Source organism: uncultured Xanthomarina sp. (assembly GCF_963971605.1).
Taxonomy (GTDB): domain Bacteria; phylum Bacteroidota; class Bacteroidia; order Flavobacteriales; family Flavobacteriaceae; genus Xanthomarina; species Xanthomarina gelatinilytica.
In genome coordinates this window covers 1-89,800 of the sequence record NZ_CAXATZ010000009.1, presented here as the reverse complement: position 1 = coordinate 89,800, position 89,800 = coordinate 1, and the positions used below count along the sequence as shown (strand labels likewise).

72 protein-coding genes, 1 tRNA gene and 1 pseudogene are annotated in these 89,800 nt (G+C 34.9%); 38 read left to right on the top strand and 36 right to left on the bottom strand.

Annotated elements, in window-relative coordinates:
* Positions 1 to 161: 161 nt before the first annotated feature.
* From AACY93_RS05620 to AACY93_RS05585, 8 genes are all read right to left on the bottom strand, one after another.
* The gene (locus AACY93_RS05620; RefSeq protein WP_339611397.1) at positions 162 to 881 is read right to left on the bottom strand and encodes a hypothetical protein; all 720 of its coding nucleotides are present in this window, start codon (positions 879 to 881) and stop codon (positions 162 to 164) included.
* A gap of 3 nt (positions 882 to 884) precedes the next feature.
* The gene (locus AACY93_RS05615) at positions 885 to 1,388 is read right to left on the bottom strand and encodes a hypothetical protein (protein WP_339611395.1); all 504 of its coding nucleotides are present in this window, start codon (positions 1,386 to 1,388) and stop codon (positions 885 to 887) included.
* Positions 1,389 to 1,481: 93 nt separating this feature from the next.
* Positions 1,482 to 3,020: a YifB family Mg chelatase-like AAA ATPase gene (locus AACY93_RS05610; RefSeq protein ID WP_286853622.1), complete on the bottom strand. Its 1,539-nt coding sequence runs from the start codon at positions 3,018 to 3,020 to the stop codon at positions 1,482 to 1,484.
* Between the two features lie 39 nt (positions 3,021 to 3,059).
* The gene (locus AACY93_RS05605; protein ID WP_286853621.1) at positions 3,060 to 4,019 is read right to left on the bottom strand and encodes an alpha/beta fold hydrolase; all 960 of its coding nucleotides are present in this window, start codon (positions 4,017 to 4,019) and stop codon (positions 3,060 to 3,062) included.
* Between the two features lie 3 nt (positions 4,020 to 4,022).
* Positions 4,023 to 5,687 carry an adenine deaminase gene (gene ade, locus AACY93_RS05600; protein WP_007646606.1) on the bottom strand — a complete coding sequence of 555 codons (1,665 nt, stop codon included), beginning with the start codon at positions 5,685 to 5,687 and terminating at the stop codon, positions 4,023 to 4,025.
* 128 nt (positions 5,688 to 5,815) lie between these two features.
* Positions 5,816 to 7,810 carry a thioredoxin family protein gene (locus tag AACY93_RS05595; RefSeq protein WP_155949848.1) on the bottom strand — a complete coding sequence of 665 codons (1,995 nt, stop codon included), beginning with the start codon at positions 7,808 to 7,810 and terminating at the stop codon, positions 5,816 to 5,818.
* A complete protein-coding gene (gene tilS, locus AACY93_RS05590) occupies positions 7,800 to 9,122 on the bottom strand; it encodes a tRNA lysidine(34) synthetase TilS (protein WP_286853619.1) in 1,323 nt (440 codons plus the stop codon). The genes AACY93_RS05595 and tilS overlap by 11 nt, the downstream gene beginning before the upstream one ends.
* Positions 9,123 to 9,207: 85 nt before the next feature.
* Positions 9,208 to 10,521 carry an anthranilate synthase component I family protein gene (locus AACY93_RS05585; RefSeq protein WP_286853617.1) on the bottom strand — a complete coding sequence of 438 codons (1,314 nt, stop codon included), beginning with the start codon at positions 10,519 to 10,521 and terminating at the stop codon, positions 9,208 to 9,210.
* Between the two features lie 307 nt (positions 10,522 to 10,828).
* Between AACY93_RS05585 and AACY93_RS05580 the strand changes: the two genes are divergently transcribed.
* On the top strand, positions 10,829 to 12,190 hold the full coding sequence (locus AACY93_RS05580; RefSeq protein ID WP_286853616.1) for a DEAD/DEAH box helicase: 1,362 nt from the start codon (positions 10,829 to 10,831) through the stop codon (positions 12,188 to 12,190).
* A 107-nt stretch (positions 12,191 to 12,297) separates the two neighbouring features.
* Here the strand turns inward: AACY93_RS05580 and AACY93_RS05575 are convergent, their stop codons facing one another.
* From AACY93_RS05575 to AACY93_RS05565, 3 genes are all read right to left on the bottom strand, one after another.
* The gene (locus tag AACY93_RS05575; protein WP_286853615.1) at positions 12,298 to 13,185 is read right to left on the bottom strand and encodes an arsenite methyltransferase; all 888 of its coding nucleotides are present in this window, start codon (positions 13,183 to 13,185) and stop codon (positions 12,298 to 12,300) included.
* A 368-nt stretch (positions 13,186 to 13,553) separates the two neighbouring features.
* Complete coding sequence (locus AACY93_RS05570; RefSeq protein ID WP_286853614.1) at positions 13,554 to 14,807, bottom strand: alpha/beta hydrolase-fold protein; 1,254 nt, start codon at positions 14,805 to 14,807, stop codon at positions 13,554 to 13,556.
* Complete coding sequence (locus tag AACY93_RS05565; RefSeq protein ID WP_286853613.1) at positions 14,797 to 15,213, bottom strand: MotA/TolQ/ExbB proton channel family protein; 417 nt, start codon at positions 15,211 to 15,213, stop codon at positions 14,797 to 14,799. The genes AACY93_RS05570 and AACY93_RS05565 overlap by 11 nt, the downstream gene beginning before the upstream one ends.
* Positions 15,214 to 15,441: 228 nt before the next feature.
* Between AACY93_RS05565 and AACY93_RS05560 the strand changes: the two genes are divergently transcribed.
* A complete protein-coding gene (locus tag AACY93_RS05560) occupies positions 15,442 to 16,455 on the top strand; it encodes a histidine kinase (protein ID WP_286853611.1) in 1,014 nt (337 codons plus the stop codon).
* On the top strand, positions 16,456 to 17,172 hold the full coding sequence (locus tag AACY93_RS05555; RefSeq protein ID WP_286853610.1) for a LytTR family DNA-binding domain-containing protein: 717 nt from the start codon (positions 16,456 to 16,458) through the stop codon (positions 17,170 to 17,172).
* Between the two features lie 5 nt (positions 17,173 to 17,177).
* Here the strand turns inward: AACY93_RS05555 and AACY93_RS05550 are convergent, their stop codons facing one another.
* From AACY93_RS05550 to AACY93_RS05525, 6 genes are all read right to left on the bottom strand, one after another.
* Entirely contained in the window at positions 17,178 to 19,022 is a 1,845-nt protein-coding gene (locus AACY93_RS05550) for a PLP-dependent transferase (RefSeq protein WP_286853609.1), read from the bottom strand.
* A 240-nt stretch (positions 19,023 to 19,262) separates the two neighbouring features.
* On the bottom strand, positions 19,263 to 19,448 hold the full coding sequence (locus AACY93_RS05545) for a hypothetical protein (protein WP_286853608.1): 186 nt from the start codon (positions 19,446 to 19,448) through the stop codon (positions 19,263 to 19,265).
* Between the two features lie 567 nt (positions 19,449 to 20,015).
* The gene (locus AACY93_RS05540) at positions 20,016 to 20,414 is read right to left on the bottom strand and encodes a hypothetical protein (RefSeq protein WP_286853607.1); all 399 of its coding nucleotides are present in this window, start codon (positions 20,412 to 20,414) and stop codon (positions 20,016 to 20,018) included.
* Between the two features lie 465 nt (positions 20,415 to 20,879).
* A complete protein-coding gene (lpdA, locus tag AACY93_RS05535) occupies positions 20,880 to 22,280 on the bottom strand; it encodes a dihydrolipoyl dehydrogenase (RefSeq protein ID WP_286853606.1) in 1,401 nt (466 codons plus the stop codon).
* A gap of 300 nt (positions 22,281 to 22,580) precedes the next feature.
* Positions 22,581 to 23,351 (bottom strand): helix-turn-helix transcriptional regulator, encoded by a 771-nt coding sequence (locus tag AACY93_RS05530; protein ID WP_286853605.1) that lies wholly within the window; start codon positions 23,349 to 23,351, stop codon positions 22,581 to 22,583.
* 47 nt (positions 23,352 to 23,398) lie between these two features.
* Positions 23,399 to 23,857: an Lrp/AsnC family transcriptional regulator gene (locus AACY93_RS05525; protein ID WP_286853604.1), complete on the bottom strand. Its 459-nt coding sequence runs from the start codon at positions 23,855 to 23,857 to the stop codon at positions 23,399 to 23,401.
* A gap of 166 nt (positions 23,858 to 24,023) precedes the next feature.
* On the opposite strand from AACY93_RS05525, the gene AACY93_RS05520 reads away from it, so the two are divergent.
* Positions 24,024 to 25,223, top strand: coding sequence for an aminotransferase class I/II-fold pyridoxal phosphate-dependent enzyme (locus AACY93_RS05520; RefSeq protein WP_286853603.1), 1,200 nt, complete (start codon positions 24,024 to 24,026; stop codon positions 25,221 to 25,223).
* A gap of 20 nt (positions 25,224 to 25,243) precedes the next feature.
* On the opposite strand, the gene AACY93_RS05515 is transcribed toward AACY93_RS05520, so the two are convergent.
* Complete coding sequence (locus tag AACY93_RS05515; protein ID WP_286853602.1) at positions 25,244 to 26,017, bottom strand: hypothetical protein; 774 nt, start codon at positions 26,015 to 26,017, stop codon at positions 25,244 to 25,246.
* 395 nt (positions 26,018 to 26,412) lie between these two features.
* Here AACY93_RS05515 and AACY93_RS05510 point away from each other — a divergent pair, with 395 nt between their 5' ends.
* The 4 genes from AACY93_RS05510 to AACY93_RS05495 all read left to right on the top strand — a co-directional run bounded on the left by AACY93_RS05510 (position 26,413) and on the right by AACY93_RS05495 (position 29,317).
* Positions 26,413 to 27,882, top strand: a complete 1,470-nt coding sequence (locus AACY93_RS05510; protein WP_287006040.1) for a Na+/H+ antiporter NhaC family protein — start codon at positions 26,413 to 26,415, stop codon at positions 27,880 to 27,882.
* 141 nt (positions 27,883 to 28,023) lie between these two features.
* Positions 28,024 to 28,662: a peroxiredoxin gene (locus AACY93_RS05505; protein ID WP_007646646.1), complete on the top strand. Its 639-nt coding sequence runs from the start codon at positions 28,024 to 28,026 to the stop codon at positions 28,660 to 28,662.
* 83 nt (positions 28,663 to 28,745) lie between these two features.
* Positions 28,746 to 29,054 carry a thioredoxin family protein gene (locus AACY93_RS05500; protein WP_007646647.1) on the top strand — a complete coding sequence of 103 codons (309 nt, stop codon included), beginning with the start codon at positions 28,746 to 28,748 and terminating at the stop codon, positions 29,052 to 29,054.
* Between the two features lie 5 nt (positions 29,055 to 29,059).
* On the top strand, positions 29,060 to 29,317 hold the full coding sequence (locus AACY93_RS05495) for a hypothetical protein (protein ID WP_007646649.1): 258 nt from the start codon (positions 29,060 to 29,062) through the stop codon (positions 29,315 to 29,317).
* Positions 29,318 to 29,392: 75 nt separating this feature from the next.
* Here the strand turns inward: AACY93_RS05495 and AACY93_RS05490 are convergent, their stop codons facing one another.
* Positions 29,393 to 29,647, bottom strand: coding sequence for a hypothetical protein (locus AACY93_RS05490; protein WP_287006042.1), 255 nt, complete (start codon positions 29,645 to 29,647; stop codon positions 29,393 to 29,395).
* 242 nt (positions 29,648 to 29,889) lie between these two features.
* Between AACY93_RS05490 and tpx the strand changes: the two genes are divergently transcribed.
* The 6 genes from tpx to ribB all read left to right on the top strand — a co-directional run bounded on the left by tpx (position 29,890) and on the right by ribB (position 36,973).
* Positions 29,890 to 30,396: a thiol peroxidase gene (gene tpx / locus AACY93_RS05485; protein ID WP_287006043.1), complete on the top strand. Its 507-nt coding sequence runs from the start codon at positions 29,890 to 29,892 to the stop codon at positions 30,394 to 30,396.
* Positions 30,389 to 30,757: a diacylglycerol kinase family protein gene (locus AACY93_RS05480; protein ID WP_287006044.1), complete on the top strand. Its 369-nt coding sequence runs from the start codon at positions 30,389 to 30,391 to the stop codon at positions 30,755 to 30,757. The genes tpx and AACY93_RS05480 overlap by 8 nt, the downstream gene beginning before the upstream one ends.
* Before the next feature lie 108 nt (positions 30,758 to 30,865).
* A complete protein-coding gene (locus tag AACY93_RS05475; RefSeq protein WP_339611381.1) occupies positions 30,866 to 33,238 on the top strand; it encodes a DNA translocase FtsK in 2,373 nt (790 codons plus the stop codon).
* A 24-nt stretch (positions 33,239 to 33,262) separates the two neighbouring features.
* On the top strand, positions 33,263 to 33,901 hold the full coding sequence (locus AACY93_RS05470; protein ID WP_287006046.1) for an outer membrane lipoprotein carrier protein LolA: 639 nt from the start codon (positions 33,263 to 33,265) through the stop codon (positions 33,899 to 33,901).
* Positions 33,902 to 33,908: 7 nt separating this feature from the next.
* Positions 33,909 to 35,780: an LptF/LptG family permease gene (locus AACY93_RS05465; protein WP_339611378.1), complete on the top strand. Its 1,872-nt coding sequence runs from the start codon at positions 33,909 to 33,911 to the stop codon at positions 35,778 to 35,780.
* Positions 35,781 to 35,815: 35 nt separating this feature from the next.
* Complete coding sequence (ribB, locus tag AACY93_RS05460; protein ID WP_287006047.1) at positions 35,816 to 36,973, top strand: 3,4-dihydroxy-2-butanone-4-phosphate synthase; 1,158 nt, start codon at positions 35,816 to 35,818, stop codon at positions 36,971 to 36,973.
* Here the strand turns inward: ribB and AACY93_RS05455 are convergent.
* The 14 genes from AACY93_RS05455 to AACY93_RS05390 form a co-directional block, all read right to left on the bottom strand.
* Positions 36,970 to 39,156: a tail fiber domain-containing protein gene (locus AACY93_RS05455; RefSeq protein WP_287006049.1), complete on the bottom strand. Its 2,187-nt coding sequence runs from the start codon at positions 39,154 to 39,156 to the stop codon at positions 36,970 to 36,972. The two genes, ribB and AACY93_RS05455, sit on opposite strands and share 4 nt — an antisense overlap.
* 221 nt (positions 39,157 to 39,377) lie before the next feature.
* Complete coding sequence (locus AACY93_RS05450; RefSeq protein WP_286853589.1) at positions 39,378 to 40,205, bottom strand: T9SS type A sorting domain-containing protein; 828 nt, start codon at positions 40,203 to 40,205, stop codon at positions 39,378 to 39,380.
* A gap of 30 nt (positions 40,206 to 40,235) precedes the next feature.
* Entirely contained in the window at positions 40,236 to 41,210 is a 975-nt protein-coding gene (locus tag AACY93_RS05445) for a hemagglutinin protein (protein WP_287006051.1), read from the bottom strand.
* A gap of 1 nt (position 41,211) precedes the next feature.
* Complete coding sequence (locus AACY93_RS05440) at positions 41,212 to 42,633, bottom strand: tail fiber domain-containing protein (protein WP_287006053.1); 1,422 nt, start codon at positions 42,631 to 42,633, stop codon at positions 41,212 to 41,214.
* Between the two features lie 217 nt (positions 42,634 to 42,850).
* Entirely contained in the window at positions 42,851 to 43,453 is a 603-nt protein-coding gene (locus tag AACY93_RS05435; RefSeq protein WP_007646669.1) for a hypothetical protein, read from the bottom strand.
* A 68-nt stretch (positions 43,454 to 43,521) separates the two neighbouring features.
* Positions 43,522 to 44,304, bottom strand: coding sequence for a hypothetical protein (locus AACY93_RS05430; RefSeq protein ID WP_287006055.1), 783 nt, complete (start codon positions 44,302 to 44,304; stop codon positions 43,522 to 43,524).
* A gap of 24 nt (positions 44,305 to 44,328) precedes the next feature.
* Entirely contained in the window at positions 44,329 to 45,150 is an 822-nt protein-coding gene (locus AACY93_RS05425) for a DUF4412 domain-containing protein (RefSeq protein WP_287006057.1), read from the bottom strand.
* Between the two features lie 102 nt (positions 45,151 to 45,252).
* Positions 45,253 to 45,393 carry a hypothetical protein gene (locus tag AACY93_RS05420; protein ID WP_007646672.1) on the bottom strand — a complete coding sequence of 47 codons (141 nt, stop codon included), beginning with the start codon at positions 45,391 to 45,393 and terminating at the stop codon, positions 45,253 to 45,255.
* 237 nt (positions 45,394 to 45,630) lie between these two features.
* Positions 45,631 to 46,599 carry a hypothetical protein gene (locus AACY93_RS05415; protein WP_007646673.1) on the bottom strand — a complete coding sequence of 323 codons (969 nt, stop codon included), beginning with the start codon at positions 46,597 to 46,599 and terminating at the stop codon, positions 45,631 to 45,633.
* Between the two features lie 48 nt (positions 46,600 to 46,647).
* Positions 46,648 to 49,392 carry a tail fiber domain-containing protein gene (locus AACY93_RS05410; RefSeq protein WP_287006058.1) on the bottom strand — a complete coding sequence of 915 codons (2,745 nt, stop codon included), beginning with the start codon at positions 49,390 to 49,392 and terminating at the stop codon, positions 46,648 to 46,650.
* 134 nt (positions 49,393 to 49,526) lie between these two features.
* Positions 49,527 to 49,667, bottom strand: coding sequence for a hypothetical protein (locus AACY93_RS05405; RefSeq protein ID WP_286853583.1), 141 nt, complete (start codon positions 49,665 to 49,667; stop codon positions 49,527 to 49,529).
* A 109-nt stretch (positions 49,668 to 49,776) separates the two neighbouring features.
* Entirely contained in the window at positions 49,777 to 53,649 is a 3,873-nt protein-coding gene (locus tag AACY93_RS05400; RefSeq protein WP_286853582.1) for a hybrid sensor histidine kinase/response regulator transcription factor, read from the bottom strand.
* A 50-nt stretch (positions 53,650 to 53,699) separates the two neighbouring features.
* Positions 53,700 to 54,893 (bottom strand): DegT/DnrJ/EryC1/StrS family aminotransferase, encoded by a 1,194-nt coding sequence (locus tag AACY93_RS05395; RefSeq protein WP_286853581.1) that lies wholly within the window; start codon positions 54,891 to 54,893, stop codon positions 53,700 to 53,702.
* A gap of 76 nt (positions 54,894 to 54,969) precedes the next feature.
* The gene (locus AACY93_RS05390) at positions 54,970 to 55,599 is read right to left on the bottom strand and encodes an NAD(P)H-dependent oxidoreductase (RefSeq protein ID WP_040491135.1); all 630 of its coding nucleotides are present in this window, start codon (positions 55,597 to 55,599) and stop codon (positions 54,970 to 54,972) included.
* A 182-nt stretch (positions 55,600 to 55,781) separates the two neighbouring features.
* Between AACY93_RS05390 and AACY93_RS05385 the strand changes: the two genes are divergently transcribed.
* The 22 genes and pseudogenes from AACY93_RS05385 to AACY93_RS05280 all read left to right on the top strand — a co-directional run bounded on the left by AACY93_RS05385 (position 55,782) and on the right by AACY93_RS05280 (position 81,649).
* Positions 55,782 to 55,866: transfer RNA gene (locus AACY93_RS05385), tRNA-Ser, on the top strand.
* Between the two features lie 464 nt (positions 55,867 to 56,330).
* Positions 56,331 to 56,537, top strand: a pseudogene (locus AACY93_RS05380) (type I restriction-modification system subunit M N-terminal domain-containing protein); the annotation flags it as partial.
* An 84-nt stretch (positions 56,538 to 56,621) separates the two neighbouring features.
* Positions 56,622 to 56,861: a helix-turn-helix transcriptional regulator gene (locus AACY93_RS05375; protein WP_102996206.1), complete on the top strand. Its 240-nt coding sequence runs from the start codon at positions 56,622 to 56,624 to the stop codon at positions 56,859 to 56,861.
* Positions 56,833 to 57,150, top strand: coding sequence for a HipA N-terminal domain-containing protein (locus AACY93_RS05370; protein WP_286853580.1), 318 nt, complete (start codon positions 56,833 to 56,835; stop codon positions 57,148 to 57,150). The genes AACY93_RS05375 and AACY93_RS05370 overlap by 29 nt, the downstream gene beginning before the upstream one ends.
* Positions 57,147 to 58,103: a HipA domain-containing protein gene (locus tag AACY93_RS05365; protein ID WP_286853579.1), complete on the top strand. Its 957-nt coding sequence runs from the start codon at positions 57,147 to 57,149 to the stop codon at positions 58,101 to 58,103. The genes AACY93_RS05370 and AACY93_RS05365 overlap by 4 nt, the downstream gene beginning before the upstream one ends.
* Positions 58,104 to 58,124: 21 nt before the next feature.
* Entirely contained in the window at positions 58,125 to 58,517 is a 393-nt protein-coding gene (locus AACY93_RS05360) for a hypothetical protein (protein WP_286853578.1), read from the top strand.
* A 134-nt stretch (positions 58,518 to 58,651) separates the two neighbouring features.
* Entirely contained in the window at positions 58,652 to 58,828 is a 177-nt protein-coding gene (locus AACY93_RS05355; RefSeq protein WP_286853577.1) for a helix-turn-helix transcriptional regulator, read from the top strand.
* A gap of 5 nt (positions 58,829 to 58,833) precedes the next feature.
* A complete protein-coding gene (locus tag AACY93_RS05350; protein ID WP_286853576.1) occupies positions 58,834 to 59,439 on the top strand; it encodes a BrxA family protein in 606 nt (201 codons plus the stop codon).
* A complete protein-coding gene (locus AACY93_RS05345) occupies positions 59,432 to 60,016 on the top strand; it encodes a DUF1788 domain-containing protein (RefSeq protein ID WP_286853575.1) in 585 nt (194 codons plus the stop codon). The genes AACY93_RS05350 and AACY93_RS05345 overlap by 8 nt, the downstream gene beginning before the upstream one ends.
* A complete protein-coding gene (brxC, locus tag AACY93_RS05340) occupies positions 60,013 to 63,486 on the top strand; it encodes a BREX system P-loop protein BrxC (protein WP_286853574.1) in 3,474 nt (1,157 codons plus the stop codon). The genes AACY93_RS05345 and brxC overlap by 4 nt, the downstream gene beginning before the upstream one ends.
* A gap of 10 nt (positions 63,487 to 63,496) precedes the next feature.
* A complete protein-coding gene (locus tag AACY93_RS05335; protein WP_286853573.1) occupies positions 63,497 to 65,110 on the top strand; it encodes an RNA-binding domain-containing protein in 1,614 nt (537 codons plus the stop codon).
* A 197-nt stretch (positions 65,111 to 65,307) separates the two neighbouring features.
* Positions 65,308 to 65,667: a four helix bundle protein gene (locus AACY93_RS05330; RefSeq protein WP_286853572.1), complete on the top strand. Its 360-nt coding sequence runs from the start codon at positions 65,308 to 65,310 to the stop codon at positions 65,665 to 65,667.
* Between the two features lie 52 nt (positions 65,668 to 65,719).
* Complete coding sequence (pglX, locus tag AACY93_RS05325; RefSeq protein ID WP_286853571.1) at positions 65,720 to 69,166, top strand: BREX-1 system adenine-specific DNA-methyltransferase PglX; 3,447 nt, start codon at positions 65,720 to 65,722, stop codon at positions 69,164 to 69,166.
* Positions 69,167 to 69,184: 18 nt separating this feature from the next.
* On the top strand, positions 69,185 to 70,048 hold the full coding sequence (locus AACY93_RS05320; RefSeq protein ID WP_286853570.1) for a hypothetical protein: 864 nt from the start codon (positions 69,185 to 69,187) through the stop codon (positions 70,046 to 70,048).
* 11 nt (positions 70,049 to 70,059) lie between these two features.
* On the top strand, positions 70,060 to 70,674 hold the full coding sequence (locus AACY93_RS05315; protein WP_286853569.1) for an alpha-ketoglutarate-dependent dioxygenase AlkB: 615 nt from the start codon (positions 70,060 to 70,062) through the stop codon (positions 70,672 to 70,674).
* Positions 70,674 to 71,690 carry a DUF1848 domain-containing protein gene (locus tag AACY93_RS05310; RefSeq protein WP_286853567.1) on the top strand — a complete coding sequence of 339 codons (1,017 nt, stop codon included), beginning with the start codon at positions 70,674 to 70,676 and terminating at the stop codon, positions 71,688 to 71,690. The genes AACY93_RS05315 and AACY93_RS05310 overlap by 1 nt, the downstream gene beginning before the upstream one ends.
* Before the next feature lie 21 nt (positions 71,691 to 71,711).
* Positions 71,712 to 72,743 carry a 3'-5' exonuclease gene (locus AACY93_RS05305; protein WP_286853566.1) on the top strand — a complete coding sequence of 344 codons (1,032 nt, stop codon included), beginning with the start codon at positions 71,712 to 71,714 and terminating at the stop codon, positions 72,741 to 72,743.
* A gap of 10 nt (positions 72,744 to 72,753) precedes the next feature.
* Positions 72,754 to 74,379, top strand: coding sequence for a Rho termination factor N-terminal domain-containing protein (locus AACY93_RS05300; RefSeq protein WP_286853565.1), 1,626 nt, complete (start codon positions 72,754 to 72,756; stop codon positions 74,377 to 74,379).
* A gap of 1 nt (position 74,380) precedes the next feature.
* Positions 74,381 to 75,823 carry a hypothetical protein gene (locus AACY93_RS05295; RefSeq protein WP_286853564.1) on the top strand — a complete coding sequence of 481 codons (1,443 nt, stop codon included), beginning with the start codon at positions 74,381 to 74,383 and terminating at the stop codon, positions 75,821 to 75,823.
* Between the two features lie 4 nt (positions 75,824 to 75,827).
* Complete coding sequence (pglZ, locus tag AACY93_RS05290; protein ID WP_286853563.1) at positions 75,828 to 78,323, top strand: BREX-1 system phosphatase PglZ type A; 2,496 nt, start codon at positions 75,828 to 75,830, stop codon at positions 78,321 to 78,323.
* Between the two features lie 37 nt (positions 78,324 to 78,360).
* Complete coding sequence (gene brxL / locus AACY93_RS05285) at positions 78,361 to 80,370, top strand: BREX system Lon protease-like protein BrxL (RefSeq protein ID WP_286853562.1); 2,010 nt, start codon at positions 78,361 to 78,363, stop codon at positions 80,368 to 80,370.
* Between the two features lie 592 nt (positions 80,371 to 80,962).
* Positions 80,963 to 81,649: a hypothetical protein gene (locus tag AACY93_RS05280; RefSeq protein ID WP_286853561.1), complete on the top strand. Its 687-nt coding sequence runs from the start codon at positions 80,963 to 80,965 to the stop codon at positions 81,647 to 81,649.
* Positions 81,650 to 82,097: 448 nt separating this feature from the next.
* Here AACY93_RS05280 and AACY93_RS05275 read toward each other — a convergent pair whose 3' ends face one another.
* Positions 82,098 to 82,847 (bottom strand): hypothetical protein, encoded by a 750-nt coding sequence (locus AACY93_RS05275; protein WP_286853560.1) that lies wholly within the window; start codon positions 82,845 to 82,847, stop codon positions 82,098 to 82,100.
* A 209-nt stretch (positions 82,848 to 83,056) separates the two neighbouring features.
* On the opposite strand from AACY93_RS05275, the gene AACY93_RS05270 reads away from it, so the two are divergent.
* On the top strand, positions 83,057 to 83,245 hold the full coding sequence (locus AACY93_RS05270) for a hypothetical protein (protein WP_286853559.1): 189 nt from the start codon (positions 83,057 to 83,059) through the stop codon (positions 83,243 to 83,245).
* Between the two features lie 335 nt (positions 83,246 to 83,580).
* Positions 83,581 to 84,450, top strand: a complete 870-nt coding sequence (locus AACY93_RS05265) for a transporter (protein ID WP_286853558.1) — start codon at positions 83,581 to 83,583, stop codon at positions 84,448 to 84,450.
* A 33-nt stretch (positions 84,451 to 84,483) separates the two neighbouring features.
* Here AACY93_RS05265 and AACY93_RS05260 read toward each other — a convergent pair whose 3' ends face one another.
* Positions 84,484 to 85,455: a type IX secretion system membrane protein PorP/SprF gene (locus AACY93_RS05260; protein ID WP_007646680.1), complete on the bottom strand. Its 972-nt coding sequence runs from the start codon at positions 85,453 to 85,455 to the stop codon at positions 84,484 to 84,486.
* Positions 85,456 to 85,488: 33 nt separating this feature from the next.
* Positions 85,489 to 89,800, bottom strand: a 4,312-nt coding sequence (locus AACY93_RS05255) for a T9SS type B sorting domain-containing protein (RefSeq protein WP_339611354.1), incomplete at its 5' end; no start/stop codon positions are given.

Sequence of the window (89,800 nt, the reverse complement as noted above, 5' to 3'; positions counted from 1 at the left end):
CAACACCTGTTGGCACCATAAACATGGTGGTGTAACCTACTTCTGCTTCTGTAGGGTAAGCACCTAAATAGACACGAACACCATCCATGGTGTAACCCAACTCCTTAAATTCGTTTTCGGCATATTTTAAATATTCGCACATGTTTTTTTATAGAATATAATTAGATTTCTTGTTCTGGATCACACCAAATTAAGGCTAAAGAAAATGTTAGATACATAAATAAGTTTGAAAATAAATATACATTACTTCTTAAATTTAAATATCCTATATCATAAGCAGAAAAATATACTTCATAAAATAAAAGTGAAGTTATTATCAACCACCACAGAAACATAGCAATACTTACAATAGAATTTAAAGATTTATAAAACACCAATATCTTATCACTGTTTAGAATTTCAATAAAATATAAGGAAATACAATTTAAAATCACTAATGCACCAAAAATATTGACGAATTTTAATTGTGAATTAAAAAATGAATCTAAATTTTGACTAATATAAGTAGTAGAACTTAACAAAAAAATGAAACAAACATACTTTACAATTTTTTTAAAATTACTATTCAATAAAATTTTATAATAATAATATGACATAAATAAAACACCACCTAAATTCCAGAAGGTAGTAATCCACCAATAATTTCTACTAAAGCTAGTTTCCTTTAAGTAATCTCTTAGACCATGAAGTTGTTGATATTCTATAACATAAGTTGGATAGCTACCTATAAAGTCTACAAAAGCAACATAAATCAAATAGTATATAAATATTTTGCTGTTATAATTCTTATATTTTTTATAAAATATAATCCCTATAACAGCACATACAATTAAAATTAAATCATTTAATTGTGAAGTATATTTATATAGAAAGTCTGACATGAATTATTGTGGATAATTAGCTGGTGGTGGCATTCCTGGACCTCCTCCATTTAAACCTCCTCCAGGAATATCTCCTCCTCCAGGTGGCAACATATTGAATAAGCTACTATTTCCTTGAGAGATGTTTTCAACACCTGTTGGCACCATAAACATGGTGGTGTAACCTACTTCTGCTTCTGTAGGATAGGCTCCCAAGTACACACGTACACCATCCATGGTGTAACCCAACTCCTTAGATTCGTTTTCGGCATATTTTAAATAATTTTTCATGTCTTCCAAAGACCACCAAGCCGAACGGTTGTCTGGACGTTTCACTATGGAATCGCTAATCAATGCGTGTCTGCTGTTAAACGCTTGGTCCAGGGTCTTTGCCTCTTCTGGTGTAATTAATCCTTTGGGTGCCACAATGCCTACTTCGGTATTGTCATCGCCACACATGGGACAAAAAAAGTAGGTAGCCAAAGCACCTATAATGATCCCTAATACTAATAAACTAAAATTTTTCATAATGAGTAAGATTGGTTAATAGAATCTAAATGTATTAAAAAGATTGAAAATTCCTTCAATTTATGGTTTTAAAATAAAACTGTCCCCTCATTTTTAACCCAGCCAACCTTCCCGATCCAAGCTTCTGTATTGGATGGCCTCGCTAATATGTGAACCCAAAATGTGGTCGCTTCCTTCTAAATCGGCAATGGTCCTGGAAACTTTTAAAATTCTGTCATAAGCTCTAGCCGAAAGGTTCAATCGTTCCATGGCTGTTTTCAACAACTGCATGGAAGCATCGTCCAGCGTACAATGTTTTCTAATTTGCTTCGTGTTCATTTGTGCATTGTAATGTACAGTTGTAGAGTTTTCAAAGCGTTTGGTTTGTAACTCCCTTGCTGCTGTTACACGCTTTCTAATCTCTATGGAAGATTCGCCTTTTCTGGTATCGGACAGTTTTTCAAAAGGCACAGGAGTGACTTCTATATGAATGTCTATCCTATCCAATAAAGGACCAGAAATCTTACTTAAATAACGTTGCATTTCGGCTGGAGAGGAAGTTACTGGTGCATCTGGATCGTTGAAATAACCACTGGGACTTGGGTTCATGCTGGCAACCAGCATAAAAGACGATGGATAGGTTACCGTGAATTTTGCCCTTGAAATGGTTACTTCCCTGTCTTCCAACGGCTGACGCATCACTTCCAGAACTTCGCGCTTAAATTCTGGCAATTCGTCCAAAAACAACACGCCATTATGTGACAAGGATATTTCACCAGGTTGTGGATAGCTACCTCCTCCAACTAAAGCAACATTTGATATGGTATGATGCGGACTTCTAAACGGTCTTTGTGCCATGAGTCCTGTATGCTCCTTAACACGACCAACAACCGAATGTATTTTGGTGGTTTCCAAGGCTTCTTCCAAGGTCATTGGTGGTAAAATACTTGGCAAACGTTTGGCTAGCATGGTTTTTCCTGCTCCTGGAGGTCCAATTAAAATAATGTTATGTCCTCCAGCTGCAGCAATTTCCATACAGCGTTTTATGGATTCCTGCCCTTTAACATCAGAAAAATCGAACTCTGGAAAGTTTAGGCTTTTATTGAATTCTTCTTCTACATTTATGATGGTTTGCTCCAAAGGCTCGCCCTTATCAAAATAATTGATAACCTGCTCAATGGTTTCAACACCATACACGTTCAATCCAGAAACTATGGCAGCTTCCTTGGCATTTTGTTTTGGCAATATAAAGCCTTTAAAACCCTCTTCTTTGGCTTTAATGGCAATAGGCAAAGCGCCTTTAATAGGTTGTAAGGAACCATCCAGGGACAATTCGCCCATAATAAGAAAATCTTCTAAATCTTCAGCTTGTATTTGATTGGTAGCAGCAAGAATGCCTATGGCCAAGGTTAAATCGTAGGCACTTCCCTCCTTTCTTAAATCGGCTGGAGACATGTTAATAATGATTTTTTTTACAGGAATTTTAAAGCCATTGTTTTGCAAGGCAGCAGCTATTCGGTAGTTGCTTTCCTTGATGGCATTATCTGGCAAACCAACCAGATGGTAACCTACACCTGTGTCCACATTTACTTCAACGGTAATGGTAGTAGCCTCTACCCCAAAAACAGCAGATCCAAAGACTTTTTTAAGCATAATCGATTGGTTTGCTTAAATGTAAGAAAAAATACTAAATTATAATTCCTTAATAAACTCCAAAGCCCGTTTTTCGTTGTAATAAAAGCCTCCTTTTTGAAAAAAACCTACGTGACCTCCATGTTTAGGCATTTCCAAATACAAATTTGAATTGTTTTTGGCTTCTTTTACTGGATAACATTCTGAAGATAAAAACGAATCGTTTAGCGCATTGATAAGCAAGGTTGGAATGCCAATGTTTGGAAGGAATTGCAAACTGGAACTTTGTTTATAATAGTCCTGGGCATCTAAAAATCCGTGAGCCTTGGACGTGTAAAGATTATCAAAATCATATAAGGTTTTAATGGAAGTAACATCTGCTACTTTAAGTTTGTCAGCATGTTTTTTGGATTTTAGCAGCAATTTGGTTTTTAAGTTGTACTTAAATTTATCATGAAATGCTTTGTTTTTAAAGGTATGCAATTCGTTGGCCGAGCCTGCTAAAAAACAAGGTACCGAAACAGCTATTCCAGCTTTTATTTGTACTGGTATGTTTGTGGTTTCCCCTAAATATTTTAGCGTTACATTGCCTCCCAAACTAAAGCCTTTGATAAAGATTTCAGAATACTGTGTTGTATCTAAAATATGCTGAATCACTTGTCTTAAATCTTCTGTTTCGCCTGAATGATAGGAACGAAAAAACTCATTGTCCTCACCACTGCAACCACGAAAATTAACCGAAACTGCATCGATATGATTCTGATTAAATAGCTTGGCAGTTCCTGTGATGTAATGCCTTTGGGCATTCCCTTCCAAGCCATGAAGAATAATGATGAGCCTTTCCGTTTTTTCTTCTGAATAACTCCAATCCAAATCCAAAAAATCGCCATCAGACAAGGTAATGCGTTCTCTTTTTTGAATCAGACCGTTTACATTTCTAATTAAACCGGAATAAACCGTAGCAACAAATCCGTTTCTGAAAAAATAAGGCGCTTTGTAGGTTGATTCTATTATAGGCATTTTCTAAACTTCAATGTTAGTAAACTGAAACGTATTCCCATCAAATAACCCTTTATCGCTTAATTTTAAGGATGGAATCACCAATAAAGCCATAAAACTCAAAGTCATATATGGTGCATGTAGTGTGCTTCCCAGTTGTTTTGCCATTTTATCAAGTTCAGCATATTGTTTTCCAATTGTTTTTGCATCCTGATCGCTCATAATGCCTGCAACTGGCAATGCCACCACTTTTTCTGCCTTATCGGCAGACAGGTTTTCTGAATCTGAAACTGCACAAATACCTCCTTTGGTTTCAATAAGTAAATTGACTGCTTTACATATAGCTTCATCACTAACTCCTACTGCAATTATGTTGTGAGAGTCGTGTCCAACAGAAGAAGCAATCGCGCCTTTCTTTAACCCAAAATTCTTTATAAAAGCAATGGCTGGTTTCTGATTTTGATATCTATTGACAACGGTCATTTTTAAAATGTCCTTTTCAACATTTGAAACTAGATTCCCGTCTTGCAACAGACTTTCTACAATAATCTCGTTTGTTACCAATTGTCCTTCCAAAGCTTCGATAACACGAATTTTCGCTTGCCCTGAGCGTAGTCGAAGGGTTGCTGATGATTCATACCTAAAGTCGGAAACGTCTTTTTTGTCTGTTTGGAAGTTGTTTAGAATTTCAAAAGGAACAGAATCTATTTTCGAAATATCTTCATCGAAAACCAATTCCCCATTGATGTAGGTTTGAAGTGTTTTAAAGTCTTTCAAATCTTCTACCACAATACAATCGGCAAAATCTCCAACATTTAATAAGCCAACATCTAAATTGTAATGTTTCACAGGATTAACACAGGCAACCTGTAACACCTTAAAAACATCCATGCCTTTAGCAACAGCTCTTGCACATAGATTGTTAATATGATGCAATAACAAATCATCTGGATGCTTGTCGTCGCTACAAAACATCATGTTTTCATAATGTTCTGGCAGCAAATCGATAAGTGCTTCAAAATTTTTGGCAGCTGAACCTTCACGAATCAGGACTTTCATGCCTTTTTGAAGTTTTTCTAAACCTTCTTCAAAAGTAAAACACTCATGATCTGTACTAATTCCTGCTTGAATGTATTTGGTTAGGTCGTCGCCTCGTAATCCTGGAGCATGTCCATCAATAGGTTTGTTGTAGTGTTTTGCCCAGGCTATTTTTTTAAGGACTTCATCATCTTTAAATAAAACGCCAGGATAATTCATCATTTCTGCCAAATATTTAATGTCTGGATTAGCCATTAAGGTTTTAATGCCTTCGGAATCTATGACTGCTCCTGCAGATTCAAAAGAAGTTGCAGGCACGCAGGAAGGTGCTCCAAAATTAAATTTAAAAGGAGTTTCTTTTCCATTGTTAATCATAAACTCCACGCCTTCAACACCAAGCACATTGGCAATTTCGTGAGGATCGGAAACCGTTGCTATGGTTCCATGTTTTACTGCAATCCTGGCAAATTCACTGGGAACCAACATGGAACTTTCAATATGGATGTGTGCATCTACAAATCCTGGAAGGATGTAATGGTTCACATTGTGTTGTTTTTCTTCAACACTAAAAATCTTCCCATCTTTAATGGTAATTTCACCTTTAAAAACACGTTGGTTTGGTATGTCGACAATATTTCCTTTTAATATCATAAAATAAAATTAATCATTTTTGAATTGAAAATGCTTCACTTTTACATTGAGTTGAGCAGACTGGTTCAGCAAGACATTATTAATAAAAAAGCGAGAACCAGTCTCGCTTTTCAATTTTGTTATTGAATTTATTCCTTAAAATTTTCAATCCCTTTTTTCAGCCATTCGTAATATTCTTTAGGATCTGGTGTATAACCAACTGTTGGGCTAATATCTTCACCATCCAAATTTTGAATAACATATAAGGGTTGTGCATTGGTATTGTATCTGGTTTGCTGGAACTCCAACCATTTATGTCCGTAGGTCCTTACTTTGTTTCCGGTAAGTTCAGATTCAAACTGTTCGGCTTCAGGAAGTTTGGTCCTGTCGTCCACATATAGTGAAATAAGCACGACCTCGTTATCCAACAAGGCATAAATTTCATCTTCCACCCAAACCTGTTCTTCCATTTTACGACAGTTCACGCAGGTTAATCCTGTAAAATCCAGCATCACTGGCTTATTGACTTTTTTTGCATAAGCCATCCCTTTATCGTAATCATGAAAAGCTATTAGATCATTTGGTCCAAAATGAGCATCTTTAGGTAATTCTTTAGCAACAAATTCGCCTGAGGCAGAGACCTGTTTTTTCATATAACCCACTCCATATGGCGATTCGCTATTGGTACTCATTGGTGGTGGAAAACCGCTAATCAATTTTAATGGTGCTCCCCAAAGTCCTGGAACCATGTAAACAGTAAAAGAAAGTGCCAAGATGGCCATACTTAATCTGCCAACCGAAATATGCTCTAAAGGCGAATCGTGAGGCAATTTGATTTTACCCAACAAATACAACCCTAAAGTTCCAAATATGGCAATCCAGATGGCTAAAAAGACCTCTCTTTCCAAGAAGTGCCATTCTAAAACCAAATCAATCATTGATAAGAATTTAAAAGCAAACGCCAATTCCAAGAATCCTAGAACCACTTTAACGGTATTCAACCAACCACCCGATTTTGGCAAGGAGTTAAGCCAACTAGGGAAAAAGGCAAACAACCCGAAAGGTAAGGCAATGGCCGACGAAAAGCCCAACATACTCACAATTGGAGCAATACCTCCTTTTGTGGCAGCATCCAATAATGCCGTTCCTGCAATAGGGAACGTACAAGAAAAAGATACAACTGCCAATGCCAATGCCATAAAGAATATACCAACAATGCCTCCTCTATTGGCTCCACTATCCACTTTATTGACCCAAGAATTTGGCAACATAATTTCAAAAGCACCTAAAAATGAAAATGCAAAGACCATTAAAGCAATAAACATAATGGCATTAAAAGTAACTCCAGTTGAGAACTCGTACATGGCATTGCTACCAAAAATGGCTGAAATGGCTGTTCCTAAAAGGGTGTAAATAACTATAATGAAAAACCCATACAACAAGGCATTTTTAATTCCAGATGCCCTGGTTTTGCTTTGTTTTGTGAAGAAACTCACAGTCATAGGGATCATTGGGAACACACAAGGAGTTAACAAAACCAAAAAACCTAAAAAGAACGCTGTAAAGAATATGGTTAATAAACCTTTGTTTTCTTTCTCTGCTGCAAGTGGTTTGTTATCTTTTTTTACAACTGTTTTAGTTTCGTCCTCAATAAAATTTGATGGATCTTCGGTTGCTGAAGTGGCAGTGGTCAAATCGAATGTCACCATCTTGCTTTGATAAATACAACGTTCGTCATCGCAGGCTTGAAAGGAAGCTTCAACTTCTATGATTTTTAGATTTGGATTTAACACTTCAATTTTTTGCGTAAAAGTTGCCTTTTCGTCAAAATAGTTCAAATCCATTTCAAACACCTTGTCGTAAGCAGTTATATAAGGGCTTTCAAGCGTTTTTCCTATTAAGTTATAATTATTGACCCGACTTAAGGAATCATAGATGAACTCGGTTGGCAAAGCGCCTCCCTCTGGCATATCCTGAGAATATAAATGCCAATGCTCTTCTATCTCTGCATTAAAAATTAGGTTGTATTCGGTATCTGATAATTTTTCAACGTCGCCTGTCCAAGTTACAGGGTTCAATACCTGCGCTTGGACCATACATACAGTAAAAAATAGGCTGATAAAAAGGGCTAGTTTATGTATCATTATCTAAGGTAATTTTTAATATGTTGTGTGTTTTGTCAGTTATTTTAAATCGGTTGTCTGCCCTGTAATTCAAGATCCAAACAATGTCTTGATTAGAACATAACAGCCAAACCTTTTCTTTTTCCAGGATGGAAAGTTTCTCATCTTTAAAAAACTTGCTCAGTTTCTTTTTGCTTTCCATTCCAAAAGGGTAAAAATAGTCTCCTTTTTCCCATTTCCTTACGGTTAAGGGATATTTTAACAAATCTTTATCAACATAAATTGTGGATGGGTTACCCGTTTCCAAACTATCTGTCAATTCAAATCTTAAAGTTCCCAAAAGTGTCTTTACACGTTTATTTTCTTCTGAAATGACAATAACTTTTTCAGGTGTATCATTGATGGTACGAAACAAAATCAGTTCATCCCTATTTTTTAGTAAACAATGTGATTTTGAACACACTTGTTTACCAGATTGCGCATCCAACAAATCCGTTACATCTTGCCATTCTGTAAATTGATAATCTTTCAACATATGGTATAAGTAAGCTTTGGGATGAGACAAGCCTTTAATTTTCTGGATGTTGAAGTGAATTTCATGTTCAGACATCTTGGTTACGGTTTTTTTTAAAACCTCTTCTATGCTATCGTCTATAATGGTTTTTGAGTCCTGTAGATGTGCTTGGGTAAGTTGAAAATTTTGAAGTAGCTGTGGATTGATATCCTTTAAAACAGGTATCACCTCGTGACGTAATTTGTTTCTCAAATATTTATTGGATGCATTGCTGCTGTCTTCACGCCAAGTTATTCTGTTTTTTAAGGCATATTGTTCCAATTGCTTCCTAGTAAAACGTAATAAAGGTCTTATAATTTTTCCATGAACCTCTGGAATTCCCGTGAAACCATCTAGTCCTGAGCCTCTTGTGAGATTGATTAAAAAGGTTTCCAAATTATCATCTGCATGATGTGCTGTTAAAATATAATCAAAATGAAGCTGTTCTGCCAACTCAGAAAACCAATGATACCTTAATGTTCTGGCTGCCATTTGCGTGGATAGTTTATGATCTTTAGCAAAGGTTTCAGTATCAAAATTTTCTATAAACACTTCAAGTTCCAAGTCTTCGGACAATTGCAATACAAATTCTTCATCTCCATCACTTTCCTCTCCTCTTAAATTGAAATTACAATGTGCCAATCCTATGTGCAATCCCAATTGATGACACAAATGGGTTAAGACAACGCTATCCAATCCTCCAGATATTGCTATAAGCAACTTGGTTTTCTTTAAGAAATTTAGGTTGTTGTTGATATGTTGCTGGAATATCTCAAGCATTTTGACATGAATTCATATTTGGTTTTTAATAGTTATCAAATATAACACCTTGAAACTTTTAACTTTTAACTTTTTACCGAAAACTTTAATCCTCAAGAACCTCACGCATAGCTTTAGCCTTAATCAAGCATTCTTCATATTCTTTTAAGGGGTTGCTTTTTGCAGTAATGGCACTTCCTACAGAAAATGACACATATTGTTGGCTGTGATTGTATAAGATACTTCTAATAACCACGTTGAAATCGAAATTGCTGTCTGGAGTAAAATAACCCACTGCTCCAGAATACACACCACGTTTGGTTTCTTCCAAGGTCTCTATAATTTTCATGGCCGAAATTTTAGGTGCTCCTGTCATGCTTCCCATAGGAAATGTAGACTCCAAAACATGGACTGGATGCTCTGTTTCCTCTATTTCAGAAGATATTGTTGAAATCATTTGATGCACTTGTGGAAAGGTATAAACCTGACATAACTCTACCACTTTAACTGTTCCTTTTTTTGCTGTTTTGGATAGATCGTTGCGAACCAAATCCACAATCATGATGTTTTCGCTGCGTTCTTTTTCGTCTATGGCCAATTGTTCTTTAAGGTGTTTGTCTTCCACACTATCTTTGGAACGTTTGGCAGTTCCTTTTATGGGTTGCGAAATGATCTTAGTTCCGGTTTTTTTTAAATAACGTTCTGGTGAAGCCGATAACAAATACTTGTCGTTAAGTTTTATAAAAGTGGCAAAAGGAGGTTTGGAAATGCTATTGAGTTTCCGATAGGTTTCCAAAGGGTTTATCTGAGTGTTTTCTATGTAAAACTCCTGACAAAAATTGGCTTCGTAAATATCACCATGATAGATGTGTTCCAACATGGTGTTCACTTTTGACAGATAATCGGTTTTTGAGATTCTGGGTTTTATTACTATTTCATTCAAAAAATTGCTACGTTCTTCGTCACTCTCTGCCGACAAGACAGGCTCGCAATGACAGATGTTATTCAAATCATCATCCATTTCATCTGCAACCACATTTAAGTAGTGCATTTCAACCGTATCTCCTTTAAATAAAAAAAGTTTTTTAGGTTGGAAAAAATAGAGTTCCGGAAAATGCAAGCCATCAAAATTTTCGGATTTCAAATCTTCTATGGCATTTTTCAAATCGTAGGATAAATAGCCAAAAATCCAATCTTTTGTATGGGTTTGGTACTCCTTTAACTTCAAAAAAGCCTCCTGGAAATCTGTTTGAATACAGGTCATGGCGTCTACAGCCAACACTGCATCAAAGCTTGAATAGGCTTCATGATATTCGTTGGAATCCATCCAAACGGCTTCATGATAAGGCTGACTCCAAGTCAATAACTGACTTTTAAAAGTATCTATGCATTTTGGTTTATGTAAGTATGTTGTTCTCAATATTACAAATTACCGAAAATTAAAATAGATATGGAAGTTGAAGCCCTTTTAGTTTATGAAAAAAATTAGCTACGATTTCACAAATGTTTTCTTGATTTATTCCACAGTAATGTGTCGCTTACTAACAACAACGTCCAAACGTCTTTTCGCACCCGAGTGAGGCAAACCATATTTGTGTATTTCCAGAAAATTCGGGACAAGCTGTGGCAAAACAGTTAGCATAATTCTTCAAATAACTAATTATAAGATTCTTGCTTTCGCAGGAATGTAGAATCCTTTTAAAAAATCTATCTTTGCAGCAGATAAAATGAACATGAGTACATTTCAAGATTTAAATTTAAACACACCTTTATACAACGCCTTAGACGATTTAGGCTTTACACAACCAACTCCAATCCAGGAACAAGCCTTTAATGTGGTGGCTTCTGGAAAAGACGTGGTGGGAATAGCGCAAACAGGAACAGGTAAAACCTTTGCGTATATGCTACCTATTCTTAAAAACCTAAAATTTTCCAAACAGGACAACCCAAGGATTTTAGTTTTGGTGCCTACACGTGAATTGGTTGTGCAAGTGGTTGAAGAAATTGAAAAACTGGCCAAATACATCAATGTTCGTGTGCTGGGAGTTTATGGTGGCGTAAACATCAACACCCAAAAAATGGCTGTGGCTCAGGGTTTGGATATTATAGTGGCTACTCCTGGACGTTTGTACGATCTGGCAGTGAGCCGAGTGCTTCAGCTTAAGTCCATACAAAAAGTAGTTATTGACGAAGTGGATGTGATGTTGGATCTGGGGTTTAGACATCAGTTGATGAATATTTTTGATATCCTGCCTGAACGAAGACAAAACATCATGTTTTCTGCCACGATGACTCAAGATGTCGATGAGCTGATAACCGATTTTTTTATTGCTCCAGAACGTGTGTCCATTGCGGTTTCCGGAACACCATTGGAAAATATTTCGCAATGCAAATACAGGGTTCCTAACTTTTATACCAAGTTGAACCTACTCAAGCATTTGTTAAACGATACCGAAACCTTTAATAAGGTTTTGATTTTTGTTGCAAATAAAAAAATGGCAGACAGACTGTTTGAAGCCCTAGACGAAACATTTCATGACGAATTATGCGTTATCCATTCCAACAAAACACAAAATTACAGATTGCGAAGCATTGAGCAATTTAGGGAAGGTTTTAACAGGATTTTAGTGGCTACAGATGTTATGGCTCGTGGTTTGGATATTGATAATGTATCACATGTGATTAATTTTGACACTCCCGATTTTCCTGAAAATTACATGCACAGAATTGGTAGAACCGGTCGTGCTGAACGCGAAGGTCAGGCTCTTATTTTTTCCACTGAAAAAGAACAGGAAGCTCTATCAAACATTGAAACCTTGATGCAAATGGAGATTCCCTTAAAGGAAATTCCAGAAACAGTAAGCATCTCTACCGAACTTATTGAGGAAGAACGCGAGGTTATAAAAGAGCGTAACAACCCCTTAAGACGTAAAAAAGACGAAGAGGTTGGACCTGCCTTTCATGAGAAAAAGGACAAAAACAAAAAGGAAAACCTTGGTGGTTCCTATAAGTTCAAGATTGCCAAAAAGTATAAAAAGCCTAAAACCCGTGGAGATAAGAACTATAATAAACGTAATAAGAAAAAGTAAGTTTAATTACCATTATAACCAAAAATCCCTTTTCATATCTGATAAGGGATTTTTATGATATAGAGTCCTAACTTTTTTCCTGCAAACAAGCTGTAACAGCCAGTTAATTAACAGCAGCCACTTGTTGGTTCGCAACAATCTGAAGCTTGAATTTCAGAAAGTTTCAGTTTTGGCTTCTCTTGCCTTACTCCTTCTTTTTCAGCATATACAGTTATACTATAAATGCCTGTGGCACCTTTATTGAAAGACTGTATTTCATCTTGTGACAGATATTTACTCAAAATATCGTCTGGAATACTAATGGTTTTTTCTTTTTGGATATTGATATTTTGAAAACCTCGATCTTCAATCAACTTTAAATAGTCCCCTTTTTGAATGGCTCCTGCCACACAGCCAGCATACATTTCGGCATCCTGTTTTAAGGCTTCTGGCAAGTCTCCTACCAAAACAATATCTGAGATACTGAAATGACCTCCAGGTTTTAAAACCCGATGGATTTCTGAAATAACCTTTTCTTTATTTGGAACCAGGTTCAACACGCAATTGCTCACTATCACATCAGCAACAGCGTCGTTTACTGGCATGGCATCAATATCACCTTCCCGAAACTCAACATTGTTAAACCCTAGTTTCTCGGCATTGCTTCGTGCTTTTTGAATCATGATGGGTGTAAAATCTATTCCAATAACCTTTCCTTCGCTTCCTGTTTCATGTCTGGCAACAAAACAGTCGTTTCCTGCTCCAGAGCCTAAGTCAATGACTGAGTCTCCTTTTTGTATGTGTGCAAACTTTGTTGGTAAGCCACAACCTAAGCCTAAATCGGCATCTTCAATATATCCTGAAGTTTCCGAATAATCGTCCATCATGATATTATAGACTTTGTTTGATGGTGTTGTGGCACCACAACAAGACGAAGCATTTTCTACCTTACCTTGTTCTGCTATGGTTGTGTAACGTTGTTTTACAATATCCTTTAGTTCTTGTTCTTTTTTCATTTGTGTGGTTTTATGGTGAAAAAAATCTTTATTAATTACTTTATTGCAATATTACGATTAAACATGGAATTTGAAAAATATATTGATAAAAAAATCCCTCTTCATTGCTGAAAAGGGATTGGAATAACCTTGTTATATCAAAACCTTCCTAACAATAACTTATACCATACATAAGTTTAGTCTTGATTGTCACGCAATTATTCAGTATTATTTATAAGCTAATCAATAAATAATAACTAATATCTTTAATTTTTATTACTTGACCAAAGAATAAAGTTATTCTCTTATAAACAAATGTTCTGACAGAATACAAAAAACGAGCCAAAAATAACCCGTTTACGATATCTCAAGCATGTATGTCTATATTTTTAATTTATTTTTAACTTTTGCATGCGCTCTTTATAATAGGTGTTCCCACTTAATTGATACGCTAAAGCTAGCATTTGCAATGCTTTTTTTTTATTGTTTGTGGCAAGATAATAATCTGCCATGGAATCATAGGCATTGGCGCTTTTAGGATAATATTTAATGGCTAGCTCAAAATACAATTTAGATTTATCTAATTGATGCATATCTATATTCATATAACCTAAACCATTCAATAAGTCTTCTGGAAAAGGTGGAACTGAATATCCGAAGTGGTTTTCAAGTTTATTGGCACGAAATTCAATCATGTTTTTTAATTCGTCCTTTGGGGTATCAGGAGCATTAAATTTATCTGTGTTTTCCATCTGAAACCATGTAAAGAGAGATATCATTCCATCTTTTATGGATGGTTGTGGAATGGTTCCATGCAAATCGTTTGGATAAAACTGCCATTTAAAAGACAGATTGTTTTCAGGGCTTTCTTCTATAATTCTTGAAAGCATGATATTGGAACGCGCAAATAAGGTATAATCGCTGGTATCTTCCATGACATTATCAATAGTAACTTCTTGATTTTGCATGTGCAATTGGCCACTTAAAGATACATACAAAGCTTTTCCTTTAAAACTTTTTTCCTTAAAAACCTTTTCGGCTTGTTTTAAAACCATTTGGTCATCCCAATCCATACTTGGATCGATACTCACATAGTTTGCAAACAATTCCGGTTTGTTGATTAAAGTAAAAATTGTAAATAAGCCTCCATAGGAATGCCCTATCAAGGTTCTGTAATTGGTAACAGGATAGGTTCGCTCTACGTACGGAATTAGTTCTGTTTCAATAAATTTTAAAAAATTTTCGGCTTCACCATTTTCTTCATTATAAGGCATACCTCGTCTTGATGTGATTTTTGAAGTGGTTAAATCTCTAGTTCTGTTTTTAGCATTCGAAATTCCAATTAATACCATTTCTGGCATAAAGCCTCCACTATAAAAATTGTGAACATTACTTAATGTTGGCAAAAAAACGTCGCCATCCAAAATATAAGCAACAGGATAGGTCCTGTTTGGGTTTGACTGATAACTTTCTGGGATTTGAATATAGATCTCTCTAGATTCTTGTAGCACATTGGAAAATATACTATCCTTTTCACCTACTTGATACAAATAGGCTGTTTGTGCTCTGGATTGTTGAAAAACCAAACTTATCACAACCAACATTAGCTTACCAATATTCAAGCTGTTTGGTTTAGTTTTCATGAGATTGAGTTTTTTGCATGCTTCTTAAAATAACAATGCCAAGTCTTGCTACAAGAAAAGTAAACAAGCCAAAGGTAGCTGTTAATAAAGATACTTTCAGGCCTCCAGCAAAAATTGAAGGATCGGCATTTCCCATGGCTTCAATTGAATCGAAGGCTGTTATCAACCCCAATACAGAAGCAAAGAAACCTAAAACCAAACCCAAGAGACTGGTATCTACAGCCAGTTGCAGCATTTTTTTGGAGGTTATTGGGTCTTTCAGCTTTAAAAACCCTTTCACAATAAAAAATATGGCCAAAAGCAAACAAATTAAAATAAGGAACATGAAAAAGCCTCCTTCATTAAACCTATCTGTTAAGGGATTTGCTGCAATAACTACTTGTGGAACTAATACATAAAGTTTCATAATAAATGTTTATAGATTAACATACAGCAAACTTAAAGGGCTTCTTCAAGATATAAATTAAAATGCGACGAACTACCATATTAGTTAAGGAAATGACATTTGGTTGAAAGCCTTGTTAATTCCGTTATTCGTCTACAAAATATAAAAAGGCTGAAAAAATATGGTATTATTGTAAGATATTTTGAGATGATGTTCTGTAAAAAAATCCTTTTAAAAATATTGTTTCGGATGATATTGCATCTGTTTTTTTGGTGTGCAGTGCTGCTATTTTTTACTTATTTTTTTGGAGCTGGAAGTAAAGATTTTCATGATACCTTTTTGTTTTCACTGTTTATAATGCCCATTACCATGGCTACCACTTATGTATCCATTTACAAGTTAATTCCTGACTATTTGGTCACGAAACGCTATGGTCTTTTTATTTTATATAGTATATATACCTTAATTGTTTCGGGGTATTTGATCATGGTTTCCATATTTTTTAGTTTGATTTACCTGGCCAATTTTGAATATACCCAAATGAATCCCATTACCAGAAACATCTTATTGGTGACTTCTGGAGTGTATTTGATAGTGGTAGTAGTGAGTGCTTTTAAACTGTTGAAGTTGAACTTAATCCAAGCCGAAAACACTAAAAAACTGGAGACCAAAATACTGGAAACCCAATTAAAACTAAAGGAACAGGAGCTGAACTATCTTAAAATGCAGATTCACCCACATTTCCTGTTTAACACCTTGAATACCATGTATGGCTTTGCTCTAAAAAAAGCCGATGAAACACCAGAAATGATCCTGAAACTTTCCAATCTCTTGGATTATCTATTATATCAAGTGGATAAACCTTTAGTCTTGCTAATAGATGAGATCAATCATATCAAAGATTATATTGAGTTGGAAAAGTTGCGTTTTAACAAGCGATTGGATGTAAGCTTTAACACCTATAACATTCCAGAAAACATTAGCATTGCACCTATGCTCCTTCTGCCGTTTATAGAAAACAGCTTTAAGCATGGACACTTAAACAATGGCGTTTTAACTATTAAAATTGTATTATCTTGTACCAAGGAACAAGTGTTTTTTTCCATAGAAAACAGTCATTCCAACAACAACCAAAGCAGAAAAGGCATTGGATTGGAAAACATACAAAAACGACTGGATTTACTATATAAAGGCAAATACGATTTGCAAATAGAAAACTCCAACAATCTATTTAAAGTGCTATTAAAATTAAATCCCAATTAATTGAGTGAGCCAAAACACATATCCTGTTTGATAGTGGATGATGAAGCCATGGCTAGGGACATTATTGCCACTCATCTCTCCAAAATAAGCAATATAAAGGTGGTAGCGAGTTGCAGTCACGCCATGGAAGCCTTTCAAGTAATTAGCAGCAACACTATCGATTTGGTATTTTTGGACATCAACATGCCGGAAATTTCTGGAATCTCTTTTGCAAAATCCATCAATAAAGACATAAAAATAATCTTTACCACAGCCTATCGTGATTATGCTGTGGAAGGCTTTGAACTACAAGCTGTAGATTATTTATTAAAACCCATTTCGTTTGAACGTTTACTAAAAGCCATAAACACCTATTTTGAAGTATATAGCAACCTTAAAAATCAAGACCATTTAGAATCGGAAAGCAATCCCTTTATGTTTGTACGTGCAGACAGACGCATGATTAAAGTGGACTTTGATACCATTATTTACATAGAAAGTTATAGTGATTATATTAAAATACACTTGGCTAACCAAACCATTGTTACCAGGGAAACCATAAGTGCCATTGAAGCCAAATTACCTAGTAAACAATTTATTAGAATCCACAGATCGTTTATTATAGCCTTGGCACACATTTCTTCCTTTACCAACGAACATGTCGTTATAAAAGGGCAAGCCTTAACCATTAGCCGAAGCTATAAAAAGGAGGTTTTGGAAAAGTTGTCCAACTTTTAATGAACTTACATGCTTTCAACAAATTCCATAAAAACCTTTTTATGAAGCTCCAAATCCAAATTTGGGGAAAGCGATGCACGAACTATATAATCTTTATCACCTTCTTTGGTGGTTCCTTGAGTAGATGTAGCTGGAACGGTCCAATAACAGCCTTTTAACTGTCCATAACTCACACAAAACTTGCTTTCGTCAGGTATTTTGGTTATCATTAAGTTGATTAATTTTAAATTCAAGGCTCTTTTATAAGCTTCTTTTTCTTCAGCCGTTTCGCCTTTGGTAGGCAAGTCCAAAGAAAAAACAGAAGGTGTAAACCCTTGCTCTGCCAAGGCTTCTGAAACAAAATTTATTTTTGCTTCTGGTAAGACTTCTTGAATGAAGTTTACAAACTCCCTTGTGTTTGTATAAGCATCGGCTATACGTTGTGTCATGGTAGGCAGCTGTTTGGCCAGAATCTGGTATTGAAGAGCTGTAGCTTCGTTGTCGCAAAGCAACAAATGCGTTTCTATTTTATCCATCAATCTTTTGGTTGGCTTGTTTCCTACACAGTAACCTGCTGTACAAAGTCCGCCACTAGGGAATTTGGAACCACTGGCAAAGGATATGGTTTTAACCTGAGAGAGCATGCCATCTTCAGCTAAAAATGGCACATTAGGACAAAAGGTTTGATCTAAAATAAAAACAGGAGCCATTGCAGTTGTACCTGTTGCTGTTTGTCGCTCTTTACTTAAAACATCTCTTAACTTGTTAAGGTCTGGAACTTCAACTCGTGGGTTGGTAGGGATTTCGGCAATAATATAAGGGATGGCATCTTCTTTGGCAATGCTAGCCAAAACAGTGTCTATACTATCTACCATATTGTTATCTCCATCCACCAACAAGTCTACAATGTCTACATTATTAAGACAGGCTGCCACGCGTCTGGCTTGGTCGTTTGTGCCACCATAACAGTTGGGAGGCACTATTATCTTAATGGCTTTTCCCTGATGATTCTCAATGGCATCGTGAATGAGTCCCATGAGGATGGCATATTGAATAGACAAGCCACTGGAAGCCACAAGCGCTTTTGTGGTTGTTTCAGTAATTTTATTAATAGAATTTAAGACGCTTGTTTTGTTTGCTTCCACAAGCTTGTTGTCACTCTCCACAGGTTTATGGTGTATCAATGCTTTTAAAGCAACCAGACAATCTGCAGGTGTCATGGCAATGGTTTCTCTTCGTCTTACATGCTGAATTTCTGAGACATAATTTTCGTTTTGCTTGCCATTTACTATTAGAATACTTCCTAAGTTTTTATGCAGACTGATATAAAAATCTATATTCTCAAAAAGCTGCATGGTTTCTAGGTTGGCTTCTTGCGATATATAAATAGTGCTTCCTTGAAACGCTGGAATGTTATCTATATGTTCCACTTTAATTAATTCAAAGGAGTAACCATAGATGTTTTTGATGATTTCAGCATCAAAACCTTGAGGTAAATGTCCTGTGTAAGCAATTTGGGTGTTTTTATTTTCGAAAAGATTTTTTCTTAGAACAGCCAATACAGGAATGGTCTGTGACGAAAAACTAATGACATGACTTGGTTTTATTTGATGCAAGTTGGCAATAGTCCATTCCAAAACACTGGATAATGGATGACCCAAGCGAATATAATCGTAAGCTGTAGGTAATGTTTCTAGTGCAGATGTGTCTGCATTGTTTTGTTGATACAAGGTTTCAAAAGCGTCCAAGAATTGGGTTTTTGCCAAGGATTCGTTGTAAATATCCAAACGATGGGTTGTTAAACGCAACCAATCGGTTGGCATGTTATGTATGACTTTTTTAAGGTATTCCAGCATGTTATTCACTTCCATTATGTGTGTTTTTAGAAAAGCTGCAAGTTACATTTTTTAGAATTTCTTTAAAGTTAAACCAGAGGTTTTTTAGATAGGATTTAACATTTGGATATAGAAGTCTGCCTGGCTGAGAAAACCATTTTGGGTTGATTTGAATATAATCTGCTCAAAGCATGAAATAATGCCACAAAGCGTGATTAAAATATCATTTATTAAAAATACTGTTGATTTTAGATACCATATAACAGTATTCTAATCTTAGGTTTGTTCTTCGTTGTTTAAGTGTCTTATACTTAAAATCATGGCTATAATTAGTAGAACATTTGAAAGTATCCCAGCTAAAGGCCCTTTTTCCAAATGGTTAAAGTCCAACTCAAGAAAATTCATGATTAAGAGTAAGATTCCAGCTATTAAAACACCAATAGCTCCTGTTTTTCTGCTCATAGTAGCTTGTTTTTGTTTTATTTTTTTTAAACGTAATAAAATTAAAAATTATATTCTAAAAACGTCATTGCAATTCATTAATTTAATAACATAAATTATCGAATAGACTTTAAGCCCTTTGTTTAGAGTCTTGCTAAACCCTTTTAAACATTTTTTGCACTTTTTTACTTATGTTTTACAAAGTTTAGCTCCTGACAGTCCTACATTCGAGGAAACATTACACCTATTATTATGAAATATTTAAAACTTATTGTCATGCTAATTTCCAGTTTGGTTATTGTATATATGCTTAGTGCTTATACCAATAACAACATTACAAACAAACCGTACGCCATTCATAATTAGACGTTTGTATTCTTACACTATTCAGTAAACCCAACTAAAATAAACAAAAAAACCTCATGGTTTAAATGAGGTTTCCTAAAATTGTATAACGACTCTTGTAAAAAAAATGTCTCACTAACGGTTTTTTTTTATTTAAATTAAGGATATTGAACTTTTTAGTTTTTCATGATCCATTTCTGTCTGCCAACTTTTTTATTTGCTTATGTTATATGTCACATATCCTCATTCATTCCACTGTATTAAAATCCGTTTCAGGTTCTCTGCTTTAATCAAGTAAAACATGGTCCAAAGCAACACCCAAACCATAAATGCCAAAAATAAAAAAACCATATTCAGTCCACTGTATTTTAAATTGAGGAACATAAAAAGGAATGTTATGATTATGGCTCCAATAAAGTTGTAAAGAATTGCTTTTTTAATGCTCATTTCAATCAGTCCAGTTAAAAAATTCCAACCAACAAGTTTATCTTTTATGACTATTTTATCAGGTTCGGAAAATTCAACGATCACTCTTTGAGCAAAGGCCATTTTAATTATCAGTTCGTTATTTTTCCTTTGAAATTGGTAACCAAACTTTTTTAACAACGCTTCTGTTTTGTCTATTTCCATAATTACTGACATGTTTTAAATCGTGTTTTAAACACCTAATTTAGGAAATAAAAAATAGAAATTAAAAAATGTTTTATGGAATGACATTGTGTAAAATCATTCACAAATAGAGTGGTTTTTTAGCCGTGTTTTTGTTTTCGTTTTTCTTTTAAACTGAAGACTGTTTTGAACTTTGTTTCTTTATGAATATGACAATATTAAATTTTATACGAGTTAATCGTTAAGTCGGATTCAAGATTTGGTCAAAGTATTTAATAATTTTAAGCGCTTCAAAATTGTAGTGGTTGTTTTCTACTTATGTAAAAGGGTCAGCAATCAAATTTAAAAATTTTTATAAATATAACTAAGAGTTTCCATAATGCTAAACGCCTTGTTAAACACAAAAAAAAAGCAACCTTCTCAGGTTGCTTTTTTCGATATATGTTTTTGGCAGTCAATAAAAAGCTTTCAAAAAAGCTTTGAGACACCTAATGGGTATTATATATGCAATGCCCTATCCTCTGTTGCTGCCAAGGCAGCTTCTTTAGTGGCTTCGGCAAAGGTAGGATGTGCATGAGACATTCTGGAAATATCTTCGGCAGAGGCTCTGTATTCCATAGCTACCACAGCTTCGGCAATCATGTCGGCTGCTCTTGCGCCAATCATGTGAACGCCTAAAATTTCGTCTGTGTTTTTATCAGCAAGTATTTTTACAAACCCGTCTAAATCCATACTGGCCCTACTTCTACCCAAAGCACGCATTGGGAATTGTCCTGCTTTATATTCTACTCCTGCTTCTTTAAGTTGCTCTTCGGTTTTACCAACAGATGCCACTTCTGGCCAGGTGTAAACCACACCAGGAATTAAATTGTAATCTATATGTGGTTTCTGTCCTGCAATAACTTCGGCTACCAAGGTTCCTTCTTCGGAGGCTTTATGTGCCAACATAGCACCTTTTACCACATCGCCAATGGCATAAATGTTTGATACGTTGGTTTGTAAATGTTCGTTGACCTCTACCTGACCTCTGTCGTTTAACTTCACGCCAGCTGCTTCGGCATTCAAGCCATCGGTATAGGGACGACGACCAACAGATACCAAACAGTAATCGCCTTTAAACGTTACTTCTTCACCTTTTTTGTTATCGGCTTTGACAATCACTTCCTTGCCTTTTCTTTCAACCGATTTTACTTTGTGGGACGTATTTATTGAGAACTTTTGCTTTTTAAGCACTTTATTCAACTCTTTGGACAAACCTGCATCCATGGTTGGAATTATTCTGTCCATATATTCTATAACAGACACTTCAGCTCCCAAACGTTTGTAAACCTGTCCAAGTTCCAGACCAATAACCCCTCCTCCTATCACGATTAAGTGCTTAGGGATTTCGGTGAGTTTTAAAGCTTCTGTGGAGGTAATAATACGTTCTTTGTCAATGTTTATAAACGGTAAACTTGAAGGCTTGGAACCTGTGGCAATAATGATGTTCTTGGCTTCAATTTCTGTTTCTTTTTCACCTTTAATCACAACATGGGTCGCGTCCTTAAAGCTTCCTACGCCTTGATAGACTTCAATGTTGTTTTTCTTCATTAGGTAATCGATACCACCAGTGGTTTGATCCACAACCGATTGTTTCCTGTCAATCATTTGTTTTAAATTCACCTTAATGTCACCTGGAATTTCAATACCATGCTCTTCAAAATGTTTTACAGCATCTTCGTAGTGATGGGACGAATCTAAAAGGGCTTTACTAGGGATACAACCTACGTTAAGACAGGTGCCTCCTAGTACAGGATATTTTTCTATAATAGCAGTTTTCATTCCCAGTTGTGCGCAACGTATGGCTGCTACATAACCTCCAGGACCAGAACCAATAATGGCTACATCGTATGAATTCATAAGGTAAATAATTTATTTATAATAATGCCTCACTTCAACTGCGCTCTTTGCAGTCTCGTTCAGCACGTCAAGGTTTGTTATAATTGAATACAAAAGTACAAATGTTTTGTGGGACGACCATAAAAAAAGCATCTCCATATTTAGGATTTTATTTGAGACGTAAAATCAACAAAGGCAACACCAATAAAATATTGGGTTGCCCTGTTTATCCTTAATTCTCCCTATGAACTAATTAATAGCATTACAAAGTTGGGATTCTTTTGAAAGTCTTGCAATACTCAAATTGAGTAAATATCAAACTTACATCATACTTTTGTTCATTTTAAGCATGCCAATGAGTTCTCCGGTTGAAGAAATATTTAGTTTTTTTAGAATGTTACGTCTGTGGGTGTCTACTGTATTAGGACTAATATTTAGGCCTTGGGCAATTTCTTTACTGGATTTATTTAAAGTTAATAATCTGATGACATCACGTTCGCGATTACTTAATCCATTGGTTAATAGTTTTTGCGAGAAGTTATTGAAATACTTGGTTTCGTATTCGTTATTTTCATTTAAAAGTTTGGCAGTGGCTGTAATAGACATTTTAATTTTAGGGTCTAAAACGGTATAATGTGCTAAACCTATAATGGGTTTCATGTCTGAATCGAATTCCAAGGGTGTGGTGTTTTGAATGATGTTCACATAGCTACCTGCTTCGTTCAATAATCGGTAATTCCAAGTATAGCTCATGCGTTGTCTATCTTCAATAGAAATTTCTTCTAAAGTGAAGACCATTAAATCGTTTAAAGCCTTTAGCCACAATTCCACATCCTCTGGATGAATCCGGTTCCAGAAATTACGCATGCCTTCTTTTAATAAAATACCTTTTTCCAGTCCTATACATGAAGTCATGTTTTTACTGATAAACTCAAAGGTTAGATTTTGGGTGTTTGTAATACAGAAAAATGTTGAGCTATATGGTAAATAAGTATCTAGCTCTATTATCTTTTTAATATGGTGAGTCAAGCTAGGATGATCGTAGGACTTAAATATGTCGTGATAAATAGTTTTTATTTGCTTAAGGAGCATAATTTATGTTTATGGTATTTAATTGCAAGATATAAATTTGAATCTAATTAGATGTTAATAGCTGTGGTGTGTTTCACTTCGTTGATAACAAACATGCTGTGCGTGCTTCCAATATGATGGATGGACGTTAATTTATTGACCATAAATTCCCGAAAGGCTTCCATGTCTTCCACAATTACTTTTAACAGATAATCGTAGTCGCCACTAATATGGTAACATTCCATAACTTCCTGCAAATTGGCCACTTCTTTTTCAAACTTTACCACATAATCCTGCGTGTGTTGAATGAGTTTGATATGGCAGAAAGCCACAAAGCTTTTATCTACTTTTTCCTTTTTAACCAAGGCCACATATTTTGAAATAACGCCTTGCTGTTCCAGCTTTTTGATACGCTCATAAACTGCTGTAACAGATAGGTTTAATTTGTTGGATAGCTCTTTGTTGGTTTGTTTGCTATCTGCTTGTAAAAACGATATCAGTTTTTTATCGATAGCATCAAAAGTCATAATTGAAAAATTTTCAGTTTCAAAGTTAGAAATCCTAAGAAACCTTGTTTATATTCTACAAATATACAATTTGATAGTTTTATAATCTAAAGATGCAATATCTAGTTGATAATTTGTCTAAAATACTTGATATTTACATCAATAATCACTTAAAACAAATAGCATTATGGCATTTAAACCAGCAAACAACATACAAGACTTACAATATTTTGGGGAATTTGGAGGTGTAAACCCTTCCATTTCAGATTCATCAACCTACACTTTTTTATCGGCAAAAACCATGTTCGATACCTTTGAAGGCAATGCAGATGGTTGTTATTTATACTCCAGGCACTCCTCGCCTTCCAACCTGTATTTAGGGGAAGCTTTGGCTGCCATGGAAGGAACAGAAACAGCCAATGTCACTGCTTCTGGTATGGGAGCCATAACGCCTGTTATCATGCAACTTTGTGGTGCAGGAGACCATGTAGTGTCCAGTAGGACCATTTATGGTGGTACTTATGCCTTTTTAAAGAACTTTGCACCAAGATTCAACATCAACACCACTTTTGTGGATATCACCAAATTGGATGTGGTTGAAGCTGCCATTACACCAAATACCAAAGTACTTTATTGCGAATCTGTAAGCAACCCCTTGTTGGAAGTGGCAGATATTGCTGGCTTGGCTAAACTAGCCAAAAAACATAATTTAAAATTGATAGTGGACAACACTTTTTCGCCTTTATCCATTTCACCAGTTCAATTAGGTGCAGATATTGTAATCCACAGTTTAACAAAATTCATCAATGGATCCAGCGATACCGTTGGTGGTGTGGTTTGTGGAACTCAGGAGTTTATAAACGATTTACGCAACGTAAACGATGGTGCCTGTATGTTATTAGGTGCCACCATGGACAGTTTAAGGGCTGCATCTGTATTAAAAAACCTTAGAACCTTGCACATTAGAATGCAACAACACAGCCTAAATGCAACATACCTAGCTGAAAAATTTGAAGCCTTGGGTTTAAAAACAGTATATCCAGGCTTAGCTTCGCATCCTTCTCATGATTTGTTTAAAAGCATGATGAATGAAAAGTATGGTTTTGGTGGTATGCTTACCATAGATGTTGGCTCATTGGATAAAGCCAATGCCTTAATGGAATTGATGCAAGAAAAAAACTTGGGATACTTGGCTGTAAGTTTAGGGTTTTACAAAACTTTATTCTCTGCTCCTGGCAGCTCCACTTCTTCCGAAATTCCTGAAGACGAACAAAAAGAAATGGGTTTAAGCGATGGCTTGATACGTTTCTCCATTGGTTTGGATGCAGATATAGAACGCACCTTCAACATCATGCATGCCTGCATGAAAGAATTGAATATTTTATAAGCAATTAGTTTCCTCGTATTTTAATCGGGCTTAATGAGCTCTAGGTTCATTAAGGCTGTATGAGGTAAAATCCTTACAATACTAAAACTGCTATCTGAAAAAAGATACACCCTTTGATTGGCCTGCAAATGCACCAACTTGGTCATGCTACAGGAACTATTCCCTAAAGGAGTGACTCGCGTATGGCAATAAGATCCTGGGATCCTATCTGTTATTGCGGGACCTGAAGGAGGATTGGGAGGATTTAGAGGTGGTGCCAATCCTGTGGACAAAAAGAACCCCAAGGTCACAGGCGAATTATTGGCTCCTCTCATAACTATGGAAATCGCATAAGAAACCCTGTAAATACCCGAAACCGGAACCAGAAAACTATTGGAATCGGCTGAAATGTTTTGATGAACCCCAAGGGTTCCAAACTCAATGGGCAAGTAATTGTAAAATCGTTCTTCAGGACTGGTTCTGTAAATTTCCCCAAATATCAATTGGGAACTTTCGTTGGCTTGATCATTGATTCGGCTCCAGCGACTCCCGTTCCAAAAATAAAAACCTGGATATACATCCGCCATACTTTGATGGTTGTAAACCAGTAAACTGGTTTCTGGATTTAAAATGGTACTTGTGTCCCATGTGGATTGCAAGGCAACCCTAGGCACCAATACACCAGAATTGGAACTGCTGATATCTAAAACCGATGAGTCATGAGGTGTGGTTGTCCCTATTCCAACTTGTGCAAAGAGTTTTATGGAAACAAAGAAAAAAAGACAAAAAAACAGGACATTTTTTTGAAGACCCATTGCTAAAAATATTGTCTCACAAAGATAATCCACAGACAAATATAAAAAGGCTCATTTCGATAAAAGAAGTCTTTAATCTGATATGGTGTAAAAGAGGATTCTTTGCGTAATATTTTTCATATTAAAAATCAATTCTATCCACACGCTTGTTCCAAATTTCCATAAAAAATCAGCTAAACAAAATGGATGATAAAAACAAAGCTGAAAAAACAGGTTGTCCAGCCTTGTTTGACCAAGTTCCTTACAAAAAAACCTCCCATAAACAGACTCCAATACCAATTTGTTAAACAAATCCGTATATGCTTTGAGTAAAAACAATGATGTGCAAGGTAATGGATTTGCATACTTAAGGTGAAAATCGTAACATTACAATCCTAAATTAACTAACTGAAACAATGCAAGACGATAAAAACCTTTCTGAAATTGAAATTGAGGATCAAACCATAATTGAAAACAAGGAACTTAGCATCTGGGAAGCTTTAATTCCAGTGGTTCTATTAATGATGATGTTGGCTTACAACATATTTTATGCAGATGGGGAATCCATGGGAGAATATTCCAATCAATTTATATTATTAATTGGTGGTGGCATAGCTGCTCTGGTTGGGTTTTTTAATAAAGTCCGCTTTGGTTTAATGCTTAAAGAAGTTTGGGAAAACCTAAAAAGTGTTTTTGTGCCCATCATGATTTTGTTTTTGGTTGGTGCTTTGGCTGGAACCTGGTTGGTAAGTGGAGTAATACCTGCAATGGTTTATTATGGTTTACAAGTATTAAGTCCTGCCATTTTTTTACCTGCCTCAATAATTATTTGTGCAGTTATATCCATTGCCACTGGTAGTTCCTGGACCACTTCAGCAACTGTTGGTATTGCACTGGTTGGCATTGGGTCTGCTTTGGGCATTTCTACAGGGATGATAGCTGGAGCTGTAATTTCTGGAGCGTATTTTGGAGATAAAATGTCTCCCTTAAGCGACACCACCAATTTGGCTCCTGCCATGGCCGGAACAGATTTGTTTACCCATATTCGCTATATGACCTTTACCACTGTACCTACCCTAATAGTGACCCTAATTGCTTTTAGTATCATGAGCATGACGATTGAAACCACTGGAAATGCCGATTTAAGCAGCTTACTGGGCAGTATTGACAAAACATTCAACATCACTCCCATGTTATTTATGGTGCCTTTGGCTGTAATTGTTCTCATATTATTAAAAACAAAACCTCTAATTGCGCTTGGGATTGGTGTATTATTGGCTGCCTTGTTTGCATTTATTTATCAACCAAATATTTTGGATCAATTAACATCTTCTAAATTTGGCTCCATTATCAATGCCATCTTTACAGATACACAAATCACAACCGATAATGAAAAATTAAACGATTTATTTTCTGCTGGTGGCATGAAAGGCATGCTTTGGACCATCTTTTTAATTTGTTGTGCCATGGTTTTTGGTGGCATTATGGATGCCATTGGTTCACTTTCTAGAATCACCAAAGCGTTACTTTCTGTAGCCACAACGGTTTTTGGGCTTTTTGCCAGTACGGTTATCAGTTGTTTGGGTTTAAATGCCATTGCTTCCGATCAATACTTGGCGATAGTGATTCCTGGTAAAATGTTTAAAAAAGCTTATCATGATAAAGGATTGGCTCCAGAAAACCTAAGTAGAACCCTTGAAGATTCAGGAACGGTCACCTCTGTTTTGATACCTTGGAACACCTGTGGAGCCTACCAATCAGGAGTATTGGGTGTAGGTGTTGGAGAATACTTCATGTATGCCATTTTTAACTGGCTGAGTCCATTCACTACCTTACTTTTTGCTGCTTTTCAAATTAAAATCAGACAACTTTCAACTGACAAATAGTAATTTCCTATTAATTTGCAAGTTCATAATAGACAATACCTATGCTTCGATAAGAAAATAAGATTTTATTCAGCTTAAAAAACGCCTTGGTGTCTTATATTTGCAATAGAGAAATTTATTAACAATTAAAATATAAAACATATGGCATTTGTAGGAAAAAAATTCCCAAATTTGAATGTAGACGCAATGAACGACATGGGTGACACCTTTAAAGTAAACGTTCTTGAAGAAGCAGTAAACAACAAGAAAAAAGTAGTTTTATTTTGGTATCCAAAAGACTTCACATTTGTATGTCCAACCGAGTTACATGCATTCCAAGAAGCTATGGAAGAATTCAAAAAACGTAACACCATAGTTATTGGCGCATCTTGTGATACTCCAGAAGTACATTTTGCTTGGCTGAACACCCCTAAGGACAATGGAGGTATTGAAGGCGTTACCTATCCAATATTGGCAGACTCTAACCGCAACTTATCTTCCATCTTAGGTATCTTAGACATCACCAATGAAAAATACGATGAAGAAACTGGCATTGTAACCGTAGAAGGTGACAACGTAACTTACAGAGCTACTTATTTAATAGATGAAGAAGGAACAGTGTTCCACGAAGGCATCAATCACATGCCTTTAGGAAGAAACGTTAAAGAATATTTACGTTTAATTGATGCCTATACGCACGTACAGGAAAAAGGCGAAGTATGTCCAGCAAACTGGGAAGAAGGCAAAGATGCCATGCAGCCAAACGCTAAAGGGACTGCTGCTTACTTAGCAACTCACTAAAAAAACTCCAAAATCCAAATTCCAAAACAGGATTTATTGGGTTTTGGAATTTGGATTTTGAATTTTTGAAAATTACAAAAGATATGGTACAAGAATTAGATCAAGACAATTTACAGGACATCATTAACAATAACGATACGGTTGTGGTACAGTATTCGGCAACTTGGTGTGGTAATTGTAGAATCATGAAGCCTAAATTCAAAAAATTGGCTTCAGAAAACGATGGTAAAGTATTTGTAATTGCAGATGCTGAAAAATTTCCGGAATCCAGAAAACTGGCAAAAGTTGATAACTTACCAACTTTTGCAACGTTTAAGAAAGGGGATTTTATCAATCAGGTGCAAACAAACAAGTTTGAGGTATTAAAAGAATTGGTTGATAACGTAAATTAAACATTATGAAATTACCAATTATCAAGCATCTCACTCAGTTCATTGAAGAAAACGATGAAGATTTTGTTATAGAAACCATTGAAACCCTAGAAGCCCTTACAGAAGTTCCTTCGCTTAAAGACGAAGAGCTTGATGTGATTGGGGAATTGATTTCCAATATGTATGGCGCTTTGGAGGTTCAAAAAATGGTGAAAGATGGTACCCCAAAAAAAGAAGCCCTGAACAGCTTTATGAAACGGGTTCTTGGTTCCATTGATTCTTAGAACATCATTAGCATACATACAAAAAGCCTCTACATTTTAAAATGTAGAGGCTTTTTTATGGAAATATATAAACTCTTATTTATTATCGTCATCTATTTCCTCTTCTTTGACAGCCTTGGATTCAACGGCTTGCTCTTCCCTAGCTTTTAATTCGGTTTTTTCTTTTTTTACCTCAGAGTCTGTCTTAAGTTGCGCCTGTTCCTGTACTTGGGTTGTTTCTTCGGTTTTGGTTTCAGTGTTATTATCTGCTGTTTGTGCAAATGTTAATTGAGAAAATCCTAAAAAACAGGTTAATGCCATGGCTCCAAATAATTTCTTTGATACTTTCATAATAATAGGTTTATTTATGTTTATAGATTTGTTTCCTTATGTACGCAAGACTTGGAACGTATGGATGTTACAGATTCCGCTTTAACATAAATCTAACATACCCTTAACAACTGTCACCAACAAAACTTACTGAACTTAAACCATTTGAGGGATTATTTCTTAAATTAAAAAAATGGGAAACAACATTGTAGTGAAACTCTTATTTTATTAGTATTTTTATATAAACAAAAAACAAAAAAATTATGGCAACAGTAACCTTACATGGAGATAACGTACAAACGTCTGGAACACTTCCTAAAGTTGGAAGCAAAGCTCCAGATTTTAAACTCACCACAACCGATTTAAGCAGTAAAACCCTAAACGATTTTGCTGGAAACAAAGTGGTCTTGAACATCTTCCCAAGTGTGGACACAGGCACATGTGCCCAATCGGTTAGACAATTTAATCAAGAAGCATCAGAGCTGGATAATACCAAAGTGCTTTGTGTTTCTAGAGACCTTCCTTTTGCCTTAAAAAGATTTTGTGGTGCCGAAGGCTTGGACCATGTTATATCTCTTTCCGATTATAAAGATGGAAGCTTTGGAAAAGCCTATGGCCTAAATTTTGTAAATGGTCCATTGGAAGCTCTCCATTCCAGATGTGTTGTGGTTTTAGATGAAAATGGAACCGTTAAATATACGGAACAAGTTCCTGAAATTGCAGATGAACCTAATTATAAAGCTGCACTTGAGGCTTTAATGGATGACTAAAAAAGAGTCCTTTTTTGTTAACAGGTTAAAAAGCGTGGCCTTTGCTTTTAATGGCGCTTGGCTTTTATTAAAAACAGAACCCAGTATCAAAATACAGGTGTTTATTGGGATAAACATGACATTGATAGGCTTTCTGGTAGATCTTAGCACAACCGAATGGATCTTGCAAACCTTGACCATAGGTATTATAATTGCACTGGAAGGCTTAAACACTGCCATAGAAGAAATGGCAGATTTTATACATCCAGAATACCATCCAAAAATTGGACTCATTAAAGACCTGGCTGCTGGAGCTGTTTTTATATTTGCTTTGGTAGCGTTAATAGTTGGTGGCATCATTTATTTTCCTAAGATTTTTTAAATACTTTTACCATTAGGATAAACGTTAGTAATTTGTATTTTTGCTTCATGGGGCAAACCATACAAACCAATATAGATAGAACTTATTTCTGTTTCCAGGAAAGTAAACATGGCAAAGAAGAAAACAAAAACAACAAACTCCAGTAAACCCAAATTAAAAGTCCCAAGTTTTAAGTTGACAAATCAACAAAAACTGGTATTGGGTAGCTTTTTGGTCTTATTGGGACTCTTGCTTTTTATAGCCTTTGTATCTTTCCTTTTTACAGGAAAAGCAGATCAAAGTACGCTTACCGAATTCACCTCAAGGGATGTAAAGCCACAAAATTGGCTCAATAAAACAGGAGCCTGGCTGAGCGATTTTTTTATACAACGTGGCTTTGGTATTGCTTCCTTTATTTTTGCTGGACTTATTTTCCTTTCTGGTGTATTTGTATTAACCAATTCCAGCACAAAAAAATTGCGAAAACATTGGTTTTGGGGCACGCTTATCGTTATTTGGCTAGCTATCTTTTTTGGTTTTTTTACCGAAAAATTGGATATTCTTGGTGGTACCATAGGATTTGAAATGAACCTGTTTTTACAAGATTACTTAGGAAAAATAGGCACCTCTCTCCTACTTGTTTTCTTTTTAATTACCTACTTGGCCATACGTTTTAAAGTGACAGCCGACACCTTTAAAAACCTGTTCCAAAGAGCTTCAAAAGATATTAAAAATGAATTTAACACAGCTACAGATGATGTTACAGTTCCTATAGATAACGATTTAACTGCTGAAGCTGAAGATATTAAATCGGCATTCGAATTGGCTATTGAAAAACCTACTGATGAGCAGGAAGAACTTGCTCAAGAAACAAAATCCAAACCAAAACCCGAACCTGAAAAAGAAGAGGCAGAAATGACCATTGAGGTTGAAAAAGTAGCTGAAGAACTTTCAGAAACCGATAACCTTTCGAATAAATTGGTAGAAGATTTTGGTCAGTTCGACCCAACCCTGGAATTGAGCAACTACAAGTTCCCTTCATTGAATTTATTGAAAAAATACGAATCTGAAGGCATTACCATCAACCAAGAAGAACTGGAAGAAAACAAAAACCGAATTGTAGAAACCCTAAACAACTACAAAATAGGCATTGCAAGCATAAAAGCCACAATTGGTCCAACAGTCACACTTTATGAGATAGTTCCAGATGCTGGTATCAGGATTTCGAAAATTAAAAACCTGGAAGATGATATTGCTTTGTCACTATCTGCATTAGGCATCAGGATTATTGCTCCTATTCCAGGAAAAGGAACCATTGGTATTGAGGTTCCCAATAAAAATTCCACCATAGTCTCCATGCGTTCTGTAATTGCATCACAAAAATTTCAGAAATCAGATATGCAATTGCCAATTGCTTTAGGCAAAACCATTAGCAACGAAACCTTTGTGGTGGATTTGGCAAAAATGCCTCACTTGCTAATGGCTGGAGCCACTGGACAAGGAAAATCGGTTGGACTGAACGCCGTTTTAACCTCTTTGCTCTATAAAAAACATCCAGCAGAAGTGAAATTTGTTCTGGTAGATCCCAAAAAAGTGGAATTGACTTTGTTCAACAAAATAGAACGTCATTACCTGGCCAAACTGCCAGATAGCGAAGATGCTATTATTACAGACAACACAAAGGTTATAAATACCTTAAACTCGTTGTGCATAGAAATGGACAACCGTTACGAGATGCTTAAAAATGCCTTGTGTAGAAACATTGCAGAATACAATGCCAAATTTAAAGCACGTAAGTTAAACCCTAATGACGGTCACCAATTTTTACCCTATATTGTTTTGGTTGTCGATGAGTTTGCCGATTTAATCATGACAGCGGGTAAGGAAGTGGAGACTCCCATTGCGCGTTTGGCACAACTTGCCAGAGCCATCGGAATTCATTTAATCATTGCTACCCAAAGACCTTCTGTTAACGTGATAACAGGGATCATAAAAGCCAATTTCCCAGCAAGAATAGCCTTTAGGGTAACCAGTAAAATAGATTCCAGAACAATTTTGGATGGTTCTGGTGCAGACCAACTAATAGGTCGTGGAGACATGCTCTACACACAAGGAAACGACATGATACGAATTCAATGTGCTTTTGTTGACACTCCTGAAGTAGAAGAAATAACCGATTTTATTGGCTCTCAAAAAGCCTATCCTGAAGCCTATATGTTACCTGAGTATGTTGGCGAGGAAAGTGGCACAAGTCTTGATGTAGATATAAACGATAGGGACGCCTTATTTCGTGATGCTGCCGAAATTATTGTAACGGCTCAACAAGGATCTGCGTCTTTATTGCAACGTAAATTAAAGTTAGGCTACAATCGCGCTGGACGTTTAATAGACCAGTTGGAAGCTGCAGGCATTGTTGGTGGTTTTGAAGGCAGTAAAGCCAGACAGGTTCTAGTCCCAGATTTAGCAGCACTTAATCAATTATTGGAAAACGAAAGTCAATAATTAAGTCAAATAAAAAATATAAAAATGAAAAAAATAACATTAATTTTTACCCTCTTCATTTATACCATGTCTTTTGGACAGGACAGTAAAGCCAAAGCGCTATTGGACGAAGTGTCACAAAAGGCTAAAAGCTACAATAATATTTCAATAGATTTTAAGTATGTACTGGACAATACAGCCGAAAACATCAAACAGGAAACACGTGGAGATGTCGTGATGCAAGGAGACAAATACCGTTTAAACATTTTGGGTGCCACCCGTATTTATGATGGTAAAACACTGTATAGTATTAGTCCTGACGATGAGGAAGTAACTATTTCAACTGAAAACCCAGATGATGAAAATAGCATTACACCCAGTAAAATGCTTTCGTTTTATGAGGATGGCTATACCTATAAAATGGACATTATTCAAGATGTGAAAGGAAGAAAAATACAGTATGTAAAACTCACTCCTATGGATTCCAATTCCGAAATTAAAAATGTGCTATTGGGAATAGACGCTCAAACCAAACACATCTATAACCTTATAGAGATAGGTAAAAACGGAACAAAAACCACTTTAACTGTTAATTCTTTTAAAACAAACGAACCTATATCGAAATCCTTATTTACTTTTGACAAGAACAAGTATAAAGATTACTATATTAACAAATTGGATTAAGTAACTTTTGAAGATTTTAGATAGATACATACTAACCTCATACCTTAAAACTTTTATCAGCGTGTTTGTGATTCTCATGCTGATTTTTGTTTTACAAACCATCTGGCTATATATAAAGGAATTGGCTGGAAAAGACCTGGATATGGTTGTTGTGGCTAAGTTCTTGCTTTATTTTTCCCCTAAATTAATTCCATTGGTTTTGCCTTTGACCATCTTGTTGGCATCCATCATGGTGTTTGGAAGTTTTGCCGAAAACTATGAATTTGCTGCCATGAAATCCACAGGTATTTCTTTGCAGCGTGCCATGAAAGGCTTAAGCATTTTTATCGTGGCTTTGGGAATCACTACTTTTTTCTTTTCAAACAACGTAATCCCTTGGGCAGAATATAACTCTTATAACCTTCGGAAAAATATAGCCAAATTAAAACCTGCCATGGTAATTGCCAAAGGACAGTTTAATGAAGTTGGAAACGAATACAATATTAAAGTAGCCGATAAAAGTGGCGACAGAGGACAGTATTTAGAAGAAGTACTCATCCACAAAAAAACGGGTGGCAAAGCTGGGAACTACACAACCATTTACTCCAAAACCGGGGAACTTATAGGTGAAGAAGATTCTGATATCCTTCAACTTATTCTCTATGATGGATATTTTTATGACGACACACCTCCAAAAGACCATAAAGACAGGCTAAAAAAGCCCATGACCAAAAGCGCCTTTAAAAAATATACCATTAATGTTGATTTATCGAACCTCAACAATGTTGATCTGGAGCAAAAAGACATTAGCGACAAATACAACATGCTTAACATAAAAGATTTAAGCTATACCATTGATACCTTAAAAATTGATAGGGACAACAATATTAAAGAATTGGCCGAAAACTTGTACAACAGGACCAATTTACCAATAATCAACAAAGGTGTTGTTAGTAAAACAGACTCTATCTATAATGGTGAGATTCTGGAACTTTTCAGTCATAAAGACAAAGTACAACTTATAGATTTGGCACAAAACACATTTAAAAGTACCCTTCAAATAATAGACGTTAAAGAGCAAGGCTTGAAAACCAAATCTATTTGGTTAAACAGACATGTAATAGCTTTACACGAAAAACTAGCCTTGGGCTTTGCCTGTATTATTTTATTTTTTGTGGGAGCACCTTTAGGCGCTTTAATAAGAAAAGGAGGTATTGGACTGCCTATGGTTATTGCCATCTTGTTGTTTTTAACCTATCATTTTATTGGCATATTTGCAAAAAACAGCGCCAAAGACGGCAGTTTGAACCCTGTGTTTGCTTCTTGGTTTTCAACCATCATCATGTTACCCTTGGGAATATATTTAACCAAAAGGGCTACGGCAGATCGTGGTTTGTTTGAATTTGACCATATTTTAGAGCCAATTAAAAAAATCCTTAAAATTAAGGATAAAGAAAATGTAAACAACAAATCGAAATTGCCTGACGCTGTTCGGGAAGTGATAGAGGAAAATTTGGATATTTCACAGGAACCTTTAGCCCATACTGAAGATTTTGGCACCATAAGAAAAAGACATTCAGATTATAAGGAATACGCTAAATTCACTTTCATTTTCTACATTATTGGCGCCATCTTAATACCATTATACTTCATTTTAAGAAATAACAAATTGGAAGAAATTGCTGTGGTTTGCCTACAATTGGGGATTATTTCGTTTTTTGTTTGTTTCATCTATTTTATTGTGTCTTCCTTAAAATTACGATCTATATACAAATTGATAGCCTTAAAAGGTGTTACTAAAAACCCAATCCTACTCATAATGGGATTTGTTTTTTATCCGTTGACACATTTTTTAAGAAGGAACAAAATTAACGATGACCTTTCTGTTAGTTTAAAATAAGCCATATCTTTGCACCATATTAAAAAATAAGCTTTATGTCCACGCTTAAAACAGCAAACCAAACTACAAACATTCAATTACACAGTATTGAAGAAGCCATTAACGATATTAGAAATGGTAAAGTTATTATAGTAGTTGATGATGAAGACAGGGAAAATGAAGGCGATTTTTTGGCTGCTGCAGAAATGGTAACGCCAGAAATGATAAACTTTATGGCAACCCATGGACGTGGTCTAATATGTACTCCTTTAACCGAAAAACGTTGCAAGGCTTTGGAGTTAAACATGATGGTCAACAACAATACCGATCCTATGGAAACTGCCTTTACCATTTCCGTAGATTTAAGAGGCAATGGTGTTACCACAGGTATTTCGGCAAGTGACAGGGCCAAAACAGTAAAAGCCCTTGTTGACGAAAACACCAAACCTTTTGAATTGGCCAGACCAGGACATATTTTTCCTTTGGTTGCTAGGGAAGGTGGTGTGTTACGTAGAACTGGACATACAGAAGCTGCCATAGATTTTGCCAGATTGGCTGGATTAAAACCTGCTGGTGTAATTGTTGAAATCATGAACGAAGATGGCAGCATGGCGCGTTTACCTCAACTGGTGGAAGTAGCAAAAAAATTCGATTTAAAAATTGTTTCCATTGAAGACTTGGTAGCTTACAGAATGCAACACGATTCCTTAATTGAAAAGAAAGAAGATTTTGATATGGTAACGCGTTTTGGTAAATTTAGGCTTAGAGCATACCAACAAACTACCAATAATCAAGTACACATAGCCATTACAAAAGGAACTTGGAACACCAACGAACATGTGTTAACTCGGGTAAACTCTACATTGGTAAATAATGATATCTTAGGAACGCTAACCAATAATGCCGATAAAAAGTTGGACGATATGTTCCAACTGATAAATGAAGAAGGTAAAGGCGCTATCATTTTTATCAATCAGCAAAACCAATCCACCAACTTATTGCACAGGCTTTCCATCCTTAAGCAACAACAAAATCACAAAGACCTGATTAAAGCGCCTAGCATTCAAATGGATAATAAAGATTTTGGAATTGGTGCCCAAATACTTCACGATCTAAACATTCATAAATTACGTTTGATGTCCAATAGCGAACAAACCAAACGTGTTGGGATGATAGGATACGGACTGGAAATAATTGAATATGTAAGTTATTAGTTTTTGTCCTCTAAAGCTTTGATTCTTTTTTCGAGGGATTGGTAATTCTCCAATTGATTTCTTAACGCAACAATTTCGTTTTGTTGCTCTTGAACGGCTTTAATAAGTACAGGAATCAATTCTATATAGCTCATAGCTAAATAATCCCCAGGAACAACAGTTTTTTCACCTGTTTTAGGATCTATATCCACATCTTCAGTAATAACAACCTCCGGAATGATTTTTTCTACATCTTGGGCTATCAAACCCAAACGTGTTCTATCGTTTGGGGAAATGGTTTCATTATAACTATAACTTACTGGTTGCAGCTTCATCAAGTCCTCCAGCCCATATGGCAACTCCGAAATATGAGTCTTGGTTCGCCTGTCAGAATAAGTCACAAAAGTATTGGCAACCACTTCATCCCAATGTTGATTGATTAAACTATTTCCTATATCGAATGTACTGTTGGAAAATGGTACGATGTCGCCATCCAAGCCTAAATTATTTCCCCCTAAATTGGCCATTTCCAAATTGTCCAAAGACAATGTTGCGTACAAATGTGAGGCATTGGCATTGCTTATCATCACATGGCCATTAAACCTTAAATTATCTGTATCAAATTCGCCATAAATCAGAGCTTCGTTAGCATCTGCATCAGAATTTTCTATATACAATCTATTGGAACCTGTTTCATGGTAACCGGCTCCATACCCTAAAAATATATTCGCATCTCCATTTGAATTTAATCCAGATTCTGTACCAATGGCAGTATTATTAATACCAACTGTATTAAAATACAAGCTATTTGTACCTATGGACACATTAGCATCTCCTGCTGTATTGCTATATAAGGATTGTGTTCCAAATGCTATATTATCATAACCAGTACTATTGTTTCTAAGGGACTCATAACCTGAAGCTACGTTATTGGAACCTGTTGTATTAGAATACAAAGTTTGATAACCATTAGCAATATTATTATTGCCTATGGTATTTGAGTTAAGTGCTCTAAACCCATTTGCCACATTATAACTACCAGTTGTATTTAAATATAAAGTTCTTGTACCATTTGAAACATTAAAAGAGCCTGATAAATTATAATATAAGGCTCTAGTTCCAGTAGCTATATTGTTTGAACCTGTAGTATTAGAAAATAAAGCTCTGGTACCAGTTGCTATATTATTGTTTCCTATGGTATTATTGTTTAAGGTTCTTAATCCGTGTGCCACATTATTGTTACCACTAGTATTGGAATTTAAAGCCATAAAGCCAGTAGCCACATTATTAGATCCCATAGTGTTGGAGTAAAGAGCATTGGAACCAATGGCAATATTATTGTTTCCTGAAGTGTTACTATACATCGCTGAATAACCTACAGCTGTATTATAATCTCCTATATTGGAATCAGAAAGGGCATCTGTTCCAATTACTGTATTGTAATTACCACCTGAATGGTAAAGAGTATTGGAACCAATAGATACATTGCCCTCACTTATAGTAGTAACATATTGAGAATTATAACCTATTGCCACATTGTTGTTTCCTGAAATATTGTCAAACAAGGTTTGATAACCAATTCCAATATTATTAGATCCAGAAGTGTTACTGTACAAGGACCTATAACCACTGGCTGTGTTCCTAACACCAGATACATTTGAAAACATGGCATAAAAACCATTGGCAACATTAAAACTTCCAGTGGTATTATTAAAAAGAGATCTGTAACCTGCAGCAACATTATCAAAACCTGAAGTATTGGAGCCCATGGCTTCAAAACCAATTCCTGTATTTTGGTTGTCTGAACTGTCATCATTGATTCCTGCTCCAAGACCAATAAAAACTGAGGATCCATTTTCTGAGCCATCATTATCACTTTTACCATCCATTAAGTCGTTTATTTTTTCAGCACCTTTTATGGATGTCCATGAAGACAAGCTGTTGTTCCAATAATAAAACCCTTTGTTTATAGTACCATTTCCAGTAACATATACCAACATCCCATCTTGGGCTTCCGTGGGATTGCTTAATGGAAATACATCAATTTTTGGAATTAAAATACCATCGGTAGGACTTGGTGAGATTTGATTTGAGGCACGAATATCCAATTGTGACTGTGGATTGGTAGTACCAATACCTACTTGGGAATATGTATAGGTAATCAATACTTGAAAAAATAAAACAATTAGGTAATGTTTCTTCATACAAAGCATAGTTAGACGTTGCATATATTTTGAATACATACAAATACGTTATTTTAATATAAATTTGTTTCCTAAATATGAGTATTTGGCAACAGCATTTACATAACTAAAATAGGTATGGACTTAAAGATGAAGAGCTTTGGTGAAGTAATTTAATAAAAAAAAGGGAATGAGAATAAAAAATAATCCCAAATCCCTTTAACATCGATTAATAGCATCTTTTATGGGTCTATGACTATTTTCTTTGTAATATGTCCTTTATCCGTATAAACTTTTACAAGATATATTCCTGACTGTAAATTACTGACAGGTATTCGGTTACCATTTAAAACCTGTGAAACTTTTTTACCCAATATATCAAACATTTCAACAGAGATAATCTGGTTCTTAGTTGAAACATATAAATAATCTGAGGTTGGATTAGGATAAACAGATATAGTCGACTCGTTTAAAACTTGAGTTGGTACTGAAAGGGTTTCTAAATTAAAGCTTTCCATCCCTGGAATATTTCCAGTATAGAAATTTAAAGTGCCATTTCCATTTCCTGGGCCATCAATATCAGAATTATAGAAACTCTCGAAAATGTTTCCAGCCTGTACATTTAAAGGATGATCGTTAGGCATAATAAACAGGGTTTCAGCTCCTGGATTGGTTACCTCAAAACTCACCAAATCTATTGGCACTCCTGTTGTATGCTGTAAAATAGTTTGGCCTGGAGGCATGTTAAATTGAAAGACATCAATATCAAACCCTACATATCCCAAACCAGCTATAAAAGCAGCATCATAATCGTACAGGTCGAACGTTCTGCTTGGAAAGAAACTTACCAAATTGATTATATGCGATGGTCCTGCTGGCAATACTAAGGTAAACCCAACATCAGATACATCTGTATTGGCATTTGGACCATAAGCATCTGAATCGAAATCAGGTACGGCAATCATTTTAAATTGGTTTCCTGTTAGGTGCACAATCCCGAACTGATAGCCTTGGGCCATAGTGCACAGGCTTGCAAATAAAAATAGAATAAAGGTGTATTTTGTTTTCATGGGTATTGGTTTTAAGAGTTTATATTACGATTAATTTTGTGGTGGGACTGTAGCTTGAATGGTAAATGTTGGTGTGCCAAAACCATTGGATGGATGCGCTAGCACATTGTCCTTTATAAGGTTACTATCGTTTCCAGAACCAGAAAACTTAGCAATCCCATTTAGGTTTAAATCTGTATTTAAATATCCTGATGATGAAAATGTTACCGAACCAAAACCATTGGCAGGATCAGATAAAATGTAATCCTTTATGGCATTCGAATCATTGTTGGCTCCTGAAAACCTTATATAATTTGTATTATTGGTATTTCCTGTCCATAAGGCTGTAACTCCAGACCCCAAAACAACTTGGGCATTTAAACCATAAGTTGAAAAGCCTGAATTTGTAAAATCAACAACTGTTGGGGAAGTTTCATTTATAGCAATGGTAGCTGCGCTCATGGCTCCCAAATGGTTTCTGTGTTTAACAACTACATAATAAGTGGTTGGAGCAGCTGTCATGATTACATTTGAAAAACCATCCATAGCTACCACATCACCATCACGTTGAAGTAAAGCCGATTTTCCGTTTATCAATTTTTGATTGTCATTGGCAGCACGTAATTCTATCCAAACCCAATCCACAATGGCGTTAGATCCTACCACGTTAAATACAGACGCATTGCAAGTGGCTGCATCAGGATACGGACTGGTTGTTGGAATGTAGGCGTTTTGTCTTAAATCGTCATTCATTAGTCCTGCTGAAACTGGATTTAAAAGGGGTCCTTGCAAAAAGAGTCTCGGGTCTATCCTTATTTTCATGCCTCCATTGATAAACCCTTCGGAGATCTTTATGTTTCCAACGCTCAATTCTTGTACGGCAACTTCACCAATGGTATATAAAATCTCCAGCTCTCCAGCTGTGGCAGAGGCTCCTCCACTATCGACACTGAATTTTTCGATGCTTTGGGCACTACATAAAAAACTGATAAATAGTGCTGTTAAAAATAAACCTTTTGTTTTCATATTATTGTTGTTTTTTAAGTAAGGTCTCTATCAAATCCTTTAACTCATTAACTTGCACCTTTAAGTCCTCAATTTCATGCTGTTGTTCCTGTATGGCTTTTATAGCTACAACGCTAAATCCAGCATAATCAATTCCATACAATTCATCTGCTTCTGAGAAATGCACCAATTCCGGAAAAAGAGATTTTACTTCTTGAGCAATAAAACCTATGGCTTTTGTGTTGGTAATATCATCTTTATAAACATAGGTTGAAGGTTTTAATTGTTTAACGCGATCTAAGGTTGTAGGCATACTTTGTATGTCTTTTTTTAAGCTAACATCAGAGCTTATTGTGTACGCGCCTGTGTTAGCTAAAATATATCCTTTTAAAGTGGTTCCATAATGAAACCGTAAGGAATATCCGTGTGTAATATCCCAATTGGAATTGAGTCCATCATCAAAACGAAGTCCTGTTCCTACGGATTGACCATTTTGAAAAATATGTAGTTTCCCATTAGGGTTACCATCAACACCTATCTTGTTGAAATTTGCAGAACCATCTCCGTTAATTGCTGCTACAATTTCAGTCCCTTTTTGCATTTCAATAAATTGCGATGCTGAACTTGCATTTGAAGGGATTTGCAATTCCAGCAAATCTTTACCTAATTGGTGGTCTAGACTTTCAATTCGAACCGTATTTTCAACTCCAGACGTTTGTAGAATCGAGAAAGGATTTGCTGGATTGGAAATTCCAACACCTACTTTGCCTTCTGTTTCTGCCATAACAATATTTCCATTCTGCAAGAGTTTTAGTCTTGTGCTTTGTGAACTTGAACCATCTGCTTTGGACCTGAATAGTAAGTCTGAACCACTTCCAGTAGTTGCAAACTTCCATTGATTGCCATTATTTGGATAGCCCAAAATTAGTCCCCCAACATTGGATTGAACTAATAAATCGCCAACTACATGGAGTTTATTTTCAGGCGTATTGGTTCCAATTCCAACACCACCTTCCATATAGCTAACATCTAAACCATTTTTAATCCATAAAGGGTTTTCAATACTTTTTGCCATCAAGGCATAAGGGACCGTTTTAAATTCGGTTGTTCCCATATCTACAAATCCGCCACCTGTATTTACCTGTACATTCAGAAAATGTGAATCGCTTCCCCAATCAATAGTACTGTAATCGCCACTTACTACTGTGCCCTCGCCTATGTTAACTATAATGATACCATTGGAATCGGTTGTTGGTGTATGCGTTTCTTCATAGACATTGGTTTGACCTGCACCTTGTAAGACGCTAAACCGTATGGCGATAAGGTCATTGGCAACCACATTGCCTAGGTTATCTTTTATGACTGCCTTATAATTGATGCCATTTTGTGCATAAGTTATCATACTCAGCAGCATGAATAATATAAATGTGTACTTTGTTTTCATTAGCTTATGTTTTAATATTAATGGTTGTATCCATAATAAGGTTAACATTTTAATTATCAAGTATTTGTTTTTCAAATCTAATCGGGTTTCAACACACAACATATCACTATTGTAACATACTATATAACATATGTAACTATTTAGGCTTAAGCTGTATTGAAATGGGGTTTAGAGGGTTTTGCTATCAGTTTTATAGCATCTTAATCGTTTATTATGGTTATAATGAATTGAATATAGGCTTTCTTACAATAATGGTACCTGTAACCTGGGTAGTAAAGGTGTCTGTTTGGTTGGTATACCCAACTTGCATGTCTGCAGTAAAAGTTATTTTAAAATGAGCATAAGTTACTCCTGTATAAACCGTTTGCTCTCCATAATCGGTTATGGTGGAGCTACCAGATAAACTGTTCATAACATAATTACCATATGTAATTGTCATTCCTGAATTCGTTTCATTTACGTTGGGACCAAAGCCCAAAGCCTGATTGTTGTTCATGGTCAACCCCATAGCCAAATTAAGATTTGGTGTTTGAATTTCATCCGTTAAAGTTAAAATAATGGTGTCTTCAGTTTCACCTTGTCCATTTGTGGATACGCTTCTAATTGCCACAACACCACTATTCCCATAACCTATTGGAAGATTTCCTGTTAAAGTTTCTCCATCTGTAGCTCCTCCCGTAAAACTAAGTTCATAGAAATGCGAATCTGTTGGTGGATTTGGGTTTTCATCTATAGGATTATCATCACTGGAACAAGATGTGTGGGTTATTAATAAAATTGCAATAAGCATAGGTTTGAATAATAATTTAATTGTTTTCATAATAGATTATTTAAGCGTTTTTGTTTTTAAATTTGAAGGATTTGAAAGTTTGCAAAGTCATCGAGATATTAATTATGTCTTACCCATTTTTGGATGTTCCCTGTACCACTGTTATTGACATCGATTCTTAAGGTATCTGCAACCCCTAATTCCATGGTAGCAGGATAATAGTTATCGTCACTGCCCAATTCTTCGTAAATGAAACTATTACCATCTAGGGCATAAATATCTTTCCATTTAATATCTCCAATATTAAAGCCAGACAATGCAGGATCTGAGATGGTTCCTGTATCATCGGTCACATCAATAACAATGTCATTGTTTACGGGATTGTTTCCTCCTACGCGAATCCAACTACCTTGTAAAACTTGAAGATATACTGATTGTGGTGTGTAATGGGATTCACGAACCCATTTTTGGATATTTCCTGCTCCAGAATTATTTACATCAACTCGCAAGGTATCATCCACACCTAAACTAATAGCTGCTGGATAGTAGTTGTAATCACTTCCCAATTCTTGATGTGTATAGTTTCCTGAGCCTTGACCCACAATATCTTTCCATTTAATGTCTCCTATCATGAAATTGGATTGTTGTGCGTCGGTAATAGTACCAGCATCATTGTTTACATTGATTTTCATCCCATTATTGGTTGGATTGTTACCACCAATACGGATCCAGTTACCTTGTAAATCGTCCAAAGGATAGGTTTGTTGTGGTGGATTGTTATCTGGTTCCAAAGAATCTGAGCTACAAGACACAGATAGAGTTATTAGAACAGTAAAAAACAGCATTGTTTTAATATGTTTTTTAAAAGTTTTCATGATGTGCGTGTTTAATTTGGTTTTCATATCATTTAAATTTTTTATAGGTTTTTACATAAATTTTTTATAATCTTTTGAGTTGATGGAAAAGTTGGTTTCTTCCAGAGCAACACAAGTCATTTTCAAGGTTTCAGGTTTTTTCTTTGTGGTAACTGTCATGGTCATTTCCATCATTAAACCATCTACCTGTTTCATCCATTCCTGATTGGCTTGATTTTTTTTATCGTCAATATTGTAAAACGCTCTAGGGAAAGTAATATCGGCTTCTTTGGTTACCCAAACGCTTCCATTGTAGTCTTCACTGGATATTTTATACTCCCTGCAGGTATAATTCAATATAACTTTGGTATTATTGGTTTTCTCAATTTTCACATCGTTATTGGAAGATTCCTGGTCATCTACAAAATCGTTTACGTCCAAAGACGTGGACATGAGCATTTTTTTTCCTCCTGCTTCAGTAAACATGTACATGGTTTTTTTGTCCAAATCCATGACATTGAACATGGTACTTGCATTTTCTATGGTATTCCCAAAATAATTTTCATCCTTGGCCAGAAAATAGGTGAAAGTGGTATTATATTTATCACTTTCCATTTGCATCACGTATTTATGCGAAAAACTATAGACACTCTCTGGCGCCTTGTCTTCTGAAGTTGTTTTGCTTTTTTTGGATGATTTGGATTTTTTATTTCCTTCATTGTTAAATACCGAATCAAAGGCCTTTTCGGTTTCTTTTTGCGATTTTTGCTCCACTTTACGTTCCACAGTACGTTCTGCAGCATTGGTAGCCTTATCTGCCAGTCGTTCAAAAATTTGTGCTTGCGTATTAAACACAATTAGTATAAAAAAGCTTGTTGTTATTAATAATTTCATGATCAATAATTTTTATTGTTTTTATTTTTATGGTTTTAAATTGAAAAAGGTTAACATTTAAAAACAGTATTTTAAAGATGGTGATATATCTTTCTATATCTGCTACTTGATTATGGTTACCGATTTTATGATTTTGTTGTTCAGCAAAATTCTAAGCTCATATTGACCCTTTTTTAAATGATCGATACTTATATATATTTTTGTGTCTACATCTGTTTTTTGGCTATTGGTATAGCGTTTCATTTGTTATTGTTTAAAGATGTTTAAAATTAAAAATGGAGAGTTTACCTTAATAACAAATATGTTTCAAAGGATATAAGATATGTTACAGAATGCTGAATTTATCCTGTCTGTTTGTAAGTTTTTTAAAAGGTACTCGTTAGGTTTGCAACTTTAGGTTTCTTTTAATATGAAAGCGTATTAAACCCTGTTTAAGTGCGAATTTCTGAAATGTGCCTACCTTTTTAAGGAAGTTTATTTCTAATCTATCACTTCAAAAACTTTAAATAGCCCTTTACTTTTTGTATTAGGTACTTCCGAAATAAAGGCATATTTACCAGGTTCTAAATCGGCATAGAAATAACCTGTACTACCAGCTGACATATCGTTAACACCACCTAAAAATGTAACGCCATTTGGAACTGGTGTGATTAATCCTTTTGGATCTGACCAATCCATCCAAGATTCTAAAGCGTCTTCACTAGCATTGGCATCTAGTTTTACTAAATTTAAGTCATGCCACATAAAATTTTCATGTTGTTTTTGATCTTTCACATACACAGAAAAAATTTGCTTCCCTTTGGTAATATCTTTGTCATAACTAATACCTGTTTCACCTGAAAGTGCTATGTTAACAGTAGCTTCAGGAGGAGTATTACCACTAGCTTCATCAGTTACAAATATGGGTTTTGCCATTCCCATAAGTGTATGGAATTTTCCATTAGGCATTTTCACATAACATTCCATAATATAATACCCTGGATCTAATTTTATGGTAGTAACAGCAGTATGTTTTGGTGCAATTAACCCTGAACCACCAGAAAAAATAATATCTCCAAACCATTCTGGTAATTTCCCAAAGGCAGCAAAACCTTCTTCTGATTTACCTTCGTTAATTAAATCCATACCTTCAGCAAACACTGGAGCAACATCTGTTAAGGTATGCTCTACTGTTTTGCCTTCTGGGTATTTATCCATTAAAAAGAAATGAGTTTCGTTAGATAAGTTTTGGTATTTAAAGGTATTCCATCCTGAAGGGATAGTATCTACACTTTGAAATTCCATACTTCTAGTAACAATATCTATAACATTAGATGGTTCTTCAATAACTTCTATCACTTCTTCTACTATTGTTTCTTCTGTTAATTCGGTTTTCTTTTCATTTTTACAATTAAAAAATAAAAGCGTCATTAACAGTAATGTCCAGATTTTTAAATTGTTTGCTTTCATATTATTAGAGGTTTCTTAGTATCTATAAATATAATGATTTAAAAATTTTCAATTTTTAGCTAATACTTGTTTTGAAAGTAACACCGTGTTTTTTTCTAAAGCCTCTACTCTATCTAAAAGCACCTGCAATAGGTCTGATTGTTCTGTATTGGTTTGTTCTTGAGCTGAAATGGTTAGTTTTTGGCTTTCAATAATAACTTGTTGCTCTTGTATAGCTTTTATTAAAACTGGAATTAACTCCGTATAACTCACGCTTAAGGTTTTATTCTCGTCATCAGCAGTATGAACAAGTTCTTTAATCACACTCTGAACTTCTTGAGCTATTAAGCCCATAGATTTATAATCTTGTTCTCTATTTTTCCAGTTATAAGCTTTGGGAGAAAGTGCTAAAATTTCGCTTAAGCCATAATTTAAATCTTCAATGTCTTTTTTAAGGCGTCGGTCTGAACTATGCACTACAGTACCTCCAACTGCTACATTCCCTCCATGCTGCTGTAAAAGAAGAGCTGTGCTTGATCCATTATAACGTGCCGATATTTCATTTTCATCAAACACTAAATTGAAATTATTTTCTTTACCAATTACTAAAAGTCCTGTTCCATCAGCTAAATTGGCATCATTTGTACCATCTATATGCAATTTAACTGCAGGTGATGTAGTTCCTATTCCTGTATTACCATTTTTCAAAACGGTTAAGGCATTACTTCGATTTGCTGAACCAGTACCATTTCCTACCTGAAACAAAGTCTGAGATGAAATAGTAGCGTCATTCCAGTTACCTATTACAGTAGAATTGTTGTCATCTGCTATGGTACCATATCCAATTGCTATAGAGTTACTTGCTGAAGCATTTGCAAATAGTCCCAAAGCTACAGAGTTTTCTCCAATAGCATCAGAACTAAACCCGAACGCCATAGAATTATATCCTGAAGCATTTGCGTAGGTTCCCATTGCAATTGAATTATTTCCTATTGCACTTGGTTCATTACCTATTGAAAATGAATTATCTCCCAATGCTCCGTTAGTGTTTGAAGCATAAAAGGAGTAACTCAAATCTACAGCATTACTACCAATATTACCATAATTAGCTGGATTACTTCCTACTAATCGCCAACCAACACCATTACCTTCATCTATAGCCTCAAGACCGGATGCTTCTGAAGTATTCGCTTCTAAATATTCTTTTGTGATTAAAGCTTTAGCATCAGTTATTTCTGCTATATCAAAACTTGGTGCTGTGATGATACCATTTTTTTCTATTACAAATGCATTAGATTTATCTGAGATATCTGTACCATTTCCAACTTGAAATAAAGTAGTTGTTGAGTTTATATTATCATTAAATGTACCAATTACTAGACTATTTAAGTCATCTGCAATAGTTCCATATCCCATTGCTGTTGAATTTGACACAGAAGCAGTTGTAACAGAACCAATTGCAGTAGAACGAAGACCAGAAGCAGTTGTTAAATATCCCATGGAAATAGCATAATCACCTGTTGCTCCATAAATACTAGAAGTAAAATCACTATAACTTAAATCTTTGGCGTTTAATCCAATGTTTCCATAATTGTCTAAATTGCTTCCTATCAATCTCCAACCTATTCCATTGCCTTCATCTATGGCTTCTAGTCCTGATGGATTTGTACCAGAGCCGCCTCCAGAATAATTGGCATCTGCATATTCTTTGGTTATTAAGGCTTTGTTATCTGTTATTTCAGATATATCAAAGCTTGGTGCTATTATGGTACCATTTTTTAAAACTGTAAGCGCATTAGCTTTTGCTCCAAAGCTAGAGCCATTACCTATTTCAAAAAGTGGATCTGTTTCCACCCAAGTTGTTGGGTCTCCTCCTCCAAGATTAAAACGACCTATTGCTGTAGTTAGTAATCCATTGGCATTGATGCCATTTCCTATGGCTGTTGATGTTTTACCTATAGCCAGTGTAAGTTCGCCTGCTGCCAATGAATTTTCGCCAATAGCATTTGTGGCATTTCCTAAAGCGGTACTGTTTTCTCCTGATGCTTCGGTTTCAAAACCCATAGCTGTAGCGGCTTGTCCTGATGCTGCTGTATTATAGCCCATTGCTGTAGCTGAAATTCCCGATGCTGTTGATGCTTCACCCATAGCAACCGAAAATGGACCTGAAGCAATGGTATTGCTTCCCATAGCCGTTGCATATTGTCCTGTTGCTGAAGATCCATATCCCATAGCTACAGAACCAACATTTGCAGTAGTGTATTGTCCCATAGCTACAGAGCCTGTTCCAACAGCACCTTGACCAGCATCATATCCTGTATCACCTCCATAACTTAAATCAACAGCTCTATCTCCTATATTACCATAATAAATGGGATTGGAGCCTTTTAAACGATAACCAACACCATTCCCTTCATCTAAAGCTTCAAGTCCAGATACATTTGCTGCACTTAAAGCATAAGGTACTGCCATAAATTGGGTGGTTCCCATATCTGTTAAACCAGAGCCTGTATCTATTAAAACGTTTAAAAAATGGGCGTCAATTTCCCAATTAATCGTGTTGTAATCACCACTATATACAGTGCCTTCTCCAATATTTACTATGATAATGCCATTGGCATCAGTAGTTGGATTATGTGTTTCTTGATATACATTTACAGCACCTTGCAATATTGTAAATTGTACTGTAATATTTTGATTGGCAACTACATTACCAGAGTTGTCTTTTATTAAAGCTTTGTAGTTGATGCCGTTTTGGGCAAGTACAAAACATGTATTTATAAATATGATTAGAAATAAGTATTTGGTTTTCATAAATGTCTTTTAATGTGTGGGTTAGATTAATTTTTAACTATTTAAAACCATTTTGTATATGTTTCTAAATGATAGTTTTTACTTTATGGTTGAACTTTAAAAAAGTTAACTTCCTATTAGCATTTTAAAGTCTTTTATTTTTCAATCACTACGGACTTAATCACCTTATTATTCAATAAAATATGTAATTGGTAAACGCCTTTTTTAAGATGATCTATGGATATATATATCTTATCATCAATACTCTTTTTTGAAAAAGGCTTGTTTTGTTTCATAAGTTATTCCTTTAGAGAGACTCAAATTTAGATACAGGGATCCTGCTTCGATAACAAATATGTTTCAAAGGATATAAGATATGTTCCAGATGTTGTGAAATTCTGTTTTCTAAGGGTTTAGAGAGTAATCTTGAGGTGTGCAACCATAAATTTCCTTGAAGCACTTATTGAAATAAGAAGGGGAATTAAACCCAACCTGATAGGCAATTTCTGCCATAGTGGCATCGGATTTTTTTAACAGCTCCACAGATAATTTTAAGCGCTGGGACCTTAAAAACTCGCTGGTGGTCATACCTGTTATGGCCTTTAGTTTCCTGTGAAGTTGGGTACGACTTATTTGCATGTGTTTCCCTAAAGCTTCGCTGTTAAAATCTGGGTTTGTAATGTGCTTATCCAAAGTTGTTTGAAGTCTTTTTAAAAATTCGGTTTCGGTGGACGTAATTGCCAATTCGGGATTTATTGTTAAGGTACTACTAAAATGCTTTTGAAGTTTTAAGCGACTTTCAATCAGTTTTTCAACCCTAACTTTTAATTTCTCGCTACTAAACGGTTTTGTAACGTAGGCATCTGCTCCTGTTTTAATTCCCTGTATCTCATTGACTTCCCCTACTTTAGCAGTAAGAAGTATGACAGGAATATGACTGGTAAGCTCATTGGTTTTTATCTCATGGCACAATGCCATTCCGTCCTGTTCTGGCATCATAATATCACTTATAATCAAATCTGGAAGCTGTTTCTTGGCTTTTTCAATACCTATTTTACCATTTGCTGCTTCCATAACCCGATAACTATCTAAAAACATTGAAACTATAAACGCACGTATATCTGGTTCGTCTTCCACAATGAGTATACTGGGCTTTTCTGTATGTGTTTTTGCAAACACGGACTCTAAGTCAAAATTCTGTTTTTTTGAGGTAGCGTGAACCAATATTTCGTTTTCATTAAAAGCCTCTTTACTTATAGGAAGTGTCACTGTAAATTGTATTCTATTTGCATCCAAATTGTTGGCAATAATGGTTCCCTTAGAAAGCGAAACCAAATCACGGACCAAAGCCAATCCCACACCAACACCATCAGACAATTCATTGTTTTGATAAAAACGCTGAAACAACTTGGTTAAATCTTCTTTTCCAACCTGCTTGCTATTGTTTATAATGGACATGACCAACATGTCCTTCTGGTTCATGGCTTCAAAGATTATCTTACTGTTTTTTGGAGCGTATTTTATAGCATTTGAAAGCAGGTTGGAACTTACCTTTTCTATAATATCCTTATCAAACCAAACGGTTTTTAAATCATGAATGTGAAAACTGATTTCTATATTTTTTTCTTTGGCCTTATATTGAAAGGCACTTATAATTTGTTTCAATAAAACAGCTAAGTTCCCTTGAGCTACTTTAAGCTTTATTTGCCCAGAATCTATCATGGAAAGATCCAACATCTGGTTTACCAGATTGAGCAATCTATTAGCGTTTTGTTTTACTAAGGTCAGTTCTTTCTTATCGGTTTTAGATAAGTCTGATTTGGCCAATTGGTTATCTATAGGTCCTGAGATAAGTGTTAGAGGTGTACGAAATTCATGTGAAATATTGGTGTACAGTTTGGTTTTAAACTCGTCCAGTGACTTGGCTGCTTTCAATTTATTTAACGCCATATTCTGGTTAAGCTTCAAAACATAAAATGAAAAAATAATAGCAATAAAAATTAATCCGTAAGCTACATAAGCCGTAGTCTTTTTGTACCAAGGTGCATTTATGGTGAATTGCTTGGAGGCTATAGGTGTATCATCAAGAATGTTATAGGCAGCTTTTACATAAAAAGTATAATTGCCAGATTCTAAATTTGTAAAGCTCACAAAGTTGCTTTCTGCTTCGTGCCATAAACTATTTTCGTCGTTAAGTTTGTAGTAATAGTTTAATTTTTTAGGAAAGCTATAATCATTGGTCGCAAAATGTATTGTAAAATAAGATTGATTGGGATGTACATCAAAATGGTCTGTATGCTTTATATTTTGCTTATCTATTTCAAATTTTGTATCGGATTTGGAAGTTTTGGAATATAGGTCTACCTCTGTAATCACAGGTTTTGTATGAACTTCAGGAAATTTAAACCCCTTTGGAGCAATAACTTGAATGCCTTTTTCTGTACCAAAATAAAATTCATTTTTATAAAATAAACGCGATGTAAACAAGCAAGCATTGGAGACCAAACCATCTGATGCATTAAAGTTAATGAGGCGATCTTTAATGGCATCGTAAACATAAATGCCATTCCTAATGGTACTGATCCAATAAATCCCTGGAGCATTGGAATTTATGGCCATTGTTTTTTTATCAAAAAAATCATTGCCTATTTTAAAGCTTCTAAAGGTGCGACTTTCTGGATTGTAGATGTTGATACCACTATCCATACCAAACCAAATTTCGCCAGTATCAGCTTCAAAAATTTCATAGGCTGTGTTTGTATTTAAGGTGTTCTTTTTAGGTTTTTCCTTGGTGAATTGCTCATAATCAAATGGTTTTTCGTTAGAACTGACCTTAGATATTTCTGGGATTTTATAAATACCATTCCCAACAGTAATAATCCATAGATTATCGTTTTTATCTATTTTTAATTGCAATCCTTTTAGTTCATAAGGGCCATTTTCATTTTTAAAAATAAAATTCCTTAGCACTTCCCCTTTTAAATTTACCAAATGCAGTCCTTCCCAAGAACTCACCCACAAAAATTCATTTTTATCCTGAACAATGCCGTAAATTTTGAACAGATTTTTATTATTGCTAGGTATTTCATGGGTTTTAATCATACCTTGAGCATCTAATTGGTATAACTTATTTGTTAAACCAGCAGTCCAAATACCATGACTTGTTTTCACGGCCGAAAACATTCTTATGGGAATCAGGTTTTTTAATGTATTGGTCTCCTTTTCGTACTCAAACAGACCATCCCTTCCCACTATAAATAACTTTTCACCATCTGGAATTATTCGTCTGGCGTGAACGGAAATCACATGTTTAAATAAGCGCCCAGCTATGCTTTCTTTATAAAGTCCGTTATTGGTGCCTATCCATAAAATCCCTTGACGATCCACAAAAAGCGCTTGTAAAACCCCTAAAACATGGTTCAAGTCAGGTGGCATTTCTAATTTTTTAAAGGACTGGTTTAAAACATGATATTCGTACATATAGGTTTTTCCCAAAAAAAACATGGTGTGGTTTACCATATTGGAAATGCCATAAATTATTTCGGGTGTTTCCAGTAATACTGGAGATTGCCCAAGTGTATAGGTGTACAAGTCATCATTCATTTTTAATATAAAATTGGATGTTCCTGTTTGAAACATCTTAGTTATATTCTCTGCTTGATAAACAGGCTCCAATTCTTTTAAAGACTCATGATACACATAAATGGTATTGTTAAAAGCCAAAACTATTTGTCCATTACTGGTTTCGTTTATAAAAATATTGCCACCAAGATCATTGATTTTTTCAATAGGTCCAGAGATTGTTTTTCTGTAAAGTGCGTTTTCAGATTCAATCCATAACACATCCTTGGATGTAATAAACAAATCGTAAATAATCATTCCTTTTAAAGCAGTGTCTCCTTCAATAAGATCAATTTTTTCAAACTCTTCGGTATCCTGATCAAAACGTATCAATCCTTCACCTTGTGTGCCTATCCAAAAAATACCTTCACTGTCTTGAACCATGGCACGAACCCAGTTTGCCGGAAGGGATTTGTGCTTTTGTGGATTGTAATGGTATGATTTTGTATTTGTTTCAAAAAATTTATAAAGGCCATCTTGGGTTCCAATCCAAATAAAACCTTCCCTATCCTGCATAATAGAAGATATGTATTGATTATCCAATTCCCCTTCTATGGAGTTTAATCTAAGAAAATCAATGGCATTTGAAACTTTTGGTGCTTGCGAAAAGACCATCCAGGGAAACAAACAAAATAAAAGTAGCCTTAAGTATATCATTAATAATGGATTCGTTACTTAAAGTTACTAAAAATGTTTTGATAACCTTATTATAAAACTGCAGTTATTGCTTTGACCATTTTTTCAGCACGTGCTTTCACTTCTGCCTCGGTCCATGAAAGTTTAATCAAACACGAGATGTTTCTAGCTATATAATGATCTGATTGGTCAAATGTTTTTGTTTGAAGATATTTTAACCCTTCTTTAACTTCATTGGAAATTGGGTACAAAGACTTTAGTTCTTTTAAATGCTCCCACTTTCTAATATAATGCCAGTTGTTATCATAGTAGTGAAAACAGGCATCCACACCATGGTCTTTTAAAGCTGACGATGCTTTTCTTGCTGTTTCTAAATCTGGTAAAAAGAAGCTTAAAAACGAATAACTTTCTTCTCCTCCTTCTGGAACGGTTCTGAAAGTGACTTCTGGAATCTCAGACAGGGCTTCCCTTAGTAAGGTATAATTTTTCTTTTGAATGGTCACAAATTCATCCAAACGTCTTAATTGTGCCAAACCAACAGCTGCATGAAGCTCAGATATTCTAAAATTATAACCTAAAAACGGATGGGTTTCTGCACCACGATCCTTACCAACATGGTCGTGACCATGATCTGAATAATGATCGGCATGCCTATAATATGCTTCATTATTTGTTAAGACCGCACCTCCTTCTCCAGCTGTAATAATCTTTACAAAATCTAAAGACAAACAGCCTAAATCGCCAATACTGCCTAAAGGTTTTCCTTTATAAGTAGCTCCTGTTGCTTGCGAAGAATCTTCAATTAAAATAAGATTATGTTTTTTACAAATAGCTTGCAAAGCCTCTAAATTTGCCATACTTCCACACATATGAACTGGCATAACTGCTTTGGTTTTTGAAGTTATGGCAGCTTTAACTGCTTGAGGATCCATAGTTAAAGTATCATCTATATCAACCAGAACAGGAATGGCACCTAGCATCATAATGGCCTCAAAACTTGCCACAAAGGTAAAGCTTGGCATAATCACCTCATCGCCTGCTCCAATGCCTGCACTTGCCAATGCAACAGACACAGCTGCTGTACCACTGGACACCAACTGCGCATGTTTAACCTCTAATACGGTTTCCAGCTCACTTTCAAGTTCCTTGGCCTTCCAATGGCCATTACGCATGCCATCAAAGCCATAACGCATTAGAACGCCGTTTTCTAAAACATCATTTAATTCTTTACGTTCCTTATCTCCAAATAATTCAAATCCTGGCATAATATTATTTTTATATAAAATTACAATTTAATACAGAGGTTGACCTCTGTACCTACAATTTTCAATATTTAAAACATTACAGTTCTATAATACTTTCTGTAATGGATTTACGTACTTTTTTAAAATCGGCAAACATATCATCATCGGCACGATAACCAATTGGCAATAGCAACACAGATTTTAATCCTTGTTTTTTTAATCCCAATATGTCATCATAGGCATTGGAATCAAAACCTTCCATGGGACAGGAATCAATCCCTTCCAATGCGCAAACGGTAAGAAGGTTTCCCATGGCTAAATAAGCTTGATTTGTTGCCCAGGCTTCAATTTTAAATAAAGTTTTGTTTTCAAAATCGGAAATTAAAAAATCTTGAAAAGGCTTTAAAATGGATTTTGAAGTATTCCTAATGGCATGAACCCTATTGAAATACTCTGTTACAAATGCTTCATCAATATTTGTTTCAATACAAAACACCAACACATGGGAAGCTTGTGCAATTTGTTTTTGATTCATGGAATGTTGAACCAAATCTGCCTGTAACTCTTTATTATGAAGCACCACCAGTTTTATGGGTTGCAAGCCATAAGATGTGGCCGTCAAATTAAATGCTTGATATAACACTTCTAATTTTTCTTGTGAAATATATTTCGTTTTGTTAAACGATTTAGTAGCATATCGCCATTGCAGTTGATGTATAATATCCATTTTCTTTAATATAATAAGAACAACAAAAGTAATACTTGCAATTTGTTTCAACTAACGGATAATCAAAATATTCATTTTGAATAAAAAAATCTTTGGAAATTTTCAGTTTATTTATTTGAAAGAATCAAAAAAGGATTCTATATTTGCACCCGCAATTAGGGAATACCTAATGAGACACTCAAGGAGAAATGGCAGAGTGGTCGAATGCGGCAGTCTTGAAAACTGTTGAGGGTCACACCTCCGGGGGTTCGAATCCCTCTTTCTCCGCAACACTTTTAAGAAACCTCTTGATTTTCAAGGGGTTTTTTGTTTTTAGAAAAATTCTTTCCCCACGTCTTCCCCACATTAAGCTTGAAAAAGGTGTTTTTAGGTAAGTAATGAATCTTATAGATTAGGCATTCGATATTCCAAAGAAAAGTTTTATATAGTTTTATAACAAAACAAAAGTGCCTAATGAGAATGTAACAATAAAACAAGGGTTTTGGTGTAAAAGCAATATGGTAAAGCATTTTGAAACTTTAAAGGAGAAAGCAAAAGATGTAGCATAAATAACCCAACACAACCCAATGGGTTATTGGCTTTAAAAAATCACTTGGAAATATTCCTAATTCCAACGAAAAGATTTATATTTTAAGGTTCGATAAATGTTAAAATCAATCAAAGGTATTAGGTCAGAATGCCAATAAAAAAAATCAGAATTATACAGCTCATTATAGGTTTGTTGTGACGAATTAAGAGTCGTAATGGATGCAAGTCACTACAAAGATTATATGTTGGTAATGCTCTTTATAAAATGCATAAGCGACAAGTGGGCAGGGCAACTCCTTGCGCCAATCACTATTCCTAAAGGAGGATCTCTGAGTGATATGAATCCAATAGCCCTTTTCAAACATAATGAACAAGTGATTCTACACACAACTACACCCTTAAAGGTATAAATACAATATAATTACAAAATTTACACCCATTAAGGTATAATTACAAAACATTTTACTATATTGTACCCATAAAGGTATAATACAATGGAATGGGATAGAGAAAACACCATAGCCCAATTTGTAAGGGATAGACGCAAAAAAGCAAATCTAACACAAGTAGAGTTGTCAGACTTTACAGGTGTAGGCTTGCGTTTTGTACGCGAACTCGAACAGGGAAAACCAAATGTAATGACCGATAAAGTAAATCAGGTTCTATTATTTTTTGGGCACACACTAACACCAACACCTATAAGCGATGAGACAAGGAGAAATCTGGGTAAATAAAACCTTGGCTGGTATATTAACCGAGGACGATAATGGTTATCATTTCAAGTATGACAAAGCATACCTAGAAAATGAAAGCACATTAGCGGTGAGCTTGACCTTACCATTACAGGAAGAACCGTTTGGTGCCGAATACCTATTCCCTTTTTTCGATGGTTTAATTCCAGAAGGTTGGCTATTAGACATTGCACATAAAAATTGGAAAATAAATCCAAGAGACCGCATGGGCTTATTATTAACCACATGCAGAGATTGTATTGGTAATATTAGTATTATAGAGAAAGTATGAACTATTGTTTAGCATGTCATAAAAAACTAGAAGATGGTGAAATAAACTACCATCAAAACTGCCTATCAGCATTTTGGCAAGAAGACACACCTGTGCTAAAATTAGACTATGAGCTATCTCAAATCGAAGCACTCGCAAAAGAAAACGTAGCGCAGCGCATCATTGTTACAGGCGTACAACCAAAATTATCATTAGGTTTCACACAAGAAAATGCTCAAAATAGGCTAACCATTGTAGGCGCATTAAATGGCAGGTATATTTTAAAACCACCATTTCAAATGTACCCACAAATACCAGAAATTGAGGCACTATCTATGTTATTAACACAAGCTTGTGGAATAGCAACAGTACCCTTTTTATTAATACCTCTTAAGGATGGTGCTTTAGCCTATTTAACCAAACGCATAGATCGCACTGCCAATAACGAAAAATACCCAATGGAAGATGCTTGTCAATTCACAGAGCGACTCACAGAGCATAAATACCGTGGATCTTACGAGCAAATTGCAAAAGGCATTTTAACTTATGCCCAAAACCCATTACTGGATGCCGTAAAATTTTATGAGCAAGTTATTGTTTCTTTCCTGATTGGAAATAACGACATGCATTTAAAAAACTTTTCACTCATAGCAAACGACAGTAAACACTATGCATTGGCACCAGCCTATGATATGGTAGCGGTTAAATTATTAATCCCAGAAGATCAAGAAGAATTAGCGCTAAACCTCAACGGAAAAAAGCGAAAAATCAAGCGTCTAGATTTTAACGAAGCCATGGCCAAAGCACAAATCCCAGCAAAAGCGATTGAAAACCTATGGAACCGTATAGAAAAAGGCATGCAACAATGGCAAGAATTAATTGCCTGTAGTTTTTTAAATAATGAAAATAAAAGCTCTTTAGTGTCACTAATAGAAAACAGAGCGAAACAATTAGAATTAAATACTAAATTTTAATGCTAATAAATTACAAACACCATGCAAGCACAAGACCTAGTTCAAAATATCGAAACTTCAGAAAAAATCAAATCACACCTTATACAAGTACTTGAAGCCTTTCAGAACTTGGACTACCATAAGCTAAATGAGTTGTTAGATGACGAAGCCTATTACGAAGACATGAAAAAAACAGCGTTCATCTATAAGCAAATGCAAATCTTTAAAGAGCTTCGAAAAAATGGAGATACACATCTAAATCTTTCTACAAATATATGTGCTAGTTGTTTATGTAGCGAACCCGTTTTTGTGCTCACTGGTAATAAGTCTGGTCATAAATATGCCATTTATATCCAATTCACTCAAGGTGAAATAACAGATATATTCAGATGTTCAGAACATTCAGACTGGTTAAACGGCATGTTACCTTTTTAAACTTCAAAGTACTTATTTCTTATGATTCTTAAACTCACTATATTTTAAAAATATGTGAGACAAATACTATTTTATATAAAACCAATTCCATAAATTTGAAGTGAAGGCAAACTTTAATTTTTATTAAACTTAATATGCTCAAAGAACTTTTAAAATTAAAAGGAGTAAAACAAAAATGGCTCGCTAACAAAATTGGTGTTAGTGAAGTAACTGTAAGCAATTGGGTAAAAGAAAAGTCAATCCCTAGCGATAAAAATTATCAAAAAATTAGTAAAACTTTAAACATTCCTCTAAAAGACCTAATGAATTAATGGTGGTGGAAAAAAAATACAAATTCTCTTTTACTGCAGCGTCTTTAAGAACTAAAGACCTTGTTACGGTCGCATTACGGAAATCCTCAAAAAACTCTGATGATCTTGAGTTAGTTTTAGGTAATGGAAAATCTGCAACTGGTAAACGGTTATTATTAGAACTAAACAATTGGATAGGTACATTAACTAAACATCAAATAAATGTACTACAAAATGGCAGTTTTAAATCACAAAACGAAATAGCATTTTTAGCAGTTTGCAAATATTTTGACTTTATACGTGATTTCGTTATTGAAGTCATCAGAGAAAAATATATGGTTTTTGATTATGAATTAACAGATGGTGACTACCTTTCCTTTTTTAGAAGAAAAACAGAGTTTCATCCAGAGATGGAAAGTCTTACCGAGATAACACAAAAGAAAATTAAACAAGTTACTTTTAAAATGTTGGAACAAGCAGGTATTATAAATAATGTGAAGTCCAGAATCATTCAGCCTCAATTATTAGAATCGGACACCCTAAAGGTAATAATAGAAGATAATCCAGAATTATTAAAAGTGTTTCTGTATTCAGATATAGACATACAAAGATTACAAGAAGCCTATGAATAGCTTAAACAAAAAATTCGAACATTTATATAGTGTTATTTCATCCTCTAATTTTCTAAATAAGGAATCTTTAGGTGGCGAAATACCTTTCTTTATTGCAGCTTACGAGGCTGAACAAGAATTGGACTGCAGAGAAGAAATAAAACTATTAAAAAGAAAACTCGAAAATTCGGGTATAGAAATATTAGAATTAAACTTATATGACCTTACATGCGAAATCCTTGAAGCAAAAGGCGGTATGGAGCGCATGTTTAAAATTGAAAAAGCAAAAAGTAAAGACAAGTTTTTAAGAGCCTTACAATCGTCTTTAAACATCCATCAAGTATTAATGCCTTTAATTAAAGAGAAAATCGATGCGAGTAATGCCAAAGTATATTTCTTAACTGGTATTGGCTTGGTGTTTCCTTTTATACGGTCTCACAACGTATTAAACAATTTACAGAATATAGCAAAAGAAGCTCCAACAGTGGCCTTTTTTCCTGGAGAATATAATGGCCATTCGTTAAATCTATTTGGCAAACTAAAAGACGACAATTACTACAGAGCATTTAATATTTTTAAAATAGAAGCAAAAATATGATCAAAGATTTTTTTGAGAAGGACATAAATAGACCTATCGAAACGGTTATCAAAGCAGATGATCGAGACCATATAGCAACAGAAGTTACCGAATACGTTATTACGGACGAAATTGCTAAAAAAATAAGAGATTTTTTTCAAGCCTACAATGATTATGCTGGTGCCAATGGGGTTTGGATTTCTGGTTTCTTCGGTAGTGGTAAATCTCATTTATTAAAAATGATTTCCTATGTACTAGAAAACAAACAATACGATGGATATCATTCTGGTGAATTATTCGCAGAAAAGGTAGATGACGATGCCATGTTAAAAGCCGATATTTTAAACGCAACACGCATTCCGTCAGAGTCTGTACTATTCAACATAGATCAACAAGCACAAATTACCAGTAAAGAAGATGCTAATGCCATTCTTGCTGTATTTTATAAAGTATTCTATGATCATTTAGGCTATTACGGATTTCAACCGCATGTAGCAGAGTTTGAAATGTGGTTAGATAGCAAAGGTAAATACGAAGCCTTTAAAACAGAGTATGAAAAAGTAAACGGTATTACTTGGGAAGTAGATCGATTAGAATATTTTGTTGTTGAGGTGAAAGATATTTTGGCAACAATTTTTAATGAAAGTCCTGATAAATATGAAAATATCCTTGATGAATTAGAAGACAGGAACAAACAGTCTATTGAAGATTTTTGTAATCGTGTAAAAAGCTACATTGACACGAAACCCAAAGGCTTCCGTTTAAATTTCTTTGTAGATGAAGTTGGCCAGTATATAAGTGACAACACAAAGCTCATGCTAAACTTGCAAACCATCGCAGAAACTTTAGCGACTAAAACCAAAGGAAACTCTTGGATTTTAGTGACCTCTCAAGAAGACATGGAAACCGTTGTTGGTGATATGAACAAAAGTCAACAAAACGACTTTTCTCGTATTCAGGCACGTTTTAAAATAAAAATACCATTAACCTCTGCCAATGTTGATGAGGTCATTGAAAAACGATTGCTTCATAAAAAAGATACCTATCAAAAGCAATTGGAAAAAGCCCATAAAACCAATGCGGCTCATTTACAATCGCTCTTATCTTTTTCTGAAGCTGGTGTGCAGTTTAAAGGCTTTAAAAGCGATAAAGATTTCGCAAATAAATTTCCTTTTGCACCGTATCAGTTCGATTTGTTTCAACAATGTCGTATTGCCTTATCAAACCACAACGCTTTTCAAGGAAAACATGCTTCCGTGGGAGAACGCTCTATGCTTGGTGTGTTTCAGCAAGTCATTCAAGCCATAGAAAAGAGAGATAAAAACGCTTTAGTAAGTTTCGACTTAATGTTTCAAGGGATTCGTAATGAATTACGTGGCGACATTCAGCAATCACTACAATTGGGTGAGCGCCAACTAAATGATCCTTTTGAAATCAAAGTGTTAAAAACACTCTTTTTAGTAAAATACTTCAACAGCTTTAAAACCACCAAACGCAATATTTCGGTGTTATTGATAGATGATATCAATGTCGATTTAAAAGCACACGAAGAAAAAATAGAAAAGGCGTTAACGGTTTTAGAAAATCAAAGTTATGTACAACGCAATGGCGACATCTACGAGTTTTTAACCGATGATGAAAAGGATATTGAAGAAGAAATTAAAAATACTGACATTGATGATCAGGCAGTAACCACCTTATTAAAGGAAATTCTGTTTGATGAGATTATCAAAGACAATCGTATCACCTACCTAGACAACAAGCAAGCCTACGATTTTACCAGTAAAATAAACGGAACCGTATTAGGTCGCGAAAAAGAACTGGAAATTGAAATCATTACAGACGATTTCGAAAACAACGAAACCTATATCCAATCGCAAACTATGGGTAGTACTGCCATGAAGTTGTTATTGTCTCCCAACCCAACCTTTATGCGAGATATACGCATGTACATAAAAACGGCAAAGTACGAAAGGCAAAATCGTGGCAACAGTACCAGTCCTCAAGTAGCTCGTATTTTACAGGAAAAATCCATTCAAAACGTCACACGTAAAAAGAATTTAATCACATTGGCCAACAAAGCATTGGCAGAATCTAATGCTTTTGTAAATGGCAGTAAATTGGAAGCATCCTCAACTGCCGATGGTAAAACCAAAGTCATTAACGTCTTTCAAAATTTAGTGGCTGCCGTATATCCTAATTTACGCATGCTTAAAGGTGTGGCGTTTACAGAGGACACTATTAAAACAACCATACATACCAAACAAGACGATTTATTTGCTGGTGACGATGCCACTATGTCCGAAGCAGAAACAGAAATTTTAAGCCTAATCAACAGGCGTAAAAAACAAAGCGACCGTACATCCTTAAACGATGTAAAAAATGAGTTTATTAAAAAACCGTATGGTTGGTATCCTAATGCAGTGTGGACCACCATTGCAAAATTGTATAAACGTGGTAAAATAGAATTAACGCAAAATGCCAATTTATTAGAAAATGATGAGGTGTTAAATGTCCTATTAAACAGCTCAAACCATGGCAATACTTTACTAGAACCGCAAGCAACTTTTAATGATGCGACTGTAAAAAAACTAAAAGACATCTATAAAGATGCGTTTGATGAAAGCTGCGCCTTTCGTGAAGCCAAAGATGTTGCGACTGCTTTTAAAGAAAAAATAAAGGACATGTCTATACAAGTTAATCAGCTATTGGCTAGTAAACGAGACTATCCATTTTTAAGCAGTTTAGAACCCTTTGCAGACCAGTTAACAAAATGGTCAAAAAAAGAATACGCCTATTTCTTAATCAATACCAACGATTTTGAAGATGCTTTACTAGATACTAAAGAAGATTTGCTAGATCCTATCAAGCGATTTATGAATGGTGAGCAGCGTAATATTTACGACCAGGTTAAAAAATTACTCGATGGTAATACAGCTAATTTCGATTACATTCAAGGTGATGAACTAGAAGTTCTTAAAACCTTACTCGCAAGTAACACGCCCTACAAAGGCAATGGCGTACAGTTAGCTAAAGCAGCCAAAGACCAATTAGCAACTAAAGTTTTAACACTTATTGAAGAAGAAAAGGAAAAGGCTACTAAAAAGGCAGAAGACTTAATTGCAGATATCACCGCACGTAAAGAATACAAGGCGTTAGAGGCAACACAACAACAGCAAACCATTACAGGTATAGAGCAACGTAAAAAAGCCTTAAAAGACGAGCGCTTTATTGCTAACATCCGCCAAAGTTACAATCAGTTATCCGAGTTGCATACAGCCGCCTTAAACCTCATGGCGACTTATTTAGCGAAACCGCAAGAAGATGGTAAAGCAGCAGAACCTACTACAAAATACATTCGCAGGTCTAATGTGCATATCGATTTTGATAAAAAAGAACTGCACACCGAAGCCGATGTGTTAGAATATATAGAAGCAATTAAAGAAGCTTACTTAAAACGTATTAACGAAAATATTAGAATTACGCTCTAACAATCAGCAAATGACTAAAGACCAACTCATAGAAAAATTGACCGACCTAGAATGGGAAGATTTTGAGGTAAAAGCCGCTAAAGGCGAATTACCCAAAGATACTTGGGAAACCGTATCGGCATTTTCCAATACCTCTGGCGGTTGGTTGGTTTTTGGGGTAAAACAAAACGGTAAACAATTTGAAGTTCAGGGCTTAAGTAATCCAGAAAAAATTGAACAGGATTTTTTGAATGCCATCCGTTCTGGCAAATTCAATGTTTTCGTTACTACTAAACAAGCAAAGTATGCTATAAACGGTAACACTTTACTGGCTTTTTATGTACCTGCATCAAAAAACAAACCCGTTTATTATAATAGTTTACAGAATACTTTTATACGTCGTGGCAGTTCAGACCAACGTGCTACTAAAGAAGAAATAGATGCGATGTTTAGAGACCAAACCTTTGGTACAAAAACATCAGAAGCAGCACCTAATACGTCTGTATCAGATATACATACTACATCCTTAAAGCAGTACCGGGATTATATGGCACGTTTTAACCCAGATGTAAGTTACAACCGTTTTGATGATGATGAATTTTTGTCCAAATTACGAATTCTAGAAAACGGACAATTAACTTATGCCGGCTTATTGTTTTTAGGTAAACGCGAGATTATAGAAAAACATTTTGCCGATTTCAGAATCGATTTACTAGAAATACCGGGAACATCCATTACCAATGCCACAACCAATTACACGTTTCGTTTAGACGAACACGAAAACTTATGGGATTATTACTTTGCCTGTTTTCAGCGTTTAAAACAAAAAGTGGACGTATCATTTCAAATTACCGAACAAGGTTTTGCTCAAGAGTTGTCGCCAGGTTTAAAAGCCATTCGCGAAGCTTTGGTAAATATGTTGATGCATGCCGATTATTTTGCACCCTCATATGCGCGCATCCGTATGTTTACCAACCATATAGAATTTTACAATCCGGGTGGGTTGCCTAAACCTTTAGAAGAATTAAAAGCAAAAGACTTGTCCTTACCCAGAAATCCTTTGCTATCTAAATTGTTCCGTATGGTACGATTGGCAGAAAACGCAGGTTTTGGTTTCGATAAAATTGAAACAAACTGGAACGCGTACAACCAAACTTTACCCGAGTACGATATAAGCTTTGATGCTACCATTTTAAAACTAAACACCCAAGAGCAACAAGATTTCGGAGAAGCTTCGGAGAGATTTCAAAAAAACTTCGGAGAAACTTCGGGGAAACTTCGGACAGCACTTAAAAAGCAGCCAGTAAATATAGATGTTGTTATCAATTTGGTGGAACAAAACAATGAAGACGTTATGCTATTTATTTCGAAAACCTTCGGAAAGCCTTTGGGAACTGTTCGGGAACAGTTTGGGGACAGTTTGGGAACAGTTAGAGAACAGTTTGGGAATAATACATTTATTATGCTATTATTGGTTATTTTTAATAAAGACATCACCACTAAAGAAGCCGCTAAAATTATAGGTGTTAGTGAGAGCACTGTAAAAAGAATTATTAAAAAATTAAAAAATAAAAACATTATAAGACGTGAAGGTTCAAAAAAAGATGGTAAATGGGTTATAGGAGCGTATTTAAACGAAAGATGAACCAATAATGAACCAATAAATGAACCAATAAAAAAAGCATAATTCATTGTAAATCAGTATCTATTAAAGGTTTTATGGCTAGCGAAAATTGTTGTTGAACCAATAAATGAACTAATAAATGAACCAATAATTAAGACACTGCAACTAGTGACTAGCCACTAGCCACTAGTTGCTAACCACTAAAAACTAAATAAAACATGAAAAACTTCAAAAATCTCGACATTTGGCAACGAAGCATGACAATGGTAAAGTCTGTTTATGTGCTAACCGATACATTTCCAAAAACAGAGGTTTATGGGTTAACATCACAAATACGAAGAGCAATGATATCCATTCCTTCTAATATTGCAGAAGGTTGCGGTAAAAATTCAACACCAGATTTAGCACGCTTTTTAGATATGGCATTAGGGTCGGCTTTCGAGCTAGAAACACAATTAATAGTATCTGAAAATTTAGGGTTCGCTAATTCAAAAGACATACAGCCACTTTTGGAAGAACTAACCCAAATTCAAAAAATGATCAACAAATACAATCAAGCACTGAGAACTAGCCGCTAATTACTAGCCACTAGCCACTAGCAACTAGCAACTAGCAACTAACAACTAAAATATGAACACCAACAACCTAAAACGCTTCGCACAAGCAGCACGCTTAAAACTACTGGACCAAATTGGCGCAAAGTTAGAAAAGGTACTCACTACCGACTCGGCAGAGTTACGCGAAAAAGCCAACCAAATAAAACAGTTGCAAGAAGCCATTAATAAAAGCAATAAGCAACAGGTGATTGATACGGTTGCCTATACCTGGTTCAACCGTTTAGTAGCCTTACGGTTTATGGATGTAAACGGTTACGAACCCATAGGCATAAAAGTCGTATCGCCAGCCAGTAATGCTACCTTACCAGAGTTATTACAAGAAGCTAAAGCGGGTAACATACCGCAAGAGTTACCTGTAAACCACCAACGCATTTACCAAATATTAGATGGTACCATACCTAGTGCCAATGCCCAAAACGAAGCCTACAGAGAGTTGTTAGTTGGGTCTTGCAATCATTTGCACACCGTATTTCCGTTTTTGTTTGAACGTATTAACGATTACTCGGAGCTGCTCTTACCAGACGACCTTATCTCTAGCTTTTCTATTATAGAAGACATAAAACAAGGCATGCTGCCAGAAGACTGCCAAGAAGTAGAAATTTTAGGTTGGTTGTACCAGTTTTATATTTCGGCGTTAAATGAAAAATTGATTAGTTCTAAAAAGAAATACGCCAAAAACGAACTAGCACCAGCATCACAATTATTTACACCAAAATGGATTGTGCAGTATATGGTTGATAATACTTTAGGGCAAATTTGGTCAGAAATTCGTCCAGATTCTAAAGTCATGGAATCGTTGGAGTTTTACATTAAACCAACCTATACCGATAAATTACACAAACGCGAACCTAAAAGTATTGAAGACATCAAATTCTTTGAACCTTGTGTGGGTTCTGGACACATTTTGTCGTATGCGTTTGATGTGTTTTACAAAATCTACGAAGAAGAAGGTTACAATCCTTCTGAAATCCCAACACTCATTATCACTAAAAATTTATATGGTGTAGATATAGACCAACGTGCAGCGCAAATAGCATCCTTTGTGTTGTTAATGAAAGGTCGCCAAAAACAACGTCGTTTTTTACGTACCGTTGCAAAAGAACATATAGAACCCAATATTTCCTACTACCAAGACTTTGAGTTCGATAACAAATTTAAAAATGCCACAGCGTTAGGCTCGTTAATTCGAGTAGACCCTAAAGAGGTTGCTGATTTTAAAATAGAGAACAACTCACTATTTGCCGAACGCCAAAAAGAAGTATTTAAACTCTATAAATTATTAGGGCAACGCTACGATTGTGTAGTAACCAACCCACCATACATAAGTTCGTCGCGTATGGAAGGTAGTTTAAAACAATTTGTTGAAGCCAATTATCCTGAAACAAAATACGACCTTTTTGCAACCTTTATATTACGTTGTTTAGAGTTGTGCGATGGTGATGGTTTGACTGGATATATGACGCCTTTTGTTTGGATGTTTATAGAAAGTTATGAAAAGATTAGAAAAATAATATTAAAAAGGCATCAAATAAATAATTTGGTACAATTAGAATATTCTGGTTTTGATGGTGCCACCGTACCTATTTGTACTTTTACAATTAAAAATAAGCCAGATAATTATTTAAATGGTAATTATATCAAATTATCAAAATTTCGTGGTTCAAAACAACAAGGACCTAAAACATTAGAAGCAATTCGAAATAGAGATTGTGGTTGGTTCTATTCCTTTAAACAATCTGATTTTAATAAAATACCTAGTACAAGTTTAGGTTACTGGCTAACTAATAAAATTATTGATTCGTTCACTAAAGAAAAGATAGAAGAAAAGTTTATTGCTAAAGCTGGTATAGTATCAGGTAATGATGCTGCACTACTTAAATTATGGTATGAAATTAAGTTTAAGAATATTTCATTTAATGAAGAGAAATATAAGAGAGATTCATTAGTTAGATGGGTTCCAATAAATAAAGGTGGTTCGTATCGGAAATATTATGGAAATAATGAGTATATTATAAATATTTGGGATTTATGGACAGAAGGGAAAACCACGAAATCAGTAAGGCGTGGTTCAAAAGATTACTATTTTAAAGAAGGAGTTACTTGGACAATGGTAACGAGTAGTAGAGCTTCATTTAGATATACTATATCAAAGGTTTTTAATGTTGCAGCGCCTTCTATATTTTCAGATCATCAACAAGATATCTTTTATGTACTTGGATTTTTAAATTCAAAAGTTGTAGAAATTATTCTACCAGCACTTAACCCTACATTGAACATTTTAACAGGAGATATATTATCCTTACCTAACCTTATTACTCAATTTAAAGATGAGATAAATATTAAAGTTAAATCTCAAATTAACATTTCAAAATTTGATTGGGATTCAAGAGAAACGGCTTGGAATTTCCAACAAAACGAGCTCATTCGCATCAAAGGTCAAGACACCTCGACTTCGCTCGGTACAGGCCTAGAAGAAGCCTATGATAGCTATTGCCACTACTGGCAAAACAAGTTTATGGAGCTACATAAAAACGAAGAAGCACTCAATAAACAATTTATAGACATTTACGGCTTACAAGACGAGCTTAAACCAGACGTGCCGTTAGAAGACATTACCATTTTAAAAGAAGAAACCAGCATCGTCAATAACCAATTGGTGTTTAATGCCAAAGAGGTGTTGCAACAATTTGTAAGTTATGCGGTAGGTTGTATGTTTGGGCGTTACAGCCTAGACCAACCTGGTCTCATCCTCGCCAACCAAGGTGAAACCCTAGAAGACTACCTTAATAAACTAGCAACTAGCAACCAGCAACTAGCCACTAGTTTTATGCCCGACGACGACAACATCATCCCCATCCTAGACAACGAATGGTTTGAAGACGACATTGTAGGTCGTTTTTACGAGTTTTTAAAAGTCACTTTTGGCAAAGCCAACTTCGAGAAAAACCTAGCGTTTGTGGAGGAATGTTTGGGTAAAGACATCCGTAAATACTTCCTTAAAGATTTTTACAATGACCATTGGAAGCGTTATAAAAAACGCCCAATTTACTGGATGTTCTCATCGCCATCTGGTGCGTTTAACGTGCTTATTTATATGCACCGTTACACACCAGACACGCTTAACCAAATACTAAACGGCTACCTAAAAGACTACCGTGAAAAACTAACTGCAGAGTTAGACCGACAAGCGCATATTAAAAATGTAGGTACCGCCAGAGAGCAAACCCTAGCCGCCAAAGAAGAAGACCGCATACACAAAGTATTGCTAGAATTACAAGAATACGAACGCGAACTTTACAAAATGGCAACAGACCGCATCAGCATCGATTTAGATGATGGTGTGTTGGTAAACTACAACAAGTTTGGAAACCTCATTAAAGAAGTTAGCGGTTTGAATGATAAAAAAACCAAAGACAAAGTGAGAAAATTTGATTGGATAGATGTAACGGAAATAAGGTAAGTACATAAATTAAGCATAATGAATTATATAAAACCAGAAATAATAAGCCTTAAAAATAGCAAAGAGTTTAACGAAAAGTGGCTACAAGCTAAAATAGAAGAAGATCCGAGTATATTGGGATTAGGTGAACTGGAATTTAGGGATACCGAAAAGATTATGGTTGGTGGTGGCCGATTAGATACCATTCTTTACGACCCAGAGGATAAAAAACGGTATGAAGTAGAGATTCAATTAGGTAAAACAGATGAATCTCATATTATTAGAACCATTGAATATTGGGATTTAGAGCGCAAAAAAAACCCACAATACAATCATTGTGCAGTTATTATTGCGGAAGACATAACTAGTAGGTTTTTAAATGTAATTTCTCTTTTTAACGGATTTATCCCATTAATTGCTATCCAAGTAAAAGCGTTAAAAGTTGGCGAAAACATGTCGCTTTTCTTTACTAAAGTGCTGGATGAGGTGAAATTTGAATTATTAGATGAAGATACTATAATAGAACCAACAGATAAAGCCTATTGGGAAAATAGAGCGTCTGCAAATTCTGTAAAATTAACAGAGAAAATTTTAAGTGAATTAGGAGAAATAACAAGTGATTATAAATTAAAATATAATAAACATTATATAGGTTTAGAAAAAGATAATATAGCGAATAATTTTATTTCGTTTATTCCACGTAAATCTGTAGTGATTGCAAATATTAAATTGGAAAAAGTCGAAGAAATTGATGAATTACTTGAAAGCTCTGATTTTGATACCTTACCTTATGATAAACAATGGAAAAATTATAGGTTAAGGCTAAATGCCAAAGATGTAAAAACCAATATGGAACTTATTAAGGATTTAGTATCGCGTGCAAAAGACGAGTATAATAGTTAAGTATTAAATTCATGGATCAATTAGATATATTTTCAAAAGAACCAAGCTATGGCGAACCCGTAAAAATAAACAATGGGGAATACATTTATATTCCTAATTTTTATAACAAAGCCACAGCAGATACCTATTTAAAGCGCTTAATAAGTGATATTAAATGGAAACAAGAATCCATGAAAATGTACGGTAAGGAAATTCCTTTTCCACGCTTAACAGCATGGTATGGTGATAATGATAAACCTTATAGTTTTTCGGGCATTACATTACAACCACATCCTTGGAGTCCAGGTTTAGCTAAAATAAAAGCAGATATAGAACCTAAAGCTGGTGTTGTATTTAATAGTGTGTTATTAAATCGTTATCGCGATGGCAACGATTCCATTTCTTGGCATACAGATGCTGAAAAGGAATTGGGCGAAAACCCGGTAATTGCATCGGTTAATTTTGGTGCAGAACGCAAGTTTCAATTAAAACATAAAGACACCAACGAGCGTATAGATATTTTGTTAAAACACGGTAGTTTACTTATTATGCAAGGCGAATTGCAGCATTTCTGGAAACACCAGATACCAAAAAGCAAAACCATAACACAAGAGCGTGTTAATTTAACCTTTAGAGTGATAAAATAATGTGGAAAAAAGTAGACATACAAAATGATGATGGCGATGTAGTGAGTGCGCAAGCACCAGTCATTATTTCGGCAAGTCGCTCTACCGATATTCCAACCTTTTATGCCGATTGGTTTGTAGAGCGTTGGAAAAAAGGCTACGTAAAATGGATGAATCCGTTTAATGGTGTGCCTTCGTATGTCGCTTTTAAAAATACCAGATGCGTCGTGTTTTGGACAAAAAATCCAAAACCTATGATGAAACATTTAGATTTTTTAGAGAAAGAAGTGAAAAATTATTATTTTCAATTTTCTTTAAATGATTATGATAAAGAAGGTTTTGAAGGCAAAGTACCAAGGTTAGAAAGTAGAATAAAAACCTTTAAAGCACTTTCAGAACGTATTGGAAAAGAACGTGTGGTTTGGCGCTTCGACCCACTAATATTAACCCACCATATTACCGTGGATGAATTATTGAGCAGGGTAAAAAATATTGGCGATCAGCTAAAAGACCACACCAGAAAATTAGTATTCAGTTTTGCAGATATTGCTATTTACAAAAAAGTAGCCAATAACCTGAATAAAGAAAATATCAATCATATAGAGTTTACAGAAGCAACCATGCATCAATTTGCTAAAGGCCTTCAAGAATTAAACAAAAACTGGAATCTAGAAATAGCTACCTGTGCCGAAAAAATACCATTAGAGCAATATGGCGTAAAACACAATAAATGTGTTGACGATGACTTGATGATTGAACTGTTTAGCGACGATGTGGTATTAATGGACTTTTTAGGGGTAAAATTTGAAGAAGCAACCTTGTTTGAACCTTCAAATAAAGTGCAAAAAACAAAAGTGCTTAAAGACAAAGGGCAACGCGAAGCTTGTGGTTGTATTATGAGTAAAGATATTGGACAATACAATACCTGTCCGCATGAGTGTGTGTATTGCTACGCAAATACCTCTAAAGAATTAGCGTTAAAAAATTATAAAAAACATAAAGAAAACCAATTTGCAGATACCATAGTTGGTATTTAAAGTATTAAAATAAATTTAGTTATGGGATATCATTTTCAACTTCCAGTAATAACAGACCTTACCATTGATCAACAAGCGGTTTTAAACGAGCCCAATGCTATTGCCGTTTCTGGTGGTCCTGGGACTGGTAAAAGTGTTGTAGGCTTATGGAGACACATACGTAATTACGATACAGGCAAATGTAAAAGCTTACTGTTAACCTACACCAAATCTTTAGAACGCTTTCTTGCTGAAACTTGCAGGACTAAAAATGTTTTAGCCTCAAATAATGTTAACAGAACGTATTGGTGGAGACATCATTTGGCTAAACCTGGCTATGATGAAATCATAGTAGATGAAGCGCAAGATGTATCTTTAGATACGTATGATTTTTTAAAAAGATATGCTTCTGCTGTTTCGTATACTACAGATGATAACCAAATCTTATATCCTGAAAATTGTAGCTATTCCAGAGACTTACAAAATAAATTTAGAAATCGAAGTTTTACATTAAGTACCAATTTTAGAAATACAAGACAAATTACACGGTTTGTACGTAGTATTCAACCCGATAAAGTAATTCAAGATGGTTTATCTAATGGTCCAGTACCACAATTAATACATCTTGGTAATGATAAAGGCAAACAATTAAACGCCATATTAGAAATAATATCAACCTATTCAGATCCTTCACACAATATTGCCATTTTAGATCCTTTTACTACAAATGTTATTAACTTTTATAATGAATTAACTGCAAAAGGTATTCGATGTACAAAATTCGTAAATGAGCAAGAACAGTTACATAGTATTGAACGTGTGCATGTGACAACATTTAAATCTTGTAAGGGATTAGAATTTAACACGGTTATAGTACCAAACATGCATAGTTATAATTTTTGGTTACAACAACACGGACATTTAATATCCGAAAAAGATATTTACGTGGTGTTAACACGTTCAAAAAACAATGTATTTCTTATGAATAATAGTCATCCCTATTACCAAGATGAAAACCTTGAGTTTTTAGAAATGGCAATTAATAGAGGAACCATTGAAGTAGAAACATTTTAAATAGAAAGGTATGAAATCAAAATCTTTTTTTATTCATCTTAATGCAAATACTTTAGCACACTATTGGGTTCGTGGTATTATTTGTCCCGCAAAGTTTATGCAAAATAGGGAGTCCGACATTCAAAACATATATGATTCTTATGTATTGCTTTCTGATAAAAAATGGAATACAAATTCAGATTGTTCTATTGAAATTGTTTTAAACGAACAAGAAATTGCAAAACTGCAACAAATTCAAAACAATTATTTTTTAAGCTTGGATTGTTACCCGATTTCTAGAACGCAAAAAATAATATTTAATAACAAAGAAAAAGGAGAAACAGTTATTTGGAACATTAACAGTGGAGCTGCATTTATTCCTAAATGGGCGATATATTATGAAGATAAAATCGATAATGAAACTATTGAATTAACTGAAAAAATTGAAGTAAAGGAAGATAATAATAAAGATATAGAGAAGTCTATAAAAAGTTTTAATCGTCTAATGGGTGGTTTTGCTTTTATGAGAGTAAGTTTATTAAGTGATTTAGATCTTGATGTACCAGAAAATTACTTATCTGCAATTTCTTTTTTTAATAAAAAGATTGAAAAGGATTTACTAGCTCAAAACATAGATGTCAACGAAAAATACCATAATATTTTTACCCAAGATTATCATGCGTTTCAATATCTAGCAAAAGATATCACATTAGATATGGTAACACAAATAGCAAAAAAAGAAAAAGTAAAACTTCAAAAAAAATTCAATACAATCCTCTTTAATGATTTAAATCCAAATACATTAACATATAAATTAGGCATTTTAGCGACTTATGGTAAAGGTAAAGTAAAAAGCGATCATGATATTGTATCCGGTTTGTTTTCTGAATTAAAACAAGAATATGTAGAAGAACTAGCGTTGGTTTACGGATTATCAAATGGCTATAAAGCTTTAAGAAATAAATATGAAAGTAAAAAAGGTGAAATTGATGTGAAGTTTAATTTAAATAGTGCTTTGCAAGTTTACACTATTGAATCCCTTTTTCAATACGCATTTAATGACAAAGTCAAAAGTGATACTTTCAATTATCTAGATTTAAGTATAATTAATGAAATTAAAAATCAAAAAAAGGAAGGCTTTCTGTATGCCAATATACTGGGTAATTATTATGCTTTCGCTAAACCAGTAAAAGAAAAAATTAACATTCAGTCTTTAATACGAGAACTTCAAAATGTTATTGTTGATTGGTTTAAAAAAAAAGAATTAAATATTGAAGAATCAAAAGTAACTGAAAGCGCAAAAAATTTAATTAAGTCAACAATTGATGTAAATCAAGAGAACACAGAAAGCTCACCAACAATGGGGCAAAACCCTCAACCTGTTACCCAAGAAAATAAAACAGATTTAATTTCTACTGATAATGAGGAGGATAAAAAATTAGAATCAAAGGGTGTTTTTAAAGAAGATGAGCCTGTAGAAATTTTGTTATTTGATAATTCTCAAGAATTAAGTGATGAAATTCATGACTCAATTCAACTTAATAAATTATCAGTAAAAGAGCTCAAAGAATTATGTAAAAAATCTGGTTATAAAGGTTATTCTAAAATGAATAAAAAAGAGCTACTAGAATTTATTTTAGATAACCAAAATCAATAGTATGAGCTTTGTTCAGTTCTATAGTAGTGCTTTGGAAAGCACTTCAAAGTTACAAGAATTTATAAACTCTAGATTTGATGAAATTTATGATTATTATATACTTTCTAATCACGAATCCCTTGTAAATGATAGAAATAATTTCAGGTCATTAGCTTTACACTCTCAAAAAGTAGCATTGCTAAATTTTTCTGAATCTAAAAATGAAGCATATCTTAATTTAATACTAAATACTGCGGTTAGATTAAATGAACCTTTTGTTTTTGAACACTTTTTACGAATTCTGGATAATGAAAATTTAGAACAATCAAAAGTTATTAAGGCATCATCCATTTTTATGAATTCAAGAGATGGATCTGAATTTATTTTAAAATACCCAATTATACTTGACTTATTAGAAGAAGCATATTTAACAGAGTCTGATAACAGAAAAGAACCTATTACAATTTTAGTTAACTATTTTGCAACGGCTCTATTGCATTTTTCTGAATTCAACGAATCTTTAATTAATCAAATTAAAAGTTTATTAAAAACCAGTTATAATAACGAAACACACTCATTTTTAGAGGATAAAATATTAGAAAGTGTTTTAAATGTTTCAACCGATTTCAATAATAATCCTTACGATAAAATTAAATCGATTTTAGATGATTATTTAGAGAGAAGTCAGAAGCCGTTAAAATACCTCAAAGGGTTACTAATTGAAAGTGGGACGCAATATGCTAATATCATAAATTCTAAATATCATTCAATGAATGATATTTTCCAGCTAAATCGAAATTTATATTACAGATTAAGTAATACAAGTAAAATTTTTAATTCGTTAGGAAGGGGAACTAATATTTTAGAGGAAGAAGAACAACTTACTGTATACATGTCCCAACTTGGCCCAATGCATATAAAAAAATTGGAAGATGCTTTTAGTTGCCTTCCTAGTGATTTAAATAACATCTCATTATACGACTGGGGTTGTGGTCAAGCACCAGCTTCTAAAATGTTTTTAGAAAGATATATGGATGCTGTAGATTCCGTAACGCTTATTGAGCCTTCATTGCTTGCATTAAAACGTGCAGCATTACATATTGAAAACGATATAGATAATATAATTACAATTAACAAAAAGTTTGATGATTTAGATGCAAATGATTTTTTAGAAAATGGAAACAACATTGCAAAAGTGCATATTTTTTCTAACGTTATAGATATGGAACTTTTTAAGTTAAGTGAATTAATAGATTTAATTACAAAATCGTTTAAAGGAATTAATTATTTTATTGTTGTTAGTCCTTGTATTAATATCACCAGGACACAACGGATAGAAACTTTTGTTGAAAATATGTTACAAATTGGGTTAAATATAGAATTATTGCTTTCTCAAACAAAAAATGCAGGCGAATGGATTAGAACCTGGTCAAAAGTAATACGTGTTTTTAAAATTGAACTTTAAAAAAATGAGCCAAAAAATACAAGAAGCATTAGAACATAAATTTAAATCGCACGATGTCATATTTTGGTATGATGAGAACAGTGAACTCAAAGAGGATTTTGAAAATTTAGTATTTGATACTATTGAAAAAGTACATGTAAACGGCAACGAATTTGAAGTAAAACACAGCGTAACAACCAAAAAGGCTGAAGAAAAATACTTACTCTATTTTAATACCAAAAAACCAAAAAACAACGAAAACTGGTTGTTGGATTTAGAGTTGGCATATCACCAATTCCACACCGATCAAGAAGCCATTATATTACAAGAATTAGGGTTAGACTTTAATTTCAAAGCATTAGTAGCGAAGCATCTATTATTCTTTAAATCTAAAGAGCGTTTAGACAATTTAAAAAGCTTATTAGGTGATGGTGATAGCCATAATGATATTCGTTATAAAATGTTGGCAGTAGTCTTTAACACGGAACACGTTAACTTAAATACCTTTATTCATGCACATGGAACCGCATTTGCCAATGGCAACGAAAAAATGGATCGTGATCTGGAGCGTTACAATTTAGTGGATTTCTATTGGAATGAAATTCATGATAAGTTTAAATACCAAAATAAAGCCCCCAAAATATATGATTTCTTAATTGAAGCCTTTAGCAATAGTGTCATTACAACGGAAACATCTAAATTATCAAAAGAGTCTAAATTGTTACTGTCGCTTTGGAAAGACACCATCACCTATAGAACTGGTTTCAATACCATTTCAGAAAAAATTGCTGTAGATTTAAACATAGAAGGCAGTTTAAACGCCATAAATCTTGAAACAATTTTAGAGGAAGATCTGTTTAAATTAATAGATAAAAAAGTAATCTATGAATTGGTAAATAGATTAATTAATGAAAATATATCACATGATTTTATTCAAAATAGTATCAAATCTAGAGAAAATAAATTTTGGTACACAGAATTTGAATCCTATTATCAATGCATTGCATTTGCATCACAATTACAACATAAAATAAAAACGTCAAAAAGCAGTTTTAAATCGATTGTTAATGGCCTGCAAGACTATACCAACACCCATTATGAAATAGACTATTTGTATCGCAAATTCATATTGTGGTATAGAAAATCAAACCATGATAGCGTGTTAGGCGTATTGTCAAATACTATAGAAAAACTATATACCAATGCTTGGTTATTGCCATTTAACAACCAATGGCAAGAGGTCATTAATACTATAGATACTTGGCCAGTTAACGAAAGTTATGCGCAACGTCAATTTTATCAGCAACATGTAAAACCTTTTGTAGATAAAAACCAACGTGTTTTTGTGATTATTTCAGATGCTTTACGTTACGAATGTGGGGCAGAATTAAATAGTCTTTTAGTAAAAGAAAATCGCTATGATGCTTCAATACAAGGGTTAGTGGCTTCAATACCTTCCTATACACAATTAGGTATGGCGTCATTGCTTCCCAATACAGATATAAAGATTGATGAAGGTAACGATGCAGTAAGTGTTGATGGCATGTCCGCTTCTGGGGTTATTGGAAGAGCAAAAATATTACAACATAATTCAGAAGCAAGAGCGACTGCAATAAAAGCGGATGACTTTATGCAATTGAATGCCAATACAGATGGTAGAGAATTTGTAAAGCAATACGATGTTATTTATATCTATCATAATAGAATTGATAAAACAGGGGATGACAAAACTACTGAAGATAAAGTGTTTGATGCTGTAGAAGACGAATTAGACTTCTTCATGGAAATGCTAAAGAAAATTTCCAATATGAATGGTAATAACATGCTTATCACTTCAGATCATGGTTTCCTCTATCAGTACCAAAATATTGATGAAAGCGATTTCATGAAATTAGACCTTAATGGAGAGATTATTAAACACAACAGACGTTTTGTTTTAGGAAATGATTTAAGTGCTAATGATACTGTAAAACAGTTTACACAAAAACAATTAGGACTTACAAGTTCTGGTGATGTTTTAATTCCAAAATCAGTAAACCGACTACGTGTAAAAGGAGCAGGTTCTAAATTTGTACATGGAGGCACCTCGTTACAAGAAATTGTTATTCCGGTAATAAAGGTCAATAAAAAAAGACAAGACACCACAGCATCTGTAGAAATTGATATTATTAAATCAACAGATAAGATAACAACTAATTTATTACCTGTTTCATTTATTCAAATGAATGCAGTAACGAAAAATAGTTTAGGCAGAACCATACGTGCAGCCTTATTCGCCGAAGACAATACACTATTAAGTGACCAGTTTAAATACGTATTTGATAGCGAAGACGAAAACCAAAGACAACGCGAAGTGAAACATAGGTTTCAATTAACAGCATTGGCAAGCGGTAAATATAAAAACCAACGCGTAAAATTAGTCCTCGAAGAACCCATGGAACGCTCTAATAAATGGAAAGTATATAAAGAATATTACTATACACTTAATATATCATTTACAACTGATTTTGACGGATTTTAAATGGGAACTAGTCGCTAGTAACTAATAGCTAATGGATATGAAAACATTAAATGAAAAAATAAACACCCACTTCGCAGGTAAAGTAGTCCGTAAAGATCTAACGAAACTGGTTAAAGGTAATGCTATTGTACCCACTTACGTTTTAGAATACCTATTAGGTCAATATTGTGCAACCGATGATGAAGAAACGATTATTCAAGGGGTTGAAACAGTCAAAACTATTATAGCTAAACATTTTGTACATCGCGAGGAATCCCAAATTATAAAATCAATGGTTCGAGAAAAAGGTTCTCATAGAATTATTGATAAAGTGGCCGTACAATTAAATGATCGTCAAGACAGATATGAGGCGTCTTTCGCTAATTTAGGACTGACTAGAATACCAATTTCAGACAGCATCATAAAAGAACATCAAAAATTGTTATCAAGCGGTGTTTGGTGCATCCTTACTTTAGGGTACTCACCTTCTGACGAAAGAGATCATATTCCTTGGTTTGTTGAAAGCTTAAAACCAATTCAAGTATCCAATGTAGATATTGAGGAATATAAAAGTACACGAAAAGAGTTTTCAAAAGAAGAATGGATAGATATGCTAATGCAATCTATTGGTTTAAATCCGAGTGAATTTACGTTTAGATCAAAACTTTTGCAACTAACGCGTTTAGTACCTTTCGTAGAAAACAATTATAACCTGATTGAATTAGGGCCAAAAGGAACTGGTAAATCTCATATCTATTCAGAAATGTCACCACATGGTATTTTAATATCTGGCGGTGAAGTTTCTAAAGCAAAGTTATTTGTTAACAACAGTTCTGGTGAAATTGGTTTAGTAGGGTATTGGGATGTAGTTGCTTATGATGAATTTGCAGGTAAAACAAAAAGAGTCGATCGTGGTTTAGTAGACATCATGAAAAACTATATGGCAAACAAGTCATTTTCAAGAGGTACTCAAGTATATGGCGCGTCCGCATCTATGGTTTTTGTGGGTAATACAGATCATTCTGTAGCTTATATGCTAAAACATAGTGATTTATTTGATGCACTACCGAAAGATTACTACGACACCGCTTTTTTAGACCGAATGCATGCTTACTTACCGGGTTGGGAAGTGCAAAAATTACGAAACGAAATGTTTACTTCAGAATACGGTTTCATAGTAGATTATCTCGCTGAAATATTAAAAAACTTGCGTAAAGAAGACCGTACGCACGATTACACGAAGTTTTTTGAATTATCCAGTTCTATTACAACAAGAGATAAAACATCAATAGCAAAAACCTATGCAGGTTTAATTAAAGTCATTTATCCAGATGATGCGTATTCTGAAATTGAAGCGAAAGAAATATTAGATTTTGCAATCGAAAATAGGAAAAGGGTTAAAGACCAATTACGTAAAATGGATGAAACCTTCGAAGAGGTAGATTTTAGCTATATAAGCAAATCTACAGGAGAATCATTTGATATTGAAACTTTAGAAGAAATTCAATATAAACCAAAGCCAGTTGTTTCTGAAGAAGATGAGAACCAAATGGTTTCAAATGAAAGTACTAATAAAACTCAAGAAGGAATACAATTGAATCCTGGTCAAAAAATCATTAGGGATAACCAAACAGGCATTTCATATGATAATTTATTTGGTGCTTATCTGTTAAACAGCTCAAATATTACACTTGTAGATCCTTACATAAGATTACCTTATCAATTAAGAAATTTAATGGAGTTTGCAAAATTGATAGCAGAAAAGAAAGAAACGGATGCAGAAGTCAAATTACATCTCGTTACAAGTAATAATGAAGACTATATAGAAAATGTTAAAGAAGCATTTAATCAAATGATATATTCTTTAGAATCGATGGGCATTATATTTTCTTATGAATTTGATGATTTTATTCATGATAGGTCTATCACATCTGATAATGGTTGGAAAATAATTTTGGGTAGAGGTTTAGACATTTGGCAAAAAACGGGTGGTTGGTATGATATAAGCGAGTATGTTCAAGAGCAACGTATTTGTAAAGCTTGCGAAATAACATTTGTTAAGGGTTAATAATTTATATGTTATAAATTCCCCCACAACCCAAAACCCAGTTTATTGCTATCGCAAAAACCCTCTGTCTTTTGTGTTGTTCCGCGCACCATTCAAGTTTAGCTTTTTTTTGTCTTTAAGGTAATAGCATATTACAGCTTTGGTTTTCATAAAATCAAACCAAACTGCAATAAGCTATTGCGTATTATTTTATCATAAAAACCCTAAACTTACCCAAGCTATGTTTACATAATGCGCAGTTATAACAACTGAAGCGTTATAACGGTCATTATGTAAAATATCCGCTATAGCCAACGCTCACATTGGAACTTTATACAGAGTATTTGCTATCGTAGAATATTTCTTTTACACAGTATTATCTCTTATTTAGCTTTGTAATTCAATTATTTATTAATTTTTAAAACTATTTATTATGGCTTTAAACAAAGATTACGAGTACACACAAGCAGATTTAGACAATCACTCAAATCAACTTAATCCAAACAATGATGAGTACCATCATTCAAGAGAAGAAAATTAAAATTAATTATTAATTTTATCTATTAACATCTCATTATATTTATAGCTTATAGTGAGATGTTTTTAATTAGTAATGATATTCGACGATAGAATATTTCAACCGTATTATATTAAAGCAAGTAAAGGCGTTAATGCTGGCTTTATTCTTTCAGTACTATTTTGTTCTAAAATAGAAAGTATTGAAAGGCAAATTATTTACATATTCTATATGTGTAATATTATACCTCACGAGTTTTTAAAACACAAGAGCGATAAATTAAATAAAGAATTTCTACTAAAGATAATTTTTGAACTAACAGCAAATAAAAAATACATACCTAAAAAAGATTTACGTCAATTAACGGGTTTAGAAGATAAAGGTACTTTTAATAAGTATTTTGGTGAGCACATAAGTAATATTGGCTTATCTAATAATAGAGCATTCACATTATCAGAAACCTATCAAATCTTACAGTTTTGGCAAGGTGATGATAAATGGGGTCGTATGGAAGCCTTCAGTAAAGGGGAACTTGCTAATCGCTTTACAAATGGTAATTATGATGAATTAGAAATAGAAATGACAAATGAAATTTTTGCTTATGATGATTACAACCACCACGATTACATTAAGCCAGCAGATACTAAAAAGTTTATTAATAGAGTTTTAGATAAAGAATCATTATATACAGTTTATGACAAAGATTTTAATGTAGATTATTTATATTATTTCTTTTTAATGTATTTATTATATGCTTTTAAAATTAAAAACATTAATAATTAAATCATATTAGTTATCTCATTCATCTGCACAAAACCATCATTAAGTCCAAGTATTCCTTAACTCAAGTCTTTGTTTGTTTCATTTCGTTAACAATTATCAAGTAACATAGAGCTATATTTGAAAGCCTTTAAATTGTGCTTAACTTAAAAATGCAGTACATAATAAAATAAAAAAAGGTAGCAAATATAGGTAGCTACCTTATGCCAACGCTAAATGCTATAAAGGTCAAGCCCTCTGGGTTTTGAATAAAACTTTTTAATCAAAATTGGTAAACACACATCAAGGTTTTAGCATAAAAAACTTTTATCCAAAAACCTTGACAGCATCACCCACGCTACCAAAACATCAGCTTTCTTTTTTGTTTTCTTTTAAAAAATTAATAGAAAAGAAAAAGCCCTATGATGCAAAACCATAGGACTCTTTTCAGCTTCAAAGGTCAGAATGAAACTTATGCCACTTCTACGATGTTTAAAACGTTATATGCGCCATTTTTAAGCGGATATTGAACACCGTTAATCTCTTGAAAGAACTCAACCAAAAGCAAGTAAATATCGTTTCCTGTACCTGTTGGCACACCTGCTGGAGTTAGTGTTTGCGATGCAGAAGTCGAATCAATTGGAATATTTACAGTCGGACTGTACTCAATCGCATTTTCTGTAGTATCAAAATCAACTTTTAAGAAAGCAGAAGTAAAACTAACGTGAGTTGCACCATTTGGATAAGCAATATCGTTTGTAGGTGTTAAATTTGGGATTGAAATTTCACCTGTAGAACCATCAACGCTAAAAGGAGCAAATAAAACCGCACTTAAAACAGCTCTATTATTAAAATCAAAGCCTTTTAAAGCCGCTTTACCTTCTGGTGTTGCCAATCCTGTTGCCACATTTCTTTCACCTCTTATAGAGGATGTATCGAAGTTTTTAATTTTCGTCATTACTTGCGTAACACGACTTGTAACTCGATTATCTTTTGCTTTAATCATTAAGTTTCTTGCAGAAGTTCTTAATAATTTACCAGAAGATGCAGAACGACCAAATTCAGAACCGTTTTCACGAGTACGCTCAAACGCAGGATCGTTTTGAATACGCTCTTTTGAAACGCCTCCTTTGGTCTTAACCAAATAACCTTCTTGTGCCTTGTAAAACGTTAAATTGTCTAACGTTCCTTCTAACTTAATAATACCTTTTAACTTTGCCATAACTAATACATTTTTTGATGATGAATATCAAATATACGTGCTATAATTCATCAATGTTTACAGACTCTTCCGAAGTGTTTATAACTTGCCAAAACTTCCGAAATAGATAGTTTTTTCAATGCGATTATTGTCGTATATTGTATATAAGAGCTTTACAGCTACGGTATGGCTAAAGTATAGTTAGAGTATTAATTTTAAATTTAAAGTGAATGAGTAGAATCTGTATTTACCCTAAAGACGTGCAAGTGGTAACAGGAAAGAGTGAGCGTTATGGTAGAACTATAATCAATAAGATTAAAGACCACCTTAACAAAGAAGCTCATCAGTTAGTTACTATCGATGAATTTTACGACTTTATGGGCTTTGAAATCAGTAAAGTACGAGGATTAATCAAGTAAATTTTGTATCTTTAACACAAGGTTTTAAAGGTGACCTATTAGGTGACCTCATAATGGTACAGGACTGAAACAGTAATAAATAAAGGCATTAAGAGATAGGTTCACTTACCTCTTTCTCCGCAAAAACCCTTGTAATTCAAGAAATTACAAGGGTTTATTAATTTTACAACTATTATTATACTCACCAGTTTTTATAAAGATTTATGTTAGGAGTTCTTTTTCTAATTGTCATTATTAAAACTTTATTTACATTTGATAGGTAGAAATTTCATATGAAACATCATTTAAGTACTCTTAACCTATTTCGTAAATTTAGTATAGTATTACTATGTTTTGTGAGCTCTTACAGTCATTCACAAGATATAGAACCTAGACGTTGGACCTCGATGCCTTTAGGAACCAACGTGGTTGGCGTAGGCCTTAGTCATGTTTTTGGCGATATTGACTTTGACCCTCTATTGCAGGCAGAAAACACTACTGTTACTGTAAATTCAATCGCGTTACAGTATGTAAGACCCTTTAAAATAGGAAACAAGCAAGCACGAATTGATGTTTTGATTCCTTATAGTTTTGCCCAGTGGGAAGGTTTGTTGGTGGGTGAACCAAAATCTGTAAAACGACAAGGATTTGCCGATCCAAGACTACGTTTGTCCTTGAATTTTATTGGTCCGAAGGCCATGACCCTTAAAGAAATGCAGGAGTACCTGAAAGCCAACCCTGTTTACACTACTGTTGGAGCCTCCATAGCCCTTAGCGTCCCATTGGGTCAATATGATGGTGATAAATTACTGAACATAGGTGCCAATTGTTTTGTTATTCGTCCTCAAATTGGATTTGTTCACAATTGGGGCTCCTGGTCTTATGAATTGACAAGTTCAGTCTTTTTCTATACCAATAACAACGATTTTTATATTGATAAGACCAAAAAACAAAAACCACTATTTGCCATGCAAACACACCTTAACAAACAATTTAAACACCGTATTTGGTCGTCCTTAAGTTTTGGTTATGGTCAAGGAGGCAACTCCATAGTAAACAGGCAACCTAAAGACGATGAACGTGGTAACTTTATAGGAGGTCTCTCAGCTGGTATGCCCATTTTTAAAAAACACTCCATAAAAATAGCTTATGCCACAACCATCACTTTTAAAGAGGTTGGAGCAAATACCAACGGATTTGTGTTCGGTTGGTCAACTTTATTTTAATACATAATTTTTCTTCCCTTTTATCATGTAATTTTAGTGAACTGGTGTTTGTGTACACGGACAGTTGCTAATACCTTGTAGAAAGTCCAAGCCTATGGTTATCATATGCGTTCCTGAATTGTAACCTATTAGGTCATTAATGGTGATTTGATACGAATAGGCAAAATAGAAGTTGGACTTTTTAATACCTGCCATGGGGCCAAGATTCAAAGGATCGAAAAATTGGTCGTTTAAGAAACGATAAGAGATCCCTCCCCAAAAATAGTCCTCTCTCCTATCGTACTTTCTAACTTTAATATTGATATCGGTACTGGAACGATTGTCACTATCAAAGTATTGAAAAAATACAGAAGGTTCAAATTCCAGTTTTTTATTTAATTTGCTTTGAAGTGTTATTCCTGTATACACTTGGTAGTTTAACAGCAAATCGGGTTCTATCCCAACATAATCGTCTATGTCTTTTGGTAAAATATTATTTGCATTTAAACTGAAATAAAATCCTTTATTTCTATACAAAACACCTACATCAAAGTTGTTGTTGGATATGGACCTATCGTCTGTAACACGTGGATCGATGATAGGTGTTTCATATGTTGGTCTAAATTCATCAATATCTATTCTGAAACTGTTTAGGTTATATGAAATTCCGAAGGACAAATACTGCTTCGAGTAATAATCCAAAATAAGATGGTGCGCAAAAGACACCTTCAAACCCTTTTGAAGCGTGTATCCGTTTTTATCATTATACAATGAAATTCCTACACCTGATCGGTCGGCAATTCTAAAATCGGCATATAAGGACTGATTGTCTGGTGCATCCTTGATGCCTACCCATTGGGTTAAACCATTGGCCCGAATCTTTAAATTATCGCCAATTCCAGCATAAGTAGGAGAAATCACAAAGGGATTATCGGCCAAATATTGCGTATATACAGGTAAATTCAACTCTTGACCGTAACTTTGTGCTAAGATTAAGAAAAGAGAATATATAATTAGTTTTTTCATCTTGAATCGTTTTAAAATTTTAATCCCCTAGGTTTATCTGTACAATGTAAAATGTCCAACAAAATCCCTATTGTCATTAGGATCATTAAGCCTTACCACATACCAGTAATCTCCAGTAGGAAGTTCTTTCCCTTGATAAGTGCCATCCCAGGTTTGACCAACTCTTAAGGTGGCAATTTTTCTACCATATCTATCGAAAATATCAAAGTCAAGATTTGGATAATGAACCACGCATCCCGGAGCCCAACCATCCAGAACACCATCGCCATTTGGCGTAAAGTAATTAGGGATGCACACATCCACATAATCGAAATGTCTGGATGCTGTTGCCACACACCCATTACTATCTGTAACGGTTACTGTATAGGTTCCAGATTCTGAAATTACAAACACATTGGTGCTTCCATAAGATTCTCCATTCAAGGTAAATTCATACTCTCCAGAACCTCCTGAGGCAACTGCAATGATTTCATTTATTTCGCCATCGTTTAAAACCAGGGTTAAAGGATCGAAAGATGTAATATCAAAGAGTTCCGTTCTTTGAATACAGCCATTGGTATGTCTTACATCTATATAATGACCAGTTCCAGGAACAACATCCACAAACACATTGCTGGCCTGGTAAGGGCCTCCATCCAAGGAATAATCCAGATCGTCTGGATTGGTAATGCTATCATCTACAAGAACAGTTACAATATTACTTGAGGCATTGTTGACACAGGTATACTCTATTTCAACAAAAGGATTGATTCTAACAGATTCTGGGAACGTGATATTCCATTCAGATTCACAACCTTGACTATCGCGTACATAAACCATATGGTCTCCTCCACCCAATCCAGTAAAATCAAACTGTGTTTGTCCTAAAGTTCCGGTTGTGTAAGGACCATTATAATCGTCTATGCTTACAGAATAAGGAGGTGTACCACCAGAAATATCTATACTAAATTCACCATCTAAATCCCCTTCACAAACCTCTGGAACAATGGAATTAGGCACAATGCTTATTACAACAGGTGCAGGTTCGTTAATGGTGAAATTAAGCATCACATAACATCCCAGCTCATCTTGCACGATTACATCATAGGTTCCCGGCTCTAAGTCTTCAAAAACATTGGTATCAAAAAACTGATTTAATTGTGGTGAAATAGCATACATGATCAATCCTGTTCCACCCGAAGCATTAATGGTTACAGATCCATCGTTTGCACCATAACAAGTGACATCTGATACCGTAAAAGGCGCAGTTAATGGAGCTGATGGCTCAGTAATATCAAAAGGAGCTGATGTGGCTAAACAATCACCACTTTCCACATGCACTTGATAGCTTCCAGCTGGAAGCTCTGTAAATACCCCTGGACTATTTTGGGTTGCAGGAATGGTATTCCCACTAGCATCCTGCAAAGTATAAACATAGTTTCCTAAACCACCTTGAGCTGTAGCCACAACCACACCAGTAGCATCTCCTGTACAATTGATGGTGGCATTTGTCAAGGACAAATTAAGGGTTAATGTTGGCAATGGGTCAATCGTTATTTCATTTGAAACGATTGCGATACAGCCATTGGCATCTTGCACATAATAGGCATGTGTTCCTACAGGAACTGGGAAGGTGGTAGATGTCGCAAAAGATCCCAAAACTGGTGTTAACGTACTGTTATCGCTATAAGTATAAGGCCCTGTCCCACCTGTGGCGCTTAAAGTAAGTGTGGCTTGGTTTAAACAGGTTTGGGTTGTTTCTGCCACCAAACTGGCTTGTATTGGAGTTGGTTGCGTAATAACAATATCTGCTGAAGTAAAACTACAGCTATAGGCATCTGTTACCAAAACTTGATAGGTTCCTGCTCCAAGATTTCCAAACACAGGTGACGTCTGTGGTCCGGAAGAACTGATGGTAGGGGAAAGCATATTCAAGGTATAAGAGTAATTACTTCCCTGTCCTCCCGTAATATTTGACACAGTAATAGTTGCATTGGCATCCCCAAAGCATGCCAGCAATGTCGCACTAGGTGTTACAGTTGCATTTATTGGTGTTGGCACGTCCAATGTAAGCGTTTGTGAGGCTATACAACCACCAGCATCCATAACATTTACGGTATAGGTTCCAGCAGCTAGATTTTCAAAAGTTCCATTGGAAGAATAAGCTACCGAGGCCGCTCCTGTTAATTCATATTGATAAGTTCCCCAACCACCAGTTGCTGTGGCAGTGATAGTGCCCAAATTATTGGTACAGGTAACATTGGATGTTTCCAAAGCAACAATCGCCAAAGGTTCTGTAGGTGATGTAATGGTCACCACATTGGTTGTTGTGGTACAAAACGGACTGGCCGTTTCTGTAACCTGAACAGTATAATTTCCAGCCAATAATCCAGAAATGGTTTGTGGGTTTGTACTTGTGTCTGTAGCTATTGGCCCTAAAACCGATGTTCCTGAGTTATCAAAAACTTCATAGGTATAAGTGCCAGAATATCCACTAACGTTAATTTCCATAGCACCATTGGTATCGCCAAAACAGGTTACAGCAGTTGTAGCTGTTGCCATGGCATCAATGGTATCAAATGGAGCCACTGTATAAGCTGCTGTGGCAATGGTACAACCTGTATCTAAATCGGTTACTAGGAAATAATAATCTCCTGGTGATGAGATAGCAAAGATGTTGGAAGCTTGTGGTGTGCCATTTGGCAACATTTCATATTCAAAATTACCTGATCCACCTGTAACGGTAATAGCTATGGAACCTGTATTGTTACAGTCAATTGGTGTTGCTTCTGCCACAGTTGCCATAGTTAAGGTTGGCAATGGTAATATATTTACTGTATTGGTAGCAATACAGCCATTGGCATCTTTCACATAAATATCAATGGTTTGTGCACTTCCTGTATCTAAGATATCAAACACATTGGTGCCAAAATAATTGATGCCATCAATACTATAGGTATAAGAAGGGGTTCCTCCCACTTCCGTAATGGTTAACACAGACGCATTTACAGATCCATCTGTTGCACAGGCAAAATCTGTAGCAGTTCCAGATACAGTAAGCAAAGTAGGTTCACCAACAGTAACATCCATGGTATTGGAACAACCTCTACCTGAATTTACTTGAACCGTATAGGTTCCTGCTGCCAAGCCTGTAAACACATTCGAGGTTTGAGGTGCCACTACAATAGGTGCAATAATTTCATAAGTATAAATTGGGTTATCGTTTCCTGCATCCAGGTTAACCGTAATAACACCTTCATTACTTCCGTTACAACTCACATCTGTTACAGAAGTTGTAAAGCTTACAGGTGTTGCGGCATCTAAAGTAATGGTTGCATCTTCCGTACATAAAGTGTTGGTGTCTGTAATTGTTACTGTATAAGTCCCCGAAGGTACACCAGAAAACACATTCCCAGTTAAACTAATAGAGGCTGGATTAGGACTGATGCTATAATTATAAGTTCCTGTTCCACCTACGGCAGTTACTGTAATTTCACCATCATCATCAGAACAAGTTGTAATGCCTGTAACTGTTGGGGAAATCCCTAAAGGTGGTTCAATGGTCACACTTACCAAATTACCACAGCCATTCACATCCCTTACTTCAATGGTATGCGTACCTGAAGCTAAATTCTGGATAGTAAATGGAACTGTTTGTGTTTGAAATGCGCCTCCATTGATACTGAACGTATAAGGAGACATTCCTGCCGTTGGTAAGGTTACATCTATTTCAAAAGCACCTTCGGCCGTGTTACATTGATTGCTTACACTTGCAGCTATCACTGGCGAAGGATCCATTGGTAATACCAAAACAGGTGTTGTTTTAATACATCCATATGCATCCATGGCATGCACATAATAACTATTGGCATCCATATTGAACACATTTATAGATCCCCAAGAAGGATCGGTTGGTAGTGGTGCAGTTGCCGAAGTTGTAATTTGATACATATATGGAGGTGTTCCATCTGTAGCTATGGCACTGATAACACCAGAGTTTGGATGACAGTTGGCATTCTGATCCACTGTAGCTGTCAAACTTAACTCTATGGCTGATTCCGTAATATTAAATGGTACAGAAACCACACTACAACCAGTATTAGGTCCAGAAGTTTCACTTATTAAAACAAAGTAATTTCCAAAAGGCAATGGCCCTAAGTTAGTTACAGGTAAAGACCCATTTGCAGGTACAACACCCAATCCATTAATTCCAGTGGTATTTAAAGATAAGGAATCAAATATTTCATAGGTAACGTTGGTAGCCGTACCATAGGTACTGTTAATGGTGAACGATACATTTCCATCGGCACTTCCTGTACAGGTAATGTTGTTTGCTGTAACAGCTGTTCCTGTTAAAGTAGAATTG

Excerpts from the sequence above, each read along its gene's own strand:
- AACY93_RS05620 (WP_339611397.1), bottom strand. The coding sequence starts at position 881 with ATGTCAGACTTTCTATATAAATATACTTCACAATTAAATGATTTAATT.
- AACY93_RS05615 (WP_339611395.1), bottom strand. The coding sequence starts at position 1,388 with ATGAAAAATTTTAGTTTATTAGTATTAGGGATCATTATAGGTGCTTTG.
- AACY93_RS05610 (WP_286853622.1), bottom strand. The coding sequence starts at position 3,020 with ATGCTTAAAAAAGTCTTTGGATCTGCTGTTTTTGGGGTAGAGGCTACT.
- AACY93_RS05605 (WP_286853621.1), bottom strand. The coding sequence starts at position 4,019 with ATGCCTATAATAGAATCAACCTACAAAGCGCCTTATTTTTTCAGAAAC.
- ade (WP_007646606.1), bottom strand. The coding sequence starts at position 5,687 with ATGATATTAAAAGGAAATATTGTCGACATACCAAACCAACGTGTTTTT.
- AACY93_RS05595 (WP_155949848.1), bottom strand. The coding sequence starts at position 7,810 with ATGATACATAAACTAGCCCTTTTTATCAGCCTATTTTTTACTGTATGT.
- tilS (WP_286853619.1), bottom strand. The coding sequence starts at position 9,122 with ATGCTTGAGATATTCCAGCAACATATCAACAACAACCTAAATTTCTTA.
- AACY93_RS05580 (WP_286853616.1), top strand. The coding sequence starts at position 10,829 with ATGAACATGAGTACATTTCAAGATTTAAATTTAAACACACCTTTATAC.
- AACY93_RS05575 (WP_286853615.1), bottom strand. The coding sequence starts at position 13,185 with ATGAAAAAAGAACAAGAACTAAAGGATATTGTAAAACAACGTTACACA.
- AACY93_RS05570 (WP_286853614.1), bottom strand. The coding sequence starts at position 14,807 with ATGAAAACTAAACCAAACAGCTTGAATATTGGTAAGCTAATGTTGGTT.
- AACY93_RS05565 (WP_286853613.1), bottom strand. The coding sequence starts at position 15,213 with ATGAAACTTTATGTATTAGTTCCACAAGTAGTTATTGCAGCAAATCCC.
- AACY93_RS05560 (WP_286853611.1), top strand. The coding sequence starts at position 15,442 with ATGATATTGCATCTGTTTTTTTGGTGTGCAGTGCTGCTATTTTTTACT.
- AACY93_RS05550 (WP_286853609.1), bottom strand. The coding sequence starts at position 19,022 with ATGGAAGTGAATAACATGCTGGAATACCTTAAAAAAGTCATACATAAC.
- AACY93_RS05545 (WP_286853608.1), bottom strand. The coding sequence starts at position 19,448 with ATGAGCAGAAAAACAGGAGCTATTGGTGTTTTAATAGCTGGAATCTTA.
- AACY93_RS05540 (WP_286853607.1), bottom strand. The coding sequence starts at position 20,414 with ATGTCAGTAATTATGGAAATAGACAAAACAGAAGCGTTGTTAAAAAAG.
- lpdA (WP_286853606.1), bottom strand. The coding sequence starts at position 22,280 with ATGAATTCATACGATGTAGCCATTATTGGTTCTGGTCCTGGAGGTTAT.
- AACY93_RS05530 (WP_286853605.1), bottom strand. The coding sequence starts at position 23,351 with ATGCTCCTTAAGCAAATAAAAACTATTTATCACGACATATTTAAGTCC.
- AACY93_RS05525 (WP_286853604.1), bottom strand. The coding sequence starts at position 23,857 with ATGACTTTTGATGCTATCGATAAAAAACTGATATCGTTTTTACAAGCA.
- AACY93_RS05520 (WP_286853603.1), top strand. The coding sequence starts at position 24,024 with ATGGCATTTAAACCAGCAAACAACATACAAGACTTACAATATTTTGGG.
- AACY93_RS05515 (WP_286853602.1), bottom strand. The coding sequence starts at position 26,017 with ATGGGTCTTCAAAAAAATGTCCTGTTTTTTTGTCTTTTTTTCTTTGTT.
- AACY93_RS05510 (WP_287006040.1), top strand. The coding sequence starts at position 26,413 with ATGCAAGACGATAAAAACCTTTCTGAAATTGAAATTGAGGATCAAACC.
- AACY93_RS05505 (WP_007646646.1), top strand. The coding sequence starts at position 28,024 with ATGGCATTTGTAGGAAAAAAATTCCCAAATTTGAATGTAGACGCAATG.
- AACY93_RS05500 (WP_007646647.1), top strand. The coding sequence starts at position 28,746 with ATGGTACAAGAATTAGATCAAGACAATTTACAGGACATCATTAACAAT.
- AACY93_RS05495 (WP_007646649.1), top strand. The coding sequence starts at position 29,060 with ATGAAATTACCAATTATCAAGCATCTCACTCAGTTCATTGAAGAAAAC.
- AACY93_RS05490 (WP_287006042.1), bottom strand. The coding sequence starts at position 29,647 with ATGAAAGTATCAAAGAAATTATTTGGAGCCATGGCATTAACCTGTTTT.
- tpx (WP_287006043.1), top strand. The coding sequence starts at position 29,890 with ATGGCAACAGTAACCTTACATGGAGATAACGTACAAACGTCTGGAACA.
- AACY93_RS05480 (WP_287006044.1), top strand. The coding sequence starts at position 30,389 with ATGACTAAAAAAGAGTCCTTTTTTGTTAACAGGTTAAAAAGCGTGGCC.
- AACY93_RS05475 (WP_339611381.1), top strand. The coding sequence starts at position 30,866 with ATGGCAAAGAAGAAAACAAAAACAACAAACTCCAGTAAACCCAAATTA.
- AACY93_RS05470 (WP_287006046.1), top strand. The coding sequence starts at position 33,263 with ATGAAAAAAATAACATTAATTTTTACCCTCTTCATTTATACCATGTCT.
- ribB (WP_287006047.1), top strand. The coding sequence starts at position 35,816 with ATGTCCACGCTTAAAACAGCAAACCAAACTACAAACATTCAATTACAC.
- AACY93_RS05455 (WP_287006049.1), bottom strand. The coding sequence starts at position 39,156 with ATGAAGAAACATTACCTAATTGTTTTATTTTTTCAAGTATTGATTACC.
- AACY93_RS05450 (WP_286853589.1), bottom strand. The coding sequence starts at position 40,205 with ATGAAAACAAAATACACCTTTATTCTATTTTTATTTGCAAGCCTGTGC.
- AACY93_RS05445 (WP_287006051.1), bottom strand. The coding sequence starts at position 41,210 with ATGAAAACAAAAGGTTTATTTTTAACAGCACTATTTATCAGTTTTTTA.
- AACY93_RS05440 (WP_287006053.1), bottom strand. The coding sequence starts at position 42,633 with ATGAAAACAAAGTACACATTTATATTATTCATGCTGCTGAGTATGATA.
- AACY93_RS05435 (WP_007646669.1), bottom strand. The coding sequence starts at position 43,453 with ATGAAAACAATTAAATTATTATTCAAACCTATGCTTATTGCAATTTTA.
- AACY93_RS05430 (WP_287006055.1), bottom strand. The coding sequence starts at position 44,304 with ATGAAAACCAAATTAAACACGCACATCATGAAAACTTTTAAAAAACAT.
- AACY93_RS05425 (WP_287006057.1), bottom strand. The coding sequence starts at position 45,150 with ATGAAATTATTAATAACAACAAGCTTTTTTATACTAATTGTGTTTAAT.
- AACY93_RS05420 (WP_007646672.1), bottom strand. The coding sequence starts at position 45,393 with ATGAAACGCTATACCAATAGCCAAAAAACAGATGTAGACACAAAAATA.
- AACY93_RS05415 (WP_007646673.1), bottom strand. The coding sequence starts at position 46,599 with ATGAAAGCAAACAATTTAAAAATCTGGACATTACTGTTAATGACGCTT.
- AACY93_RS05410 (WP_287006058.1), bottom strand. The coding sequence starts at position 49,392 with ATGAAAACCAAATACTTATTTCTAATCATATTTATAAATACATGTTTT.
- AACY93_RS05405 (WP_286853583.1), bottom strand. The coding sequence starts at position 49,667 with ATGAAACAAAACAAGCCTTTTTCAAAAAAGAGTATTGATGATAAGATA.
- AACY93_RS05400 (WP_286853582.1), bottom strand. The coding sequence starts at position 53,649 with ATGATATACTTAAGGCTACTTTTATTTTGTTTGTTTCCCTGGATGGTC.
- AACY93_RS05395 (WP_286853581.1), bottom strand. The coding sequence starts at position 54,893 with ATGCCAGGATTTGAATTATTTGGAGATAAGGAACGTAAAGAATTAAAT.
- AACY93_RS05390 (WP_040491135.1), bottom strand. The coding sequence starts at position 55,599 with ATGGATATTATACATCAACTGCAATGGCGATATGCTACTAAATCGTTT.
- AACY93_RS05375 (WP_102996206.1), top strand. The coding sequence starts at position 56,622 with ATGGAATGGGATAGAGAAAACACCATAGCCCAATTTGTAAGGGATAGA.
- AACY93_RS05370 (WP_286853580.1), top strand. The coding sequence starts at position 56,833 with ATGAGACAAGGAGAAATCTGGGTAAATAAAACCTTGGCTGGTATATTA.
- AACY93_RS05365 (WP_286853579.1), top strand. The coding sequence starts at position 57,147 with ATGAACTATTGTTTAGCATGTCATAAAAAACTAGAAGATGGTGAAATA.
- AACY93_RS05360 (WP_286853578.1), top strand. The coding sequence starts at position 58,125 with ATGCAAGCACAAGACCTAGTTCAAAATATCGAAACTTCAGAAAAAATC.
- AACY93_RS05355 (WP_286853577.1), top strand. The coding sequence starts at position 58,652 with ATGCTCAAAGAACTTTTAAAATTAAAAGGAGTAAAACAAAAATGGCTC.
- AACY93_RS05345 (WP_286853575.1), top strand. The coding sequence starts at position 59,432 with ATGAATAGCTTAAACAAAAAATTCGAACATTTATATAGTGTTATTTCA.
- brxC (WP_286853574.1), top strand. The coding sequence starts at position 60,013 with ATGATCAAAGATTTTTTTGAGAAGGACATAAATAGACCTATCGAAACG.
- AACY93_RS05335 (WP_286853573.1), top strand. The coding sequence starts at position 63,497 with ATGACTAAAGACCAACTCATAGAAAAATTGACCGACCTAGAATGGGAA.
- AACY93_RS05330 (WP_286853572.1), top strand. The coding sequence starts at position 65,308 with ATGAAAAACTTCAAAAATCTCGACATTTGGCAACGAAGCATGACAATG.
- pglX (WP_286853571.1), top strand. The coding sequence starts at position 65,720 with ATGAACACCAACAACCTAAAACGCTTCGCACAAGCAGCACGCTTAAAA.
- AACY93_RS05320 (WP_286853570.1), top strand. The coding sequence starts at position 69,185 with ATGAATTATATAAAACCAGAAATAATAAGCCTTAAAAATAGCAAAGAG.
- AACY93_RS05315 (WP_286853569.1), top strand. The coding sequence starts at position 70,060 with ATGGATCAATTAGATATATTTTCAAAAGAACCAAGCTATGGCGAACCC.
- AACY93_RS05310 (WP_286853567.1), top strand. The coding sequence starts at position 70,674 with ATGTGGAAAAAAGTAGACATACAAAATGATGATGGCGATGTAGTGAGT.
- AACY93_RS05305 (WP_286853566.1), top strand. The coding sequence starts at position 71,712 with ATGGGATATCATTTTCAACTTCCAGTAATAACAGACCTTACCATTGAT.
- AACY93_RS05300 (WP_286853565.1), top strand. The coding sequence starts at position 72,754 with ATGAAATCAAAATCTTTTTTTATTCATCTTAATGCAAATACTTTAGCA.
- AACY93_RS05295 (WP_286853564.1), top strand. The coding sequence starts at position 74,381 with ATGAGCTTTGTTCAGTTCTATAGTAGTGCTTTGGAAAGCACTTCAAAG.
- pglZ (WP_286853563.1), top strand. The coding sequence starts at position 75,828 with ATGAGCCAAAAAATACAAGAAGCATTAGAACATAAATTTAAATCGCAC.
- brxL (WP_286853562.1), top strand. The coding sequence starts at position 78,361 with ATGAAAACATTAAATGAAAAAATAAACACCCACTTCGCAGGTAAAGTA.
- AACY93_RS05280 (WP_286853561.1), top strand. The coding sequence starts at position 80,963 with ATGATATTCGACGATAGAATATTTCAACCGTATTATATTAAAGCAAGT.
- AACY93_RS05275 (WP_286853560.1), bottom strand. The coding sequence starts at position 82,847 with ATGGCAAAGTTAAAAGGTATTATTAAGTTAGAAGGAACGTTAGACAAT.
- AACY93_RS05270 (WP_286853559.1), top strand. The coding sequence starts at position 83,057 with ATGAGTAGAATCTGTATTTACCCTAAAGACGTGCAAGTGGTAACAGGA.
- AACY93_RS05260 (WP_007646680.1), bottom strand. The coding sequence starts at position 85,455 with ATGAAAAAACTAATTATATATTCTCTTTTCTTAATCTTAGCACAAAGT.